Origin of the sequence: Campylobacter concisus (genome assembly GCF_902460675.1) — a bacterium.
In the GTDB taxonomy this organism is placed as follows: domain Bacteria; phylum Campylobacterota; class Campylobacteria; order Campylobacterales; family Campylobacteraceae; genus Campylobacter_A; species Campylobacter_A concisus_AJ.
On record NZ_CABPUQ010000001.1, the window covers coordinates 699,683 to 815,025 of the forward strand.

The window sequence follows — 115,343 nt, forward strand, 5'->3', positions numbered from 1 at the left end:
GAAGACGAACTCTCATTTAAAAAGATGATGGAGCATAATCTAAAAATGCTAAAGCTACTCTTTGGTGAGATAGACAAAGATGGCAAAAAGAGCAAGGACTTTATGGATAGCTTTTTAAAATTTAGCATGCCACCTTTAAATTTAGTAAAAGAGCTAAATGAAAACCCAGCAGGAAAATATCTAGTAGATATGCTTGGTATAAAAAAAGATGTTGATATAAAGGCGTAGGGGGGAGTGAAATGATAACTAGCATAAACGGACTTAGCAATACACCAATACAAGATAATACTATCAAAAAAGAAAATGCAATAGAAAATGTAGCCAAAGAAGGCAAGCAAGACAAAAACGCTACCGAAGAAAAATTTGATTACTCAAAGAATCTTTTTAAACCCTGGAGCGAAACTATAAAAGAATTTATAGATATAGACAAAAGCAAAGAGGGCTGGATAGCAGATACTATAAATCGAATTGATAATATGCTGTCTGATTACACCATTCAAGAAAGACGAGCTTTATCAGCAAAAAGAGAACCAGAAAATATGGAAGAATTTAGAGTTCGCGAACTCCAAGATTACATGGACTGGTTGCTTACAAACTCTATAGACGGCAAACCAACCATGATGGGCAAACTAATAGGTCTTGGCACAAAAGAAGAAGAAGATGAACTTGATGCTTTTATGGAAACTATGTCGTCTCTTTATCCAAATAATAACAAGGAGTCGCTTAGTCTTTTAGATAGAACCGACCTAAGCATAGATGAATTTAAAACATTATTTGCCAAAGCAAGAGAGAAAGCTACAAAAGATGTCGAAGAGCAAAGAAAGCAGATAATCAAAGAAGAACAAGAATACAATGCAAATTTTGCTAAAGAGCAGGCTGAGAAGAAATTTAAACCTATGCAGGTTAAAAAGAAGTATGAGACCTATGATATAAACAAGGATCAGAAATTTCTCTTTGCAAGAGAGCTTTTAAATTTCAAAGAAAAAAGAGGCATAGATGTCTTAGAGCTTATGCAAAAGATAGATAAGAAGCAAATTTTAAATAAGATGGCTTGATAGGTAAAGCAGAACGAGGATCATCCTCTATCTTGTTATGGGATGACTTAGTAGCGACTTGCGCTAAATACAAAGATAAATTTAAACCTTTTTATCGACAACCTTTTTACCATTTTCTTCAAGCTTTTGCATGATACGAAGCACATCGATACCTCGTTCTCTCTCAAGTTCTTGAAGCTTAAGTAAAAACGAAAATTTCTCATCCTTAGTGATATCATAAGTTTCAGTGTTTTTACTTTCAGCCTGGATAGGAGTAAATTTTTTCTCTTTGGTGTCGTCGTCTTCTTCAACGCTCTCTATATCTTGAATACCCTTTTCATTCATCTCTTTTAGTATATTGACAGCATTTTTAGCATCTTCGCCAGATAAAGTTAGATCAAACCGCTCTTTTAGTGCATATTTAGCCCACTCCTCTTTAAACTCATCAACGCTCATATCGCTATCAAGCAGATCAACAGTCCTTGAGTTTTGCATAAATAGCAGTTGGCGATCGCCACGATACTCATTTAAAAATTCATTTACAGTGTATGGAGTATCTCTTAAAATTTTTGGCTTATCATTGTCTGGTTTTGCTTGCTGACCTTGTATGTATTCTACAAATAAACCTTTGCTTTCATTTATGAAATTTTTAAGATCTGATAACTGCTCGCTTGTAAAATCAGGATCATAGCCTCTAAGCTTTCCTATGATAGTGACTTTTGCTTCATCACCTTTTGTAAAGCCAGATAGCGGATATATGTGCCTATCATAAGCCGCAGCTTGAGCTTTTCTATCAAGCCTTGCGTATTTAGGAAAGCTCATACCATATCCCATATCGTTACTAAGTATTTCGTTTATATCATTAAATTTAAACCCCATCTCGCTAGCTATGTGCTCTCTAGATAGATAAGGATATGGCGAGCTAGAAATTTGCATTTTACTATCCTTAGTAAGTTTTAAACTACTCAACTATTTTTAAAAATTTGTTTGAGTGAAAATTTCTTAGTTTGTAAATCGACCTTTCAACAATTTAGTTTATATGTGACTTATCTCTACACAAAACTCTTACTAATAGAGCTTATCCTCTCACTCCAAGAATTTGCTAGAGAATTTATATCCTCACTAGTTGGTTTAAATTTCTCATATTTGTTTGAGGCAATACTTTCTGTGCTAATGTTCTTTGATCTTGCATACATCAAAAGGGTTAGCTCTTTAAGCCTCTCTTTTATGAGTGCTTTTATGCTCTCACTATCCTTGCCCACCTTTTCAAAATCCACAAAATACTCTTTATGCTCTCCAGTGCTTGATATATTATTTAGTGCAGCACTGCTAAGCTTAGTCTTTGCACTATCGCTGGGTAGCGGTCCAGAACTACGTAAAAATCCCATGAAAAGAGCCTCTTTGCTGTAACCTTCATCTGACTTATAAAAAGAGATATCAGGGTTAAAGCTAAACTCATCACCTGCCTCGCTCATCGTAAAATCAACCTCTTTTACTATGAGCCTAACGCCTGCACTTGAAAGCCCTTTGCTAAGAGTTTTGGCACTATTTAGCTCATCTATGCTAGAGTAGATGTTTGAGATAGTGGAGCTTGATAGATCTTTTAGCAAATGTCCTTTGGCATCGTAGCTAGTGCCTTTTGTGCTGTAACCTTTTGGTAGTTTGCCTATATCTGCAAGGGTGTAGCTCTTTTTATCATCACCTAAAGCGCTAGACGTCATTTGATCAAATAGTCTGTAGTAGTGCTTGATAGTGTCGGCCATATCGATGTTATCAAAGATCTTTATCTGCTCGTCTTTGCTCTTGATGTGGTTTAGCACATGGTTGCGCTCGGCAAATCGACTAAGCTCATCAAGCGTGCTTTTATGGATTTTAAAGTCCTGTGGCAAGCCCGCTGCTTTGTTAAAGTCAGCTCCCATAAAGCCTGCTTTATCCACTGTGTAGCCATAAGCTTGAAGATCATTAAAATTTAAAGAGGTGAGGCTATTTTGTGAAGAAGAGATATAAGTAAATTTAGCAGGCTCTTGGCTTGGCTTACTACTCTCTTCTTTAGTCTTTTTGTTAAAGATATCACTAAAATTTGCAGACCTGTCTTGTTTGTGCTGTTGCTTGGTGTATGAATTTATATTGGTGCTTAAGATGCTAATATCATTCATGGCTTGACCTCCTGGCTTCTTTTATGTTTAAAGCAAAAGGTGTTCCAGCGGTTTTATATTAAAAGAGTGTGGGGGGAGATGTGTGCTCCCCCCCCCAGCACAAAAAATGTTATTTATTTTTTATCGTCACCTACTTCTTCGCAAGCTACTTTATAGCGGTATTTGCACGCTAGCTCTAAGTAGCTTTTTTGAGTGGCTGCATCGTTTTTTTCGCCGTAAAAGTCAGCTAGTTTGTAGCAAGCAAGACCAAATCTTTGCTCGCATGATTTTGCAAATAGCTCATTTGCTTTGCCTTGCATTTTTGGGTCATCTTCGTAGTATTCGCCAAGTTCAAAGCAAGCTTTTGGCGTGCCAAGATCGCATGATTTGGTTAGTGATTTTACGATCGTTTCATTATCTTTTTTTGAGTTGATTGATTTTGAGTTTAGTAAAACTGCAAGTCTGTAACAGCCTCTTTTATCGCCTAGATCACAAGCTTTTTGATAGTACATGACACCTTTGTTGATGTCTCTTCTAGCATATGTTTTGCCAAGCTTTAAACACCAAACAGCTTCATTATTTGCGCATTTTTGCTCGATCCTAGCTATCTTTTCAGCTCTACCACAACCTGAGATGAACAAGATCGCAACAGCCGTTAGAATTAAATTTTTAAACACATTTACTCCTTTATCGTTAAAAATTTATTTAACTGCATTATAAAATCATATAACTTAGATTAAAATTTAAAAAGGAGCAGAAAGGTAAATTTGCCCCAAAAGGGACAAATTTATAGATAGAGCATTGTCCCAAGGCGGATCATATTTGAGCCACATTTTATCGCTAGCTCGAAGTCGCTACTCATGCCCATCGAGCAGATGCTTGCGCCTTTTGGCTTTAGGCTCTCGTAAATTTTATAAGTTAGCTCAAAGCTCTTTTGCACCTCTTTTGACTCATCCACATGCGCTCCGATGCTCATCACGCCTTTTAAATTTATATTTTTGCACTCGCTTTGGATACGCTCATAAATTTCAGCCGCATTTGCCACGCTCACACCTTGCTTTGTATCTTCATCGGCCGAGTTTATCTGAAGTAGCGTATCTAGCTTGTAGCTAAGTCTTTTATCAACCTCTACGGCTCTTTCAAAGCTATCGCAGCTTTGCCAAAGCACTGGCTTTAGACTTATCATTTGATTGATTTTATTGTTTTGCAAACGGCCGATCATGTGCCATTTGATGTCAGTAAAATTTTGTAGTTCAAGCTCTTTTTTGGCTAGCTCTTGGACTCTGTTTTCGCCAAAATTTCTTTGCCCTTGTGCGTAAAGCTCCCTTACTTCATTGCATGTCACATTTTTGCTAACGGCTATTAGCGTCACGTCTTTGCTTAAATTTTCTATCTTTTCAAGCAGCTCTTTTAAAACTATCATCATAAACCTCCGCTTAATCTCATAATGTCGTTGAAGGTCGCAAGCACCATGATGCCAAGCAGTAGCGCCCAGCCGCAGTAGGTGAGTACGACAAGCACCCACTCATTTACCTCGCGTCTAAAAATTAGTTCATAAATGTTAAATAAAATATGCCCACCATCAAGCGCTGGGATCGGAAAAAGGTTTAGCACGCCTAAATTTACAGAGATGAGCGCTACGATGGTTAAAAACACGCTAAGGCTGATCTTAGCAGCCTTTGATGTGACATCGGCGATCTGCACGATGCCTCCCACCTCTTTTAGTGGCACAGCTCCAACGACTAGCTTTTCAAAGCTTTTAAAGATGAGTTTTGAAGCCTCGATCGTCTCGCCAAAGGCAAATTTAAGGCTATTAAGGCCTGTGTGATAAATTTTCACCACTTCGCCATTTGGAGAGATGCCGATCAATGGGCGCTCGATCTTTTCATTAAATAAATTTATCGTCTTGCCTATCTTTGGTGTTAAATTTATGCTTAAAATTGAGTCGTTTCTATCTATCAAAATGGTGCTTGGCTCAAGCTTTACGTTTTTGCTGATCTCGTCCCACTCGGTTATTTTTACGCCATTTATCTCTAAAATTTTATCGTTTATTGCTATGCCAGCGCTCGCGGCTGCTGAACCTTCAACTATATATCCAACTATTGGCGCACGTTTTTCAACGCCGATAAATCCAAGCAAAATGTATATGAAAAATGCCAAGATAAAGTTAAAAAATGGCCCTGCAAATAGGATGTATATCCGCTTTATCGGACTTAGCACGTTGTAGCTGTCCGCGTCGTAGTTTTTGGCTTTTGGGTTGGTGTCGTCTTGCCCTTTTAGCTGCACGTATCCGCCAAGCGGGATCGCGCTTAGGCAGTAGTCGGTGCCGCCAACGTTTTTGGTGTAAATTTTCTCGCCAAAGCCGATACTAAAGGTATTTACTTTGACGCCGAGCATTTTTGCTGCTAAAAAGTGGCCAAGCTCGTGAAAAAATATGAGAAAACTAATGGCTAAAACGGTCACTAAAAAATAAAACGAATACGCATAAAGCCCAAGGCAAAGCAGAGCCAGCGTGAAGAGAATGCCTTTCAAAACTTACCTTTTTTTGAAAAAATTGTTGAGATTTTAGCCAAAGTTTATAAATTTACTCTCAAATTTGGCTTGCCATTTAGGCGAAAATTTCCTTTAGCCAAGAGAGTATTTTGGCTCTATTTAGCCCTTTGCTGACGCTAAAATAAGTTTTATCTTTATCGTCTAGGTCAAATTTCACATTAAAACGTGACTTTAATTGATCTATAAATGGCTTTAAATTTAAAATATCAGGGCAGGGCAAAATATCTTTTGGCAGCTCTTGCAAAAAGCTCATGCCCTCATCGTTAAAATTTATTCTAGCCCTTGGCACAGCGTCGTTTCTAAGCTCTATCTCAAATGTGTGGTCATTTATAAAAGGGGCAAAAAGGCGAATTTCTAAGTGAAATTTACCAGCTAGCTCCTCATCGCTTAAGCCTTGATTACTAAACCAGTAGCCAAAATTTACAGCATTTAGCGAGATATCAAAATCATAAGGATCAGCAGGGCTCACGCCTATATTGCGTAAAAGCTCATATATAGGTAGTTTTGCTTGCAAGCCATCATAATAGTCATAAAGCTTGGCAAGTAGCGGATGTGTGCGGCCGGCCTTCTCTTGCAAGCGTAAAATTTCAAAGATGTATCTGTGCGCAAAGGAGCGCTGCGATACCGAGCGAGTAGCTTGCATGCTTAGATAGTCTAAAATTTCAGGGCTTTTTGAAAAGCTCATAGCACTCCAAATGCCACGCAAAGTCTCTACGTCGTTATCAAATGTATCAAATTTATCTGCATGGGTTTTGTCGTATTCTAAAGCGCAGCTTAGTAAAAACTCATTTAGCTCAGGACTGATCACAGCGCCGATCTTTTCTAAATTTTTGGCATTATGATAAAAAGATGTATTGATGATCTTTTGATTTAGTTTTTTGGCTTGTTTTTGCAGTGCTGGCTCTAAATTTGCAGTGCGTTTTAGAATAATCTCTTGCAGGTCACAGCTCAAATTTAACTCTTTTTCATCGCTTTTACATAGGCAAAAATGTACTCAAACCCAGAATAAAGCGTGAGCGCAACAGCGATCCAGAGCAAAAGCTCGCCACCAGGCCAGCTCATCAGTAAAAATCCAACCGCAAACATCTGCGAGACTGTTTTTACCTTGCCAGCCATCGAAGCCGCGACCTCTACGCCGTCACTTGCCATCACGACACGAAAGCCAGTTATAAAAAACTCTCTTACCAAGATAAGATAAACAGCCCAAGCGCTCGCTCTGCCAAGCATCATAAGGCCTAAAAATGCCGCCAGTATCAGCATCTTATCAGCTAGTGGGTCAAGGATAGCGCCAAGCTTGGTCTTTTGATCCCAGCTTCTAGCGATATATCCGTCAAAAAAGTCAGTCACCGAGGCAATCACAAAGATGAGGGCTGCGAAGTAGTTTATCCAGCTTATATGAATTTGTGTAAAAATTTCTGGTGCATTTACGAGCATAAAAAACATAAGCGGAGCTAGCAATATCCTAAAAAATGCCAACGCATTTGGTAAATTTAAGCTCACAAATATGCCTTTATGTCTAGAAATTTCACTCTCATTTAAAAGTCGTGCCACCATCTATCACAAATGTATGCCCAGTCACCCAGCTAGCCTTAGACGAGCATAAAAATAGACACGCTCCTGCTAGATCGGTTGGCTGTCCCATGCGGTTTAGCGGGCTAAGCTTTGCCGTCATATCGCGCACCTCTTCGTAGTTTGTAAAGGCTCTTAGTGCGTCTGTCTCGATAGGGCCACCACTTACGACATTGACACGGATGTTTTTCTCGCCAAGCTCGGTAGCAGCGTATCTTGCCATCGCCTCAACGGCCGCTTTTGCTGTGCCGTGACCTGCGTAGTTTTCGATATAGACTAAATTTCCAGTTGAGCTTAGGCTGATTATGCTACCGCCATCCACTTTTTCCATACGTTTTGCAGCCTCTTGTGCACCCACGACAAAGGCGTTTACGGTTGCTGTGAAGATATTATTTATACCTCTTGGTTTTAGCTTCATAAATTTAGTGTATCCGCCAGCTACTGCGCGGCCTGAGATGATGGCATTTGAGATGAAAAAATCAACCCTGTCAAAGTCCTCATCTATCTTTAAAAATAGCTCCTTATAGGTCTCTGGCTCAAGGATGTTTAGCGCGTAGGCTCTAGCTTTTATCTTGTAAATAGCCTCAAGCTCTTTTGCCTGCTCTTTGGCAAGCTCTTCGTTTGAGTTATAGGTAAATGCTATATTTACGCCAGCTTTTGCAAATTCTTCGACTATGGCTCTGCCGATGCCTCTAGTGCCGCCGCTGATGACTAGCGTTTTACCTTTAAATTCGTTTAGTGTGTCCTTCATTAAAATCCCTTTATTTCGTAATTTTTAATAACTTCTTCGATCTTTTTGAAATTTTCTTTGCTCGGTTTGCAAAGTGGCAAGCGGTACTCCAAAGTGTCGATCAGTCCTGCTAGATACATCGCCGCTTTGATCGGTATCGGGTTGCTTTCGCAAAAGAGCGTTTTGTTGATCGTGTAGAGGTTGTCATTTATCAGTTTTGCTTTTTTATACTCTTCGTTCATCGCAAGGTGCGTAAGCTGTGAAATTTGATCTGGTAAGAGGTTTGCAGTGACTGAGATGACGCCCTTTCCGCCGTATGATAGGATAGGGTAGTTTATCGCATCTTCGCCGCTGATGACTACTAAATCAGGCTCGTGAGCTAGCAGGTCGACACATCTATCGATACTGCCTGTTGCTTCTTTGATGCCAAAAATATTTTTACAATCTTTAAAAAGTCTAAAAACGGTCGCTGGCAAGATATCTACGCCAACTCTGCCTGGGACGTTGTAAAGAAGTACTGGAATTTCTATACTATTTGCGATAGCCTTGTAGTGCTCGTAAAGCCCTTCTTGCGTTGGTTTGTTGTAGTAAGGAGCGACTGATAGGATGCCGTGAGCACCGTGAGCTTGGGCAAATTTAGCGATACCTATGGCCTCATGAGTGGCGTTGCTACCAGCTCCAGCTAGCACCTTGACATTTGTGCCTTTACATGCATCTACTGCGATCTCGATGCAAATTCTATGCTCATCATGCGTTAGAGTCGCGCTCTCACCAGTTGTTCCAACTGGCACAACGACGTCTATGCCGTTTTTTATCTGTCTTTTTATCAGTTTTTCAAAACTGACTTCGTCTATTTTTTGATTTTTAAATGGCGTAACTAGTGCTGTCATCGCACCTTGAAGCGAATTTTTCACGTCTATTCCTTTTTTAAGATTATTGTCGTGCTAGTTTTTTCATTGAAATATCTATTTGCTATCTCTTTTAAAAGCTTAGCATCTATCTTATCTATGTTTTTTTCAAGCTCATAAAGTGGCTTTATATCGCCTCTTGCAAGGTATGAGCCGTATAAATTCGCCACCTTGCTTGCGCTCTCAAATGAGTAGATAAAGTCCGTTTTTATCAAATTTTTAACTCTTAAAACGTCCTCTTTGTCGATTGGCTTTTTCTTTAGATCATCTATGATCTTTAAAATTTCGGTTTCAACTACGCTCGCCTCGACATCTGGGTTGCAAACTGCTAAAAATATAAATAAATTTTCATCAACGCAGCTCATATTGTAAGCATAAAATTGATTTACAAGCATGAGCTCATCGACAAGGCGTTGCTGTAAAATAGAGCTTTTACCAGTGGCTAAATATTCGCTTATCGCATTTAGTCCCACTTGATCAGCATGCCTAAAGTCTGGAATTTTATAAGCGATAGCTAGCATTTGCGTTTGGCTATCTTTGTAGATGATAGCCCTTCTTGCGCCGTCTTGCTCAGGCTCTTTGCAGTGCAGTCTTGGTATGGCTCTTTTGTTTTTTATGCCACCAAAGTTTTTCTTAGCCAGCTTAAATGCCTCGTCTTTGCTGATGTCGCCACTTATCATTAAAATGGCGTTTTTTGGCTGATAATACGTAGCGTGAAATTCTTTTATATCAGCGATCTTCCAGCTTTCGATATCTTTTATGAAGCCTATTGGCGTCCAGTGGTATGGGTGATAGATAAATGCATGGTTATAGAGCCTAAAGTAGAGGTATCCCATAGGGTTGTTGTCTGTTCGCCACCTGCGCTCCTCGTGCACCACCTCGCGCTCTGGCTGAAATTCTTTATCTTTTAGGCTTAAATTTTTCATAAGCTCGGCAAAAAGACCTAGCGTTTTGTCTAAATTTTCATTTGAGGCTTTTATGAAGTAGTGAGTGTAGTCAAAGCCCGTGCTTGCGTTATTTACACCGCCAAAGCCTTTTACTATCTCATCAAACTCGCCTGCACGTAAATTTTTGGTTGATTTGAAATTTAGATGCTCTAGCATGTGAGCGATGCCGCTTTTGCCCATCACTTCGTTTCTGGAGCCAACTTTATAAAAAACATCGACGCTTATCACTTTTGAGCCAGGATTTACTGGCACGTGATAAATTTCAAGTCCGTTGTCTAGTTTAAATTTATTAAATTTTATCAATCTCTTGCCCTCTATTTTTTAACGTTTGCGCCGACTGCTTCGCTGATAGAAGCAAAGCCATCTCTTTTTAAAAGCTCTAAAATTTCTAAATTTATATCTCTTGCGATCATCGGCCCTTTGAAGATAAAGCTTGTAAAAATTTGGACCAAATTTGCCCCCATTTTTATGCGATCATAGGCGTCTGCACCGCTATCTATGCCGCCACATGCGATAAGTGTCGTCTTGCCATAAAGCTCGTCAGCCACGGCTTTAAATATCTCTTTTGACTTTTGAGCGATCACCTTGCCGCTTAGTCCGCCAAAATCCTTTAAATTTGACGAGTGAGAGAGCGAATAATCAACGCTTGTATTTGAAACAAGTACGCCACTAGCGCCGTTTTCTACTGCACAGCTACAAAGCTTGATCGCATCTTCGTGGCTCATATCGGGAGCGATTTTAAAGATGATCGGCTTTTTAGTAAGTGGCAAAATGACGCTAAAAAGCTCTTTTATGAAGCTTTCATCTTGAAGTGCTCTTAAATTTGGCGTGTTTGGCGATGAAACGTTTATGACAAATGTATCGCAAATTTCGCTAAATTCTCTTACTAAAATTTCATAGTCTTTTATCGCATCTTCGTTTGGTGTAACCTTGTTTTTACCGATGTTTGCCCAAACTGGTATGGTAAAAGGATAGATCTTTTTTACTCTATTTTTGATAGCCTCGCAACCTTCATTGTTAAAGCCCATCGCATTTTGAATGCTCTCTTCGTCTATGAGCCTAAAAAGCCTAGGTTTTGCGTTGCCAGGTTGTGGTTTTGGCGTAAATGTGCCAAATTCTAAATGCCCAAATCCAAGAGCCGTTAGCGCCTCAAACATCGTGGCGTTTTTATCAAAGCCGCCAGCTATGCCAACTGGGTTGTGGTAGGTGCTTGAGAATAAATTTTGTTTTAGCGCATTGTCATCGACCACGCATTTGTGCGCTAAAAAGCTTAGCGAGCCAGGGAAGATTTTATTTGCCCCAACCATCGCTACTTCAGCGATCTTGTGGGCAGTTTCAGGATCAAATTTGAAAAATATAGATTTTAAAGTATCGTAGTTTAAGCTCATTTTAACCTCTTTAAAATGCCTAAAAATTTACGCAAATCTTAGCAAAAATCGCCTTAAACTAAGGCTTTGCCCTTAAGTTTTGCATAAATTTCATTTCTTTTGCTAAGCTCCTCGTCGCTTCCACTATCAATGATCTTGCCATCACTTAAAACTGCGATCTTATCGGCACTCTCGACCGTGCTAAGGCGGTGGGCGATGACAAAGATGATCTTTTTGCTTCTTAGATTATTTATCGCCTTTGTGATCTCTTTTTCGCTCTCGTTATCAAGTGCTGAAGTAGCCTCGTCAAAGATGAGGATTTGTGGGTTTTGATAAAGTGCCCTAGCTATGGCGATACGTTGTCTTTGACCGCCTGAAAGGTTAGTACCAAATTCGTTTAAGATAGAGTGGATACCATCATCAAGTTTGCTCACAAATTCATAGGCATTTGCCATTTTTAGAGCGTTTACAACGGCCTCTTCGTCAAATTCTCTGCCGTAAGCCACGTTTTTAGCGATCGTGTCGTTAAAGATATAAACTCGCTGCGTCACAAGTCCGATATTTTGGCGAAGTGAGTGAATTTTGATATCTTTTAAATTTGTGCCGTTTATCAAAATTTCTCCACCATTTACGTCGTAAAATCTCATAAGCAAATTCATAAGTGAGCTTTTTCCGCCGCCACTTGAGCCAACAAGGGCTATAAATTCTGACTTATTTGCCTCTAAATTTATCCCTTTTAAGACCTCTTTGTCGCCGTAGCTTAGGCGGACGTCGTTAAATTTGATCAAATTTATCTCTTCGTTTAGCTTATTTTGGCCATCTTTTATCTGGCTCACCTTATCCATCAAGAAAAACGTCCTCTCGCTTGCTGCGATGGCGTCTTGCATCTTATTATAGATATTTACGATGCGTTTTAGCGGGGTGTAGAGCATGAAAAGTGCTGTTAAAAACGAGAAAAATGCACCCATGTTTATCTGCCCGTCGATGACGTCTTTACCACCTATGATGATTACTGCTGCCACGCCTATTGAGCCGATGGTCTCCATTAGCGGGCTTACTAGCTGCTCGATCTTGACGCTTTTTAAATTTAACTTGAAAAATTTGTTATTTTCATCAACAAAGCGTGAATGCTCGTATTTTTGGGCGTTATTTGCCTTGATGATCTCAATATTTGTAAAAATTTCACTAAGCGCAGAGGTGATGTCTGAAGTTTTTTCTTGCGACTGCTTTGAAATTTTCTTCATCCTTTTAGCAAGGCGCGAGATCGGATAGATCGCCACTGGCATGACCACAAGGGCAAAAAACGCCAGCTTTGGACTTTGATATATGACGACGCAAAGAAGTCCGATGATAGTTATAAATTCCCTCGTAAGTTCAGGGATCATGCTTGAGACTATCGATCTTATACGGTCAATGTCGTTTGTTGTTCTGCTGATTAGCTCGCCAGTTCTAAATTCATTAAAAAAATCCATATCTAAATTTAAAAGGTTTGCAACCATCTTTTCGCGAAATCTTCTAATCGTATCTTGCCCGATATATGCCGTAAAATAGGCCTGCATGAAGGTTCCGATGTTTTTTATCACGTAGATTGCGATGATGGCGCAAGGCAAGATGTAAAGTAGCTTTTCGTTTTTCTCAACGAAAATTTTATTTAGCACAGGCTCCACAAGATAGGCACTTACCGCCGTTCCGCCACTGGCAAGCCCCATGCCGATGATGGCAAAGATGAAGTGTGGGATGTAGTCTTTAAAGTAAGGACCAAAGCGCTTTAGCACATCTTTTAAGCCAAAATTATTCATTATTTCTCTCCCAAACTGCGCCATTTGGCGTATCCATGATAGAGATATTTAGGCGAGAAAGCTCATCTCTTATCTCATCAGCCCTTGCGAAATTTCTCTCTTTTTTAGCTGCCGCGCGCTCATCAATAAGCCTCTTTATCTGCTCTTTTTGCTCGCCAGTTACGCCAAACTGAAAATACTCCACATAGTTTGTGATAGCAATGCCTAAAATTTCACCTATTAACTCTAAATTTGCCACCACTTCGGCCTTATATGCTTTATCTTTTGGGTTGTTATCAAGTCTTTCATTTGCTGTTTTTACAAACTCATCGACGCTTGCAAGTGCTTTTGAAGCGTTTAGATCATCACTTAGCGCTTCAAGTAGCTCACTTTTAAAGTTCTCATTTGCCATGCCTGCTTGCACGCCATCAACTCTTTTTTTGAGGCGGTAAATTTTATCAAGTCTCTTTTTTGAAGCCACAAGATCTTCATCTGAATAGTTAAAATGAGCCCTATAATGGCTCGTAAGCAAGTAATATCTAAGCACTTCGCCATGAACGTTTTTTAGGGCGTCCTTTACGAAAAAGCTGTTGTTTAGGCTCTTGCTCATCTTTTCGTTATTTACCTTTATAAAGCCGTTGTGCATCCAGTATTTGCTTAAATTCTTATGATAAGCACATCTGCACTGGCTTGCCTCATTTTCGTGGTGTGGAAAGAGCAGGTCGATGCCGCCAGCGTGGATGTCGATCTCAAATTCCTCGTTCTCTTTATCGCTTAAAAACTCCCTTATCATCGCTACGCACTCGGTGTGCCAGCCAGGGCGACCCTTGCCAAATGGGCTCTCGTACCATTTCTCGTCAAATTTCCAAAGCACAAAGTCTTTTTCATCTCTTTTCTCGCAAAAACATACTACGCGTGCGATTAGATCGGTGTTGTTATCCTTACCGCTGATGCTAAAATAGCCACTATCCTTGCTCGTATCGAAGTAAATTCCATCGCACGTTTTATACGCCACACCTCTATCCATAAGCACCTTGATGTAGCTAATGATCGCCTCCAAGCACTGCGTAGCCTTTGGCTTAAAGTCTGGATCAAGCACGTTTAAAGCGCCCATGTCGCTCTCGTAGTGCGCTATATATTTGTTTGTGATCTCCTCTAGGCTTTGACCAGTTTGCGCCATTTTGTTTAAAATTTTATCGTCGATGTCGGTGTAGTTTCTTGCAAATTTGACCTTGTAGCCAAGCGCTTTTAAGACCCTTCTTAAAAGATCAAAGCTAACGGCTGACTTTGCATGCCCTAAATGCGCGTCGTCATAGACCGTTGGACCGCACAGATAGATACTAACTTCACCATCTTTAATAGGGCTAAACTCAACCTTTTCTCTTTTAGAAGTATCAAAAATTCGCATTAAATATATCCTTTAAAAATGTTAAACCAAAATAGAGCAAAACCGCAAAAAGTGCGATAGCGGCTATAAATTTAGGCTCGATTATAGCTAAAAATCGCTTAGCTCCAAAGGCTCTAATGTATAAAATAAGCTGTAAAAATCCCCCAAGCGAGCTTGCAAATGCAAGGCCAGCAGCTCCAAATTTCTGCATCAAAATGACAGCTAGGATCAAATTTATCACAAGGCAGATGATAGAAATTTTAGCTGCCTCTTTTTGCTTCATATTTGCATAGAGCCAAAGTGAGAAAATTTTAGCTAGACCAAATGGCGTAAGCCCCACTAAATAGGCACTTAGCACCTTGGCGCATTCAATAGTATTTGCCCTTACGAAATTCCCTCTCTCAAACAAGAGCCAGATGATAAACTCACTTAGCACAATGCCTGTGATCGTAGCTGCTAGCAAGGCGCAAAGTAGCAGGTAAAAGCTCTTTTTCGTCCAAACTAGGGCGTTTGCCTCATCTTTTTGCTTCAAAAGTCTAGTGATCTTTGGAAAGAGTGCCTGAGAGAGTGCGATCGCAAAGATGGCAAGTGGGAGCTGAAAAATTCTATTTGCATAAAAAAGATAGCTTATCGAGCCACTTACCAAAAAGCTAGCTAGCCAAGTGTCCATAAATGCGCTTATCTGCATCGCACTTGAGCCAAGCAAGCCGTGATAAAAATTTATAAAAAAGCCTTTGCTCTGCGCTCTTTTGCCCTTAAAATATCCGCTTAGACCGCCCCAAAAAATTTTATTTAAGGCGTTAAATTTCATAGCGATTAGATGCACCAAAACCTGCAAAATGCCGCCTGCAACGACGCCAAAGCTAAGATAAAGTGCGACCACGCTTTCGCTCTTGCCACGAGCCAAAAGTAGCGAAGCGATCATGGCTAGATTTAGCAGTGCAGTAGAAAATGCAGTCGTTGCAAAGTGCCCTTTGTACTGAAGCAGCGCACCCATGAAAGTGACGATATAAACAAGGGCTAGATAGTAGAAATTTATGCGCACAAGTGGCACTGCGTCTGTGATGTTTTGCTCGCTTAAACCGCTTGCGATGATCTTTATAAAGTAGGGCGTAAATAAATTTACAAGAAGCGTCAAAACGCCTATAAAAAGTAGAAATTTGATGAAAATTTCAGCCTGAAAGATCGCTTTTTTCTTGCTATTTGCAAAATTTGGCAAAAACGCCTGCGTAAAGGCACCCTCACCAAAGATACGGCGAAATAAATTTGGTATCTTAAATGCTATAAAAAAGAGGTCGCTAAATATGCCAGCACCAAGGATAGAAGCCGTTAAAAGATCTCGTATAAGCCCTAAAATCCTTGAAGTCATGATGCCAACTGAGTTTGAAAAAAAGCCTTTTATAAACATCGCCCACCTAGTAAATTTAAAAACGCAATAGTAACAAAAGATGCTTTAAAGCTTACATAACCCAAATTTAATAAAGTTTTAGAGATAATAAGAGCCAAAATTTTATGTGAAATGGATCAAATTTGAGCGAGAACGTGCAAGAAAACGAGAGATTTTTACCGCCAACGCAAATTCAAACTTCAACGCCTTATCTATCGCTTAAAGAGCTAAGCAAACAATATAGCGTGCCGGTAGAATTTATAGATTTTAAACTCTCAAATATCTTAACTTACTATAAAAATAAAGATAACGTCGAGCCAGTTTTTGTCCCTGAAGAAAATTTAAGCTTTTTTGATGACAACACATTTTATCTTGACGAGACGCTAGAGATTGAGCAGGTCTATGACGTGGAGTTTTTTGACGTGAGGCTAAATGCCACGCCAAAGCTACCAAAGATCGATATAGGCGTAAATTCAACCATTACAAAGGTCATCGCAAAGGTTAGAGCGAGCAAAGAGTGCGAATACGAGCAGCACTACGAAGATAAGCTTTATGAATACATCGCAAAGCAGCTTATGAAGGCTCAAATTTTAATAGGCATAAGGATCGGCAAGCTAAAAGAGGAGCTAAAGCAAATAGCCTCGATAATCCACGTAAAAGGCGAGCTTGACAAGGACTACACGCTAAATTTAACTCAAGGCATCAACCCTAAAAAAGCGATCGACGCAAAGATCATCTACTACTACAAAGATAAGCTTGATGATATAAAAGAAGAAGATAAGGTTGATTACGCCGATAGGGGCTTTGTCTTTGGCGTGGCAAAAGATGAAGTGATAATGGAGGAGAAAAAGTCACACGAGGGCGCAAATGGACGCGACGTAAGAGGCAAACTTATAGAAGTGCCAAAGCCAAAAGAGGATACTGAAAAAGAGATAAGCATAAGCGAAAATATCGAGCGCGTAGAAAATGATGAAAGTATAAAATATATTGCTAAAAAAGCAGGCTACGTGGTCGAGAAAAACGGCTCTTTTGACATAGAAGAGCGCATAGAGATAAATGAAGCAAATTTTAAAACCACTGGCTCTATCCAAGCAGGCACCGACACAAATGTCACTTTGGTGGTTCGCGAGACTGACACGATAAAAGATGCTATCGGCACTGGCATCATCGTAGAGGCTGACGAGATCGAAGTAAAGGGAAACGTCGGCGCAAATGCGATGGTCAAGGCAAACGAGGTAAACATAGGCGGTCAAACGCACCAAAAGGCTAAAATTTACGCCAAACACGCCAAAATTTCTATCCACATCGGCAAAGTCGAGGCTGAAAGCGTCGAGATAGATAGGCTTGAAGGTGGCACTGTCATAGCAAAAAGAGTAAAAATTAATAGCGTAGTTGGCGGCTCGATAACAGCTCAAAACATCCAGATAGACACGCTTGGCTCAAACTGCACCATCACAGCCTCACACCTAATAGACGTTAGATATCTAAGAGGCACTGATAATAAATTTATCATTGACGCTAGCAAGATGCCTGAGAGTGCGGAGGCTACGCAAGATCAGCTAAGCAAGATAGAGAGCACCAAGTCAGAGCTAGCTACGCTTCTAAAAAACATAGAGAGCAAGAAAAACGTCATAAACGAGAACAAAGACTCGATATATACGATAAAAGCCAAGATCGAAGAGCTCTCAAAGGCCAAGGTGATACCGCCAGTTACATTTATGAAAAAGCTAAAAGAGTATCAAGGGCTAGTTAATGAATATAACACCTTGCTTAGGATATTTAAAGAGAAAAAGGAGCTTTTATCTGATCTAAAAGACGAGCTTGAGATCATGCAAAATGGCATATTCTCAGCCAAAGTGATAAACAGAGGCAACTGGATCGAGCTAAATGAGATAAGGTTTGTCATCGTCGATCCTCCGCAAAATGTCACCTACATCTCAAAACAAAATGAGACCGCCCACGTCATCACGCTAGATAAATTTGATAACGGCGGCGAGGTCGAATACAAGATCAAAAAGTCAAACAAACTTGAAGACTACGCGGATATAAATTTCATGGAACAAAAGGTTAAATGATGATAAAAGCAATCGAAGGCGTCGTTACAAAAAAAGAGCCTGCATTTGCCATACTTAAGACAAATAGCGGCGTAAGTTATGGGATTTTCATCTCGCTTTTTTGCTCAGCAAAACTTAGCAAAGGCGAAAAGGCCGAGCTTGCCATAACGCAGATCATAAGAGAGGACGCAAATTTACTCTACGGCTTTTTAGACGCAAACGAGCAAAAGATGTTTGAGATGCTCATCAAGCTAAATGGCATCGGAGCTAGCACAGCAATGGCGGTTTGCTCAAGCCTTAGCTCACAGGCATTTACAAACGCCATAATAAGCGGCGACGCTGACACTTTTAAAAGCGTGCCAGGTATCGGACCAAAGACAGCTAGGCGCATAATAGCCGAGCTAAGCGACGCTAAACTTATAAGCGACGAGAGCGTACCAAGCTACCAAAATGAGGCGCTTTTGGCACTTGAGGCGCTTGGCTTTAAGCGTGAGAAGATAGTGAAAATTTTGCCTGATTGTAAGAGTGAAAACACGAGCGATCTTATAAAAGAGGCACTTAAAAAACTAGGATAAGGATAAAAAAGATGAATTTAGGCGTGATATTTGGAGCAAAGAGTTTTGAGCATGAGATAAGCATAGTAAGCGCAATAGTTTTAAAAAACGTCCTAAAACAGGAGCTAAAATTTATATTTTGCGATGCAAATAGGGACTTTTACTTGATCGAGCAAAAAGATATGAGGGCAAATTTCTTTAGCTCTGGCAAATACAAAAACTCAAAGAAGCTATCTTTGGCAAAGGGTGGCTTTTACGTGCACTCGCTTTTTGGCGCAAGCAAAGTTGAATGCGATGTCATTATAAATTTGATCCACGGCATGGACGGCGAAGACGGCAAGATAGCGGCACTTTTTGACTTTTACGGAGTCAAATACATAGGTCCAAGGCTTGAAGCAAGCGCGCTTAGCTACAACAAAGAGCTTACTAAATTTCTAGCGCAAAAGGCTGGTGTAAAGGCGCTTGATTACGAGATGCTAACTCGTCAAAGTGAGCCAAAATTTCACTATCCTATTATATTAAAGCCAGCAAGGCTAGGCAGCAGCATCGGCGTGAGCGTCGTGCATGATGATAGTGAGCTTGCCTACGCAAAAGACGTGGCGTTTGAATTTGACAAAGATGTTTTAGTAGAGCCCTTTATAAAAGGCGTCAAAGAGTATAACCTTGCAGGCTGCAGGATCGATGGAAAGATCAAATTTTCTATCGTCGAAGAGCCAAAAAAGAAAGAATTTCTTGACTACGAGCAAAAATATCTTAGTTTTTCAAATGAAAACAAGGTAAAAGAGGCAGAAATTTCTGAAGAGCTAAAACAAAAGCTTAAATTTAACTTTTCTAAAATTTATGATTGTGGATTTGACGGAGCGATCATTAGATGCGACTTTTTTGTGATAGATGACGAGGTCTATCTAAACGAGATCAACCCAAACCCAGGCAGCCTTGCAAACTATCTATTTGAGGACTTTGAGAGCACGCTAAATGCCCTTGCAAACTCACTCCCAAAAGAGCGTGATATAAAGATTGATTATAAATTTATAAACTCGATCACTTCGGTAAAAGGTAGCGGCAAGCTCTAGGCTATTTAGCGATATATAAAGTAGTTTGTGATATTTTACGTAAAATTTTACATAAAGAGCGACAATGGTAACTTTTACAAAAGATGAAATTTATACAGCAACCGAGGTGGTTAGAAATTTTAGCTCAGTCCTTTCTCGTGTGGGAGCTAGCGAGCTAAAGCGCGCTGTCATCGTTAAAAACAATAAATTTGAAGCAGTCCTTTTAAATATGGAGGAGTATGAGCGCCTTTGCGAGGCTGTAAGCGTGCTTGAGAGCATTTACGCTGCTAAAAAGAGAGAAAACGATGGCGAGTAGGGCAGTAAAATACGGCTCAGACGAGTACGAGATCAGCTACGAAGTAGTAAATCCAAAATGCAAAAAAGTAGTGCTTTTCTTGCACGGCTGGGGCGCAAACAAAGAGATAATGAAAAAGGCTTTTGGGCACTATCTAAATGACTTTTGTCACGTCTATATCGATATGCCAGGCTTTGGTAAAAGCTCCATTTTTAAGCCATTAAAAACAAGTGACTACGCAAAGATCGTTGCAAATTTCTGTGATGAGCTACAAATAAAACCAGACATCATCGCAGGACATAGCTTTGGCGGTAAGGTCGCAACACTTCTAAAACCACCATACCTAGTGCTTTTAAGCTCAGCTGGCATAGTCGTCAAAAAGCCATTTATCGTGCGAGCAAAGATAGCGATATTTAAAATTTTAAAGATATTTGGCTTTGGTAAATTTTATAAACTCTTTGCCACAAAAGATGTGAGCGGCATGAGCAGAGTGATGTATGAAACCCTAAAAAATGTCGTTGATGAGGATTTTACAAAGCATTTTGCTGACTTTAGCGGCAGGGCTTTTATATTTTGGGGTGAAAATGACAAGGCAACGCCTGTAACAAGCGGCGAGAGCATAGATAGACTTATCAAAAATAGCTCATTTTTTCCGCTTAGCGGCGATCACTTTTTCTTTTTGCTCCACGCTAAATTTATAAGCGACGAGATAGAAAAAGGGATAAATTTTGAGCCAGATGAGGCAAAAAATGTCGTGCTAGATGACGATGAGAGCGGGATCGAGGAGATAAGATGAGTATATTTTTAAGTCTAAGCACAGTTTTATTTATCTTTGCGCTTGCTTTTTATGTGATCACTTGCTTTCAGTGGTTTTCATATAAGCCCGAGCGTGTGCTCTTTCACTTCACAAAGCCCGCTTGGCACGTATTTTTCTTTATCGTGCCTTTGGTGCTATTTTACACGACTGGCAAGTGGTTTTTTATCTACTTTTACTTTGCGCTTTTGCCAGCTCTTTATCTGTGGCATAAAAAACTTGATAAAAAGCTAGTCTTTACCGCTAGGATAAAGCACTTTTTTGTGATCCTTGCTTGCGCTATCATCTTAAACTACGCTTTAAATTTCATCATTCACAAGGCGTTTTTAGCTCCTATGCCACTTTTTGTCTTGGTCGTGAGCCTATTTTTTAGTGAAATTTTAGAAAAGATCAAATTTCAAGGCTTTAAAAACAGGGCACTTAAAAAACTTGGCACAAACAAAGAGCTAAAGATTATTTTAATCACCGCAAGCTATGGTAAAACAAGTATCAAAAATTTCTTATTTGAAATTTTAAAAGATAGCTTTGTCTGCTACAAAACGCCACGCAGCGTCAATACGATGGCTGGCATCATCAAAGATATCAATGAAAACTTAAGCGAGCAAACGCAAATTTACATCGCTGAAGCAGGCGCTAGGCTAAAGGGCGACATCCTAGAGATCACTAAATTTCTAAATCCACAAATAGTCATCGTAGGCGAGATCGGCGCGCAACACATCGAGTACTTTAAAACGCTTGATAATATCCGCGCGACAAAGCTCGAGGCGTTGCAAAGCGCTCGCTTGCAAATGGCATTTTTGCATAGCTCGACAAATAAAGAGCCAAGCAAAAATATAGAAATTTACGATGAGAGCCTAAAAGATATAAATGCAAATTTAGATGGAATTTCATTTACGCTTGATGGCAAAAACTACGCTTCGCCACTACTTGGCAAATTTAACGCTACAAATTTAGCCGTTTGCATCAAGGTGGCAAGATACCTAAAAATGAGCGATGAGGCGATAAATAGTGCGCTATCTAAGATGAAAAACGTCGAGCACCGCCTAAGCAAGATCGAGGCTGGTGGCAAGCTGATAATCGATGATAGCTTTAATGGAAATTTCTCAGGCATGAGCGCAAGCTACGAGCTTGTAAGCACCTACGCTGGTAGAAAAGTGCTGCTAACGCCTGGTATCGTCGAGAGCGATGCAGAGCAAAATGCAAATTTGGCCAAGGTGATAAATGAAATTTTTGACCTTGTTATCATCACAAGCTCGCTAAACGCCGAAGTCTTGCTAAAACACATCGTAAAACCAAAGATCATCATCCTAAAGGACAAGAATAAAATGCAAGAAATTTTAGCCCAAAACACGCACGCTGGCGATCTTATACTATTTTCAAACGACGCACCGAGTTTTATATGAAAAAGATAGTTTTTTTAGCTCTAATCTTAAGCTTAGCTTCTGGCTTTGACATCGACGACTACGACAGGGGCAACGAGGCGATAAATGCCGGAGACTACGCAACTGCGTATGAAATTTTTTTTGAAGGTTGTGAGCAAAAAGACGTGCTTTCTTGCGAGGCTTTGGGTGATATGTTTGTAAATGAAGAGATAAACGAGCAGATGGATAATGATCTAAAAAAGCACTCAAATATCGAGCTTGGAGTGAGTTATTTTATGAAAAGCTGCGACCTTGGCTATCAAAATGCCTGCGATGACGTCATAAGCTTAAAGGACGATCTAAACATCACTCTGCCTTCTGGTGTCTATGAAAACGCCAAAGCTAGGTATGACGAGCTTTTTGAAGAGTTTAAAGAGCAAGAGGCAAATAAAACTATCGAAGCCGAAGAGCCAGCTAAAAAGTAAATTTAAGCTTGTGAGATTAAATTTAAACTAATTTTTTCGTGGCATAGAAATTGATCTATTTGCAATAAATTTAATCGATAAATTTACTTGAATGCTAGAAGCAAAGCTATTTTGCGTTGCGAACATCTACCACAAATTTAGCTTTGCTCTAACGATTGGTCAAACAAGCATAAACACGAAAATTTTACTACTTTCTTCATGATAAATTTTACTCGTCTATCGCCTTTGATATCTTTTCTAAATTTTGCTTTCTTACGCTCTTATCAGTGATAAAAAGATCGATGACCCACCAGATGATTATAATAATTTCAAAAATGCTGATAATCTTAGAATATGTTTTAGCCAAATCCATTAAATATAGCATTTCTTCAGGGGTTATCCATTCGTCTACAGAAATTATTACCTTAGAAAATAAGAAAATAAAAACTATATATAAAATAAAAAGAGCAAGTTTTGCTAGACCAAGGGCAGTTTGTCCTATCATAAAGCGATTTACGCCAAGCACTCCAAAGACGAAGCTACCCACCCAAAAGACAATCGTAGGTGATTTTAAGTTAAGCTGTGGGATTTTTGAAACCAGATCATTTATTTTTGTTTCATCAAGAGAGTTGAGCTTGTCTTCTAATGTTTTTAGCTGAGCATGATTTTTTGGCAGCTTATCTTGCAGCATTGCTATAACAGAACTTGCGTTCATTTTCTCTCCTTTTTATAAATTTTACTCGCCAGCCAAGTCTTCAGCCACTTTTGCGGCGAGTTTTAGCTTGTCACTATCAAAGTGTGTGTAAATTCGTGAGGTATTTAAGCTTGCATGTCCAAGGGCTTCTTGCACTAGCACAAGGTCTTTTTGCTTTTTATAAAGCATCGTTGCAAATGTGTGGCGTAGCATGTGAGCGCCATTTTTCTCTTTTCTGATACCTGCTTTAAATAAAATTTGCTCCACGATACGGCTAACATAAGCCTGCGTGAGCCTTGTGCCTTTTTTATTTATAAAAAGATAGCCCTCTTTGTTGATGTAGTTTATGGCGATTGCGTTTAGATGAGCTTCGATTAGGTGGCGCTTTATCATTACGATGCGGTATTTGTTGCCTTTACCACGAATTCTAATGATAAAAAGATCGCCATCTTCGGTGATATCTTTTCTCTTTAAATTTAGCGCCTCGCTCACACGGATGCCAGTAAAAATGATAGTTTTGATGATGAGCTTGTTGCGGTTTGAGTTTTGCTTAAAGTCGCTCTCCTCGATCGCCTCAAGAAATTTCTTGACCTCCTCCTCGCCCATAAACTCAGGTAGCTTTTGACCTTTGTTACCACTAACGCCGCCCCAGTTTTTTAAATTTATATCAAAAACATGAGCCTTGCCGTCCTCTTCGTTTTGTTTATCTAAAAAGGCAAAGAAATTTATCACTGAAATTCTGTAGTTTTTCTTGCTCGCATCACTTAGTCCGCCAGTAGTACTTGCTAATATTTCACTTAGCAGCTCTTCATCGATCTGCTTTAGACTGCTAAGCTCATAAAATTTCATCGTCTCATATATCTTTTTAAGCGGATTAAAGTAGGTATTTATGCCAGTTAGTCCTGCATTTCTAGCGCTTTTTACAAGGCCATCAAGCTGCTCTATGTTTTTTATCTCACGGCTTAGGGCGAAATTTACACTTGCAAGCGCCTTTGGGTCTCTTAGCTCCTTGTTTGAAAGCGAGCTAAGTTTAAATTTGACATAGCGAGTTAGCCAAAATATAAATGAGCTATCAAAGCTATCTTTGCAGTCAAGTGGGAATTTCATACTTAAAGCGTTCTCTCTTTTATCACTCTGGCTGTCTCTATGGCGATCTCAAGCTCTTCATTGGTTGGGATGATGAGCGTTTTTATCTTAGCGCCGTCCCCGTCTATACATCTCTCGCCTTTCGTGTCAGAGAAATTTAGCTCGTGGTTGATGTGGATACCAAGATGCTTTAGATCGTCACAAATTTTTTGCCTTGTATTTGGTGCATTTTCGCCGATACCGCCAGTAAATATGAGCGCATCAACACGCCCTAAAATGGCGTAATATGAGCCGATGTACTTTTTTACTCGGTAGCAAAACATATCAAAGGCAAGCTTGGCTCGCTCGTCGTTTTGCATCTTAGCTACGACCTCTCTCATGTCGCTTGAGCCACAAATTCCAAAAAGTCCGCTCTTTTTGTTTAAGAAGTTATCGATCTCGTTCCACTTTAAAACGCCGATATTTAGCAGATAGATGACCACGGCTGGGTCCATATCGCCGCTTCTTGTGCCCATTATGAGACCTTCAAGCGGACTAAGACCCATCGAGGTGTCGATGCTTTTGCCATTTTGCACAGCACAAGCCGAGGCGCCGTTGCCTAGATGAAGCGAGATAGCGTTAAATTTATCAAACTCTATGCCAAGCATTTTGGCTGCTTGCTTACAGACATATCTGTGCGATGTGCCGTGAAAGCCGTATTTTCTGATGTGATGAGCCTTGCAAACATCGTAGGGTAGGGCGTAGCGGTAGGCGTACTCTGGCATACTTTGATGAAAAACCGTGTCAAAAACGACCACGTGAGGTACGTTTTTACTCTCTTTCATCGCATTTTTGATGCCAGCAAGGTGCCCTGGGTTGTGAAGTGGGGCAAGAGGGCTTATCTCCTCGATCTTTTTGATGACGCTCTCATCAACGATCATCGAGCTAAAAAAGCTCTCGCCACCATGAACTATCCTGTGTCCTATGCCGTCAAGCTCGCTTAGATCGTGCAGTGTATGCGATGTGGTAAAGAGTTCGTTCATCGCCTCAAGTCCGTCGTGGTGGTCTTTTATGAAGCGTTTTATCTCATAAACTTCGCCATTTGCCTTTAGTACCGCCCTTGAGCTAGAGCTGCCGATTTGCTCGACTAGGCCGCTTGCTAGGCTTGTTTTTGTCTGCATTTCAAAAAGCTGAAATTTTATCGAGCTGCTACCTGAGTTTAAAACTAAAATTCTCATATCACTCTCCTGCTTGTATGGCGCTTATTAAGATGGTATTTACCACGTCTTCGACGAGGCAGCCGCGGCTTAGGTCATTTACTGGCTTTTTTAGCCCTTGAAGTATTGGGCCTACAGCTAGGGCGTTTGCACTTCGCTGAACTGCCTTGTAGCAGATGTTTCCGCAGTTTAAATTTGGAAATATAAATACATTTGCCTGCCCAGCGACATCAGAATTTGGCATCTTTTTGCTAGCCACGCTTAGATCAACCGCCGCGTCAAACTGAATTGGCGCTGCGATCTTTAAATTTGCATCAAGCTCGCTCGCCTTTTTGGCAGCCTCTTTTACAAACTCCACATCAGCCCCGCTGCCACTATCAGCCGTAGAGTAGCTTAGCATAGCGATCTTTGGGCTAAGATCAAAGGCACTTGCCGTTTGAGCGCTGCTTAGCGTGATGCTGGCAAGTTCATCGCTGCTTGGATTTGGCGTGACGGCGCAGTCTGCAAAGAGCAAAATCTCTTCTTCAAGTGCCATGAAAAATGCCCCGCTTACCACACTTACATTTGGCTTTGTTTTTATGATCTGAAGGGCTGGGCGGATAGTATCAGCCGTGCTCATCGTAGCGCCACTTACAAGTGCGTCTGCTATGCCTTCATGTATTAGCATCGTGGCAAAGTAAATTTTATCTTTTGCAAGCGTGTTTGCTTTGGCTTCATCAACGCCTTTATGTTTTCTTAGCTCATAAATTTTCTTTGCAAACCCTTCGCTCAGCTCGTTTTGTGCTGGGTTTAGCACCTTTGCTTTGCTTAAATTTAGCCCCAAAGTGGCTTCCTTTTTTGAAATTTCGCTCTCAAGCCCTAGCAAGATGATATTTGCCGCACCTTTTTCTAGCACGATGTGAGCCGCTTTTAAAATTCTCTCATCATCACTTTCAGGCAAAACGACTGTTTTATTTGCCGCTTTAGCTCTTTTTAGAAGCAGGCTTTGAAATTTAAATGGCGTGATGATTTCGGTCTTGTAGCTTAAAATTTCATCAAAATTATCGGTTATTAGAAGCTTTGAGTTTAAATTTAGCGCCCTTAGCTCGTTTGCGTTTTCATCAAAGATTGGAGCGTTTAAATTTCTAGCTAGCTTTAAATTTAGCTCGCTCTTGCCAAAGACGCTAAAGCCCTCACAGCCAACGACTACGACGAAGTCGCTCTTGGTCTTTAACTCTTCAAATTTATCTATAAATTTTAAAAAAAACTCCTTTTCATTTAAATTTATTAGATTCTTTTTGTCATTTTCGTCTGGAGTTATCTTAAAGATCTCAACTTTTTTGAATTTTGTAGCTATAATTTCCTGCAAATATGCTAGATTTTTGTCTGAAAAAATGTAACAACTTTTCATTTGTGACCTTTTTGGGAACTTAAATTGCTTAATCTTAGCACAAAGATACTTATTTTAAGGCATTTTATGAACTATAAAACGATCTGGCTCGTCACATTTGCGGGCATTTTTTATACAGGTTGCACCCCAAGTGCAGATCCTCACATCAATATGAAACCTCCAGTGTATGTCGAGCAACTCCCTTCAAAAGATAGTGGTAGCGGTCAAAGCAACGCAGGTAGCCTCTTTGGCAAGGGCGAAAATCCTCTTTTTTCAGATAGAAAGGCGATGAATGTAAATGACATCGTAACCATCGTCATCTCTGAAAATGCAAGTCAAATTTCAAGTGGCAGCAAAAGCACCAACAAAGATAGCACCATTTCGCTTGGTGGCGGCGTTTTCACAGCTGGAGCTGCACCGCTCTCAACCGTGGCTGATAATCTAAACAAATACGGCGACATCGGCTTTAAAGCAGGTGGCGGCAATAAATTTACAGGTAGTGGCACGAGCAACAGAAGCGAGAAATTTACTGCGACCATCTCAGCTAGGATCATCAAGATCCTAAATAACGGCAACTACTTCATCGAAGGTAGCCGCGAGCTACTAATAAATGGCGAAAAGCAGATCATGCAAGTAAGTGGCGTCATCAGACCTTACGACATCTCGCAAAACAACGAAATCGACTCAAAATACATAGCTGATGCCAAAATTTTGTATAAAACTGAGGGCGAGCTAGACAAATCAACCAAAAAACCTTGGGGCACAAGACTTATGGAGGCTATCTGGCCATTTTAATACAAATTTAAAAGCCTAAATTTAACCCATTTAGGCTTTTATAATTTATACCTTAAATTTCGCTCTTCTTAAAAACACTAAATTATTTTTAAAATTATTAAAAATTTAATTGATATTTACTTTCAGAAAAATAGAATTTTTGCCATATCATTTCTCAAAATAGGATAAATTCTCACTAAAAATTATTTTTTAGCATATTTTAAGATTATTGATTTCAAGGCATTTAAAATTTTATTTTAAAGTTTATTTAAATATAACTACTAATATCATAAAATAATTTTACTCTTTTTAAAACAAAGATACTATACATATAAAACAAATTTCTAACGAAGGAGCTTATATGAATAATGACTTGCGTCAAAAGATAGATAGACGCTTAAGCGAACTTAGTGCATTGCCTAAGATGAAAAATGACACTAGTATTGCGCAGCTTTTAAAAGATAAGGGCTTTACTAGGCGTGATTTTATGAAGTGGGCTGGCGCGATGACAGCCTTTATGGCATTGCCAAGTGCGATGACGCCGATGGTTGCTCGCGCTGCTGAGCTAAGCGATAGGCTCCCAGTGATATGGCTTCATATGGCAGAATGCACTGGCTGTAGCGAGGGCTTGCTAAGAACTGACGCTCCAAGCATAGATAGCCTTATATTTGACTACATAAGCCTTGAATACCACGAAACTATCATGGCGGCTGCTGGCTGGCAAGCTGAAGAAAATTTAGAGCATGCGATAGAAAAATATAAGGGCAGATACATCTTGCTAGTTGAAGGTGGCGTCCCAACAGGAGCAACTGAGCACTTTTTAACAGTCGGACCTCACGGCACAAGCGGCAAAACTCACGCTGTAAATGCCTCTGCTAATGCGGCTGCTATCTTTGCTATTGGCACCTGTTCTAGCTTTGGCGGTATCCAAGCAGCTAAGCCAAATCCAACAAATTCAGTCGGTCTTTCAAAGGTGACTGACAAGCCCGTCATAAACGTGCCAGGCTGTCCTCCAAGCGAGAAAAACATCGTTGGCAACGTGCTTCACTACTTGCTATTTGGCACTTTGCCTGCACTTGATGTTTATAACAGACCAAAATGGGCTTATGGCTTAAGAATTCACGATCTTTGCGAGAGACGTGGCCGCTTTGATGCAGGCGAATTTGTCCAAAGCTTTGGCGACGAGGGCGCAAAAAATGGCTACTGCTTATATAAAGTAGGCTGTAAAGGTCCATATACATTTAATAACTGCTCACGTGAGAGATTTAACCAACACACATCATGGCCAGTTCAGGCAGGTCACGGCTGTATAGGCTGCTCAGAGCCAGACTTCTGGGATACGATGGGGCCGTTTGAAGAGCCGATGGCTGATAGGCTATTTGACACTGTTTTGGGGCTTGGTGCTGATAATGTAAGTGATAAAATAGGCATTGGAATTTTAGCACTTGCTGGTGTTGGCATAGCGGCTCACGCTGCACTAGCTTGTATGAGTAAAGATAAAGAATAAGGCGAAAAAATGAGTGAAAAAAGAATAGTAATAGACCCTATAACACGTATCGAAGGGCACTTAAGAATAGAAGTCGTAGTTGATGAAAACAACGTTGTCAAAGAGGCTTACTCTGGCTCAACTCTTTGGAGAGGCTTAGAGCAGATAGTAAAAAACAGAGACCCAAGAGATGCTGGCTTTTTCATGCAAAGAATTTGCGGTGTTTGCACATACTCGCACTACCGAGCAGGCATAGTCGCAGTTGAGGACGCCCTTGGCATCAAGCCTCCTCTAAATGCTGAGCTAACTAGAACACTTATGAACGCAGCTTTATATCTTCACGATCACATCGTGCACTTTTATCAGCTTCACGGCATGGACTGGGCAGATGTCGTCTCTGCACTAAGCGCAGACGTGCATAAGGCTAGCGAAGAGGCGTTTAAATACACAAGTACGCCATTTGCCACTGGAGCAGATAAGCTAAAAGAGGTAAAAGAGAGGGTTGAAGCCTTTGTCAAAAAGGGCAACCTTGGACCATTTGCCAACGCATACTGGGGACATAGCACATATAAATTTACGCCAGAGCAAAATTTAATCGTCCTCTCTCACTACTTAGAGTGCCTTAGGATCCAAAGAACAGCAGCTCAGATGATGGCTATCTTTGGTGCGAAAAACCCACATCCACAAAGCCTAACAGTTGGTGGCGTGACCTGCGTGATGGATCTTATGGATCCAGCTAGAATGGGCGAATATATGAGTAAATTTGCCGAGATAAAAGAATTTGTAGATAGAGCTTACTATCCAGATATCTTGATGGCAGCTAAGGCTTATGCAAACGAGCCAAGCGTTCTAAACGACGTTGGCGTATCAAATTTATTCTGCTACGATGAGTTTTTGATCGGCAAAAATGACCATCTATTTAAAGGTGGCATCATCTTAAATGGTGATATTAGCAAGGTTTATGATATCGACGAAAATAAAATTACAGAAGAGGCTACAAGATCTTGGTATAAAAACGACAAAGCGCTTCACCCATATGACGGCGAGACAGAGGCAAACTACACTGGCCTTGTTGATGGCGAGAGCATAGACGGCGAGGGCAAGCTAGCTCACAGCAAGCTTTTTGACACAAAGGGCAAATATAGCTGGATCAAAGCGCCAAGATATGACGGCATGCCTATGCAAGTAGGACCGATCGCAAGCATCGTCATAAACTACGCTAAAGGTAACGAGAGAGTTAAAAAGATAGTTGATGAGTTTTTAGCAAAGAGTGGCTTGCCACTAAGTGCAGTCTTTTCAACTCTAGGCAGAACCGCTGCTCGTATGCTTGAGGCAAAAGTGGTCGCAGAGCACACAATGGACGCATTTAATGCCTTGATCGAAAATTTAAAGACAGATCAAGAAACCTGCTCAAAATATGTCATAGATAATAGCAAAGAGTATAAAGGTCACTTCAAAGGCAACGCTCCAAGAGGCGCGCTAAGCCACTGGTGTCGCATAAAAGATGGCGTCATCTCAAACTGGCAAGCAGTCGTGCCAAGCACTTGGAACGCCTCTCCAAAAGATGCCAAAGGTCAAATGGGTAGCTACGAGGCGTGCTTAGTTGGTATGAAGATCGCTGATCTTTCAAAACCACTTGAGATAATACGAAAAATTCACTCTTACGACCCTTGCATCGCGTGTGCCGTGCATGTTATGGACACGAAGGGAAATGATTTGAGTACTTATAAGATAAATCCAAATTTGTAAGGAGAAAAGATGTCACATAAAAATCCTGACAGGATCAGCGAATATGAATTCTCCATCGGCGTTAGGCTGACACACTGGATTAGATTTATAGCTATCACGCTTTTGATTGTGAGCGGCTACTACATCTCTTATGTCTTTATGAGCCCAGAGATCACGAGCGAGCCTACAAATTTCATGCAAGCAAAGTGGCGTTTGGCGCACCAGGTCGCTGGCTTTGTGCTAATAGCGGTATTTATCTTTAAATTCTATCTATTTGTCTTTGATAAACACAGCAAAAAAGAGTGGATGAGCGTGCTTGACTTTTTGAGTCCAAAAGTTTGGATAGCGCAGATAAAGTACTACATTTTTATGGGCCCACACCCGCATTTAAGGGGTGTTTATAACCCATTGCAGTTTGCCTCATACTTTTTCTTTTACGTCATCTTAGCGCTCATTTGCCTAACTGGCCTAGTGCTTTACGCTCACGTTTATCACGAGGGGCTTGGCGGAGCGATCTACGAGCCAGCGAGATACTTTGAAGAGCTTATGGGCGGGCTAGCAAATGTTAGAACGATACATAGAATTTGCATGTGGATCATCATGATATTTGTGCCAATTCACGTTTATATGGCGATATTTAACGCCGTTAAAGGCAAAAATGGAGCGATGGACGCCATCGTTAGTGGCTATAAATTTGTAAAAGAACACTGATGAGAGTGCTGGTTCTTGGCATTGGCAACGTGATGTTTGCTGATGAGGGCATAGGTGTTCATTTTGTAAATTTGATGGCTAAAAACTATAAATTTACAAGTTCTAAAAACGAGCTTACTCTAATGGACGGGGGCACTTTAGCCCTCGCTCTAACTCACATTATAAGCGAATTTGACTATCTTATCGTCGTTGATTGCATTAGCGCAAATGGCGCAAGCGTGGGCGATGTTTATTTTTTCGACTTTCTAAACGTACCAAATTTTATCAGCTGGGACGGCTCGGCTCACGAGATCGAGATGCTTCAAACACTTCATCTAATGGAGCTTGCAGGCGACAGGCCGACAACCAAAATCTTAGGCATCGTGCCTAGCCGCATAGAGTCATCAAATTTTAGCCTCTCAGATGAAGTGATAAAAGCTTCTAATATCCTAGAAAAAACGCTACTTGAACACTTAAAAGAGCTTGATTTTAAGTGCGAAAAGGTGGCAAATTTCACTCTAAATGACACCCTCGATGACTACGCCAAAAAAGGTTTAAAATGATACTTGCTTTTAAATTTGACTGCTTTAAAAATCCAGCCTTTTTGGCACCATTTTTAAGCTCATTAGCAAAAGATCTTAAGTACTCTATAAGCTGCAAAGATGATCAAATTTGCCTAAAGGTAAGTGGCTCAAACGAAGAGCTTAGCGCTCTAGCGGACAGAGCTAGCGCCATCTTGCCTTATAGCCTTTTTATAAAACATAGCGAGGTCGATATAGCAGATGAGCTTGACGTGGCAGGTGAGATTAAAGATGTAAAATTTGGCACGCTTAGCCCATCTCAAGCGGCGGCATTTTTGGCTAATGGCAAGGCTATTTTAAATGAAAGTGACGTGCTTGCTTTGAGTAAATTTGATGGCGAGATAACGCTTGATAATTTTAATGAAAAGCTAAAAACCTGCCTAAATTTATTAAAAAATGATAAGAGCGTTTGCGTAGAGCAAGATGAAAATTTATATGAAATTTCTCTTGGGGTAAATTTTGATGCAAATTTCTTGATACCTACAAATTTAAAACAGCTACCTAAAATTTTTATAGCTGGTGATAGGGCACAGATCGCACTTGCTAGCTTTGAAAAGCCACTTTTGGCACTAAAGACGACAGCTATTTATAGGCAAAATCACGAGGGCGCACCGCTATTTTTTGACGTGATGGCGCCAAATGACCTTTTTCTTTACGCCCTTTGCGAACAGCTAAATAAAGAGGGCTTTAGTTTTTTAAGCGTTTTTGTAAAGGAGCAAAAAAGCGCCCTTTCAAGGCTTGCTTTGCTTGAAAACAGCGCACTTTTAAGCCCATTTTTTTATGCAAAAGATGAGAAATTTGAGCTTAGTTATTTTGGTGAGGTGGCTTTGGGGCTTAAATTTAGCAAATTTAGCGACGATGAAATTTGCCTGCTTTCAAAATCAAGCAAAACGCAGCTTTTATTTTTACCAAAATTTAGTAGCTTTGAAGAAATTTATGAGCTCATAAGAGCTGATGAGAGCGGCGAAAGACTACTTGAAAACTTTAGTAAAGAGCGCGCCCTGCCAAGTGGTAAATTTAGCTCAAATACTAGCTTTTTCTCGCTATTTTGCATAGCTGGACGTTTGCTTGGCTTAAGCAGTGAGTTTAAAAAAGCAGGGGAGAATTTGCTTCTTATGGCAAGCGATTTTAGCGGTCAAAAGGGCGTTAGGATCGATTATAAAATGAAAGATGACTTTGGTTTAGACGGGGTTAAGTTTGTAAAAAGTATTATTTCATTTATCCTTGCTGGCGCTGGAGAGAAGAATATCAGCTTTGGTTGCACCGAGTCTTTGGCACATTTTTTGAGCGATTTTAGCTATGAAAAACGAGATAAATTTAAGATCAAAAATGTTACTTTAAGCGGGGATTTATTTTACAATAAGGTAGTTAGCAACTTGATAAAAAAGCACCTAAACCCAAATATAAAAACAAATTTTGACCCCGGATTTGGCGTTGAGATCAAGCTTTAGATATGAGATCAAAGGCTTAGTTCAAGGCGTAGGTTTTAGACCTTTTGTCTATACTTTGGCGCATAAATTTGCCCTTGTTGGCGAAATTTACAATGATGATGAGGGTGTGAAGCTAAATTTTAGCGGCGATGAGGCTAGTTTTTTGGCTTTTGAAAAAGAGCTTTATGAGAAGCTACCAGCCCTTGCTAGGATCGATGAGCTTAGTAAATTTAAGATAGATCAAATTTATGAAAAGCTTGAGATAATCGCCTCAAAATCAGCCACCAAACAAGCGCCTATCTTGCCTGATTACGCACTTTGTGATGACTGCTTGCGTGAGTTTTATGACCCCACAAACCCACGCTACAAATATCCATTTATAAACTGCACCAACTGCGGACCGAGATTTTCCATCATCAAAGCATTGCCCTACGACAGGGTAAATACGACGATGAACGAGTTTAAGATGTGTAAATTTTGCGAGAGCGAGTACAAAGATCCGCTTAATCGCCGCTACCACGCAGAGCCGATCTCTTGCCCAAACTGCGGACCAAAGCTATATCTAAAAGATAAATTTGGCAAAGTCTTGGCTAGTAAAAACGAAGCGGCAAAAGAGGCGGCTAAGCTCATAAATGAGGGCAAAATTTTAGCCATTAAAGGGCTTGGTGGCTTTCATCTGGTTTGCGACGCGACAAATGAAGCAGCAGTTTGCGAGCTAAGAGCTAGAAAGCACCGCCCAAGCAAGCCCTTTGCTCTGATGAGTAAAAATTTACAAAACGCTAGAGAGATAGCGCAAATTTCAGAGGCTGAGGCTAGGCTTCTTAGCTCAAATTTAAAACCAATCGTCTTGCTTGAAGCAAAAAATGGCTCAAATATCGCAAAAAGTGTCGCTCCAAATTTAAACAAGCTTGGCGTTATGCTCGCATTTAGTGGCATACATCTTTTGCTTTTTGACCACTTAGAACACGACATCATCGCAACTAGCGCAAACATCTCAGGCGAGGTTGTGATAAAGGACGAGAACGAGCTAAGGGAGAAACTAGGTGATGTCATAGATTTTTATCTTGATCACGACCGAGAAATTTACTCGCCAAGTGACGATAGTATCGCATTTTGCGTTGGTGATGAGACAATTTTTACAAGAACAAGTCGTGGGCTAAATCCAAATTTCATCCATACAAATTTTAAGCAAAAAGGGACATTTTTAGCCCTTGGAGCGGAGCTAAAAAGCTCATTTTGTATCTACAAAGACGGACTTTTGATGATCAGCCCATATATCGGCGATCTAAAAAACGTGGCGACTTTTGATAGGTTTAAGGATATTTTCACCCTTTTTGAAACGACTTATGATCTAAAAATAGACAAGGTCATAGCCGATCTTCATCCAAATTTTTTAAATACAAAATGGGCAAAAGAGCAGGGCTTTGAGCTAGTTCATCTGCAGCATCACTACGCACATCTGCTAAGTGTGGTCTTTGAAAATGATTTGCCAGACAAAGAGTATCTTGGCTTTTGTTTTGACGGCACTGGATACGGAGAGGACGGCAAAATTTGGGGTGGCGAGGTTTTTAGGCTAGATAAAAATAGCTACAAAAGAGTTTATCACTTTGATGAATTTAGCCTATTTGGTGGCGAAAATAGCATAAAAAATATCTATCTCATCGCTTATTCTATTATTTTGAAGTATCAGCTTGAAGACGAGGGGCATAAATTTTTAGTAAATTTTGATGAAAAGGTGCTTAGAAATTTCAAGATGATGGAGCAAAAGGGGCTAAATTTAGTAAAAACTAGCTCTGTTGGTAGGATATTTGACGCATTTGGTGCGATAATATGTGGCATTTTTCACTCGAGTTTTGAGGGCGAGAGCGGCATGAGGCTTGAGGCGCTTTATGATAAAAATTTAGATGCGTGTTACAAATTTAGTCTAAATGACGGAGTTATCAGCTTTAAAGATGCCTTTAAAAGTGCTTTAAAAGATGAGCCAAGAGTGGCTGCAACGGCATTTATAAATGGCATGGCTGATATTATTTTTGAAATTTCTAAAAGTGAGAAAAAAGAGATTTTGCTAAGTGGTGGAGTTTTTCAAAATAAGACTTTGCTTGAGCTTATTTACAAAAAATTTACTAAATCAAATTTGAAATTTTATATCAATAAGAAATTCTGCAGTAACGATTCTAACGTAAATTTAGGGCAAATTTATTATTATTTATCCACATTTTCTAATAAGTGATGTATAATTATTTTAAACGGTAATCAAACGAGAAAGGAGCAAAAAATGGATAGTGTTATACGTTTTAGTGTTTCTTTGCCTAGTCAATTACTAGACGAACTAGATAGAAAAGTTAGCGAACAAGGCTACGCTTCTAGGAGTGAATTTACAAGGGATTTGATCCGTGAAAAGATCGTAAGCGACAGCTGGAAGGACGCTAACGAGGAGTTGATTGGGGTTTTGACGCTCATTTATGTGCATCATCACAACGATTTGGTGAATAAAAAAATGGATATCGAGCATGACTCTGATGTGAAGATTATCTGCACAAATCACGTTCATGTCGATCACCACAACTGCTTAGAAACGATCTCGATAAGAGGTGAGGCTAGCAAGATAGAGCGCTTTGCTGATAGGATTGCTGGCTTAAAGGGTGTTAAGTTTTCTAAACTTACAAAGGCTGCTGTGCCTAAATTTTAAGCTAAAAGCCTTTTTGGCTGTTAAATTTAGGATTTTTGTAAATAGCTAGCAGTGCTCTTGGCTGCGGAGCTTGTCTTATTTTGTCTTTTTGTTAGTTTTTTAGCAGTTTTTGTGATCCATTTTTGCAAATTTATAGCAGGGTTTTGCTGCGATTTTCGTACTTGCCTTCTATTTTTTTGTGGCGAAAGTTTGATGACCGTTTTTTTGCTTGGGCTTTGGCTAAAGCTAATTTTGCAAAAGCCCGCCCAAGTTCTATTTTTTATTTTTTAAATTTCTCCCTTTTTTTGCTTTATTTTTGTTCTGGCATTTTTGTCGCTTGTATGCTATCATTAGCCACAAAAAAATGTCATTTAAAGAGAATGAAAGATGAATTTTTACAATAGAAATTTTCTAGCCAAAGAGCTAGATCGCTGGCAAAAAGAGGATGTAGTCGATAAGGCGACCGCTTTAAAGATAGCAAATTTATATGAAATAGATCTAAACGCTCATAGCGAAAAGACTAGCTTTATCTTAAAGTTGGTTGCTTATCTCTTTTTCGCGCTGGCATTTTTTACGCTAGTTGGAGCCTACTGGGAGGAGATACCAAGGATGGGGCGCCTTGTCATCATCTTTGGAGTGCTTGCTCTTTTAAATTTTGGAGGAGTTTATTATCTCAAAAAAGGCAAAGATAAGCTTGGCACGGCTACGCTCTTTTTGGGAAATTTCTGCTACGGCGCAGCCATAGCGCTTATTGCTCAAATTTATAATATTAGCGACGAGCCAAGTGGCGGAGTTTTGCTCTGGAGCGTTGGAGCTATGGCACTCTCTTTTGCTAGCAAAAAGGCCTTGCTAGTGGCTCAAAGCCTCGTTTTTGCTACGATCTGGTTTGTTTTAAAGGGCATGGGCGGCGAGTTTGCTTATGAATTTATCGTCTTTATAGCCCTTGGCGCCTACACGCTTTATAAAAGCGACTCAGTATTTCTTGCGATTGTGCTTCTAGCAGATATATTTTTCTACATCGTTTCGCTTTGCGCTAGGATCAGTGGGTTTAACGAATTTTATGGCTATGATCTTATGTTTAGAGCGCCGATGGCTGCTACTTTATCACTCTCATACGCGCTTTTACTTGTCGCGCTCTTTAGCACATTAGCTAGCTTTAGAGATAGACTAGCGCACCTTGTAAAAGGCTTTGGTAAGTATCTTGGCATCGTCATCTTAATCGTTTGCCTGATAGCTTATGCAAATGGCGACATCTACGAGCTAGAAGAAGATAAATTTTGGTTTGCAAAAGCATTTTTTTATAGTAGCTTTGGCAAGATTTTTGCCGTATTTAGCATTGCTAGCATTGCACTATTTTTCAAAGAGAAAAACAAAAGTGGCTTGTTTCTTGGCTTGATACTCTTTGCGTTGCCATTTGTCTTTAGTCTGGGCGTTGGATATGCAAATATCTTCTTCTCGCTAGCAAACATCATCGTCGCAGCTGTGCTTATCAAAAATGGCGAGCTAACGCTAGGACTATGCATGATATTCTTAGTTGCGGTGGTTAGATACTTTGAGCTAATAGGCGATTATTTGGGGGCTACGGCGCTATTTATCATCTTTGCCTTCGTCGTGCTCGCAGTCGCTGCTAAAAAAGGACGTACAAAATGAAGATAAGATCACTGATACTAGCCATATTTTTTCAAATTTTACTAATAATTGCGATGCTTGCATACGCGCTCATGCCACTTTATCTTGGAAAAGAGGTAAAAGTGAGGGTAAATCTTTACGATCCAAGGGATCTCTTTCGCGGAAACTACGTGAGCTTGAGCTATGATTTTTCAGATTTTTCAAATTTACAGCAGTCTAAATTTGATGAAAAAACTGGCGTTGAGATATATATATATGATAGAAATATCTCAAAAAATGATGAAATTTACGCCATTTTAAAGCAAGATGCTAATGCTACTTACGCTTTTGATAAATTTAGCTTTACTAAGCCAAAAGATGCTCTTTTCTTGGCTGGCAAATTTGATGGATATTCATTTGTAAAATATGGCATCGAAGAGTTTTATATGCCAACTAAAAAGGCAAAGCAAACTGAGCGAGAGATGATGGATCAAGATGTGGATGCTGTTGCTGTTTTGATGGTGATGGATGATGGCAGGGCAAGGCTAAAAGATCTCATCATCACGCCAAATGGCAAAAAAAGAAATAGTGATGAAAATTTTGATAAAAATGGTTACACAGATGATAACGAGAGCCTTGAAGAGCCAGATAAAAACATTCGCTTGCAAGATCAAAGGTAAATTTAAAGGATGATTAAAAAACGGGTTAATTTATCTCATTTGCATAAAATGCCCTTAAATTTTAATTTTATTTTTAAATTTAAGCGTTAAAATCTCTGAAAATTAATAAAAAAGGATAAAAAAATGTGTAAAGACTGCGGTTGTTCAATGGGTAATCACGCCCATACTCACACTCATGCTGATGGCACTACTCACTCACACCCACACACTCATGATGGGCATACAGATCACGCTCATGACGCACACGAGCATAGCCACGAGGCTCACGCGCACCCTGTGCTAAATGAGAGCAAAACCATAGACGTGATAGAGAAAATTCTTTCTGAAAACGACAAAGAGGCAGCTCACAACAGAGCGCATCTTGATGAGAAAAAGATACTTTGTGTAAATTTGATGAGTAGCCCAGGCGCTGGAAAGACTACGCTTTTGGAGGCTACGATAAAGGCTGCTAAATTTAAAATAGGCGTTGTTGAGGGTGATCTTGAAACCAATCAAGATGCCGACCGCATAGTAAAAGCTGGCGCAAAAGCTCATCAGATAAGCACTGGTCAGACCTGCCACTTGGACGCTTTTATGGTGCATGAGGGGCTTCATCACCTGCCACTAAATGAGCTTGATCTAGTCTTTATAGAAAATGTTGGAAATTTAGTCTGTCCTGCAAGCTACGACGTTGGCTCACACTTTAACGCTGTTCTTCTTTCAGTGCCAGAGGGCGATGATAAGGTGAGCAAATATCCAGTGATGTTTAGGGCTGCTGACGTGCTTTTAATCACAAAAGCTTCGCTCGCACCACACTTTGACTTTGATATCGAGCGCGTGAAAAACGACGCTAGAAAGCTAAATCCAAAGGTCGATATCTTTGTAGTAGATAGCAAAACAGGCGAGGGCATCGATAAATGGATAAGTTATTTGGAATTTAAAAAAGAGCTAAGATAATGTGTCTTTCGATCCCTTCAAAAGTAATAGAAATAGATGAAAACAACGTTGCTACCGTCGAGACTCTGGGCGTTACTAGAAAGGTAAGCCTAGATCTCATCTCTGAAGAGGTAAAGGTTGGCGAATACGTGCTAATACACGTTGGATATGCCATGCAAAAGATCGATACACAGTTTGCGCTGGAGAGCTTGGAGGTCTATCAAAAGATCGCCGAGGATATGGACGCGGGGAAAATTTGATGGATCTTATCAATGACTTTCGCGATAAAAATTTAATCCTTGCCCTTTCAAAACTGATACAAAAAGAGAGCGTAAAACCGCTAAATATCATGGAAATTTGCGGTGGTCACACGCATAGCATTATGAAATTTGCACTGCCAAGCTTAGTTGGAGAGCATATAAATTTCATCCACGGCCCAGGCTGTCCAGTCTGCGTGATGCCAAAGAGCCGCATAGATGAGGCCTGTAAGCTTGCTAGCATGGAGAATGTGATCTTTTGCACGCTAGCTGACATGCTAAGAGTGCCTGGCTCAAAGACAAGCTTGCAAAAGCTTCGCGGCGAGGGACACGATATAAGGGCACTTTACACGCCACTTGATGCGCTAAATTTAGCCCAGCAAAATCCCGACAAAAAGGTCATATTTTTTGCCATTGGCTTTGAGACAACGACGCCGATGAGCGCAAATTTAGTTGAAAAAGTGGTGCAAGAGGGCATAAAAAATTTATACTTTCATATAAATCACGTAACCGTCCCAGCGCCAGTTAGAGCTATAATGAGTGATGAGAATGTGAGGATAGACGCATTTTTGGGACCAAGTCACGTAAGCGTCATCACGGGCAGTAAAATTTACAAAGAGTTAGCGAGCGAATTTAAAAGACCCATCGCCATTAGTGGTTTTGAGCCGCTTGACATCATGGCAAGTGTGTTAAATTTAGTCCGTCAACAAAACGCAGGCACTTATGAAGTCTATAACGAGTACGCAAGGGCGGTCAAAGAAGAGGGCAACGTCAAGGCAAAAGAGCTCATAGCTAAGTACTTTGAGCCGTGCGACTTTGTCTGGAGAGGCCTTGGCGAGATAGCACAAAGTGGCATGAAGCTAAAAGATGAGTTTGCCCACCTTGACGCTAGAGTGCAGTTTGACTGCAGCGTAGAGAGCGCTGGCGAGAGCAAGGCTTGCATTTGCGGGCAAATTTTAAGAGGGCTAGCAAAGCCGACTGACTGCAAGGTCTTTGGCAAGGTTTGTAACCCACAAAACCCGCTAGGATCGTGCATGGTCTCAGGCGAGGGCGCTTGTGCGGCATATTTTAAATATGCAAGAGTTGGTTAAGGAATTTAATGAAAAAGATAATGCTAAGCCACGGCGGCGGCGGCGAGGAGATGAACTCGCTTATAAATGAGACGATATTTAAAATTTTTGATAATGAAATTTTAAGGCAGAGCAACGACTCGGCGATATTAAATTTAGGCGGCAAGATCGCATTTAGCTCCGATAGCTTTGTGGTAACTCCCATTTTTTTTAATGGCGGCGACATCGGCAAGATCGCAGCTTGTGGTACGATAAACGACCTTGCGATGGTTGGTGCAAGCGCAAAATATCTAAGCTGCTCGCTCATCATCGAAGAGGGGCTTAGCATAGAGGAGCTTGAAAAGGTGCTTGGCTCACTTGCTAAAACTTGCAAAGATAGCGGCGTGAGTGTAGTTTGTGGCGATACGAAGGTCGTGCCAAAGGGCAAATGCGATAAAATTTTCATAAACACAGCAGGCATCGGCGAGATAGTTTGCGAGGGCGTGGAGCTTAAAAATTTAAAAGCAGGGGCTAAAATTTTAATCTCTGGAGATGTTGGCAGACACGGCGGCGTGGTGCTAGCAGCAAGAGAGGAATTTGAGCTTGGGCTTGATCTAAAAAGTGACTGCAAGAGCCTAAAAGAGGCTGCATTAAAGCTATTTAGTGCTGGTATAAAGCCACAAACCATGCGTGACGCGACTAGGGGCGGACTAAGTGCGGTGCTAAACGAGTGGGCTAAATTTAGCAAATTTGACATCTTAGTTTTTGAAGAAAATATCAAGGTCGCAAACGAAGTCATGGGCGTTTGTGAGCTATTTGGTTTTGAGCCTTATGAGCTTGCAAATGAGGGCACTTTTGTGATGGCTGTTGATGAGAGCCAGGCTGAGGACGCGCTTAAAATTTTAAGAGAATTTGATAAAAACGCGATGATAATAGGCGAGGTTTTGCAGGCAAAAAACGAGCGTGTCATCATCGAAAACGCCTATAAATCAAGAAGATTTCTCGAGCCGCCAAAAGGCGAGCTACTACCAAGGATCTGCTAATGCACGAGCTTAGTATCGTTCAAAATTTAGTTAGCCTTTGCGAGAAAAATGCCGCTAAAGAAAATGCCAAAGAGATAAGCAAGATCGAGATAAAAGTTGGCCGTTTAAGCGGAGTGGAGCCTCATTATTTGGAGAGCGCCTTTGATGTTTATAAGGCTGGCACGATCTGCGAAAACGCCGAGCTTGTGATAAATTTACAAGGCATTGTCGTAGAGTGTTTGGATTGTGGATTTGGCGGGGAGCTTAGTGAAAATGACTTCACCTGCCCAAAGTGCAAAAGCCAAAATTTAAAGGTGACTGACGGCGAAGATATGTATCTTATGCGCCTTGAGATGAAGTAAAATTTTACGTATTATAATGCGTAAAATTTTATGAATTTATTGATTTTTTTATGGATAGTGTTAAATTTTTTTCAATCAAACGCCTAAAGAGCTATAAAAACGAGCAAGAGCATAAAAAGAACTTTTTGCTAGTACAGGCATTAGCTCCAAAACTTGGTATTTTAGAAATTGCCACGAGAAATTTAGCTTTTAAGGCTTTAGTGGATAATAACAAGGTAGATATTTTAAGCTCTTTTGGCGGCTACTTCAAGCTAGATGATCTCTTTGTCTCAAAGCAAACTTTTGGATTTTGGGCAAAAATCATCGATGAAGCCAAAATCCACAATGATATTGTCAATCTTGATAAGCTTGATTTTAAAAAATATTCTAAATTTAACCGCAAGAATAAACTTTTAAACTATCAAAAAGTAAAGATTTTATATGACCTTGCTGTTAAAATTCGAAACCGAGCATTTCATTTTGAAAATCTTTATAAGCTAAATGACGATCAAACGCCGAGAATTTCAACTCGTGTTGGTAAAACTTTAGTAGGCATTGATCCGCAAATGTTAGAAGATTTTATTAATGATGCGTTGTTTTGTTTTGATGAGGATTTGGCAAGATATTTAGAATGAGTGGCGGATAATAAGCTCCGCCGTGAACTTCGCCGAAATTATACTAAACAATAATTATTTTATGCTTAACGCTTTTTACTCAAATATCAAAAACGGAGCTTGCAGGACGTTTCTTATGATCTTTAGTGGTGAGAGCAAGGCGTCTTGCAGTATCTGCGTCGAGTACTCGGGCTTTTCAGTCGTGCCGCGTATGGCGATGACGGTTGAGAGCGAGCGGTCTTTGCCAAGGATGATTTGGTTGATAAGTGGGATCTTGTCGATGATACCGCTTGCGTCTTTTAGTATCTTTAGCTCAAGGTCGATGTTTATCTTTTTGCTCTTTAGATCGATCGTACCGCGTCCGCCGATATCTGCGCTCGTGCCTATCATCTCAATCGCTAAAAACTCGATCAAGTCACCCTTTCTGGTGAGTAAAATTTTGCCGTTTTTGACGGTAAAGCCCTTGTCGTTAAAGTCAGGCGTTTTAAAGCTAAGAAGCGATGGCACCGAGTTTAGAAAGCTTAGCAGTTTTTGATAAAAGATGTAGTCTTTTAGATAGGTGCCAAAAAATCTCACCTCAGCCTTGAAATTTTTCGAGCTCTCTCCAAGCATTTTTAGGCGAAATTTACCACCCTCAAAGCTCTTTATACCAAAAAGATCGTTGATAAACTCGCCACTTATATCAGTTGCGTCTAAATTTATGCTTTTCTCATCGCTAAAATATCCAACTCTGCCTTGTTTTGCCAGTCCATTTAGCGAGGTGCTTTTGCCCTTTTTTTCGGCGCTAAAGCTGGTAAATGGCAAGGTTTTGTTAAGGTCTTGCAAAATGATGTCGCCATTTTTTGCAAAGAGCTCAAGTGGTGTGCTTTGCGTTTGCTTACTGCTCTCATTGTCGTCAAGAACGACTAAATTTAAATCCTGCGTATTTACACCAACGCCTTTTTCTTTTATCTCAAGAGCCAGCTTCTTACTAGCACTATTTACCTTTACTATGCCGTTTTGAACCAAGATATTAATGTCATCTCTATCATATTTTGAGCCATTTTTATCCAAAAACGGCATGTCAAATTTAAGCCCTTTTGCCAAAATTTCAAGACTAGTAAAGTCCTTGCTCTTTATGCTCACATCTTCAAAACCAAGCACGCCATTTTGCTTTAAAAGTGGGGAGTTTTGCATGATAAATTCGCTATTTTTTGTAGCTATCGTGCTCTCATCGCCAAAGCTTAAATTTAGTCCAAATGGCTCAATGCTAAGCGTTGTCTCATTTGGCTTGCTAAAGTCAAGAAGTGCACTAAATGGCTCATTTTTAAAGGCTAAAATTTCATCATTTTTCTCTTTTAGATCAAAGCTCTCTATGACACCTTTTATTTCGCCGCTGCTTTTTTGTAAATTTATATCTGCTTTCGCATTTGCTCTAAAGAAGTCAAGTCCAAAGCCGCTTGCATCGATGTTTAGAGCAGAAGTATTTACAAGCTTTACAAGGGCGCTTTTAGCGTTAAATTTACTCCCAGCGATATCTAAAACCGCGTCACTTATCTTAAAATCGCCATTTGCGATGACGCTCTTTTCATCAAAATTTTCTAAGCTTTTCTCGTCAAGTTTTATTAAAATTTTAAGTCCAGCATCCATTTTGCCGCTTAGCTGCCTAACTGGCACGTTGATCTTATAAGCTCTTAGTATCTCATTTATCGCCTCATCGTAAATAGAATTTGTCTTTATAAATAGCTCTAAATTTGCGCTCTTTTCATCAAAGATGTTGTTTATCGCGACGTTTGAGCCATCAAGCTTTTTGCCCTTATAAACAGGCGCTGTAAGGTCAAATTTAAGCGTTGAGTTATTAAGCGTGATATTTGCCTCAGCGACATTTACGGCTGGCAAGCCTTTATCAAATTTAACAAGTAAATTTTTGGCATTTGCAGTCGCATTTAGATCGTTTAGATAAAAGTCGTTTTTGGCTAGATCAGCCTTGCCGTTTATCTCATTTAGGTGGTAGTCATCAGCCACGATGTAGCCATATATCCAGTTTTTAACCTCGCTGTTTAGGTGTATGCGACTATCAAGCTCAGCGATGAAGTCCTTGATACTGCCAGCATTTACGTCATAGGCTTTGTAGGTTAAAAGCGTATCTTTTAAGGCAAAGCTAAGCTTGCCATTTAGCTCGTGCGAGGTGAAATTTCCATCAAATTTATAGTCATCTTTGTCAAAATTTGCACTGCCTTCGCCGCTAATGCTTACGTTAAAATCTTTAAGGCTCAAATTTTTTACTATAAAGCGATCGACGCCATTTTGCTGCTCTTTTTGAAATTTGATATCGATGTTTAGATAAGGGCTATCAACGAAAAATATATCATCTAAAAATAAAATTTTGATCTTAAAATCATCGCCGATTTGCACGCTCTCAAGCGAAATTTCTTGAAAAAAGGTCTCAAGATAATCAACGCCTTGACTAAGGTTTAAAAGTTGCTTGTCGCTGGCTTTTTGCTCTGCGTTTTGTTTAAATTTAGGTAGTTTGATCTGCTTTGCTCTTACAATTAATTTTTTATCTAACTTTATATATAATTGCTCCAATTTTACGCCGTAAAACTCGAAATCGTTAATTTTTATGCCGTATTTTAAAAGCAAAAGAAGCGAAAGAATTAAAATGATAAAAAATTTTATAAAAAAGCCATATCTGGATATTTTCTTTGATATCGTACTCATCGTCGTCCTAAGTGTATTTGTCTATTTGGCACGCCCCATAAACACGAGCAAAGTCGTCTTTGTGCCAAAGGGAAGTGTGGGCGAGATTATATCTTATTTAGCTAATCGCAACTTTAACTTAAGCGCGATCGACAAATACGCCATGCGCTTCATCGGCTCGCCTCAGTCTGGCTGGATCGAGATAGGCAAAGATAAAATTTCAAGGATTGATTTTTTAAAAAAATTAGCCAAAGCAAAGGCTGCGATGACGGAGATCACGCTCATCCCTGGCGAAACTACGATCGTTTTTTTAAACCAGATAGCAGCCCAGCTTGGGCTTGACGGAGCTAAACTAAATAGCGAGTATAACGCCCTTGCGCCAGTGAGCGATGGCTTTTTAATGCCAAATACTTATAAGATCCCAGTTGGCATCAGCGAAAGACACCTAGCTTATTACCTTGTAAATTCATCTAAAAAGGCGCAAAGCGAGATCAGTAGGAAAATTTTTGGCGAATACAACGAGAAAAAGTGGTTTAAAATTTTAACCATCGCTTCAATCATCCAAAAAGAGGCTGCAAACGACGCTGAGATGCCACTTGTCGCCTCAGTCATCTACAACCGCCTAGATAAGGGCATGAGGCTGCAGATGGACGGCACGCTAAACTATGGCATCTACTCGCACGATGTGATCACGGCTGAGCGCATAAGAAGCGATATGAGCGAGTTTAACACCTATCTAAACGACGGCATACCGCCAAGTCCAGTCTGCTGCGTCTCTATAAGTGCGATAAAAGCGGCGATAAACCCTGCAAAGAGCGATTATCTATACTTTGTGCTTGATAAAAAGGCAAAAAAACACATTTTTTCAAAAACCTTAAGCGAGCACAATCAAAATATCGCAAAATAGGGCTAAAATACAACTAGCTTTAATAAAAAACGTGATAAATTTCAAAAAATCAAAAGGGCTAAAATGAGTGACATTATCTGGACTAAAACCGACGAAGCACCGCTATTTGCAAGCTACTCTCTCTTTCCTATCGTTAAGAGCTTTTTATCCCGCGCTGGCATTAGCATAACTAGAGCTGACATAAGCCTAGCTGGGCGAATTTTATCTCTTTTTAGCAAAGAGCTTGGGCTAAACAAGGCCGATGAGCTAGAGCTTTTGGGCGAGCTAACCGCGCACAAAGAGGCAAATATCATAAAACTGCCAAACATCTCAGCCACGCTCGTTCAGCTAAAAGCGGCCATTGAGGAGCTTAGAAGCAAGGGCATAAATGTGCCATTTTATCCAGATGAGATCATCACAGACTACGACGAAGAGGTCGCTAAAAAATATGCAAAAGTGCTTGGTAGCGCTGTTAATCCAGTGCTAAGACAAGGCAACTCAGACAGAAGAGTTTTGCCTCCTGTTAAAGAATTTGCCAAAAAGCATCCACATAGCAACGGCAACTGGGACAAGGCAAATAAAACTAAAATTTGCTACATGCAAAAGGGCGATTTTTACGAAAATGAGCGCTCAGTCATCGCAGAAAAAGATGAGAAATTTTATATAAATTTCATAAGTTTAGATGGCAAAAAAGAGCTTTTAAAAGAGCTTGCTGTTCAAAGTGGCGAGGTCGTAGACGCGGCATATTTAAGCGTAGATGAGCTAGATAAATTTTATGAAAGCTGCTTTGATGAGGCAAAAAAAGAGAATTTGACCTTGAGCTTGCATCTAAAATGCACGATGATGAAGGTTAGCGACCCAGTCATCTTTGCTCACGCGATAAAGAGCTATTTTAAAGAGGTTTTTGAGCTATTTGGTGAGGAGTTTAAAACTCACGGAGTTGAGGCAAAAAATGGCTTAAAAGATATGTTTTCTAAAATTTCTCAGCTTAAAAACAAAGATGAAATTTTGGCTAAATTTGATGAAATTTTGAGCAAAAAAGCAAAAATTTGGGCATTAAATGAAAGTGCCAGCAACTTTGACGTGCCAAATGACGTCATCATCGACGCCTCCGTGCCTGCGCTCATTAGAAACTCTGGCAAGGTAAAAGATAAGGACGGCGAGCTAAATTTCTCACTTTGCATGATCCCAGATAGAACCTACGCTAGGGTTTATGAAGCCTGCGTGGCGGACTTTAAGGAGCATGGCGCGCTTGATGTGAGTAACATTGGCAGCGTGGCAAATGTGGGACTAATGGCTAAAAAGGCCGAGGAGTACGGCAGTCACGATAAGACTTTCATCGCAAAAGAGGACGGAGAATTTGTTGTTTGCAACGAAGCTGGCGAGAGCGTCTTTAAATTTAGCGTCAAAAGTGGCGACATTTTTCGGATGACGCAGGCAAAAGAAGATGCGATAAATGCGTGGTTTGAGCTTGCTTTAAAAAGAGGCGAAATTTCAAAAGATGAGCTTATATTTTGGCTAGATAGCAGCCGCGCTCATGATAGAAATTTGATAGCTAAATTTGACAAATTTAGAGATAAATTTACTAATGCTGGCGTGAAATTTGAAATTTTAAACTACGAGCAAGCAACTAAAAAATCGCTTGAAGCGATAAGAGCTGGCAAAGACGTTATAGGCGTCACTGGCAACGTTTTAAGAGACTATCTAACAGATCTTTTCCCGATATTTGAGCTAGGCGGCAGCTCAAAAATGCTCTCAGTAGTGCCACTACTTGCTGGTGGAGCGATGTTTGAGACGGGTGCTGGTGGAACGGCTCCAACACTTGTAAAAGAGCTAAAAGAGAGAAATCACCTGCTTTGGGACAGCTTAGGCGAGTTTTTGGCGCTTAGTGCATCGCTTGAACATCTATCGTTCTTTAGGCAAAAAAAAGAGGCAAAAGAGCTAAGTGACGCGCTAAATAGAGCTGTTGCTAGCTATTTGGACGAAAACAAAACTCCAAACGCCACTCTTGATACCAGAGAGTCGCACTTTTATTTGGCACTTTTTTGGGCAAGAGAGATGGCAAAAAGTGGCGGGATTTTGAGCGCAATATTTGCAAATTTAGCAGACGAGCTAGAAAAAAATGAAGGTGAAATTTTAAAGCAGATCAGAGAAAATGATGGTGCAAGCGTGGAATTTGGCGGATACTACCTGCTAGATGAAGCAAGAGCAAATGAGGTCATGAGACCAAGTGAAATTTTAAATCAAATAATAGGATAAGAGATGAAAATAAGTGTAGTTGGAGCTGGAAACGTCGGTGCGAGCATAGCTTATGCGCTTTGCATGAGAGAGCTTTGCGATGAGATCGCGCTTGTAGATATATTTGGCGACGTGGCGCGCGCAAAGGCGATCGACCTAGCGCAATCAAGCTGCGTCTTTAACGCTAAAACTAGCGTTTGTGGTGGCGATGATTTTGTGCTAATTGAAGGCAGTGACATCGTTATAGTTACAGCCGGAAGCCCAAGAAAAGAGGGTCAAACTAGAGAGGACTTGCTACTTAAAAATGCCGTTGTCGTAAAGCAAACAGCGCAAAAGATAGCTGAATTTGCCAAAAACGCAGTGATAATAGTGGTCACAAATCCGCTTGATGTGATGGTCTGGACGGCTCATAAATTTAGCGGTTTTAGTAAAAACAAAGTGATCGGCATGGCTGGCGAGCTAGATAGCGCAAGGTGCAGATATGAGCTAGCGCTTTTAAAAGATAAGGACGCCAGCAAGCTAAGAGCAAAGATCGTTGGCGCTCACAACGACGAGATGATCGTATCAGCTAGCAACATAAGCGAAAATTTAAATGAAAATGAGCTAAAAGTGCTCAAAAAAGAGACAAGCACTGGTGGCGCAAAGATCGTTAAACTGCTTGGCACTTCAGCTTACTACGCGCCAGCGGCTGCGGCTGTGAAGATGTGCGAGATGATAGTTGGTAAGAGCGATGAGATAATAAGCGCTAGCGTGCTAATAGACGATGAGCTAAGTTGTGGCAGGCTAGTAAGGCTCGAACGTGATGGCTTGAAAGAAATTTTAGAGCTAAATTTAGATGAAGACGAGCAAGAGCAACTAAACAAAAGTGAAGCTGAAATTAGAAAAAATATCAAATTTTTAAAAGAAAACTTAGAGTAGGAAGATATATGATCGTAAAAGAAAATGTCCCAGTTTGGGTCGATGAGAGCAGGTGTAAGGCCTGTGATGTCTGCGTGAGCTACTGCCCAGCAGGCGTGCTAGGTATGAGGCTTGAGCCAAAGGCGGTGCTTGGCAAGATGATAGAGGTGGTCTATGCCGACTCATGCATAGGATGCCGTGACTGCGAGCTTCACTGCCCTGATTTTGCCATTTATGTTGCTGATAAAGGCTTTAAATTTGCAAAGCTAACGCCTGAAAGCAAAGAGCGAGCTGCGGCTGTAAAGGCAAATAAATTTGCCAAGCTTGGAGAGAGCGCATGAGAGAGGTAGTATCAACTGGAAATGCCCTAGTAGCAAGGGCTGCGGTCGAGTGTGGCTGTAACTTTTTTGGCGGATATCCTATCACTCCAAGTAGCGAGATCGCCCACGAGCTAAGCGTGCTTTTGCCAAAAAACGGCGGCACATTTATACAAATGGAAGATGAGATAGCTGGAATTTCAGTAGCTCTTGGTGCAAGTGCGAGTGGCGCTAAAGCGATGACGGCAAGTTCAGGGCCTGGCATTTCGCTAAAGGCTGAGCAAATAGGCCTTGGTTTTATCGCTGAGATACCGCTTGTCATCGTAAATGTAATGCGCGGCGGCCCCTCAACTGGTTTGCCTACCCGCGTCGCACAAGGCGATATCTTGCAGGCTAAAAACCCAACTCACGGCGATGTAAATATGATAGTCCTTGCACCAAGTAGCCTAGAGGAGTGCTATACGCAGACGGTTCGCGCATTTAATCTCGCAGCTAGGTTTATGACGCCAGTTATGCTGCTACTTGATGAGACGATAGGTCACATGCAAGCAAGGGTTAGTTTGCCAGAAATCAGCGAGCTAGAAATTTATAAAAGAAGAGAATTTAGTGGTGAGCCAAAAGAGTATAAACCATACGAGGCAGCACCAGACGCGCCAGCCACGCTAAATCCTTTCTTTAAAGGCTATCACTACCACATAACTGGGCTTCATCACGGCGCTACTGGCTTTCCAACAGAAGATGGCAAAATCGTTGAATACTCAATGAATAGGCTATTTAATAAGATAAATTTACACACTGATGAGTGCGAGAAATTTGAAGAATTTATGCTAAATGATGCTGAAATTTGCATCATCGCCTTTGGTAGCGTGGCGCTTTCAGCCAAGCAAGCGATATTAAATTTACGTGAAAAAGGGCTAAAAGTAGGGCTATTTAAGCCACTCACACTTTTTCCAGCTCCAGCTAAAAAGCTAAAAGAGATATCAAATAAATTTAAGAAAATTTTAGTCTGCGAGCTAAATTTAGGTCAATATAGCGGCGAAATTTCAAAGATCATCTTAAGAGATGACTTTGCAAAACTGCTAAAAGCAAACGGCAGACCGATAAGCCCAAGCGAGATCGAGGCGAAGATAGGAGAAATTTATGGCTTTTAATTACGATAAATATTTACGAACAGATAAAATGCCTACTCTTTGGTGTTGGGGCTGTGGCGACGGCGTCATACTAAAGGCTCTCATCCGTGCGATAGACACCATGGGCTGGGACATGAACGACGTTTGCGTGGTCTCAGGCATCGGCTGCTCTGGCCGTTTTAGCGGATATCTAGACTGCAACACCATCCACACAACTCACGGAAGAGCCGTAGCTTATGCGACTGGCGTAAAGATGGCAAACCCAGACAAGCACGTCATCGTAGTAACTGGCGACGGCGACGGACTAGCGATCGGAGGTAATCACACGATACATGGATGTCGCCGAAATATCGGGCTAAATCACATCTTAATCAACAACTTCATCTACGCGCTAACAAACTCGCAAACTAGCCCAACGACGCCAAAGGGTATGTGGACGGTCACAGCGCAATACGGCAACATCGATCCTAGCTTTGACGCCTGTAAGCTCGCAACCGCCGCAGGTGCTAGCTTTGTCGCGCGCGGAAGCGTCATCGAGCCAGAGAAGCTTACAAAGCTCTTTGTAGAGGGCTTTAGCCACGATGGATACAGCTTTTTTGATGTATTTTCAAACTGCCATATAAATTTAGGACGCAAGAACAAAATGGGCGAAGCGGTGAAAAATTTAGAGTGGATAAAGGGCCGCACGACGAGCAAGGTCAAATTTGACATGCTAAGCGATGAGGAAAAAAATGGCATTTTTCCACTTGGTGTACTACATAAAGATGATGAAAAGATCGAATACACCAAGGCTTACGACATGGTAAGAAAGGCTGCTATGAGCGGCGAAGCGATAGATTTTAAGGAGCTAGCATGAAGTCACAGCTAAGATTTGTCGGCGTTGGCGGACAGGGCGTCATACTAGCAGGCGAGATCCTCTCAGCTGCCAAGATAAAGGCGGGCGGATACGGCGTCAAGGCATCTACCTATACATCTCAGGTGCGTGGGGGTCCAACGAAGGTCGATATCATACTTGATGAGAAAGAAATTTTATATCCTTATGCAAACGAGGGCGAGATAGATTTCATGCTTGCCACTGCGCAGATAAGCTACAACGCCTTTAAAAGTGGCGTGAAAGAGGGCGGCGCGATCGTTGTCGAGCCAAATTTGGTAAAAGTAAGTGATGAGGACAAAAAGCGCTGGAAAATTTATGAAATTCCTATCATCTCTATCGCAAAAGACGAGGTCGGAAACGTCATCACTCAAAGCGTCGTAGCCCTTGGCGTGGCTGTGGCGATGAGTGGGTGCATGGATGAAAATTTAGTGCGTGAAGAGATGCTAGCAAGCGTGCCAGCTAAAGTTAAAGAGGCAAATGCTAAAGCTTACGAGCTGGGTCTTAAATACGCAAAAGAGCTTTTAAAATAAATTTTTGGCTAAATTTAATTTAGCCAAAACCTCACAATATGGATCAGATAAAACTAGAAAATTTCTGCAAAGAACATGGCATTAAGATGCCTGTCATTAGGAGCTTGTCGCCTGGTGAGTGCTTAAAGATAAGAGAGAATTTACTTCATAAATTTAGCCTACAAAACATAGATGAGTTTTTTAAGATAGATAAATTTAGCAGGCTTGATGGCTTTAATGCGGACGAAGCAAATTTTGATCTAAATGCTCTTTTTAGCGAGCTTGATATCGCCACGCCAAATGAAATTTGCATAAATTTTAATAAATTTGAGAGCATTGATATTTTGCATTTTGATGACCTTTCTAAATTTTTTAGCGATATCTGGTATCCGTCACTTGATGACATTGAGATATTTGATATAAATTTAAGCTTTATTTTCTCAGTCAGACACTACGGGGCTATCTATCATTTTACTTTCTAGCTATCAAAAATTTACAAATTTATATGATTTTTGATAATCATACGATTTTTATCTCATTTAAATTTATTAGTTTTAATTATTTATTTAGTTTTAAGAAATATCCTCAAAGATACGTAAAATTGGCTATTTTATAACATTTTATCTATTTTCATTAATATATATTGCGAGATAATATTATTTTTATCTTTATCAAAATAATAAATTTATAAGTAGTAGCCACAAATACGATAAAATGGTCTTTTGCCAAATGATTTTAGCTATCAAATCTCACTATACAACCTAAAATAAATTCTTATGTTTCTTTTAAGTAAATTTTATGTAAAGTTACATCATTAATTTTTTAATTAATCTACTTATTTTAAAAAATATTAAGAAATAAACTTGCGGTGCGTCTTAACGCTAATAAACTTATTAAAAATAGGAAGTTATCAATGAGTGAAAAATTTACCAGAAGAGAATTTCTACAAAGCGCCTGTATCAGCGTAGGTGCGCTAGCCACAACAGCTGGTGCGACCAATGTTTTTGCTGGCGAGTTTCCAAAGGGCAATGAAAAAGGCTTGCCATCTGTTGATGTGCTAATAATCGGCTCTGGCGGTGCTGGACTTCGTGCAGCAACAGCCGTTCGCAAGCAATATCCAAACTCAACCGTCGTTGTCGCTACAAAGATGATGCCATCACGTAACGCGACCTGTATGGCAGAGGGCGGTATAAACGGCGTTACTGACTTTAGTAACGGCGACAGCTTCAAGCTTCACGCCTATGACACCGTAAAAGGTGCAGCTTATCTTGCTGATCAAGATGCAGTTGTGAAATTTTGCGAGGCAGCAGGCGCAGTCATCCACGAGCTAGACTACAACGGCATGCTCTTTTCTCGTAAAGACAATGGCGACGTGGCGTTTCGTTTCATGGGTGGCGCTAGCAAAAAACGCTGTAACTACGCAGCTGATAAAACCGGTCACGTTTTGATGCACGCCTGTCTTGACGACGCTATCACAGCTGGCGTTAAATTTCTAATGGATCACGAGCTACTTGAGATCGGTCTTGAGGACGGCAAGGTTGAAGGCGTTGTTCTTCGCAACATCCAAGATGGTCAAATTTACCCAGTTCTTTGCAAATCTCTAGTCATCGCAACTGGTGGATACACTAGAATTTTCTATAACCGCACATCAGTTCCATTTATAGCAACAGGAGATGGCATCGCTGCTGCGCTTAAAGTAGGTCTTGGTTTTGAAGACCCTGAGATGCTTCAGTTTCACCCAACTGGCGTTCAAAATGGCGGCACGCTAATCACAGAAGCAGCTCGTGGCGAGGGTGGTTACTTGCTAAACAACAAGGGCGAGCGCTTTATGAAAAACTATCACGAAAAGATGGAGCTAGCTCCTCGTGACGTCGTCGCTCGTGCGATCGAGACAGAAATTCGCGAGGGTAGAGGCTTTGGCGAGGGTATGAGCGCTTATGTGCTTTGCGATGTTCGTCACCTTGGCAAAGATACTATTATGAAAAAGCTTCCTAAAATTCGCCACACTGCTATGCTTTTCCAAGATATCGACCTTATCGAGCAACCAGTGCCTATCCGCCCAACAGCTCACTACTCAATGGGTGGCATAGAGGTAGCTAAATTTGATGATATGAGCACAAAAATCCCTGGAATTTATGTAGGTGGCGAGGCTTCATGTGTATCTATCCACGGTGCAAACCGCCTTGGTGGTAACAGCCTAACTGACGCAGTTGTAACTGGCGATCTAGCTGGCAAAGGTGCTGGTGCTTACGCTCAAAATGCAAAATTTGCAAGCGGTAAAAAAACTTCTGAGCTAGCAAAAATGTGGCAAGATAAATTTAAAGCCATAGCAACAGGTGAGGGCGGCGTAAATGATATGTACGCACTTCGTGAAGAGCTTGGTAAAAACAACTGGGATCTAATGGGTATCTTTAGAACTGGCGCAAAACTAGATCAGCTCTCTAAAAATCTAGAAGCCATCCAAGCAAAATATGACACCATCAAGGTGCCAAATCAAAATCCAGTCATGAACACAGCATTTACTGACTACGTCGAGCTTGGCAACCTTATACTTCTATCTCGTGCAGCATGTCTTGCAGCGCAAAATCGTCTTGAGAGCCGTGGCGCTCACACAAGAGAGGACTATCCAAAAAGAGATGATGTAAATTTCTTAAAACACAGCATAGTCACACTAAAAGACGGCAAGTTGGAGCTTGGCTACAAAGATGTTGTGACAGGCATATTTTCACTTGACGGCAAGAAGCCAGAGTAAGGAGCTAGGATGAAAATTATTATCGACCGTTTTGACGGAACTAAAAAATATGAATCAACTTATGAGCTAACAAACGAAGAGATTGCAGGCAAAACTCTTTTAACAGTGCTTTTTGATATCAAACAAAAAAAGGATGCGACATTAAATTTCACAGCATCTTGTCGCTCAGCGATATGCGGTGCGTGCGCTGTTAGAGTAAATGGTCACTCATATCTAGCTTGCGACACAAAGATGAATGAGCTTTTGGCTGAGTATGGCAACCCAGATACTATTAGAATTTCACCACTTGGAAATTTCAAGGTTATCTCAGATCTTATGGTGGATTGGGAGCCAAGTATCGAAAATTTACGCAAGATCAAACCAAGCATCACTGCTAAGCCAGAATTTAGCGCCGAAAAAGGCTGTAAGCAAAGCCAAAAAGAGTATGACAAAGTAGCGCTTGAATGGGACTGCATACTTTGTGGTGCGTGTGCTAGCGAGTGCAATAAACTTGAAGCAGATGCGAGTGATTATATGCAGCCATTTGTATTTGTTCATGCTTATAGAGCCGCTTTTGACTCACGTAGCAAAGATCCTATGCCACACCTAAAGCCAGCTATCGACAACGGACTTTGGATGTGTGTAAAGTGCCAAGAGTGTGCTGACCGCTGTCCAAAAGGCATAAGCGCATGCGGTGACATAACTGATCTTCGTATCATGGCTATACAAAAAGGCTTTAATGAGGGCATGGGACCAGATCACGCTGAGGCGTTTTTAACTGATCTAGTTGATGGTTCAGGCAGACTAAATGAGATCAAGCTTGCACTTCGTTCAGAAGGCGTTATCAAAAATATGGGCAAAATGGATATCGCGGCAAATTTAATGCTTGCTGGCAAGATGAATCCGCTTCATATTTTTGGTGAAGAGGATATTGAAGGACATGATGATCTAGTAAAAATGATAAACGCGGCTCGCAAAGCTGCTAGTAAGGAGTAATTATGCAAAACGAATTCGCTTTTTTTCCAGGATGCGTACTCTCTCAAGCAGCTAAAGAGGCTAAGATGTCGCTTGAAGCTATCGCTCCAGTACTTGGCTGGAAGCTTCACGAGATAAAGGGCTGGAGCTGCTGTGGTGCTCAACAAGCACAAGACGTCGATCCTATGGCTGCACTTGTGGCAAACGCTAGAAATATTGCACTTGCAGAACAGATGAATATGCCGATGCTTACGACATGTTCAACCTGTATGCTAACTCTAACAAGAGCAAAAAGCACGCTTGATAAGGGCGCAAAAGATCGTATCAATACCTTTTTAGCTGAAGGCAATATGAAATATAACGGCTCAACCGAGATCACAAGCCTTCTTTGGGAGCTTTATCAAAATGTCGATACGCTAAAAGCAAAGGTTGTTAAGCCACTTAGTGGCCTAAAAGTAGCGCTATTTTACGGCTGCCACAGCCTAAGACCTGAAAAAGATCTACACAATAAAGAAAGCTCAGTAAATCCTAAAAGCTTTGAAACTGTCGTAAGCGCACTTGGTGCTACTATCGTACCGTTTGAGAAAAGACTTGACTGCTGCGGCTTCCACGCTAGCTATCCAGCTGGAAAATCAGTAAGAAAAATGTCAAGCCATATCGTAAATAACGCTGATCAAAATGGTGCAGATGTAGTTGTAACTCCGTGCCCACTTTGCCAAATGCAACTTGACATCTATCAAGAGAGATATCAAGATGAGAACCACTCAGATGTTAGAAAACCTATCATCCACCTCTCTCAGCTTGTAGGTCTCGCACTTGGTCTATCTGTTGAAGAACTAGGTCTTGATCTAAACATCATCGACGCTAGCAAGATAGCGTAAATTTTATCCCACGTCTTTTGGCGTGGGAGATTTCAAACATAAATTTTTAAAAATAAATAAAATTTGATAACAAAATAGTTTTAAAATTTACTTTGTGACATAGAAATTTACCTGCAACTAAAATTTATTTAAATTTTGCTCTTTTTTATCATCGCAAAAATAGCGTACCATCAGATAATAGCAATAAATTTTCGATATAAAAAAGAGTGGCAAAATGACAATTTTTTATATAAAATCACTTTATTTATTTTGTAATACTTTTGGCTATAATCGCGTGAAAATTTAAATGGATGTTTTAGTTTTAAATTTAAAGGATGAAAGATGCAAAGCGTTGGTGTCGTCGCAAAGATAAGTGGAAAAGTTTTTGTAAAACGAAACGGAAAGTTGATCTTGCTAAAGCAGGGCGACGAGATATTTTTAGGCGATGAGATCATCACGCAAAGCAGCAACGACACTATCGTTATAAATTTCGACCACGCTGCGCCTATCACGCTACTTGAACCACAAACTATCATCATCACAAAAGAGCTATCAAATGCAAAATTTGACACCCAAGGCAATGAAGCGCAGGTAGAAGAGGACAAGAGAAGGATTTTTGGCGAGAGCGAAGAGTCTAGTAGCAAAAGCAGCGACGAAAGCGCTCAAGGCTCTAGCCACCACTCTCATGGCTCAAGTCATGGTAGCGACGCAGCAAGCATAAATGGATCAAATTTTGACACGCAAGGGCACATCTCAAACGTAGTTTGGTTTGACGGTGGTACATTAGAGCTACCAGCTATCATCTCAAGCGAGCCAGCAATGCCAGTTAGTTCTATTAGCGGAGCAGCGCCAGTGGTGGCTGAACAAAAAGAGAGTGCTCCAGCTATACCAGCGCCTAGCATCGCACTTTTAAAAGACCTTGACGGCGACGGCTATATCAATATCGCAGAAGCAGGCGGCGATCCTAATCACACAAGCATGGCTGTTGCTTTTAACAACGACTTCAAGCCAGGTGACAAAGTAACGCTAGAAGTTATAAATAACGGCGTAAAGACCATGTTTTCCTACAAAGTAGATCCTGCAGGCACAAGCGTGATAAATGAAAACAATCCAAGCGAAATTTTACCTATCACGCCAAATGTAACAAATCCAGATCAAAAAGAATTTATCATCCCAAGCGTTGCTATCACGCCAAATGCCCCGTTTAATGTAAGCTCTAGCATCACACTAGCAAATGGCGCTAGCTCAGCTCCAGCAAAGGCAGCCGCAAGCGTTGATACCGTTACACCAGCTCTTAGCTTTACAAAGGTCGTTTTAGGCAAAGACCTAAACGGCGACGGCGTGATAGACGCTAGCGAAAATGGCTTTAATCCAGCCAGCAGTACGCCAAGCGACGATGCGAAGATCGTTTTATCACCAAATATGAAAATAGGCGATAAGATAAAGCTCACTACCACCGATCCTGACGGCACTTTGCATGAAAAGACGCTTGTTAAAACATCTAGCGGCACGCTTGTGGATAAAGATAGTGGCGAGAGCTATCCACTCACAAGTGAGAGCGGCGGAAATGTCGGCTTTAACGTGGCAAGCGCTGTTAAAATTTCATCATCAATGCAAACAAATGTAAACATCCAAATGATAAGCAAGTCGGGCAACCCAGGTGCGACAGATACGGTAACTATCGCAAATAATAACGATCCGATCGCCGTTTTTACCCTTGATGAGAACAAAGACGGCATTATAAATGCAGCCGAACTAGCTAAAAGTGGGGGCACGGCGTCGCTTATCGATATCTACGTACCAAACAATGCCGCAGTTGGCGACAAGATCCGCATAAAGGTCGATGATCCAGCTAGCACACCAACAAGTGTCACAAAGACCTATACTATCGCACCTGACGGACTTACTGCCACGCTTGATGGAGGTAGCGAGACTATCTCTATCCAAAATGGCAAGATCACAGTCGCTGACCCTACAAGCTCAACTGATCCAAGTAGGAAAAAGCTAAGCACGACGATCATTGATGGCACTACTGGAGCTTTAAAAGCTTCAAGTGTGAGTGAAATTTCAAGCGATACGGTCGCACCTGTTAGGTCTCCGCACGTGCAGTTTGCAAAAGATGAGAACAAAGATGGGGTGCTAACCAGTAAAGAGAGTGGCTTTAGCCCTGATGGTGCGAAAACCTCTATAAAGATGAAAATTCCAAACGACGCAAGAGATGGCGATAAATTTGAGATAGATATCGCAGGAAGCGACGGCAAAACAGATAAGATAACCATTAAAATTTCTCAAAACGCATCCGGCGCATATAGTGCCACAAGAGATGATGGCGTAGCTATTAGTGTAAATAATGGCACCATAGAGACCACGACAAAACTTTATGGCGTTACGACAAATTTCACGACCACATTTACCGACAAAGCTGGCAACAAAGCAGACCCAGTCACAGACGAGATCACTGTAGATAACAGCATAAAGGTGCAGTTTGCAAGGGATAATGACGGAGACGGGCTAATAGATAGCATCACCACGCCTTCTGGCTCACCATCAACCCAAAGCGACCTTGATATCTACGTGCCTAGCAATGCAAAACCAGGAAGCAATGTAAGCGTCACTATCTCAACTCCGACCATACCAGCTGTAACTACAACGGTCAAATACACAATAAGCGACGATGGACTAACCGCCTTGCCAAATGACGGCTCAGCACCACTTCCTATCGTGGATGGTAAATTTAGCATACCAAATGTCCCTATCTCGGTCGATCACTCTACGCCTGTTAGAGCTACTATCACGACACCAAACGAGATCACTACAACAGATGGCGTTCGCGGTAGGCTCTTTGACTTTGGAATTTTAGAGTATATAGATGATGTCAAACTTGCTACGCAGATAGATGGCGGAGCTATAAATATCGCTAAATACCTTAGAGTGGAGGACTATGAGAAGGTTATCCAGAAAAATAACTTCGATGATGAGACCAAAACCATAAAAGAGTACAACATCTCACTTACTAATGACGAACAACCAAATATTGTATTTGGCGTGGACCGCGATCCTGGCACCAAGCTTCGTTTAGCACTTGAAGATGATCATGGTAATGCCAAAATTTTACCAAGCGGACAAACATATATAGATCTAACAGTCGGTGCAGATAAGCGTGTAAATATGGACTTTGAGGCCCTTGGTATAAAGCTAGATGAGAGATACTCAAACATAAGAGCGACCGTTTTAAAGAGTGATGGCACAAAGGATGATGACCTAATGGTTCATATAGACCTAGACGCCACCCCTGATGCGATCGGCACTCCAACGGCAACTTCTCACGTCACTAGCGTAGATATCTCAGGTAGTGTTGGCACCGATGCGAGCGGTAATAACACGTTAAATAAAAACACCATAAACAAAGTAGATCTTTATGATCTGCTAAATTCCGTCCATAGAAGCTCAGCCCTTGATGATACGCACAGCTACTCTGAAAATTTTGCCCTGCCAGCAAACAGCACCGGAGCAAATTTCATGATAAAAAATGCCGACACCGCAGGAAATGTCTCTGTTAGCACGGTAACTTTTATCGGCAATAGCGGCCTTGATGCTGATATGTGGTTTTATAACTACGTAGATCCATCGTGGAGGGCTAGAGTTGGTGGCGATTCTGGTGTTTACTCGCAGCGAGGGGGCAAATCCATCTATAAAGACTATATCAAAATTTACTCTCCAAGTGCCTCTACTACATATGACGTTGTGCAGTTTGCCTCTGGGACGCACTATAAGACCCTGTCTGATCAGGGCAATATGCATGCAGAAGATCTAGCAAGAGTGGGTAGATATGGCAGTGATGCCTTGTATGACGCATCTAATCCATACGCACCAAAGAAATTTATAAACGGCGTGGATACGACTGCTGGCACGGGAGAAAATATAAGCTTTGCAAATGGCACATTAAAAGGCAAGCCTGGCAACTACACGCTTGGAGAGTCAAACCCTGTTGGCTCTGACCTTGTCATGAAAATGGATGGTTGGATATATGTAAATGCTCCTGGGACATACTCGGTAAGAGCAGCCGACCTACACAACTATGTAGAGCTAACTATAAATGGCAATACACAAAAATTTGGAAGTGCAACAACATTTATAAATCCGTCCACAGAGGTATCATATGGCAAAAATGGTCAGTGGTGGAGCAGGGATTTTACATTTAATAAGGCTGGCTTTTATAAATTTGATATGGAGTATATGGATGGAACTGGCGAGATGAATTTATCTTTGTATATAATGCAAAAAAATAGTGCACCAGCTAGTGGACCATATCCATCAGATACTTTGGTGGGGTCAGAACATAGTGGTACTCGCCTCTTTAGCAACAACTATGTTGAAGCGCTCATTCAAAATGATTTTATTAAAAAGATAGGCACTACAAATTCTTACGAGATAAATACAAGCAAATATAGCGAGGCAAATTTTGGAGACCCAATCTATCTAAAACAAGAAGGCGATGTAAAAGGCGGTAACCTAGATGACGCTTTTGTTTATAGCAAGGGCAGGGCGATAGACGGCAAAGGTGGAGTAGATACGCTTATAGTGGTTGATGATGTGGATTTTTCAAATTTAGACAATGTTAAAAAGATAAATAACTTTGAAAAAGTGCAACTTGGCAGCGCAGATCAGGCTGTTTCTATAAAATTTAGCCCAAATGGCATATTTGATATCGTAGATAGTAGAAATACAAGAGATGCGAACAATAGCGCAGCCAGCGAGAGCGTAAATACCGTGCTAAAGGTTATAGGCGACAGCAAAGATCTAGTACAGCTTACACATGATTTTGTAAAAGCCACAAAAGCAGATATCACCACGCTAAATAATAAACATAGCGTCGTTGGCGATACGTATAACAAAGTAGATGTCACAAGCGATGGTGACGCAGTAAATCAAGTCTACAAAGCAACCTTTAATCGCCAAGAAGTTATTAATGGCAACACAATAAATTCAAAGCACACCATTTTTGTCGAGATCCAAGACGGCGTGCAAGTCGATCTGTTATAAAACTCATCTTGGTTCTTTCAAGAGGAGTAAGAATAGTCTATAAATTTAATCTTACGTAGTTTTATATATAAAATAATATGTAAAATTTTATGCAATAAAGCTAAATTTGCTCGTTTTTACTCTCTACTATCTTTTTTATAAGCTCCATATCACCGTTCATTGCTAAACTCATGAAGCAAATGCCGTTTGCGCCAGCTTTTATGGCCTCTTTGTAGTTTTTGTTGTCTAGTCCGCCAAGTGCGTAAATTTCTTTATCTAAGCTTTTTAGCTCACTTATAAAATTTAGCCCTTTTGGCTCTAAACCAGCCTTGCAAGAGGTAACAAATATATGAGAAGCAACGAGCACGTCAGCGATAGAGGCTGAAATTTTAGCCTGCTCTAGGTCGTGAGCTGGGGCGTAAATTTTGGCTGTTTTTCTAAATTCTTCTAAAAAAACGCCGTGATTTTTAAAAAATTCAAGCTGCGCCGAAGTGAGCCAAAAGTCGCTCTTTAGCTTGCAAGCTACGTCAAAAAATTGATTAATGATAAATTTCTTGCGGTAGTTTTCACAAATTTGAGCCACAACCCTAGCAAGATCATAAAATTGAGCCTCGCTTAGCCCCTTTGCGCGAAGCAAAATTTCATCCACGCCAGCCTTGCAAAGTAGCTCTATCCTCTTTAAAAAGTCATCGCCCTCATAGCTTTCAAAATCAGCCACACAGAGAATTTTAAACATAGACATACTCGCTCATCAAGGGCTCTAGGCCGTTTGCTTTTATCATTGCTTTTATCTCATCCACGCTTCTGCCGTCACTTATCTCAAACTGCTCGTCGCCCTTTTTCTCTTCGCCGTGAGCGCCGATGCTTACTTTTACGCCAGCGCTTATCTTATTTGCAGCGATCTTTACGGCGTTGTCGCGAAATTTCGCCTTTTCTCTGGTTGAGATCGTTATGCTAGCTGTTGGCATGAAAATTCTATAAGCGCAGATCACTTGCAAAAGCTCGCGCTCGCCCACGTCACGTGGATTGATGCGGTCGTTGTTGATGATAGGGCGAAGTCTTGGACATGAAAATGCGATCTCAGCGTGCGGATACTTTTTTTGAACTAAACTTGCGTGAAGTGCGGTCGCAAAGGCGTCAAGTCTAAAGTCATCTATGCCAAGAAGTGCGGCAAAGCCAACCCCTCTCATGCCTCCAAGAAGCGCTCGCTCTTGCGCATTTATGCGGTATGGGAAAATTCTTTTATTGCCGCCAAGGTGTATTTTTTCGTATTTTGTGGGGTTATAGGTCTCTTGAAAGACGGTCACATAGTCTGCGCCACTTTTGTGAAGCAGGGCGTAGCCATCTGAATTTAATGGGTAAATTTCAACCCCAACGACTTTAAAAAATTTCTTTGCCAAAGCGCAGGCGTTTGCGATGTAAGCGACACTTGAGTTAGTCTCGCTCTCGCCAGTTAGGATCAAAATTTCTTCTAAGCCACTCTTTGAAATTTCTCTTAGCTCTCTTGTGATCTCCTCGTCGCTTAGCTTTGCCCTTTTTATATTATTTTTAGCGTTAAAACCGCAATAAACGCAGAGGTTATCGCAGTAGTTTGCTATGTAAAGCGGGGTAAAAAGCGTGATGTTTGAGCCAAAATTTGCCCTTGTTTTTGCTTGAGCGAGTTTGGCTATTGGCTCTAAAAATGGCGCTGCAGCGGGTGAGAGTAGGGCTTTTAGATTTTCAAGCGAGCAGTGCTTTGCATTAAGAGCTGCCTTTACGTCTGCTTCGCTGTAGTTTTCAGGCTTGTAGCTAGCTCGCTCTTTTAAAATCTCATCCATAATGTCGCTACCAACATCTTGCATGTGTGGCAGTAGCTGCATGTGGTCGGTTCTTGTAAATTTCATCAGTCTAAAAATCCAGTGAGCGGTGATGAGGCATTTGCGCTTTTGCTCTTTGCGCCAAGGCCTGCTAGATAGGCGTTGCGACCAGCGATGATCGCCTCTTTGAAGGCTCTTGCCATGAGCGGGATATTTTTAGATGAGGCGATGGCTGTGTTTGCCATGATAGCAGCTGCTCCCATCTCCATCGCTTCGCACGCTTGTGATGGCCTGCCAATGCCAGCATCAACGATGATCTGTGTATCAAGCTCGTTTATCAAAATTTCAATGATATCTTTAAAAACTAGCCCCTGATTTGAGCCAATGGGCGCAGCTAGAGGCATGATACAGCTTGCTCCTGCACTTAGCATCGCTCTTGCGGCGTTTAGGTCTGGAAACATATATGGCATTGGCATAAAGCCGTCATTTGCCAAGGCTTCGCACGCTTTTATGGTTTCAGCGTTGTCTGGAAAGAGAAATTTAGAGTCAGTGATGATCTCTATCTTAACAAGCTCGCCACACCCAAGCTCACGTGCGAGCTGGGCGATGCGAACGGCCTCTTTGGCGTTTCTAGCGCCACTTGTGTTTGGCAAGAGCGTCACGCCTTTTGGGATAAAGTCAAGTATATTTCGCTCTTTGCTCTCGTTTATGCGCCTAAGAGCAAGGGTTAAAATTTGCGCGCCAGCCTCGTTTATGGCTGAGTCGATGAGCTCATGCGAGTACTTGCCAGAGCCAAGGATAAAGCGGCTCTGAAATTCCTTGCCGCCAAGGATCAAACTATCACTTTGCACTTACGCCTCCAAGCCCATAAGTAGTCTAATGGCCAAATTTGCCTCGTGATTTGCGCAGACTGCGACGCGTGGCGCCATGAGCCCTTGACCGATCTTCGCCTCGTTTTTGAGGTCGCCGCAAAGATAGACATTTTTGGCAAATTTTATGGTTTTTATGAGATTTGAGCTAAAGTATCCTGCCATGCCAGAGGCGCCGATGATCTTTTTATCTTTTAGACTTGCGCCCGCTTCGTTTAGTATCATTGCCTTGCCAGCTACGTTGTCAAAGGCTTCGCATAAAATTTCACACTCGCCAAAGACGCTAGCCACGTTTTTTTCGTCCAAAAATATATCGTGTGTTTCGACCTCGACAAAGGGATTGACGTCATTTATCAGCTCTTTAAGTGCCTGCGTCTTTTTTAAGCCGATGTGGCGGACGAAATACTGCTGGCGGTTTAGGTTGCTTGGCTCCACGACGTCAAAGTCGGCAAGCACTAGCTTTTTTACGCCAACTCTTGCAAGGCTTAGTGCGATATTTGAGCCAAGTCCGCCAAGTCCAGCCACGCCGATCACGGCTTTACTTAGGGCTAAATTTAGCTCAGGACTGTTTCGTGAGGCGATCATCGCGCGTAAAACTTCACGCTCAGGCATCACGCCGCGCCTTATAAATACGACGTTTGAGCCATCTTTTAGCTCGCTATCTTCTTTTATAGCAAAGCCATCAACGATAAAAATATCTGGCTTTGTCGCGTTAAATTTCTCTAAAAATTTATAAATTTCACTCTCTTTATCGCCAAGCGCAAGCTCTTTTAGCTCGCTAAGGCTTTTTACTGGCACCTTAAATTTTGCGCCGTTTAATACAATCTTTATCATTTTCTCCTCATCCACCGCCAACTAAAGTGACGATCTCATAAGCTTTGCCCTCGCTCATGAAGCGCTCACGCCAAAGCTTTTTTGGCAAAATTTCTCCGTCTCGCTCAAGGGCTATAAATTTAAGCTCATAGCCATTTTGAGCTAAAAAATCATAAACATTTATATCGTTTTCAAGCTCGAAAATTTTGCCATTTACACTAAATTTGATCATTAAATTTTGTAGCTTTTTACAAAATTTGCGATCCTCTCGATCGCTTTTTTTATGCTCTCGATGTCTGTCGCAAAAGAAATTCTAAAGTATCCATCCATACCAAAGCCCACACCTGGCACGGTCGCTACGTTCGCCTCTTCAAGCATCTTTTTGCAAAATCTAAGTGAGTCGCTATCTACATCTTTGCATTTTACAAATAGATAAAACGCACCATCAGGCTTAACTACGCTTAGCCCAGCGATAGCGTTTATCATCTCTACTGCCACGTCGCGTCTTCTTTCATACTCTTTTCTCATGTTTTCGATATCTTCGTCAGTTTCGCCAAGAAGTGATGGGATAGCGCCTATTTGCACGATCGAGCTGATGTTGCTTGTGCTTTGGCTTTGAAGCTTTTTGATACCAGCAATTAGCCAGTCCATCGAGCTTGCGATATAGCCAAATCTCCAGCCAGGCATCGCTCCACATTTGCTTAGGCCGTTTATCGTGACCGTTCTTTTAAAAAGATCCTCGCTTACTGAGGCTACTGCGTGAAATTCTTTGCCGTAGATCACTTTTTCATAAATTTCATCACTTGTGATGATGATATCAGTGCCCTTTAAAACCTCGCCAAATGCCGCGATCTCCTCTTTTGTATATACGGCTCCAGTTGGATTTGTCGGGTGATTTAGCGAAAAGACTTTCGTTTTTGGCGTGATCGCTTTTTTTAGTTGTTCGGCTGTGATCTTGAAATTTGTGCTCTCGTCTGCCTCGATAAAGACAGGCACACCACCACAAAATTTAACGATCTCAGGGTAGCTTACCCAGTATGGAGATGGGATGATGACTTCGTCGCCTGGGTTGATAAGTGCTTGAAATACATTAAAAAGTGAGTGTTTTGCGCCGATGTTTGTGACGATTTGATTTGCTTTGTAGTCAAGTCCGTTATCTCTTTTTAGCTTTGCTCTAATGGCATCTATGACCTCAGGCAGGCCCGGCACTGGCGTGTATTTGCCGCTTTTGCTATCGTTATCAAGTGCGTTTTTTACAGTTTCTCTTATCTTTTTTGGAGTCATAAAGTCAGGCTCACCAGCTGAAAGCGAGATCACGTCGATGCCAGCAGCCTTCATCTCTTTTGCCTTTGTGCTGATCGCAATTGTGATTGATTCGCTCAATGTTTGCATTCTGTTTGCTAGTTGCATTTTCGTCCTTTTTAGTTGATTGTCTTTAAGTAGCTATTGTCATTTAAAAATAGATAAAGTTCGCCCAAAATTTGCTTTTTTTGTGTTTCGTTTATCAGAGTTGATTTCTCTAAGCGCTCATTTAGAGTGTCTTGGATCTCGTAGATATCGTAGTCCATGTCCTCCATGATATCAAGGATCGACTGGCTCTCTAGTAAATTTGTGACCTTGTAGCCATCACTTGTTATCTCTACCGTAGCTTCTGTTGGATGAGTGAAGAGGTTGTGCTTCATGCCGATCACCTCTTGATATGCGCCAACTAGGAAAAATCCCAAGAAATAATCCTCCTTCTCCACATCCACATCGTGCAAAAGTAGTGGGTTTTTCTCGTCATCATAGCTGATCTCGCCGTCGCTATCGCAGGTGATGTCCCAGATCGAAGCTGGCAGGGTAGGGCGCTCATCGAGCCTGTCAAGTGGCATGATAGGGAAATTTTGCTTTAGCCCCCAAAAGTCTGGCAAGCTTTGGAAAATAGAGAAATTTAGCAAGTATCTCTCTTGAACCTCTTTTTGAATTTTAGTTAGATCGCTTGAGTTGCTCTTGTTGCCAAGCATCACGACAGCTTTTTTGCTAATGAGCCTTAAAAGCACCTCTGCGTTTGATCTATCTTGCAGATCGACATAGCCAAGATCAAAAAGCGTGAGGATGCTCTCAGTGTGATGGATGGCGTCGTGCAGGTATTCTAGAGCATTTGAAGGCTTGATTGATTTATAAAGATCAACTAGCTCGGTTATTAAATTTGGATTATTTTTCTTTAAATTTAGCTTCTCTTCGGTGTATTCTTGAGAAAATAGCTCAAGCACAGGAGCGACCAAAAGTGCGTGAGAAGCGGCGATGTAGCGACCTGACTCTATGAAAATATCTGGCTCGATCTCCTTTTTTTGCTCGCTTATAGTTTTAAGCATATAAACAACGTCGTTTGCGTATTCGTTTAGCGTATAGTTTCTGCTGCTCTCTTCTTTAAACTGCGAGTACTCGATCGCAAGGCCACCACCTAAATTTATAGCTTTTAAATTTGTTGCACCCATTTTTCTAAGCTCAGCGTAGATGTTGCCAGCCTCGATGAGTGCTTTTTTGAGCGGATGGATCTCGCTTATTTGAGAGCCGATGTGAAAGTGTATCATCGTGAAGTTTTCAAGCAAATTTGCCTTTTTTAGCATCTTTACAGCTTCTATTAGCTCGGTTGATGTTAGGCCAAATTTAGAGTGTATGCCACCACTTTTTGCCCAGAGTCCTGAGCCTGTCGAGTGTAGTCTCACTCTAAGTCCGATCTTTGGTTTTGGTTTAAAACGCTCTTTTGCGATGGCGATTATCGCTTCAAGCTCGTTTAAGCCCTCAATCGTTAGCGTGATGTTATGCCCCATTTCTGCGGCGATGAAGCCTATATTTATCATCTCTTTATCTTTAAAACCATTTACCGTTATAGGCGCTTTGTCGTTGTTATAAGCCATAGTTAGAAGTAGTTCAGCCTTGCTACCAGCCTCAAGGCCGTAGTTGTAGGGCTTGCCAAGACGAACTAGATTTTTTACAAAGCCTGGATATTGATTTACTTTAAGCGGAAAAACGGCGTTAAAGCTGCCTTTGTAGGCAAACTCTTTCTTTGCCTTTGCAAAGCTTGCGTGGATCTGCTCGATCTGCTTTTGGATAAGGTGCGGAAAACGAAGTAGTAGCGGCCCTCTATATCCGTCGTCCCTGATATCACGCACGATGTCGATGATCGCTGGCTTGCTAGCTTCGTTTATGCAGACTTTGCCATCTTCTATCACAAAATTTGAATTGCCCCAAATGTTAAGTCCAAAATCATTCATCCCAGCTCCTTTTCAAGCTCATCTAAATTTATCGTTTTTTCATCTTTAGTTTCTAAATTTTTATACCAAATTTTATTCTCTTTCATCTCATTTTCGCCCACGCAAAGGAAAATTTTTGCATTTTTATTGTCGGCATTTTGCAGATGTTTTTGAAGTTTTTTAGCTTCATAAGAAATTTCAACCTGATATTTTTTGCGAAGTTTTGAGCCAAGCGCATAGACAAAGTCTAAATTTGGCGCATCAAGCGCGCAAAGATAAACTCCGTCTCGCTCATCCTGGGCCTCACCTAAAATTTCCATTATCCTCTCAACACCCATCGCAAAGCCAACGCCGTAACTTGCTCTACCGCCAAGATACTCAACAAGCCTATCATATCTGCCACCCCCTGCTACTGCACTTTGTGAGCCGATCTCGTTGCTTATAAACTCAAACGCCGTCTTGCAGTAGTAGTCTAAGCCGCGAACGAGTTTGGTATCTATCTCAAATTTAACGCCATTTGCTGTTAAAATTTCTTGCAGTTTTGCAAAATCAGCCTGCGCTTCATCGCTTAAGCTATCAGTGATAACTGGAGCGTTTTTGTAAATTTCTTGGCAGCTCTCGACCTTGCAGTCAAGCACGCGGATAGGGTTTAAAAGCTTGCGTCTTTTGCAGTCTTCGCAAATTTTATCGTCATTTTCATCTAAAAATTTGACAAGCTTTTCTTTGTAAGACTTCATCGAGCTCTCGTCGCCAAGTGAGTTGATTTTTAGGGTTGTTTTTATATTTAGTCTGTTAAAAATTTCGCTCACCATCAAGATAATGCTCGCATCCTCATAGACGCTACCCTCGCCAAAGCACTCACAGCCAAACTGGTGAAACTCCCTTAAGCGGCCTTTTTGTGGGCGCTCGTAACGAAACATCGAGCCATGATAAAAGCAGCGTTTTATAGCGTTTGCCCTGTCAAGCTTCGCCTCGATAAATGCTCTAACCACGCCAGCTGTGCCCTCAGGACGCAAACAAACGTCGTTGCCGCCTTTGTCTTCAAACTGATACATCTCTTTGCCTACGATGTCACTACTCTCGCCGACACTTCTTTTAAAAAGTGCCGTCTCCTCGAGGTGCGGAGTCAAAATTTGCTCATATCCGTAGTTTTTTGCGACTTCCTCGCAGGTTTTTATTATCTGTGCGTAAAGTTTTGCGCGAGCTGGAAGCATATCTTTCATGCCACGAAGTGCCGTTATCATCGTATTATCCTTTTTATTTTTTTGTGATTTTACTTAAAATTTATAAAATTTTCTATCTCTTTTGAAATTAGCTCTATGCTTTTAGACGCGTCTATAAAAAGCGTTTCAAAGCCATTTTTGATAAGAATTTGCTTCATCAGGCTTTGCACTTTTAAAAGATACTCTAGCCCTCTAGCCTCGATCTTATCGCTGGTGCCTCTATTTTTTAGACGCGAGTTTATTAGCTCAGGGCTTGCTTCAAAAAAGACTATCTTATCTGCAAATTTATCATTTAGCGCAAATTTATTAAGCTCTAAAAGCACGTTTTCGTCCAGGCTTTCATCATTTGCCAAAGCGTAGGCGATGCCTGAGATAAAGCCTCTGTCGCTTAAAATGAACCTACCTAAATTTGGTTGGATCAGCTTTTCAAAATGCTCAGCCCTATCAGCTAAAAAGAGTAAAATTTCAGCCCTTTTGCCTATTTTGATGCTTGAGCTTAGTAAAATTTCTCGTAAATTTACACCAAGCTGCGTGCCACCTGGCTCTTTTGTGACGATGACATCACTAAATTTAGAAGCTAAAATTTCTATCTGCGTGCTCTTGCCAACGCCGTCAATGCCTTCAAACAAAACATACATTTTACGCCTTTAAATTTTTTAGAATTTTTGCTGGCACTAGGTTGCTCACGTCGCCGTCGTGGCGCAAGACTGAGCGGACGATCGAGCTTGAGATGAAGGCGTTATTTAAGCTTGGCATAAGATAAACCGTCTCAAATTCGTCCCAAAGTGCAGCGTTTGCGTAGCCGATTTGTAGCTCATACTCGAAGTCACTAACCGCGCGAAGCCCCCTGATGACGGTGTTTATGCCGTGCGACTTAGCAAAATCAACAAGTAAGTTATCAAAGCCAAGCACGCTTACATTGCTAAGCTCACAAACTGCCTCTTTTGCCATCTCTATGCGTTTTTCATGTGCGAACATCGGCTGTTTGCTGTCACTTTTTGCAACTGCGACGATTACCTTATCAAAAATTTTGGTAGCTCTTATGATAACGTCTAAATGGCCGTTTGTGATGGGGTCAAATGTCCCTGGATAGATGCAAGATTTTTTCAAATTTGCCACCTTTTGTAAAGATTATTTTCGATTTTTAAGGCATCAAGCCACTTGCCGATGATGAAATGCTCCATATCATGAAGGCTCTTTATGCCTGCGTAATAGCCTAAAACTGGCGGAGCGATGGTAGCTCCAAGAGATGAGAGAAGCTGCATCTGAGAAAGCGCAATGGTAGAAAATGGCATCTCTCTAACGCCCAAAACTAGGGTTTGCCTCTCTTTTAACGCGACACTTGCGGCCCTTGCGATGAGCGTGTCACTTATGCCGTTTGCGACCTTTGCCAAAGTATTAGTAGAGCAGGGCGCTATGATCATAGCATCCGTGCCAAACGAGCCAGAGGCTGGACCAGCACTAAGATCTTGATCATCATAAATTTTTACACCAAGATCATTTAAATTTAGCCTCAAATTTTCTTCAGCCTCTAAAACTTTCATAGCATTTTTACTAACTATAACATGCGCCTCACAGCTATCTTTTGCGGCATTTACTAGCTTTAGAAAAAGCCCAGCACCGCTTGCTCCAGTGGCCGCAAAAACTACCTTTTTCATCTTATAACTGCCTCATCTTTGCCTGAAACTGTGGCCTGTAAAATTTTATTTTCTCTTGTTCTTATCTTTATCATATCGCCTAAATTTCCATCCTCAAGCGCCTTTACTTCGGCTATTATCTTGACACCACCCTCACTTAAAACTGCATTTAGCATTTGACCTTTTTTGACTAAACTTATGGCATTAAACTGACGTTTGGTTAAAATTTCACCGCTTCTTATCTGCACTTTTGTGACAAGAGTTGAGGCGCTAAGTCCAAAGAGTGCGTCACGCGGCCATTTACTAAACTCGATCATCGTTGGTTGGTAGTCAAGCAGGCTTAAAATGTGGTTTGTATTCATAGAATTTATAGCGATAAAAACTGGCATTTTTGCGTTAAAGCTAAATTTAAAGTAAAGGCTTTTTAAGCTTAGATCAACATCCTCAAATGAGGCTCTAAAAACGCCTTTTTGGCTATTTTGATCGTTTAAAAAGATATTTTTAAAGACCAAGTCTTTAAAATTTGCAGGGAGTTTGTTTTGCGGGCTGATGCTAAGATCGCTTACGCTGATGCCTGGATACTCGTTGCTGATCTCTCTTAAAAATTGCATCTGAATTTCATCCATGATAGAGCAGTTTTTCACAAAAGCCACGCTACCGCCGCTTTTGTCATTATATGTTTTAAAATTTGCTGTTAGAATTTCATAGAGTTTTTTGCTATCTATCTTGGCTGCTCTTTTGCCCTCTAAGTTTAAAATTTCATTATCTTCGCCCTCAAAGCCAAAAGTACTGAGTGAAATTTGATCATTTACGACACAATACATCGGATAGATGCTGACTTCATTTGCAAAAAGTTTTGTGGAAAATAAAAAAATGAGTATAAAAAAGATGGAGCGGGAAACGAGATTCGAACTCGCGACCCCAACCTTGGCAAGGTTGTGCTCTACCCCTGAGCTATTCCCGCAATCAAAATGAAGTCCGCATTTTATCAGATTGTTTTTCATTTGTCAAGGATTATGGAAGTTTTATGAGTGAAATTTCGCTATTTTGTAAAATTTCACCTTGATCAGGGCTAGTTATCAACACAAAATCGCTCTTTAATATATGATTTATCATGCCTGAGCCATATTTTCCGCCATCAGTTGCTATAAATTTACCATCAGTTACATTGCCAAAAACTGCATTTGCTCTGCCTGATTTTACCTTTAAATTTTCGCTATTTATAGCTTTTTTCGTCACAAAACATTCGCTTTTTAGAAGTGGCAAAACAAGCATCATCGTGCAAAGATAAGCAGCCATAGGGTTGCCAGGCAAAATAAAAACAAGCCTGCCATCTTTTTCGTAAGCCTTACAAGGTCTGCCAGGTCTTATGTCAAGGTGTGAGTAAATTTCGTTATATCCAAGCTCGCTTAGGGCTATCTTCATAAAGTCTGCCTCACCAGCGCTCGCTCCACCAGAGCAGATAACGATGTCGTAGTTTGCAGCGTTTAAAAATGCCTGTTTTACAGCATTTAGCTCATCTTTTATGATACCAAGATATGAGCTTTTTTGACCGATTGAGCTAAGAAGTGCAGCGATGCCAAGTGCGTTTGCGTTGTAAATTTCATCCTCGCTCGCTCTTTGCCAAGGCTCGATGATCTCGTTTCCGCTTGAGTAAATTCCAATACTAGGCTGCTTTTTCACATCTATAAAGCTTATACCCTGAGCTGCAAGCATCATCACGCTTCTTGTGTTTAAAATTTCGCCACCTTTTAGTAAAATTTCACCAACCTTTGTCTCTTCGCCTTTAAAGCGGTAAGCCTCGCCTTTTTTAAGCTTAGCTGGTGCTTTCACAAACTCGCCCTCAACGACGCAGTCTTCAAATCTCATGACCGTATCAGAGCCCTTTGGCATCTTAGCACCTGTCATTATCTTCACGCACTCGTTTTTGCCGATAGCTAGCTGCTCTTTATCGCCTGCAAAGGCACTTGCGATGATCTTATAAGGCTCATCTTTTTCATCAAATTTAACAGCAAAGCCATCAAGAGCTGAGTTATCAAAGCAGGGCAGGTCTTTGACCGCTATCACGTCATTTGCTAAGGTTTTGCCAAGAGCCTCGCTAAGAGGTAAAATTTCACTCTCATTTTTTGGTTTAAATTTAGCTTTTAAAGCCTCAAGTGCGTCATTTACTAGCATTTTTACTCCTCAAGCCTAACAATTTTTGCCCCAAGGCTTTTAAATTTCTCCTCAAGCCTCTCGTAGCCTCTATCAAGGTGGTAAATTCTATGCACCAAGCTCTCGCCATTTGCGATAAGAGCGGCTAGTATCAGCGCTGAGCTCGCTCTAAGATCTGTCGCCATAACATCAGCTGCGTTTAAATTTGCAGGGGCATAAACGCTTGCGATGTGACCGTTTAGGCGGATGTCAGCACCCATTCTAGCTAGCTCGCTAACGTGCATAAAGCGGTTTTCAAAAAGCCTCTCATCTATCGTGCTAACGCCATTTGCTGCAAGACAAAGCGCCATAAACTGAGCCTGCATATCGGTCGGAAAGCCAGGATACTCAGTCGTTCTTATCTCGACTGGTTTTATCTCATTTGTCGGCAAAATCGTGATCTTATCGCCATCCACTTCAATACCAAAGCCCATCTCTTCAAATTTATTCAAAATGGCCGTCATATGCGCAGCATTTGCCCTTGTGACTGAAATTTTGCTATTTGTGATAGCTCCAGCGCAAAGGTATGTGCCAGCCTCGATCCTATCAGGGATGACCTCGATATCACAAATTTCAAGTAGCTTTTGACCGCTACCAGTGATCTTTAGCTCGCTCGTGCCGATGCCTTCGATCTTGACACCGCTTTTTGCCAAAATTTCACAAATTTGCACCACTTCAGGCTCAAGTGCGACGTTAAAAAGCTCTGTCGTGCCGTGCGCCAGGGCTGCTGCCATGATGATGTTTTCGCTGCCAGTTACGGTGATCTTATCAAAAACTATCTTTGCGCCTTTTAGGCCATTTGGCGCGGTTGCGACGACGTAACCTTGCTTTATCTCGATATTTGCGCCCATTTTTTCAAGTGCGCTTAGGTGTAGATCTATTGGCCTTTGTCCGATCGCACAGCCTCCAGGAAGGCTCACCTCGCAATGTCCAAAGCGCGCTAGAAGCGGACCAAGTGTCAATATAGAAGCGCGCATCTTTCTAACGATGTCGTAGTTTGCCGTGGTCGAATTTACGCTGCTTGTATCGATACTTAGTGAGTTTTCATCTTTAAATTCACACTTTGCGCCAAGATTAACTAGCAACTGGCAAAGCGTCTTTATGTCAGCGACATTTGGGATATTTGTTAAATTTATCTTATTTTTAGCAAGTAGTGTTAGGGCGATGATAGGTAGGGCGGCATTTTTAGCTCCGCTGATCTTTACTTCGCCGCTTAATTTGGCGTTGCCCTCTATCTTTAAATAGTGCATCATTATTTTTTGCCTTAAGAAAATATATTTTTTGCCGATTATATTGTTTTTAAACTTAGAGTAAAGAAAACAGGGCGCTATTTTCGCTTTATTTACATTTAAGAGTTAAAATTACGAAAATTAATTATTTTGGATAAAAATATGTTAAGTTTAATAAATAAAAGAATATTTTTTGCACTCTGCATTGCACTTTTTACAGGTTGTTCTTTCACCTCAAATGAGCCTAAAATCCCACAAAATGACTACAATCAAACCGCCTCTACAAACGAAGACTTTAGCAGACAAACTTCAAGTGAGCTTTTAGACGAAGATGACGGCAGAGCAGATAAAGAATTTGGTTCATTTTTTAAAAAATACTTAAACACTAGAGCAGGGGGCGACTGCTCAGGCTTTGTCTCTATCGTAAATGCAAAATATAAAAATATGTATTTTGATGAAAAAACCATCAATAACTACTACAGCAAGGGTGGCAGAAAGTCAAAAGCCATCTACAACTTCTATGAAAGCCAAAATTTAATTACTCATAAAAATCCAAAAAAAGGCGATCTTATCTTCTTTTCAAACACCCTTGGCAAAGGCATACAAAAAAATAAAGACAAGAAAAATGTCACTCACGTCGGCATCGTAACAGCTATACTCCCAGACGAGACGGTGAAATTTATCCACAACTCTGGCGGCAGGATCATCCACAGCTATATGAATTTAAAACAAAAAAACACGCATCTAAAGGGCAACAAAGAGATAAACAGCTACGTCGTAAGATGCTCAAACGCTAGCTGCCTTGCGGCAAATAGATTTGCTGGATATGGCAAAGCTAAGTAGCCCAGCTACATTTGCACTTATCCTTTTAAATTTAGCTGCATTTTTTGGTGCCACCTTTCTGCACTCGCGTGAGTTATGGCTCGCGCTTGGCTTAAACATCTATTTTTTAGAAAAACTCTATCTATTTCAGCCCCTCACATCTATCTTTATGCACGCAGGCGCAGGTCACTTGCTTATGAATATGCTATTTTTATATCAAGTTGGCTCAATGAGCGAGTTATATCTTGGCACGAAGAAATTTATCATTTTTTATATCGTTGGCGGCATTTTGACGCAAATTTTAAGCTTTATTTATATATATTTTGCATTTGAAAATAAGAAATTTATAAATTTAGTCGGTGCAAGCGGCGCTTTGTGTATGCTCTTTGGCATGCTGGCGACCTCGTTACTTTACTCAGACAAAAAGGCGTGGTTTGGCTACTTTGCCACCCTGATCGCCATGAGCTTTTTGCCACTACTTATGGGTATAAATGTCGCATGGTACGCGCACTTTATAGGCTGGACTGTCGGCTGTTTGTATGCTAAATTTTACTTAAAGAGAGCAGATGAGATTTTTTGATGAGATCTGGTACATTTTAAACGAAGGCGACGTGGGGCTTAAATTTTTAAAATTTGAGCTATTTTACGAGAAATTTAGATCAAATTTGGATATTTGTTTTGATGAAATTTCTGCGCCAAATGAGCTAACTACCCCATGCTATGCTAAATTTTGTGACGTCGTTAGTATGAAAGAGCTAAACAAAAAGGTAAAGCCAAAAGATAAAAACCTAAATTTCATCCACTCAGTCGCTCACATCGAGTTTAGCGCCATTGACATCGCGCTTGATGCTTGTTATAGATTTAGAGGGCTACCAAGGGAGTTTTACGAGGACTGGCTGGAGGTGGCTGAGGATGAGATCAGGCACTTTTGTATGATAGAAAATTTACTCACAAAGCAGGGTGGCAGATATGGCGAACTAAGCGTGCATGACGGCCTTTTTATCGCACTTCAAAAGACTTCAGACAAGCTCACTAGTCGCATGGCGCTACTGCCAAGATATATGGAGGCAAACGGCCTTGATGCAAACGCTCACATCATCAAAAGGCTAGAAGGTGAGGGCGGGCAAGAAGAGCTTATTGAGTGCCTAAAAGTTATCTTAAAAGAGGAAGTTTCTCACGTTTATAAGGGCGATAAATGGTTTAAATTTGCCTGTAAAAAAGAGGGCGTAGATGAGAAAAGCTACTTTGATATCATATTAAATTTATATCCAAATTCATTTAAAAGCATTAGAGAGATCAACGAGAAAGACCGCTTAAAGGCAGGTTTTAGTGAGGAAGAGCTTAGTTGGATAAAGAATTTCTCAAAGGAGAGATCATGAGCAAAATTTACTTCATAAGGCACGCAAAAGCAGTCGATGAGAACAAAGACGGCGCAAAAGATGCCTCAAGAGAGCTTAGCCCAAAAGGAAAAGAAGACGCTAAATTTATGGCTAGTAGGCTAAAAATGTATGATGTGATGCCAGGAGCTATCTTTTCAAGCAGCGCTAAAAGATGCGAGCAAACAGCAAAAATCATCGCTAAAACTTTAAAATTTAAAGAAAAATCCATAGAGATAAAAGACGAGCTTTATGACATAAGCTTTGAGGATCTTTTAGAGTTTGTAAGAAATTTGGATAAAAATTTAGATGAAATTTTCATCATCACGCACAATCCAAGCATAACTGAAATTTGCGAGTATCTAAGCGACTCATCGATCGATAATATCCCAACTTCTGGAATTTTTTGCATAGAGTTTGAGTGTAAATTTAAAGAGCTAAAAGAGGGCAGTGCAAAAGCTTTGTTTTTTGACCACCCAAAGAAACATCAGAGATAGTTGCTTTTTTAAAAAAATTATTTATTGTGAAAAATAAACCCAGAAATTATTTTTCACTCAAATTTTGAAATTTATCACTCCAGTTTTGAAAATTTAACCATTTCAAGTTCAAACCATCAAGCATAAAAGCAAATTTAAAATCAACCATAATTGCAATGCCAAAATATGACAAAAGGTAAAATGTAAAGTATTTTATATATTTTGTATTGAAAACTGCAATTTTCAAATTGATATTTTAAAATCCTTATTCTTCTCTTTTGAAAGTTTTAAATGGCTATATTTGGCTATATTTTGCATTTTATCTTTTGTGTGATATAAATTTATCCATTAAATTTGGTGTAAAAATATTTGTAAGAAAATGAGTTAAATTTTACACTTTTCAAAAAATGTGAAATTTACATTTATCTTATACATAACTTAAAATTTGATCTACCCTATTTTTAAAATGGCGAGCGAGAGTTACCTTGAGTGAAAGTAGCACAACCCTTGAAAAGCCGTGATAAATGTAAATAAAGCACTTGCTCAAGCTGGCATTTTGGAGGCAAATTTAATCCAAAGCGAGTGTTTTTCTAAAAGTTAGTAGAACAATCTTACACATGCTAAATTTAAGAGCAGTATAAAAAAATAAGAACAATCCATGATTTTTGTTTTTGTGCGCCAAATATTGAAATTGCGCGTTAAATTTTGGAGTAAGGGGTTAATTTTACTATTAAAAGCAACTATAAAAACCCAAATTTGTATTTGTATGTTGATGTATGATATTGGGCGATAAATTTATTAAATTTGTTATTAAAATACGCCTGAAAACTATTTTTTTAAAGCCTAATTAAATTTTATCGTCAAAAAGTGTGCGGATGTCTAGTGTGAAGTTTTTGGGCATAAAGATCGGTGAGTCTAAAATTTCAAGCACGCCGTCATCAAATGAGAGAAATTCCACTACTCTTTTGCGCTTGTTATCAGTTTTTATGCTCATATCGGCTAGGCGCACTACCTTTATGATCTGCATTTTATCTGTCGTCCATTCACAAAAAGCTAGAAATTTAGAGTCCTTTGAAAACAAAAAGCAAGCAGTCGCTCTCTCGCTAAGTAAAATTTGATCGGTGCTGTCATCTTTAACTAAATTTTGATCCATTGATGATATTTTTGCGTGGCTTGAAAGCTCATTTTTTAAATTTATATAATGCTCGCTGCTTACAAAAAGTCGTAGCTCACCAAGTGTTGGAGCGCCCATAGCGACCTCGCAACCTTCAAATTTAGCACTAAATTTGCCATCATTGCTGCACGCGTTTGCCTCGTAGTCCCAAGCCAAGCTCATAATTTTACCTATTAAATTTGCCAGCCATCGCTTTGTAGATATTTAGCTCATCTTGCAAAAGCGTGTATTTTGCTTTTAGTAACCCTATTTTGGCCTCCAGCTCGCTGTTTTTCGCCTCTAAAAACTGCTTTAGTTCTACCTTGCCGTAAGAGTATTTTAGCTCGTAAATTTTTGAAATTTCCTCATAGTTTTTTATCTGCTCTTGATAGTTTGTAAGTAGTGCTTCGTCATTTAAGTAGCCTTTGTAAAATGCGTCTATCTCGTTTAATGCGCTATTTAGCGTGCTTATGTAGTTTAGCTTTGCAAGCTCAAAATTTGCCTCACTAACTTTTAAATTTGACTTTAGTTTGTGGTAGTTTAAAAATGGCAAATTCAAAGCGATGTTGCCATTTAGAAATTTAAGACTGAAAGCTTCCTCTTTTTTGTCGGTGCTGCTTTTGAGGCTGGCTCCTAGCGTAATGCTTGGATAAAACTCTTTTTGGCTCGCTTTGTAGTTTAAGATGCCCTCTTCTATGCGGTAAATGGCCGCTCTTAGATCAGGTCGGTTTGCTATGGCGCTTGTTGGCACTTCAAGATCAACGCCCACTCTTTTAACGGGACTTAGCGTGAGAGCTTCAAATTTAAGCTCAAATTCTGGCCTCTCATTTAGCAAAATCCTAAGCGTTTTTTTAGCATTCACAAGCTCTTTTTTGGCACTTTCTATCTTATTTTGGGCGCTTAATTGCTGGGAATTTATCTGCTTTAGGCTTAGCGCCTCCTCTTTGCCAAGTTCAAATTTAAGCCCAACTATCTTATTTAGCTCGTTATAAATTTCTAAAATTTGCTCATAAGTTTTTATGCTCTCGTTTAGATATAAAATTTGAAAATAAGCGTCTGCCAAGGAGTTTATCACGCTTAGCTTGGCGGCTTCCAGATCAAATTTGCTAGCATCTGCTTCAAACATTGCTGCGTCTTTGCTATTTGCTAGCTTTTGCCAAAGATCAAGCTCGTAGCTAAGCCCTATGCTTGAGCCAAAACTTCTACTAGAAGCGCCGCCCTCTTTTATGTTTTTGCTACTTCCAGCCTCAATGCCAGCGTTAAAGCTTGGGATCAAATTTGCTTCCAAAACGCCAGCTTGAGCGAACGCTTTATTTACATTTATCGCAGCTTTTGCTAAGTCGGCGTTGTTTTTTAGAGCCATATCCACAAGCTCATCAAGGTAGCTTTGATGATACTGCTTCCACCAAGAAGTGTTTAAATTTAGCTCGCTACTGGCGTTATCTTCAAGTAAAATTTGCTTGTAGTTTTCATCTATATTTTTAACAGCACAGCCGCTTAAAACGAGCACCAAAGCTAGGCTTATAAATTTCATATTACTCCCTTGAAAGCGCATCTATTGGATTTAGTTTTGAGGCGTTTTTGGCAGGCATGTAGCCAAAAATGATACCAATAGCCATCGATGTGACAAGTGCAAGCACGATCGAGCCGTTTGAAAAGATCATGCTAAAGCCGTTTAAGAAGTTGTTAAAGATGTAGCCGATAGCGTAGGATAGGACGATGCCGATGGCTCCGCCTATTAGGCAAAGTAGCACCGCCTCTATCAAAAACTGCTGCAAGATGTTGCTCTGTCTAGCTCCGATCGCCATTTTTATGCCTATCTCTTTGGTGCGCTCGGTGACTGAGACTAGCATGATGTTCATGACGCCTATGCCCCCAACTACGAGCGAAACGACGGCTATGCTTGAGATGAGCAGGCGCATGGTCGAGATGGTCTCTTCGATCGTTTGCTTGATGCTGTCTGAGTTTCTTGTAAAAAAGTCCTTTTTGCCGTGCTTGATCTCTAAAAGCTCGGTTAGTGTTTTTTCGGCGATTTGCGCATTGACGCCCTCATTTACTTTGGCGGTGATCGAGCTTATAAATTTATCCCCTGTGACCTTGTTTAGCACGGTCGTGTACGGGGCGTAAATTTTAAGCGTGCTTGAATCTCCCATCTTAAAATCATCCTTTTGCAAAACGCCGATAATGCGAAGTGGCTTTTTGTTAAAAAGTATGATCTTGCCGATAGGATCATCATTTTTAAAGATGCTATTTTTGGTGTTTTGATCGATTAGTGCGACTGAAGCTGAGTTTACAACCTCGTCATCATCGTAAATTCTGCCCTCTTCTAGCTTTAGCCCATTTACGTCAAAGCTCCCTACTCCACCGCCTTTTAGGCTCGCACTTAGCGAGATATTTTCATAAGTTAGCACGCCTGAAGTGCTTGTATTTGGCGTGACAGAGTCTAAAAAGGACTGCTTGGCAAGCATGTTTGCATCGCTTATGGAGAGCGTTTTTACCTTGCCTGAGAGCATATCGCCAAAGCCTTTGCCAGGCATGATGTCGATCGTGTTTGTGCCGATCTTTCTGATACCAGCTAAAATTTGCTCCTGTGAGCCTTTGCCAAGGGCAACGACGCTAATGACCGCTGTAATGCCAATGATAATGCCAAGCATCGTCAAAAGCGATCTTAGTTTGTGCGCTAGCATCGCATTTACCGACATTTTAAAGCTCTCTATGAGCTGGTCTTTATAGTAGGTAAATTTACTCTTTTCTGGCTGAGTTTGCTTGCTGGTTTCATAAATTTCGCTATTTTTGACATTGTCACTTACGATGTTGCCATCTTTTATCTCGATCACACGGCTTGCATACTCTGCGATCTTTGGGTCGTGCGTGACGATGATGATGGTGTGGCCTTTTTTGTAAAGATCAACTAAAATTTCCATCACCCTTAGCCCACTTTTGCTATCAAGCGCGCCAGTTGGCTCGTCTGCTAAAATGATCTCGCCGCCATTCATCAGCGCCCTTGCTATGGAGACCCTTTGCTGTTGTCCGCCTGAAAGTTTATTTGGTAAATTTTTCGCCTTTTCGCTAAGTCCAAGCGAGCCAAGAAGCTCATTAGCTCTTTTCTCTCGCTCGCTCTTGTTTGCACCTGCATAGATGCTTGGTAGCGCTACGTTTTCAAGGGCGTTCATCGTGCTAAGAAGGTTATATCTTTGAAAGATAAAGCCAAATTTATCCCTTCTAAGCTTGGCAAGCGAGTCGCTATCAAATTTTGATATATCTTTGCCATCTAGCAGGTACTGCCCACCACTTGGGCTATCAAGGCAGCCAAGGATGTTCATCAGGGTAGATTTACCAGAGCCAGACTGACCGATGATGGCTATAAATTCGCCCTTTTTTATCTCTAAATTTATGCCATGCAAGATCTCTATCTCATTGTCACCTAGCTTAAAGCTTTTAGTGATGTTTTTTAGGCTTATCACTTAAAACTTCTTATGTTCTTTTGCGATCATCTTAGCGATCTCGCTTGATGAGCCTTGAGATGTGATGATCTCGTCACCCTCGTTTATGCCGCTGATGATCTGCGTATCGAGGTTGTCTTTTATGCCAGTTTTGACCGCTGTTTTTACTGGCTTGCCATCTTTTAGCACATAGACAAAAGTGCCATTTTCATCTTTTTTGATGCCGATGCTTGGCACGATGATGGCGCCCTCGACGTTTGCTATTAAAAGCTCGTTTTGTGTGGTCATGCCTATTCTTAAAATTCCATCTTTATTATCAACGATGCTTTGCGCGTAATAATAGACCGCCGAGCTGCTGCTAGAGCTACTTGAGTATGAAGACTTACTGCTGCTACTTGAGCCGTAGCTACCGTCACTTAGCGTAGTAAGCCCCGGGTCGATCGAGCTAACAGTCGTTTGGAATTTCTTCGTTGGCTCAGAGAGGATCGAGTACTCAACAGGCGTGCCGACTTTGATCTTTGTGATGTCGCCTTCTGCTATTTGCATCTTCATCTTTACATGGCTAAGATCAGCGATATTTACGATAGTTGGCGTAGTTTGGTTGGCATTTACAGTTTGACCCTCCTCAACTTGCACGCTTACAACAGTGCCGTCTCTTGGAGCGGTGATCTTTGTGTAGCCTAAATTTATCTTAGCGGTGCTTAGCTCGATATTTGTCTGCTTGATCTGCGCTTCAAGCTCTTTTATCTTTGTGCTATTTGCACTATATGTGTTTTTTGCGCTTTCAAATTCTTGCTTTGAGGTGGCGTTTTTGGCAAATAGTGCATTTTCTCTATCAAACTGCGTTTTAGCGATATTTAGAGCCACTTTTGCACTTTCAAGCTGGGCTTTGTAGATGGCAAGCTGAGCTTCTTTATTATCAATGCTATTTTGCTGGGTCGAGCTATCGATACTTGCGATCATATCGCCCTTTTTTACCTGATCTCCAAGCTTAACATAGAGCTTTTTTATCTGACCGCTCACCTGTGCGCCCACGTCGATTAGCTCGGTAGCAAAAATTTCACCAGTTGCATCGACTTTCTTGCTAAATGAGCCCTTCTTCGCCTTTTTGGTGATAAACTCCACCTCTTCTTCTTTTGCCTTAAAAAATTTATCATAGACGAAGTATCCGCCGACGCCTAAAATAAGCAGGATTATTAAAATTTTAGTTTTTTTCATCGCTTCTCTTTGTAAAAAATTGGTAAATTCTACTTCACAAGAGTAAATACTCTTTAAGCTTCCTCTTTTGCCATGCCAGCCTCTATCAAAAACCTGCTTGGTTGGTAGGTCACCTTCTTTATCTTGTCGTATTTTGCGTAGCTAAGATATAGCTCGTCTTTTGCTCTTGTTACTGCTACGTAAAAGAGCCGTCTCTCTTCTTCTAGGCTGCCGCCCATGCTCATTAGCTTTAAATTTGGAAAGCGGTTTTGCGCGAGATCGACGATAAAAACTTGGTCAAACTCAAGCCCCTTGCTCGCATGCACGCTAAGCAAGCTAACGCCCTGCCCTTCGCTCATCTCGTTGCTTCCAAGGGCTAAGAAGTTGTAAAATTTACTGATATCTTGATATTTTTTAGCTAGCTCGCTTAGCACCACGCTCTTTGCCATTATGCGCTCTTTGACCTCTTCTTTTAGAGCAAGATCGACGTTGCCATTTTTTAGAGTTGCCCTTTTTGTGCTGAGATTTTCAACTATGAGCGAGTAAATTTTGCTAGTTTTTATCTCATTTATCATCGTGGCTGGCTTTGAGATATTTCTCATGCCTCTTAAAAAGTTGTAAATTTCATATAAAAACTGCGCCCCACTCTCGCTTAGCTTTTGTAGTTTTAGCACAGGGTGTCCTAGAAATTTATCGCTAAAGCCAAGCTTAGAAAACCTCGAAACCTCGGCAAATTCATCAAGGTCGTCAAAAAGACCTAGCTGGTAGTTTCGCCTTTTATTTGATGAGATATTTACGCTCTCATCTGGCTCAACTATCCCTTTTATCAAATTTCCATGCCCAAGCTTAAGCAGTGCATCAAAAATTTCTTTGCTAACTGCGCTGCCAACGCCTTTTGCGTATTCGCAGATATGGATAAATGCCATTATATCTTTTGGATTGACATAAATTCCCATAATGTCGATGAGTGCTTTGATCTCGCGACTCTCAAAAAAGCTCACCCCGCCCTTTCGCTTTGAGCCGATACCTCGCTCTTTTAGCGCGACCTCGATACCGTCTGCTGATGAGTTATTTCTAAAAATTATGGCGATATTTTCTCTATTAAATGGCGAAAACGAGATGATATCGGCGATATTTTGATACTGATCAAAAAGCTCGTTATAGACAAGTAGCCTTGGAGGCTTAAAATTTCCCTCGCGGCTAACTGTGAGGTGCTTTTCATAAAGCCTTGGGTTGTTGTTTATCACCTTATTTGCGAGAGCTAGTATGCTTGAGCTTGAGCGGTAATTTACATTTAAAGCGTAGATATTTGCGTTTGGAAAGCGATCTTTAAATGAGCCAATGATCTCAATATTTGCGCCGTTAAATGCGTAGATGCTCTGGTCAAAATCGCCCACACAAAATAGGCTCTTTGTCGCAAATGCGTCTATAAGGCTGCCTTGAAGCGTGTTTGTATCTTGATACTCGTCGATCAAAATTTCATCATAAGCTAAATTTGCCCCCTTTTTTAGCTCGTCGCGCATTTTTATGAGAAGGTCGTTAAAATCAGCGTAAGAAAATTTAGCCTTTTCGGCCTCAAACTCTTCTAGCACGTCTTCATAAATTTCGGCATAAACTCCCTGCTCTTCACTTTTTTCACTTATCCATTTGCCAAATGTTATGTCTTGCTCGCTGTTTTGAAATAGCGAGTAAAGGTCATATAGATATGCCCCGCCGTAAGGCTTGACGTCGCTTAAATGGTAAAATTTACGCCTCTCAACAAGACTTTTTAAAAGCGTCTTTAGCTCGCTTGGCTGCTTTAGCGTGACGCCTTTATCAAGGCTTTTTAAAAGCGAAAATGAGACCGAGTGGAAGGTGCCTGCGGTGATTTTGGAGGTGATTTGTTTATCAAAATACCTATTTAAACGCTCTATCATCTCGCTGGCTGCTTTGTTGGTGAAAGTTAGAAGCAAAATTTTCTCTGGCGCAACGCCCAAATTTAGTAGATGAGCGATGCGAGCGACAATCGTGCTAGTCTTGCCAGTGCCAGCTGAAGCGATGATGAGATTGTGTCCAAATGGCGCAGTTGCGGCGGTGTATTGTTCTTTGTTTAACCTAGATAAGGGCATTGTTTCCTCTTTTTAAAAAGGCCTAATTATAGCTACTTAAACTTTAACAGCTATAATCACGCCGATGAAAAAGTTTAAATTTCTAAAATTTCTTGCCCTATTTTTGGCTTTAATGGTCGGTGTTTTTTTGATACTGGATCAAATTTATCCACTAAATTTAGACGCGCTCAAAAAAGACGAAGCCAAAATTTTGCTTGATAAAAATGGCGAGATCATAAATATGAAGCTTAGTAGCGATGGAATTTGGAGATTTCACGAGCAAAGCTTTCCAAATTCGTTAAAACAATGCGTCGTGCTCTTTGAAGATAGATATTTTTACTACCATTTTGGCGTAAATTTCGCCTCCATTTTTAGAGCATTTTTCCACAACCTAAAAAGCGACAACCGCATAGGAGCTAGCACTATCACGATGCAAGTAGCCAGGATGCTAGAGCCTGGAGATCGAAGCTATAAAAATAAGATAAAAGAAATTTTTAGAGCATTTCAGCTTGAACTTCACTTTAGCAAGGATGAAATTTTAAATTTATACCTGAATTTAGCCCCATATGGCGGCAATATCGAGGGAGCAAAGGCGGCGAGCTTCTTTTACTTTGGCAAAGAGCTAAACGAGCTTAGCTACGCTCAGGCCGCACTTTTAAGCACGATCCCTAAAAATCCAAATAAAAATAGGCTTGACCGCGTCTCAAACATAAACGCCCTAAAAAACAGGGTCATAAAGATGCTTTATAAGGCAAATTTGATCGACCTTAGTGCCTTTAAAAGAGCGCAGGCAGAGCCATTTAAAAATGTAAGGATAAGAGCCATCGTAAATGCAGGCGACTACGCAAATGTCGCTTTTAAAAACCAAATCACAAAGGCAAGTTTGGATCTAAATTTGCAAAAAGATATGCTTAAAATTTTAAAAGATGCGATGTTTTCGCTAAAGGCTAAAAACGCAAATAACGCCGCAGCTGTGGTCATCGACAATAAAAAAATGAGCGTTGTTGCCTTTATCGGCTCGCATGATGAGCGTGCGCGTGATGGCAAAAACTCAGCCCTAAATATGAAGCGAAACACCGGCAGCACGCTAAAGCCTTTTATCTACTCTCTTGCGCTTGATAGCGGGCTTATCACGCCAAACTCACAGCTAATCGATACGCAAATTTATGTAAATGAATATGTGCCAAAGAACTTTAGTAATGACTTTTTAGGGCTTGTAAGCGCAAAGGACGCTCTAAATTTTAGCCTTAATATCCCAGTCATAAATTTAGACTTAAAGCTAAAAGACAACTCGCTTTATGAGCTGCTTGAAAAGGTAAATTTAGTTGATGAAAACAAGGAATTTTACGGCTCTTCGATAGTTTTAGGTAGTGCTGAGATGAGCCTGCTTGATCTTGCGCATCTTTATACGATATACGCAAATGAGGGCATTTATAGACCGCTTGAGTTTGCTGGGAAAAACTACAAAAATGAAGATAAAAACATAACTCTCATCTCGCCTCAAAGCGCCTATCTAACTGCTAAAATGATGAGTGAAGCTTCAAGGTCATATCTAAAAAACGCTTGGCAATACGCGCAAAATACACCAAAAATAGCCTTTAAAACTGGTACTAGCGCAAACTCACGCGATCTTTACGCCATAGGTGTCAATAAAAACTACACGATAGCCGTCTGGGTGGGCAACTTTAACGCCGAAAAAACTGACAAGCTAACTGGGCTAAATGACGTTTCAAAGATCGTTTTTGATATGTTTAAGATCACGGCGCAAAGGCAAAATTTAGAGTTTATGAGCGAGCCAGAGGGCATCGAAAAAGTGCCAACCTGCCTTGATGCTTTTAGTTATGAGACGTGCAAAAAAACGGCACTTGATCATAGGATAGTTGGAGTTAAACTGCAAGATAAGTGCGAGAGTTTAAGGGGTGAGGAGCTTGAGTTTTTGATAAAAAATGGCTTTTTAGACAAAGACGAGGTCAAAAATAGCCCTTGCGCTGAAGTCTTTAAGGACAAAAACCCAGTCTTTGCCTATCCGTATGACGGTGAAGAGATCGTGACAGATGAAAATGTAACACAAATTATGCTAAAATGCTACGCGTTTTTAGGTGATGAAATTTACCTAAAAGTGGATGATTTGAACTTTTCTAAGATAGAAAATGCAAGTGAAAAAAGGCTAGATCTAACTCTTGGCGAGCACACTTTAAAATGCCTTGATGAAAATTCAAATCAAAGTGAAATAACAATAAAAATAAGGAGATAAAATGCAGCAAAAAGCGCTACTTCTAGCACTTTTAGGAGCAGTAAATTTATATGCTTTAAGTCTAAATGGCAATGTCGAGGTGAAATCGCCTTTTAGTGTGGAATTTGGACTGGACAACTATTTAGATAAAGAACAAGTTGGCATAGTAACTGACGAAAAGTTAATAACTTGTAAGCCTGAGCTAAATGGTAAGGTGAGGTTAAATAAAGATAGCATAACTCTTTTTACAAAGAATTTGCATGCTGGAAAAAAGTACGAATGTGAGTATGAAGAAGACGGCAGTAAAGCAAACTTCGAAACAGAAAAATTTGAGGTAAAGAATGTAGAAAAGATAAGTGACAGCAAATATATCTTTCAATTTAATGACGAAGTTGATGAAAAAACTATAAAAAATATTAGCGTAAAAGGTGCAAAATTTAGTTCCATTAAACTTGCAAATAATAGCTTTGAGCTTAATCTTGATAAAAATTTAAGTGAAGCGACTTTTGATCTTGGCGAAGGATTTACGAGCAAATTTAAAGCAAAGCTTTCTGGTGAGCACGTAATAAAAATTGCAGATCAAAATAGTAGTAGTGATCAGTCAGATATATTTTTTGCGGCGCATAGTTTTACGGTACCTAAAATTTATCCAATCAGTCTAAACAATGGAGTTTTGGGCTTTAGAATTTGCCTAAAAGATATGCTAGATGATGACATAAGTCAAAAGAAATTTATAAGCATAAAGGGGATAAAAAACTTTGATGTTAGTCCTCTAACATATAAAAATGACTATGATGAAGATGGCAAAGATCCCGAGCTAAAAGACTATGATTATTATATTGATATTACAAGCAATGACTTTAAACCACAAAGCAAATATGAAATAACGATAAAACCGGGTTTTGGTGATGAATGGCTTGTAGTAAGAGAAGCAAAAAGTTATGAGGTTACTAGCTTAAATTTTGATCCATTTGTGGAATTTATAAATAATGAGCCATACATATCAAGCGTGGGAGAGATTGGCATTAAAAGTGCAAATGTAGCTGATCTAAATGTAAGTGTTGAAAAGTTAAACGATCAAAATTTTAGATATTTTTTAAATTTTAATGACAATAGTAAAGAACTTAGTGATTTTAGCTCAAAAGTAGCAAGCAAAAGCTATAAGTTAGAGGGTGCGTTAAATGAAATTTCACTAAACAAGATCAAGCTTGACTTTGCAGGGGCTGGAGACGGCGTTTATAAGATAAACTTAAACTACGGCAAAGATAAGAGCGTCTCAAAGGCAGTCTATCTAAGTGACATAGCTATAAATGCAAAGTTAAGTAAGGATGAAATTTTTATTTTTGCAAACCGTCTTGGCGAAAACACAATGCTACCAAACGCAAATGTAAAAATTTATGGTACAAAAAATGAAGAGATCGCAGTTGGCGCGACAAATGACGTTGGCGTCTTTAAATTTAACAAAAAAGATATCTACAAAGAGGCTGCTTCAGTAGTCGTCTCGCTAGGTAAAGAGCAAAATTTCTTAATCTTAAGAAGCAATGATGCTATAAACGAAGCTGCTGTTTTTAGTAAAAAACCAAATGAAATTATCGATGCTTTTACACACTTTGCTTCAAATATTATAAGACCAAATGAGAGCATAAAAGGTGCTATTTATTTAAGAGATATGGATTTTAATCCGCTTAAAAATATGCCCGTTAAACTAAAATTTATAGATCCTCAAGGTAAAAAAAGTGGCGAATTTTCATATAAAACAAATGATGCTGGTATGATAAATTTCGAAAAAGAGATGTTGAGTGATCTTAGCGGCAGGTTTAATATGCAGATCATCTATGCCAATAAAGTGATATCAAATGTTCCATTTTTTATTGAGAGTTTTATACCAAATAGGATAAAAAATGAGATCACATTAAAAAGTGACAAATTTTTTAAAAATGAGCTTGTTGAGGTTGATTTAAGGAGTAACTATCTCTTTGGTGGAGTAGCTGCTAGCGATCTAGCTGGTAGTATGCAGGTTAATTTCTTCGATGACGAATACAAAAATAGCGAGTATAAAGAGTTTAAATTTAAAAACGATACTTTAAAGGCAGTTGCATATCCAACATCTAAAACTGATCTAACTCTTTCAGAAGCAGGCAGCTCAAGCCAAATAATAGATCTTAGCTTTAAAACAAAGAATGTACCTTCAATAATAAAAGGTATCATAAATTTCAATGTAAATGACGATGGTAAAAATGTAAGCGACGCAAAAAGCTTTACGCTTTATCCTTATAAAGATATGGTTGGCATTGCTACTAGTACGACTTTTACCGATCCAAATGTAGATGTAAAGATAAGAACAGTCGTTGTTGATATGTCAAGCCAAAAGGCAGTGAAGTCAAATCTAAAATTTGATATAAAACGTCGTATATGGCAATATCAAAGAGATGCTGATGGCTATATAAGATGGGTTCCTACTCTTGATAGTGTGGATAGCTTTTTTAAAGATAGTGGCGAGTTTAACTATAAATTTGCACAAAGTGGTTCATATGTCATCACTGCTACAAATTTAGTAAGTGGAGCAAGCACGAGCTTAGACATTGATGTGAGCGGCTATGACTACTCAACTCTAGCCCCTACAAAAGAGCTTAGCAAGTCTCAGATAAAGCTAAATAAAAGCGTCTATAAAAAAGGTGACGAGCTAAGTGCAGACATAAGCTCAGCTATAAAAGAAGGCATCGCACTTGTCACACTTGAAGATGCAGGCGTCAAAGCCTACAAGGTCGTCAAGATCAAAAACAACTCAGCAAACGTTAAATTTAAGCTTGACTTTGACTTTAGCGGACTTTATGTTAGCGCAAATATCTACCGCATAACTGACGCTGGGATAACTCCTTTTAGAACTTATAACAAGATCTATGCAAATGCTGACAAATCCTCAAGAGTACTTGAACTTAGTCTTAATGCACCAAAAATAGTAAAAAGCGATGAAAATGTTAAAATTTCGCTAAAAACAAAGCCAAAAGCATATGTAAATTTATTTATCACAGACGTTGGCGTACTTAATATCACCTCACAAAAGCCGGCCGATCCGCTTAAGTTTTTTGACAAAATTTTACCTGATGGAGTATTTGACTACGATATTTACAATAGGCTTGCAAACTATAGAGTTGAGGGTAAAACACTAAGTTTTGGTGGTGATGCTGCATCAATGGCGATGGAGTCAAAAATGTCAAAGCACGCAAGTCCAGTTGATAGTAAAAATGTAAAAACTTATGCAAATTTAGTGAGCCTTCAAGCAGATGATAAAGGCGAAATTTCATATGAATTTAAAACTCCAAATGGTTTTAATAGCTCTATTAGAGTAGATGTAGTTGCGAGTGATGAAACTGCTATGAATGCTGTAAATACTGAAATCTTAGTTAAAGATGATGTAATCATTAAGCCAAGCGCCATAGTTTATCTTTTAAAAGGCGATGAGTTGAATGCAAAATTAAGACTTATAAATACAACAAACTTGGATAAAAATTTAACTATAGATATAGAAAATACCAAAAATATAAGCATTAAAACAGAGAAAAAAGCCAATCTCAAGCCACTTGAGAATAAATCTTTTAATTTTAAAATTTCGGCACATGAGTTAGGGGCTGGTGAATATAATATCACCATAAGAGACAAAAACAACACAAAAACTATCCAAAACCTACTTAGTGTAGTTAGTCCATACACTATAAGCACCTATGCAAAAAGTGGTGTTTTTAACAAAGAGAGTAATTTTTCTTTACCGAAAGGTTTTAGTGATGTAACTATAGACGCTTCAAACTCTGGAACAAGTGTGCTTTTGGCAGCTTCAAAAAATTTGGTTAATTATCCTTATGGTTGTACTGAACAAAAAAGCTCAAAATTACTAGCACTTTTAAATTTAAAGCCAAAAGATGAAGACGAGAGGAGAACTAGAGAGAGATTTATTACTTTAGGAATAAATGAGCTACTAAAAAGACAAAAGCCAGATGGTAGCTTTGGGTACTGGAGCAACACAGGATCTACAAATAATTTTGCAACGATATTTGCAACAGATGTTCTACTTGATCTTGATGAAGATGGATATAAATTAAATGATGATATAAAAAAGAGCGCAATTAATTCAATGGAAGAATATGCAGATGATTCTATGTTGGCACTGTATTCGTTATATATTAGCTCGCGAGCAAACATGGCAAATAAGTCATTAATGAATAAAATTTATGACGATAAAGATTACAATAGAACTGCGCTTAACAAATATCTAATGGCAGCAACGCTTAAGCTAAATGGTTTAAATGAAGAGGCGAAAAACGCTTTAAAAGATGTTGATACTATTAAAGATATATACTATGCTCCATTTAATTTTAGTACAGAGATAAGAGATAAGGCTTTCATTCTTTTCTTGCATGCAAAATACTTCGAGATGAACGACTATTCAAATAATCTTGCAAATTTTTTGATAGATAGATTAGATACGCTAAGCTCTACGCAAGAGCGTGCATTTACACTAAGAGCTCTAAATGCCTACTTTGGCAAAGATAGTGGCAAGAAAAATAACAAATTTAAGCTTAACTATAACGGTGAGAGTAGAGAATTTGATGGTAATTTGAGCACATCTTTTCACATAAAGGATAGAAATTTTACACTTACTCCATTAGACTCCAATAGGCTTTATGCAACTATTTTAAGCTACGCTTACGTACCACTTGATATAAAACATAAAGTAGAACCAAAAGAGCTTGATGTTTATAGAACATTTGTTGATGAGTATGGCAATGAAATAGACTTAAATAACCTAAATGTAAATGATGTTTTTTATTCAAAAATAGCAATAAAAACAACCGAAATAATAAGAGTTGGCGTGATAAACGAGATCGTAAGTAGTTGCTTTGAGCCAATAAATGAAAATTTAAGTGTATTTTACAAAGATTTAGGAAATACTTTAAAAATTGATTATCAAAGTATAAAAGATGACCGTGTAATAAGCTTTTTTTCAACTAATAATATAAAAGAAGGGGTGCTTTACACACCTTATAGAGTAAGACTTGGCGGTAAATGCTCTCTTGGTGCAGTCACAACTGAAAATATGTACAACGAAAGACAAAACGACTACGACCTAGCCGTGAGAAGCTTTAACGTTAAATAGCTATTTAAACCACGGGGCGTTTAACCGCCCCAAGCCCATATTTCCCCACTTTTGCAAAGATTTTTTTAAACAAATTTTAGATAACATTAAGCATTTTTTAAACGAAACTGAGGAGATAAAAGTGGCAGATTTTTACAATGCAAAAGAGATAGAAGACAAATTTTATAAAATTTGGGAAGAACGCGGATATTTCGAGATAGACGCAAACAAAGATATCCAAAAAGATGGACGTAAATTTTGCATTATGATGCCACCTCCAAACGTGACTGGCTCGCTTCACATCGGACACGCCCTAACCTTCACACTTCAAGATATCATGACTCGCTACAAGAGGATGGACGGCTACAAGACACTTTGGCAGCCAGGACTTGACCACGCTGGTATCGCTACTCAAAACGTCGTTGAAAAGCAGCTTTTGGCTCAAGGGATCAAAAAAGAAGAGCTTGGCCGTGAGAAATTTGTAGAAAAAGTGTGGGAGTGGAAAGAAAAAAGTGGCGGTATGATAGTTCATCAGATGCGAAAACTTGGCATCACTCCGGCTTGGTCACGCCAGAGATTTACTATGGATGAGGGCTTAAGAAAAGCTGTGAAAAAAGCCTTTGTAAATTTATATGACAAAGGGTTGATTGTCCAGAAAAACTACATGATAAACTGGTGTACGCATGATGGCGCACTCTCTGACATCGAGGTCGAACACAAAGAAAATAAAGGCAAGCTTTATCATTTGAGATATTATTTTACAGATGGACAAAATTTAGAAAACTATCAAGCAGAAGTATCACATGATGAATTTGCTGGTTGCGATGCGAGTTCGAATGAAGCGCACTCTTCGTGCGTTGCAGTGAAGAACGAGCAGCAGTCTCCAGCAAAGGCGCATGCGAGACAAGGCGCTTATATAGTGGTTGCTACAACTCGTCCTGAAACCTACTTTGGTGATACGGCGGTAATGGTAAATCCAAACGACGAGCGCTATAAAAATTTAATCGGCAAAAAAGTGGTGTTACCTATCATAAATAGAGAGATCGAGATCATCGCAGACGAGCACGTTGATATGGAGTTTGGAACAGGTCTTGTAAAGGTCACGCCTGCACACGATCAAAACGACTACGAGGTAGGTAAAAAACACAACCTTGAGTTTATCACCGTGTTTGATGAAAAGGGCATTTTAAACGACAAGTGCGATAAATTTGCAGGACTTGAGAGACTTGAGGCTAGAGATATCGTCGTGGCCGAGCTTGAAAAACTAGGCAATGTTGAAAAGATAGAAGACTACGAAAACCAAGTAGGTTACTGCTACCGCTGCAAAAACGTCGTCGAGCCATACATCTCAAAGCAGTGGTTTGTCAAAAAAGAGATTGCAGACGAGGCGATACAAAAAGTCTCAGAGGGCCTTGCTAAATTTTACCCGCCACACTGGATAAACAGCTTTAACGCGTGGATGAGAGAGCTAAGAGATTGGTGTATCTCACGCCAGCTTTGGTGGGGACATCAAATTCCAGTATTTTACTGCGACGAGTGTGGTCACATGTGGGCTGACGAGGACGAGCCATGCGAGTGCAAAAAGTGTAAAAGTAAAAACATCCACCAAGACCCAGACGTGCTAGATACGTGGTTTAGCTCTGGTCTTTGGCCATTTAGCACGCTTGGCTGGGGCAATGAAAATGAGCTAAAAAATGAAAAGTGGTTTGAAGGCGATTTGGCTGAATTTTATCCAAACAACCTTCTCATCACTGGCTTTGATATATTATTTTTCTGGGTTGCTAGGATGATGTTTCAGGGTGAAAATGCCCTTGGTGAGCTGCCATTTGACGACATCTACCTACACGCTCTTGTAAAGGATGAGTTTGGCAGAAAGATGAGTAAAAGCCTTGGCAACGTCATCGACCCACTTGATAGCATAAATGAGTATAGTGCCGATATATTGCGCTTTACGCTGACACTTCTAGCCGTTCAAGGACGTGATATCAAGCTAAGTGACGCCAAGATGAAACAGGTAAGAAATTTCACCAACAAGCTTTATAACGCGAGCAAATATCTCATGCTAAATGAGAGCAAATTTCCAAATTTAGAAGATATCAAACTTCAAACAAAGCTTGGAATTTATATGAACAGCCGCTTTAACGAGTGCGTGAGAGAGGTGCGCGAAAACATCGACGCCTACCGCTTTAATGACGCTGCAAACACACTTTATAAATTCCTTTGGGACGAGTTTTGCGACTGGGGTATTGAGCTAAGCAAGGCTGACAAAGCGAGCGTAAAAGAGCTTGGAAGTATATTTAAAGAGGCGATGAAACTGCTAAATCCTTTCATGCCGTTTCTCTCAGAGTATCTATTTCAAGAGCTTAGCGGCACACAGCTTGAAAATGCAAAGTCAATAATGGTGATGAGCTATCCAGAGGTAAAAGAGCGAAATTTAGAGGTTGAGAAGAAATTTGAGCTAGTTATCGAGGCGATCGTGGCTATTCGCCGTGCAAAAGCTACTATCGATCTTGGCAACTCAAAGATAGCAAAAGCCTTTGTTAAATTTAATGAAAAAATAGACCTTGACGAGGTAAAAGAGTATATCAAGCTACTTGCAAAATGCGAAGAGATCAGCTTTGTAGATGAAAAAATAGAAAACTCAATAAGAGACGTGAGCGAAAATTTAGAGGCATTTGTCCCGCTTGAAGGACTTGATATGAGTGGTATCATCACAAGGCTAAGGTCTCAAAAGACAAAGCTTGAAAAAGAGATAGCCAAACTCTCAGGCATGCTAAATAACCAAAATTTCGTTGCAAACGCACCAAAAGAAGTTATAGAGACGAACAAAGAGGCGCTAGAGAGCGCTGAGGCTAAATTTAAAAAAGTATGCGAGGAGCTAAAGGCTCTTGGCGAGTAGGTTTTGCGGCAAAAGTTGAAGGGTGGCGTTTTTATCTTTGGCAGCTTGTAGTTGCCACGCTACCCTGGGTGCTAATGTATTGTCTTATTAAAATGAAATTTATCGCCCTGCACTATCTTTCATGTAAATTTAAAATTTAAAGGATAAAAAATGAATGAAAAAATAAAAATAGCAGTTTTAGGATATGGAAATTTAGGTCGTGGCGTCGAGCTTGCGGTGCGAAATAGCAAGGATATGGAGCTTGTGGCAGTTTTTAGCCGCAGAGATCCAATCGAAGTAAAAACGTGTGGTGCGCCAGTTTTTGGCGTGGATGAAATTTTATCTCACAAGGGCAAATTTGACGTTTTAGTCCTTTGCGGTGGCAGCGCAACTGACCTTCCAACGCAGACGCCAGAATTTGCACAAAATTTTAACGTAGTTGATAGCTTTGACACGCACGCAAAAATACCTGAGCACTTTGCCGAAGTGGACGCTGCTGCTAAAAAAGGTGGCAATGTAGGCGTCATCGCTGTTGGCTGGGACCCGGGACTATTTTCTCTAAACAGACTATACGGCGAGAGCGTGCTTGAAAATGGCAGCAGCTATACATTTTGGGGCAAAGGCGTGAGCCAAGGCCACTCAGACGCCATACGCAGGATAAAAGGCGTCGTGGATGCACGCCAATATACAGTGCCAATAGATAGCGCTTTAGAGCGAGTACGCGCTGGGGAAAATCCAAATTTAACCACAAGGGAAAAACACCTGCGTGATTGCTACGTAGTGGCGCAGGACGGCGCTGATAAGGCACGCATCGAGCATGAGATAAAAACGATGCCAAATTATTTTGCCGACTACGACACGAGCGTGCATTTTATAGATCTGGATACGCTAAAAAGAGAGCATGGCGGTATCCCACATGGGGGATTTGTACTGCGAAGCGGAGTGAGTGGAGAGTGTGGCGAGAACAAACATTTGATAGAATTTTCGCTAAAACTTGACTCAAATCCAGAATTTACAGCAAGTGTGCTTGTAGCCTACGCCAGAGCAGCATATCGCTTGGCACAAAGGGGTGAGAGTGGCGCATTTAGTGTATTTGACATAGCCCCAGCACTTCTTTCGCCAAAGAGCGCTGAGGAGCTAAGGCGAGAAATTTTATAAATTTAGGCAGTTAAAAATAAGGAAAATTTAGTGATAAAAATAGAAAATTTAACCAAATTTTATGGCGATACACAGATCCTTTTTGATGTAAATTTAGAGGTTAAAAAGGGTGAAATTTTTGCTATCGTGGGGCATAGTGGCGCTGGTAAATCAACGCTTTTAAGGTGCATAAACGGGTTAGAGAGCTATCAAGGCGGCAGCTTAAAAGTCTTTGATCAAGAGATAAAAAATTTAGACGAGACGCAGCAGAGACATTTAAGGCGAGATGTTGGGATGATATTTCAGCATTTTGCATTAATGGCTAGAAAAAATGTCTTTGAAAACGTCGCTACTCCGCTTAAATTTTGGGGTTGTAAAAGCGATGAAACTGAAAAAAGAGTGAGAGAGCTTTTAAATTTAGTCGGCCTTGAAAGCAAGGCAAAAAGCTATCCAAGCGAGCTAAGCGGCGGCCAAAAACAGCGTGTAGCCATCGCCAGAGCACTTGCTTTAAATCCTAAAATTTTACTAAGCGACGAGGCGACTTCAGCTCTTGATCCAAACACGACAAATCAAATTTTAGAGCTGCTTGAAAAGATAAATAAAGAGCTAGATATCAGTGTCGTCATCGTCACGCACGAGATGGAGGTGGTAAAATCTATCGCAAAACGCGCGATTTTGCTAGAAGGCGGCAAGATAATAGGCTCTGGAAGCATCGAAGAGCTATTTTTAAAGCCAGATGAGAAGATGAAAGAATTTTTGGGTGAAGTTGAAATTTTGCCAAGCACTGGCACAAATATCAGGCTATTTTTCCCAAAAGAAGTGGCTCAAAACAGCGTGATCACACACATGGCAAGAAGCCTAAATATCGACTTTAACATCGTCTGGGGCAAGCTTGAAAAGCTAAACGACAACGTCCTTGGCTCACTTGTCATAAACATAGATGAAAAAGATAAAGAAAACGTGCTTAACTATATCAAGCAAAGTGGCGTTTTGTGGGAGGTTGCTTGATGTTTGGTATTGACTTTTCTAAATTTCCAGATGTTTTTTCTAGGATACTGTTGCCAGCTATCGGCGAAACGCTATATATGAGCATCGTCTCTACCCTGCTAGCCTTTGCCATAGGCCTTATACCCGCGGTTTTGCTCATCCTTTCAGACAAAAACGGCCTAAAGCCAAACAAACAGCTTTACTTTGTCCTTGATATCGTTATAAACGTGCTTAGAAGCTTTCCGTTTATCATTTTGATCATCGTGCTTTTTCCAGTCACAAAAATGATCGTAGGCACGAGTATTGGCACCACGGCTGCGATCGTTCCACTAACTATCGGAGCGGCTCCCTTTGTAGCAAGGCTCATTGAAAATGCTCTAAAAGAGGTCGATAAAGGCATCATCGAAGCAGCACAAAGCTTTGGTAGCTCGAAATTTCAGATCATTTTCCGTGTGATGTTTGTCGAGGCGCTTCCTGGCATCATCTCGGCATTTACGCTAACGCTTATAGTAAATATCGGCTTTTCAGCGATGGCTGGTGCAGTTGGCGGTGGCGGACTAGGATCAGTCGCTATAAACTATGGATATCAGAGATTTCGCCCAGATATCATGCTCTACACCGTGGTTATTCTTATCATTATGGTTCAAATTTTCCAAGTTTTAGGCAACTATCTCTATAAAATTTCAAAAAAATGATTTTAAAAACATAGCAAATGCTAATGCCACACATAAGATAAAAGCGATAAAAATTGCCATAAATTTTGGCTTAAAAAACCTATCAAGAAGTATTATTTCCGGCAGGCTAACCCCTGCCGCCGTTATTACAAACGCTCCAAATGCGGCCGCACTAGCACCCGAGGCAAGAAGTGCTAAGCCAATTGGCACTAGTGATTCTACTCTAACATAGAGTAAAATTCCAAATAATGCCGAAATAAGTATCGAGGCGATGTCGCTAGAACCAAGGTAGTTTGAGATAAGCTTTTGTGGAACAAATCCGTGTATAGCGGCACCGATAAACATCGCAAGTAGTATGTAATAAAATAGTTTTTTATACTCTTTTACCGAGTTTAAAAGCGCCATTTTGTAAATATTTTTACTATTTTTTATATCCTTGCAAGAGCAAGCTTGTGTCTGATTAATGGGTGTAAAAACAAAGCCTTTAGTTGGATTGTATGGGCTAAATTTTGGTTTTAAAAAATCATCTTTTAAAAATAGATTTTGATCTGCTTTTGATAACAAAAGACCAAAAGCAAGCGATGAGATAAAAATGACCGTAAAATAAATAATGCTAAATTTAAACCCAAAACTCATAAAAAGAAGCGTTAAAATTACAGGATTAACAAGCGGAGAGCTTAACAAAAATACGCTACTAACGCCAAGTGATACGCCGCTTTTTAAAAACCCATTTAAAAGCGATATAGTAGAGCACGAACAAAACGGCGTAATAGCGCCAACCAAAAACGCCTTGATAAAGCTTGAAATTTTTGTGCTTATAAGGTGTTTTTTGAGTTTTTGACTAAATTTTTCAGATACGATAAATACCAAAAAAGAGACACAAAAAAATAGTAGTGAAATCTCTGTAAAATAAAGTATGAAAAATTTGATAAACTCAAATATATTGTGTTGATTAAAAAGATCGAGCATTTTTTTACCTTTAAATTTTTTATATGATTATATACTAATATAGGAATATAGTCAAGTATAAATTTAGCTCTTTTAAGTTAAAATCATAAAAAAGGTATAAAAATGCAATATGTTGATATTCTTGCGCTAAAAAGCGAATTTATGAGAGTTTTGGCTCATCCTATTAGGATCGGGATAGTTGAGGTTTTAGGTGATAAAAAGATGAGCGTAGGTGAAATTTGCGAGCTTTTAAATAAAGAACAAGCAACGGTTTCAAAGCATCTTGGGGTATTAAAAAATGGAGGAATTTTAAAAAGCGAGAAGTCCGGACTTAATGTTTTTTACTCGGTTGATATTTGCTGTTTGCCAAATTTTTTGGAATGTTTAAAAAATATTTTAGAGGAAAAAGCAGCCAAAAACTCAAAAAATGCAAGAGGTGTCATAAAAAGTCTAAGATAAATTTCTAAAATTTATTTTTTTTTAAAGTTTATTTATTTAGAATGCGCGAAATTAATTTAACCGAAAGGATCTAAAATGAAATCAGATATGTGCCAGATGTGCCGCCTACTTAAAAATGCGTCGTCGAAAGACTAATCTCTAAGCACAGAATTTCTTTTTAAGTGCTTAGAAATAGCTTAAGTACTTAAAAAGAAATTTAACCTTCTAGCTTAAATTTATCCTTTTTGGTGCTTGGCAAATTTCAAAAAAGGATAACAAATGAAAAAACTACTTCTTACCTCTTTAGTTGCCCTAGGCCTTAGCGTTAGCGCAAATGCTGCTGACAAGTCAAAAACAATAATAGTTGGTGCTACACCTATCCCACATGCTGAAATTTTAGAGGTTGTAAAGCCTATTTTGGCAAAAGATGGCTATACACTTGAGATCAAAGAATTTAACGACTATACCACGCCAAACCTTGCGACAGAGGACGGCGACCTTGACGCAAACTTCTTTCAGCACATCCCATATCTTGAAGAATTTAACAAAAACAAAGGCACTCACCTTGTAAAAACAGTTGGCGTACATCTCGAGCCAATGGGCGTTTATTCCAAAAAGATCAAAGACATAAAAGAGCTAAAAGATGGCGCAGTGGTCTCTATCCCAAATGACCCAACAAACGAGAGCCGCGCACTTGACATCGTAGCTGGCGCTGGACTTATCAAGCTAAATGACAACCCACTAAAAACCCCACTTGATATAGTTGATAATCCTAAAAAACTTAAATTTGAAGAGATCGAGGCTGCTCAAGTGCCAAGAACGCTTGATGACGTTACTATCGCAGTTATCAACACAAACTACGCGCTAAATGCAAATTTAAATCCAACAAAAGACGCGCTTGTGATCGAGGGTAAAGATAGCCCATACGTAAATTACGTAGTTGTTAGAGCTGGCAACGAGAACAGCCCTAAAACTAAAGCCCTTGATAAAGCTATCAACTCACCAGAAGTTAAGAAATTTATCGAGACAAAGTATAACGGCGCTATCATCCCAGCGTTTTAATTAAATTTATAAAAAGCGACGTAAAAGCTTTTACCTTTTTAGCGTCGCTTCAAATCAAATCAAAAAAGGAAAAACAATGAAATTTATCAAACTTTTAACCGCATCTTTAGTTGCTCTAAGCCTTCACGCAGCCGACAAAGACCACACTATCACTGTTGGCGTCTCACCTGTGCCACACGCTGAAATTTTAGAATTTGTAAAACCAAAGCTAAAAGATAAGGGCTATGACCTTGTTATCTCTGAAATTTCAGACTATTCGATACCAAATGTCGCCACAGAAGATGGCAGCTTGGATGCAAATTTCTTTCAGCATTTGCCATATCTTGAGGAGCAAAACAAGGCTAGAGGCCTGCATCTTGTAAGCGTTGCGAGCGTGCATGTCGAGCCACTTGGCTTTTACTCTAAAAAGATAAAAGATATCAAAGAGCTAAAAGATGGCGCAAAAGTGGCGATCGCTTACGATCCGTCAAATGGCAACAGAGCGCTTAGAATTTTAGAAAAAGCTGGTCTTATAGAGATCGATAAAAACGTAAAAGTTGCAACTGTAAATGACATAACTAAAAATCCTAAAAATTTACAATTTGTCGAGCTAGAAGGTGCTCAGATCCCAAGGACGCTTGATGATGTCGATATCGCTGCTATTAGCACAAATTTCGTCCTTGATCTTGGCATGAGCGTGGCAAAAGACGCACTTTTACTTGAAGACGCCAACAGCCCTTATGCAAACATCATCGTCACAAGAGCTGGCAACGAGAACAATCCTAAGATCAAAGCTTTAGTTGATGCGGTTCTTAGCCCTGATACTAAAAATTTCATCATCACTCGCTACAAAGGCGAGGTTATACCTGCATTTTAAAAATGGGGCGAGCTTTCGCCCTATCTATCTTTTTTGAGTTAAATTTTTATTTGCTTTGTCATACAAAAATATCATTAAAGTCAATAAAAATGGATATATAAGAATATCAAATTTAAAGCCTCTATAAACAAACATTTCAATGAAATCAGAGAAAAATTTGGCGCAAATTGGTATATGAAATAAAATAAAATTTATGCTTCTAATAACAAAAGCAAAAAATAATATTGGCGTTATCAATAAAAAAATATAAAAATATTCTTTTGCATATATGTATATAAATATCAAAAAGCAGCCTGAAAGAATTATCATAAGATGTGGTGTTAAGTCTATTTTTAAGGTATTGATATCTTTTAGAATGCTGTTTTTATCTATGAAAATATAAAGAATAAACAATGGTAATGATATCTCAATAATCAAATAGGTCAAGTTATATACAAAATAATCAAATTTGTTTGTGATACTAATGTTAAGACAACAAAATAAACAAAGCAAAGCGATTAGAAATTTAAGCTTACTAAAATTTATTAAGTTTTCTAAAGCTGCGCTACACCTAATGGCAACAAATCCAAGTTCTTTGCTTTGTATCTCTGTAAATAGCCAAAATAAAATGGTTTTCACAACTAAACAATCCTCTCTATTTTTTACTTATCTTTGGCTATTATACACTTCAAAGAGAGCTACATCTTTGTATTTTGCTTGTTTGAGCGCTATTTTTGTCAAAGTCGTCTTTCTAATTTATCTAATAGTATCACTTTGTAGTTTGGCGAATGAGCCTCTCTCCATACACCACCCGGCCCATAAACATTAAGAATTTCTTTTAATAGTGCAAAAATTTCCTCAATGGCCAAAATGCGCTATAAATAATTGGCTTTACGTCTAATAAAAGCCATACTTTATCATAAGATACATGGTCTATTGTTTTATTATATAGCTCATTTTCTAGTATGACTTCAAACATTTCACCTTTATAGTAAAGTATCCATAGGCTTTTTGAAAGATATCCATGATCTACCTTTGGATCATGAAAAAAGCCACTCTCCATAAGCCAGCAGTCGCACTCCTTGTCTATAACCCAATACCATTGATCAGGCAAAACGTTATCAGATGGATTATATTTAAGAAAAATGTTAGTAAGGCCATACTTTTCATCATCCTCTTTTGTGATAATCGCATTTTCAAATGCCATAATAAATTTAATGTCTTTAACTATAGTCAAGATTTATTTATGTAGTTTTAAAACTAAAATGCTGTTTATTGTCTTCTAATTTTTTGTTTTTCTTCTTTATTGTCTGTCGCGTTTAATTTTGTTTTGTTTTCTTTAGACATTATATCAACTAAGGCTTTTGATTTGTCTTCTATTTCTATATGTGTGGGTTTAAAAGATGTATTGTTTGCATTGTGATCAAAGTAAACTTCGTTTGCAATAGAGTTAACATCCGGCTTATCATAGCTATTTGGGTGAATTATAAAATTGATGGGATATACTTTCATTATAATTATTTTGCAATATATAATCCAGTACGTCTTCGCTAACACTAACGCTTGAATTTTCTTCTTTTATGGTGGCTAAAAATTCTTCTACAATATCAAAGCATAAAAAATTATTGTTTTTGGTTATCTTGTTAATATAATATTCTTTAGAATTGTCTTTTAGGTAATTTAGCTTGTTTGTATCTGTATCGTTGGCTTTTAGCTTGGATATAAATTCTGATTTATCTATCCCATTAATTTTAGTTATATTTTCATTTTTTATAATCTCAGCAAGTTCGGTTTGATAGAATGTTCTATTTGTAAGAGCATTGTCTCCTAACGGTTATTTTTCCATCTGAAGAAATATCAATTTTTTTTAAAATATCAAGAATATCATTAAGCGAATTAACATCTTTTAGTCTAGCATTTGCTTGCTCTAAACTTAATCCAATCATCCCATTTTTTCCTTTTTGTCGGCTAAATCCTCTATCTCCATAGTATAGTTTAGCTCTTTTCCAAACAAATCACGATCTCTATAAACCTCTAAAATTTCTTTTAGCAGAAGCAAAATATCTTGCCTACTAAGATTTTGCGCATGACTTGGTTTTATATCTAAAAGTTTCCAAATCCTATGAAATTTTTTCTGAGTTTTATCTATAATAATTTCATAATCCATAGTTATTTCTAACGTTTTATTACCGAAATATAATATCCAAAAGGTCTCTGTACTAAGGGCATGATCATACTCATTACTAGGGAAATTTAAAAGACACCACATCCAACAATCTCTACTTTTGTCGATGGTCCATTTTTGCTTATTTATAAACTCTTTATATGGTGGATTGTATTTGTAATAAATTTCACTTAGTCCATATTTTTCATCATCCTCTTTTGTGATAATCGCATTTTCAAATGCCATTTTTTCTCCTCAACTTTTAATGTCATAAAATTATATCTGCTAGATATTTATATTTGCTTAACATAAAGCTTTTTTAGTACTATCCTTACATCTAATTTTTATATTCTTAGCTTTTGTTGTAGATAATTTTTCTCTTTATCAATAAGCTTAATTTTTGTTATTATTAAAAAATTAATAATTTTACCTCAAATACTTAAGCGGTACTTTGCTACAATGGCTCGCTTTATTAAATTTTCGGAGTAAAAATGCTACATGACATTATTGATTTTATCGTATCAAGCGTGAGCAGCTGGGGGTATGCTGGCATATTTGTGATGATGTTTTTAGAGAGCTCCTTTTTCCCATTTCCAAGCGAAGTGGCGATGATACCAGCTGGATATCTAGCTCACAAAGGTGAGATGAGCCTAGCGCTTGCTTTTATTTCAGGCACGCTTGGCAGCTTGCTTGGAGCCATTTTTAACTACTATCTTTGCTACTTTTTTGGACGTGAGATCGTCTTAAAATACGGCAAATTTGTCGGCATCACTCATGAAAAAATGGATAAATTTGAAGCATTTTTTAATAAACATGGCGAAATTTCTACCTTTAACTCACGCCTAATCCCTGGAATCCGTCAATATATCAGCCTACCAGCCGGGCTTGCTAAGATGAATATTTTTAGATTTTGCCTATTTACCACACTTGGCGCTGGGATTTGGTGCGCGGTTTTGCTTGGAGTTGGCTACTTTCTAGGCACAAATCCTGACAAACAGACACTTCTAACGATCACGATCGCTCTTTTGGCAGTGGTTGCGATAATAAGTGCTATCTATATAGTAAAGCAAAGAAAAAGATAATACATATAAAAATACATAAAATTTAGTGTATTTTGCAAATTTGGCTCAAATTAATAGCTAAATTTAGCCTAGCTAATCGCTCTCATTTTTTCTAATCTAGCTAAATTTCTTGAAATTTTCTCTAGCTCACTTTGCTCGCAAACCTCCTCACCAGAGTAGAAAAATTTCACATTTGGAGTTAAATTTGAATTTGAAATTTTAAGTCCAAGCTCACTTATTAAGCGCTTTATCGTCCCTTCGTTGCCGTCTATTATGCTTACATTTGGGGGTAAAATCTCTCTTAAGCTATCTTTAAAATAGTTAAAATGCGTGCAGCCAAGCACCAAAAAGTCAAATTTACTTAGATCAAATTCAGCTAGCTCTTCTTTTAGATACGACTTAACGTTTTCGCTCTCAAACTCAGCCTTTTCAGCGAAATTTACAAGGCGAGGCAGAGCAAGCAGCTCGGTTTTATCTTTTGCGTTTAAATTTGTGATTAGCTCTTTTAGTTTTGCGCCATTTACGGTGACTGGAGTGGCGATGACAAGCGTTTTTAGGGCATCATCATGGCTTAGATCGTGAGCCTTTTTTACAGCTGGCTCCATACCGATGATCGGCACGCTTAAATTTGCTCTAAGCTCTTTTATCGCCACGCTTGTTGCAGTATTACACGCTACCACGACAGCTTTTGCGCCATTTTTAACAAGAAATTTAACCGCATCAAAGCTAAATTTTAATATCTCATCTCTGCTCTTTTGTCCGTATGGGACATTTTTCACGTCTGCGTAATATAAAAATTCATGCTCGCTAAGCTTGCTTAAAGCTTCGTTTAAGACGCTAAGTCCGCCAAGCCCCGAGTCAAATATACCTATCTTCATGCCCATCCTTAAAGCCTGCAATTATAGCAAATAATATCTTTGTAAGCCGTTTTTTATTATACTTTGGCTCATTTTAAAGTTGGAGCTAAATTTGGCAGTTGATAAGGTTATTTTCTATCTTTGCGCGACTTTGATCGCCATAAGCATCATTTTCTCACTATCTTTGCCAGTTTTTACAGTTTTATTTTTTAACTACGACGAATTTCACTTTTTCATCCGCCAGTTTGCAGTCGGCTGTATAGGAATTTTTCTCATGTGGTGGCTCTCTAGGCTAAATCCCGACAAAGCGCTCGTTTGGATAGGCTTTGGGCTGCTTATCTCTTGCGGTATAGCTATGGGGCTCATGCACGCCTTGCCAGCTTCGATGGTGACTGACTCTGGAGGCGCTAGACGCTGGATCAGGCTACCTAGCTTTTCACTTGCGCCAGTTGAGTTTTTCAAAGTCGGTTTTGTCTATTTTTTGGCGTGGAGCTTTACTAGAAAATTTAGCGACGGCAAGAGGACTTTGATGGCTGAGCTAAAGATACTTTTGCCTTATATCATTCTTTTTGGTATCGCTATCTTTCTTATCGCCGTTATGCAAAACGACCTTGGTCAGGTTGTAGTTTTGGCACTTACCTTTGTGACGATGGCGCTTTTTGCAGGGGCTAGCGTTAGGCTCTTTGGTATCGGTATCTTGGGCGCTGCCTTTGTCATGACGGTGGCGATAGTTAGCTCAGAGCACAGAATTTTGCGTATAAAGTCATGGTGGGGCACGATACAAAATATGGTTCTCTCTTTCTTGCCAGATAGCGTGGCAAACGTGCTTAGAGTGGCAGACGCACCAGAGCCTTATCAAATTTCTCACTCACTAAATGCAATTAAACACGGCGAGTTTTTTGGCGAAGGGCTTGGAGCTGGGATATTTAAGCTTGGCTTTTTAAGCGAGGTGCATACAGACTTCGTGCTAGCTGGCATAGCTGAAGAGGTCGGCGTTTTTGGCATTTTGTGCATCACAGCGATCTTTATCACGCTACTTTATAGGATATTTAGAATTTCAGCTAGGAGCGAAAACAAGGTCTATCACCTATTCTCACTTGGTATCGGGCTTATCTTGTCATTTTCATTTTTGATGAATAGCTACGGCATCACATCGATCACGCCGATAAAAGGTATCGCTGTGCCATTTCTTAGCTATGGCGGTAGCTCCGTGCTTGCTATATGCATCGGCATCGGCATGGTCTTGATGGTTAGTAAAAAGGCAAAACTATGATAGTTATTTGTGGTGGCGGCACTGGTGGGCATTTGGCGATCGCTAGAAGCTTTTGCGAGGAGCTAAATAGACGAGGCATAAAGCCTATTTTCATCGGTTCAACTAGTGGTCAGGACAAATTTTGGTTTGAAAATGATGATAAATTTGCACAAAAATTCTTCTTACCAAGCAGTGGCGTCGTAAATAAAAGAGGCCTTGCAAAGCTAAAATCACTAACAAACATCATAAGCCTAGCTCTAAAGTGCAGGCAAATTTTTAAAGAAAATGGCGTTAAAGCAGTTATCAGCGTGGGAGGCTACTCAGCAGCGCCAGCAGCCATAGCGGCCATCATCTCAAAAACACCACTTTTCATCCACGAGCAAAATGCCGTAACTGGCAAGCTAAATAAAATTTTAAAGCCATACGCAAAGGGCTTTTTTAGTTCTTATGATGAGCTCTCGCCCTGTCCTTACCCAGTGGCAAATAAATTTTTTGAAAGCCAAAGAGTTAGAAGCGAGCTAAAAACTATACTATTTTTAGGTGGCTCACAAGGCGCAAAAGCGATAAACGAGCTAGCTATAAATTTAGCCCCATATCTTAAAGAAAAAAGGATAAAGATCATTCATCAATGCGGCAAAAACGCCCTTGATGAGCTGAAAAAGAGATATAATGAGCTTGGCTTTAGCGAAGCAAATTTAGAAATTTTTGACTTTAGCAAAGAGATAGAAAAGAAAATGAGTGAGGCTGATCTTGCCATATCAAGAGCTGGAGCTAGCTCACTTTGGGAGCTTTGCGCAAACGCCCTGCCCTCTATCTTTGTGCCATTTCCTTATGCCGCTGGCAATCACCAGTTTTATAACGCTAAATTTCTAAAAGATAAAGGCATAGCTGAAATTTGCCTGCAAAATGGCGAAAATTTAGACAAAGATGAAGTCATAAAAATGATCGAGAGCTTTGATCTAAGCAAAAGCAGCAAAGCTCTAAAAGATATCCTTTTACCAAATGGGGCAAAAGATATAATGGATAAAATTTTAAGCTAGATCCTCGCCTATGGCGTAGGCTTTTAGCTCTCGTAGCTCGTAAATGAGATAGTGATAGATAAGCTCGTTTGTCTTTAGGCTTTTGCCTGAAAGCACTGGTCTTATCATCTCGATGATCCTATCTGTGATGCCAGCGATCTCAACCAAAAGTAGCTCGTCGCCCCTTTGTTTGGCCACTCTTATGCAGTTATAAAAAAATGTGTAGATAGTCTTAAAATTTTCCAAAACGACGTTTGAGACGATTTGAGAGTCGAGATGTAAAATTTTATTCATCCTATTTTGTAGCTCCATTAGCTCTGCAAGTAGCCCTCTTATCATCGCTGTGTCGCCACTTCTTGAGAATATGCTCTTTTTCTTTTTTTTATTTTGTATCTGATATTCAGCGACTAAAATTTGCATGATGTTTGAGATGCTTGTTAGGCTCTCTTGCAAATTTTGATTAGTCTTTAGGCTCACGCCAGCCTTTTCTATCTTGTAGTATAGGCTTTTGTTTGTCTGCTCGAGGTATGAGCTAATGTTTTCGTAGTAATCTTCAGTATTAAAGACATTTTTAAAAAAACTGCCCTCGTCTGTTGTGCTGTAAAGTCTTTTTTTGATCTCTTCGACATTTTTATTAAAAGTAAGCGCATCGATCTTTGTCTCAGGCTCGACAACGCCGTTGTTTTCGATAACTTCCAAGTTTTTCTTAAGCGTATTTATCAGCTTATCAATCTCATTAAAATCCATTTTGCCTCTTTGAAATTTTTGGCTATTTTACTATAAAAAACTGAAGTTTTCGCTTGCAATCCTTAAAGAGATAAATTTATGCTTCTTTTAATAAAATATCTCAAAAAAGGAGCAAAAATGAATGGTGAAGTTTTTAACGCTTGCATTATCGTAGCATCCATAAAGCAAGCCTTAAAGTCAAATTTAGAGCTAAACTACAAAAGCGAAAAATTTATAAAAAGCCTAGTTTTTGACTATGTCTTAGGTGATGAGCCAGAAAAAAGAGAGCAAGCTAGCATAAATGAGTGGTTTAAGCACGCCTTAAAGCTTGGACTAAGCGACGTGAGATACACCACAAATTTGACGGTCTCTTCAGATGAGCGCTCGCTGCAAGGCTTTTCAAACGTAAGCCACAAGTCGATTCTTTGCATTTATAAAGATAAGATGAGCTACTTTGTGCCCCGCTGGAGCTTTAAAGAAGATAAAAAGGGCTGGGATGTCTGGGAGATAGTCTATAAAGAATTTAGCCTAGATGGCATGCCAGAAATTCAAAAATTTAGCGATAACACTTTGGAGTTTAAAGATATCCTAACAAGGATCTCTAAATTTGCAGATGAGATAGAGTGTGAGAATTTTGGCGACTGCTTTAGAAAGGGGCTAAAAGCGCTAAATGAGCCAGAAAAGATAGAGCAAAATATCCTAAACGCGCCACTTATGCCAAAGCTAAATTTAGCCCTTTTTACTGCGGCAAGTGCGGCTGATGTCTTTGGTGGCATGGGCTCTTGGAACGACGACGCAGCAGGCTTGGCACAGCATAAAAAACGCGCTAAAGAGTATGATGAGCTTAGCAGTGAGCTTTTTACGCAGATGCGAAAAGCCACACTTTTTGCCATAAATGAGTGGTAGCTAGCCGTTTATCTGATAGATCTTTTTTCGCTGGCTTGAGCTGCCGATGTTTAGGATTTTGCGGTATTTGGTGATGGTTCGGCGAACGATTTGGATGTTAAATTTAGCTTGGATTAGCTCTTGGATTTTTAGATCAGAAAGTGGCTTTTTATGATCTTCATTTTTGATAAGCTCTAGCAAAAATTCCTTTATCGCGGCGTTTGAAGTCTCCTCGTCAAAGCCAGTTGCGAAGAAATTTTTAAGCGCGACCGTGCCTCTTGGGGAGCTTAGATATTTGTTTGCGATCGCTCTTGAGATGGTTGAAGGGTTGCGTCCAAGCTCGTCAGCTAGGTCTTTTAGCTTCATAGGCTTTATGTCACCGCCCAAAAAGTAGTCATACTGATACTCAACTATCATGAGCCCTATCTTATAAAGCGTTGATTTTCTCATCTCAAGGGCGTCTATGAGCTCGCTTGCCTCTTTTATGCGCGAGCTTACAAAGGCCTCTTTCTCGTCTAGTCCCTCGGTGTCGATAGAAATTTCAGGATAATAGTCGTCATTTATCTGCACGCTTATGCCGCTACTTGTGCTTAGCACGAAGATGTCAGGCACTGCCTCTTTTTCATCTTCAAGATACTCAATGGCTGGGGGATTTTTAAATTTCTTTATGATCTTTAGCGCATCGTCGTAAAATTTAAGCTTTCTAAGCTTCTCTATATTTTCAAAATTTAAGATGATCTTTTTCGCGCACTCTATGGTCTCATCACTCGCCTCTGCCTCGCCAAGCTGAAACAAAAAGCTCTCTTTGATATCCTTTGCACCCACGCCACAGGGCTCAAGGTAGGCAAATCTCGCTCTAACTCGCTCCACTTCATTCTCATTAAAACCAGCAAAAATTTCATCATCATAAGAAAAATAGCCCTCATCATCCAAACACTCGATGATCTTATATGCGATATCTTGGGACTTTTGCGTGGGGAAAAGTGGTGGATTTATCTGGCTAACGAGCTTTTCATAGAGGCTTTCTTTATAAATGCTTAAAGCCTCGATACTCTCGCTAACCGAGTTTTTGCTAACCTGCTCGAAAAAATTTCGTTTTTTTTCGCTTTTTTCTAAATTTTTATGTTCGATCGTAGCAAATGGATTATCTTTTATAAAAGGCTCAAGCGTCTCTTTTAGCTCATCAAGCCCGCTTTGAAGGATAGGAAGCCAGCTTCTTAGCGTTTGGTTTAGTTTGATCTTTGGCGCTAAAGTTTGCTTTTGCCTTAGCATCATCTACTCAAGTAGCTTAAATTCTTCGCCAAGATAGTGCGTTCTAACAAGCTTGTTGTTTGCCACTTCGCTCGCACTGCCGCTTGCTAGCAGTGAGCCATCTTTGATGACGTAGGCTCTGTCGCAAATGGCTAGTGTCTCACGGACGTTGTGGTCAGTTATTAAAACGCCGATACCTAGCTTTTTAAGGTCTCTAACGATGCTTTGTATGTCGCTAACTGCGATAGGATCGACGCCTGCAAATGGCTCATCAAGCAGCAAAAATTTTGGCTTTATGATGAGGCTTCTAGCTATCTCACAGCGTCTGCGCTCGCCACCACTTAGGCTAATGCCCTTTCTTAGGCGGATAGGCTCGATGTTTAGCATATTTAGCATCTCATTTACTCTTTTGGAGATCTCTTCTTTGCTTTGATTTAAAATTTCAGCCCCAAGGAGCAAATTTTCTTCAACGCTTAGCTCTTTAAATATGCTTGATTCTTGCGGCAAATAGCCAATACCAAGGTGCGCCCTTTTGTGAAGCGGGACGTTTGTAATCTTTTCGTCGTTTAAAAATACATCTCCGCTAGTTGGCGAGATGAGCCCGCAGATCATATAAAAAGTGGTCGTCTTTCCAGCGCCATTTGGCCCAAGAAGCCCCACGACCTCGCCGCTATTTACCTCTAAAGATATACCTTTTATGATCTCATTTTTTTTAATCGTCTTTTTTAGATCTTTTACTTCTAGTTTATGCACTTATAACCTCGTATTTTCTGCCATTTTTGCTAGGAGAAATTTTTACTAACGTATAGCTCTCGCCATTTTTCTTTAGAGCTTTTTCTAAATTTTCATCGCCCCACTCTACTAGATGAAGCCCCTCTTCAAACAAATTTTCAAAAAGGCCATTTTTTGCCATCCCGTCAAATCCGATCTGGTAAATGTCGTAGTGGTAGATATCTTTGCCATAAATTTGCATCAAAGAAAACGTAGGCGACGTCACGCTATCTTCTATGCCATGAGCCTTGATGATCGCCTTTACAAGCGTCGTTTTGCCACTTGCTAGATCGCCACTTAGTAGCACCACGCCACTTTTTGGCAGCACCCGCACAAGCCGATCAAGCTCATTTTCTAAAAGCTCAAAAACCATCAAAGCTCTTTTACATATTCGCTCTGGGCGCTTTTTGGTATGCTTTTTGTAGTTGGGATCGCTAGCACCTCATATCTCGCCTCACGAGCTAGAAATTTGATAGTGATAACATCGCCGATCTTAACATCTTTTGCCGCTTTTGCCTGCACGCCATTGATGCTCACAACACCACTTTTACACATATCTTCGCTAACGGCACGCCTTTTGGTGATATTTACTACGTTTAAAAATTTATCTACTCTCATGCGGCGGATTTTAACAAAAATAGCCTTAAATTTTTAATCCTTTAGATATTTTAAAAGCTCTTTTAAATTTAGAGGTATGACGCCGCCATGGGTTTCATTTTTAAAAAGCTCAAAGTGATAATTTACGCCACTTTGCTTTAAAATTTGGGCTAGATCGCTCGCCTTTAAAATGCCAGCTTTGTCTGTTTTGCCCTTTCTTTTTTCAAGCTCGCCAACGCTAAGAAAGACAAATTTAGCCTTTAGTTTTTCTTTAAATTTACCCTCGCTCACATTTTGCTTTAAAATTTCAGACTCGCCCCACCAAAGAGATGGCGAAGCGATAAAGAAATTTGAAAATACGCCCTCATTTTTAAGCAAGGCATAAAGTGTAAAAAACCCGCCAAAAGAGTGTCCATAAAGGCTCTTTTGGCTATTTTGCACGTTAAATTTCTCATCGATTAGCGGCACTAAATTTTTAGTTAAAAAGTGGTAAAACGCATCTGCACCACCACCCTTGCTAAACTCCTCGCCATCTGCCTTTGGCGTGAGATCTCTTGTGCGTTTTTCTACCTCGTAGCTTTTGTCTGTATCATATCCTACGCCTATTATTAGCGGAGCAGCCTTACCATCAAATTCATTTAAAAGCATGTTAAACTGGGCGTTTGCGTCAAGCAAGTAAAGCACGTTTTTAAACTCATTTTGCCCCTTTAGCTTGGCTGTAAAAATTTTATAAATTTCATCATTTGCGCTCATTTTAAAGGTTGAAATTTCAAATTTACTAGCAGCTTTTTGGCTAAGTGGCTCAGGCGTTTGTTGCGGAGCTGCTTGTAAAATTTGCGTCACGCCAAGCGTAAAAAGCAAAAATTTAAAGGCTCTTACCATTTTGCAGCGACCTTAAACCAAAATCTCCTGCCCTCTTGTGGATAAAAGTAATATTTGCCGTCGTCTGCTAGCGCCTCATCGTATTTTACATTGTCAAAGATATTGTAGGCATTTAGGCTAAGCGTTAGGTGCTTGTTTGCGTCCCAGCTGACGCCTGTATCGAAAGTGAGTAGGTCTTTTGTGTTCTCTCTTACACTATTGCCAGCACCAAAATTTACGCTTGTTAGCTTGCTCTCATAGTTTGCGCCAAAAAATGTCTTGACGCTTTTTATAGGCTTATATGTAAGCGTAGCGTGAAGTGTGTGCTCTGGCGTTGCTGTTAGGCTTTTACCATCAAGTCTGTTAAGCCCAGTTTGGCTAAATTTCATAGGGCCATTTGGCGTATTTATCGTTGGGTTGCCAGTTTTTATCTTTGACTTATTGTAGGTGTAGTTTGAGCTTAAATTTAGATTTGAAAGGATGTCATAGTCGCCACTTAGCTCCACACCCCAAACGGTCGCACCCTCAATGTTAAAGTAAGTTCCCCAACCAGGGCAAGTAACGTCTGGTGCATTTGTGCAAGTGCCAAAGGCTGGAATTCCATTTACTCTTTTACTGCCATCAGTGTCTAGGATCTTATCTTTAAATTCATTTCTAAAAAGCGTCACAGAGCCTCTAAAATCAGCCTGATTGTCATAATATGCCCCAACTTCATAAGTCGTGCTCTTTTCTGGTTTTAGGTCCTTGTTGCCAAAATCAACTATACTCCAAGCCTTTTGAATAGTGCCTACTTCTGGAGAAATTTGATTGACATCTGGGGTTTTGTAGCCAGTCGCTACGCCGCCTTTTAGGCTTAGTGTATCTGTGGCGTTATAGACTATGTAGGCTCTTGGCGAGAGGTGGTTGCCAAAAAATTCATTGTGTGTGAGCCTTGAGCCAAGCGTTAAAAAGAGCTTCTCATCTAAAATTTGCCACTCATCTTCGATAAATCCCGCATGCTCGCTCATCGAGTAGGTCTTTGGATCTTTTAAACCGTTTCTTGAGGCGTTTGAGACGATGAAGGTCGTGCCGACATTTTGTTTGCTAAAGTCATAGCCAAAAGTTAGAGTGTGTGCGCCAAAAAACGTTGTAAATTTAGAGTTAAAGTTGTGATTTTTAGCTTTAGCAGGTATAAATTTGTCAAAAAGGCTCGTTCTTTGCGTCTGGTCGTAAATGTAGCTGATATCGGCATTTAGGTTATCAAATTCGCCAAGATAGCCCACACCATAGCTCTTTTTCTCGTAGTCATAATTATCTAATGGTCTTCTTCTTGGGTCTGGATCGGCTGTTTTGCCGACGGTGCGCGAGTAGTCGTGTTTTTCACTTGAGCCAAGGATGAAAAATTTATTGTGCTCATCTGGAGTGATCCAAAGCTTTGCGCTTAAATTTCTCTTATCACTCTTTTGATAACCGCCTTTGTAGTTGTCTTCATCTCTTAGCTTTTTGTATCCCCAAAGCTGAAGTGCGAAAAGGTCCTTATAAAGAGGCAAATTTAGATAAAAGTCGCCCTGCCTGCCATCACCTATGCCTTTATGCGCATTTATCGTGGTTGAGATACCGACGTTGCCGCTAAATTTTGAAAAATCCTTTTTGGTAATGATATTTATAACTCCTCCAACCGCGTCGCTACCATAAAGCGAGCTCATAGGGCCACGGATGACCTCTATACGCTCGATCGCCTCAGCTGGTGGGATGAAATTTGAGTTCATATCCCCTGCTCCACCCTTTGGATTTGCGCTGCTTGAATTTACTCTTTTGCCATCAATCAAAACTAGCGTTTGAGACTTCTCCATGCCGCGTATCGAGATGCCACTAGCTGCCCCGTCCTCGCCACCGACGACATTTACACCTGGCACTTTCTGGGCGATTGAGTGAAGTGAGGTAAAGCTATCTTTTGTAAGCTCATCGCCCTTTATTACGCTTATGCTTGCAGGGGCTTCTTTGATTTGCTGCGAAAAGCCACTCGCACTTACTACGACGCCATCTAGCTTAGTTTCGTTGTTCTCTTTCTCTACTGCATAGAGAGAATTTGCCACACAAGCGCTAAGGCAAATGGCGATAAATTTTGATCTATTCACGGATATCCTTTTGTTAAATTTAATCTTTGATAATGAAAGCGAAACGCAAATTTAACAAAGCAAGCATAAAAACAATATTAATTATCATAATTTTAAACAACAATGTAGAAAAAATTTATGAAAATAAAATTTAAATCAATCTAAGAGGAGCTAGACCCAAAGCGAGTCTAGCAAATTTGAAGTTATTTTGAAGCGACCATTTCGTTGTATGAGT

106 protein-coding genes, 1 tRNA gene and 2 pseudogenes (1 of these 109 cut by a window edge) are annotated in these 115,343 nt (G+C 40.1%); 55 read left to right on the top strand and 54 right to left on the bottom strand.

Going from position 1 to position 115,343, the window contains the following annotated elements:
* Both F3G88_RS03420 and F3G88_RS03425 read left to right on the top strand, forming a co-directional pair.
* Window positions 1-228: pseudogene (locus F3G88_RS03420) on the top strand (Cj0814 family flagellar-dependent secreted protein); the annotation flags it as partial.
* A gap of 11 nt (window positions 229-239) precedes the next feature.
* Window positions 240-1,055 carry a Cj0814-related protein gene (locus F3G88_RS03425; RefSeq protein ID WP_149715354.1) on the top strand — a complete coding sequence of 272 codons (816 nt, stop codon included), beginning with the start codon at window positions 240-242 and terminating at the stop codon, window positions 1,053-1,055.
* Window positions 1,056-1,136: 81 nt separating this feature from the next.
* Here the strand turns inward: F3G88_RS03425 and F3G88_RS03430 are convergent, their stop codons facing one another.
* The 14 genes from F3G88_RS03430 to murJ all read right to left on the bottom strand — a co-directional run bounded on the left by F3G88_RS03430 (window position 1,137) and on the right by murJ (window position 15,816).
* Complete coding sequence (locus tag F3G88_RS03430) at window positions 1,137-1,970, bottom strand: Cj0814-related protein (RefSeq protein ID WP_149715355.1); 834 nt, start codon at window positions 1,968-1,970, stop codon at window positions 1,137-1,139.
* A gap of 116 nt (window positions 1,971-2,086) precedes the next feature.
* The gene (locus F3G88_RS03435) at window positions 2,087-3,190 is read right to left on the bottom strand and encodes a Cj0814 family flagellar-dependent secreted protein (RefSeq protein ID WP_223228723.1); all 1,104 of its coding nucleotides are present in this window, start codon (window positions 3,188-3,190) and stop codon (window positions 2,087-2,089) included.
* 113 nt (window positions 3,191-3,303) lie between these two features.
* Complete coding sequence (locus tag F3G88_RS03440) at window positions 3,304-3,846, bottom strand: tetratricopeptide repeat protein (protein WP_103573951.1); 543 nt, start codon at window positions 3,844-3,846, stop codon at window positions 3,304-3,306.
* Window positions 3,847-3,956: 110 nt separating this feature from the next.
* The gene (locus F3G88_RS03445) at window positions 3,957-4,595 is read right to left on the bottom strand and encodes a YggS family pyridoxal phosphate-dependent enzyme (RefSeq protein WP_180999957.1); all 639 of its coding nucleotides are present in this window, start codon (window positions 4,593-4,595) and stop codon (window positions 3,957-3,959) included.
* A complete protein-coding gene (rseP, locus tag F3G88_RS03450) occupies window positions 4,592-5,701 on the bottom strand; it encodes an RIP metalloprotease RseP (RefSeq protein WP_103573950.1) in 1,110 nt (369 codons plus the stop codon). Before rseP ends, F3G88_RS03445 begins: the two co-directional genes overlap by 4 nt.
* Window positions 5,702-5,777: 76 nt before the next feature.
* On the bottom strand, window positions 5,778-6,674 hold the full coding sequence (locus F3G88_RS03455; RefSeq protein ID WP_149715356.1) for a hypothetical protein: 897 nt from the start codon (window positions 6,672-6,674) through the stop codon (window positions 5,778-5,780).
* A gap of 2 nt (window positions 6,675-6,676) precedes the next feature.
* A complete protein-coding gene (gene pgsA, locus F3G88_RS03460; protein ID WP_103573952.1) occupies window positions 6,677-7,222 on the bottom strand; it encodes a CDP-diacylglycerol--glycerol-3-phosphate 3-phosphatidyltransferase in 546 nt (181 codons plus the stop codon).
* A 31-nt stretch (window positions 7,223-7,253) separates the two neighbouring features.
* Window positions 7,254-8,042, bottom strand: a complete 789-nt coding sequence (locus F3G88_RS03465; RefSeq protein ID WP_103573948.1) for an enoyl-ACP reductase — start codon at window positions 8,040-8,042, stop codon at window positions 7,254-7,256.
* Window positions 8,042-8,911: a 4-hydroxy-tetrahydrodipicolinate synthase gene (gene dapA, locus F3G88_RS03470; RefSeq protein ID WP_219809190.1), complete on the bottom strand. Its 870-nt coding sequence runs from the start codon at window positions 8,909-8,911 to the stop codon at window positions 8,042-8,044. The genes F3G88_RS03465 and dapA overlap by 1 nt, the downstream gene beginning before the upstream one ends.
* Window positions 8,912-8,937: 26 nt before the next feature.
* The gene (locus F3G88_RS03475) at window positions 8,938-10,179 is read right to left on the bottom strand and encodes a M16 family metallopeptidase (protein WP_103573946.1); all 1,242 of its coding nucleotides are present in this window, start codon (window positions 10,177-10,179) and stop codon (window positions 8,938-8,940) included.
* An 11-nt stretch (window positions 10,180-10,190) separates the two neighbouring features.
* The gene (locus tag F3G88_RS03480; protein ID WP_103573945.1) at window positions 10,191-11,264 is read right to left on the bottom strand and encodes a quinone-dependent dihydroorotate dehydrogenase; all 1,074 of its coding nucleotides are present in this window, start codon (window positions 11,262-11,264) and stop codon (window positions 10,191-10,193) included.
* A 53-nt stretch (window positions 11,265-11,317) separates the two neighbouring features.
* Entirely contained in the window at window positions 11,318-13,042 is a 1,725-nt protein-coding gene (locus F3G88_RS03485; RefSeq protein WP_149715357.1) for an ABC transporter ATP-binding protein, read from the bottom strand.
* Window positions 13,035-14,429: a cysteine--tRNA ligase gene (gene cysS, locus F3G88_RS03490; protein ID WP_149715358.1), complete on the bottom strand. Its 1,395-nt coding sequence runs from the start codon at window positions 14,427-14,429 to the stop codon at window positions 13,035-13,037. The genes F3G88_RS03485 and cysS overlap by 8 nt, the downstream gene beginning before the upstream one ends.
* Window positions 14,416-15,816 carry a murein biosynthesis integral membrane protein MurJ gene (murJ, locus tag F3G88_RS03495; protein WP_149715359.1) on the bottom strand — a complete coding sequence of 467 codons (1,401 nt, stop codon included), beginning with the start codon at window positions 15,814-15,816 and terminating at the stop codon, window positions 14,416-14,418. The genes cysS and murJ overlap by 14 nt, the downstream gene beginning before the upstream one ends.
* Before the next feature lie 122 nt (window positions 15,817-15,938).
* Between murJ and F3G88_RS03500 the strand changes: the two genes are divergently transcribed.
* The 7 genes from F3G88_RS03500 to F3G88_RS03530 all read left to right on the top strand — a co-directional run bounded on the left by F3G88_RS03500 (window position 15,939) and on the right by F3G88_RS03530 (window position 22,410).
* Window positions 15,939-17,870: a flagellar assembly protein A gene (locus tag F3G88_RS03500; RefSeq protein ID WP_149715360.1), complete on the top strand. Its 1,932-nt coding sequence runs from the start codon at window positions 15,939-15,941 to the stop codon at window positions 17,868-17,870.
* A complete protein-coding gene (gene ruvA / locus F3G88_RS03505) occupies window positions 17,870-18,424 on the top strand; it encodes a Holliday junction branch migration protein RuvA (RefSeq protein ID WP_021087610.1) in 555 nt (184 codons plus the stop codon). The genes F3G88_RS03500 and ruvA overlap by 1 nt, the downstream gene beginning before the upstream one ends.
* 11 nt (window positions 18,425-18,435) lie before the next feature.
* The gene (locus F3G88_RS03510) at window positions 18,436-19,476 is read left to right on the top strand and encodes a D-alanine--D-alanine ligase (protein WP_149715361.1); all 1,041 of its coding nucleotides are present in this window, start codon (window positions 18,436-18,438) and stop codon (window positions 19,474-19,476) included.
* A 64-nt stretch (window positions 19,477-19,540) separates the two neighbouring features.
* Window positions 19,541-19,771 carry a type II toxin-antitoxin system Phd/YefM family antitoxin gene (locus F3G88_RS03515; protein WP_002942153.1) on the top strand — a complete coding sequence of 77 codons (231 nt, stop codon included), beginning with the start codon at window positions 19,541-19,543 and terminating at the stop codon, window positions 19,769-19,771.
* Entirely contained in the window at window positions 19,761-20,546 is a 786-nt protein-coding gene (gene estV / locus F3G88_RS03520) for an EstV family lipase (RefSeq protein WP_149715362.1), read from the top strand. Before F3G88_RS03515 ends, estV begins: the two co-directional genes overlap by 11 nt.
* Window positions 20,543-21,967: a Mur ligase family protein gene (locus F3G88_RS03525; protein WP_149715363.1), complete on the top strand. Its 1,425-nt coding sequence runs from the start codon at window positions 20,543-20,545 to the stop codon at window positions 21,965-21,967. The genes estV and F3G88_RS03525 overlap by 4 nt, the downstream gene beginning before the upstream one ends.
* Window positions 21,964-22,410, top strand: coding sequence for an SEL1-like repeat protein (locus F3G88_RS03530; RefSeq protein ID WP_149715364.1), 447 nt, complete (start codon window positions 21,964-21,966; stop codon window positions 22,408-22,410). Before F3G88_RS03525 ends, F3G88_RS03530 begins: the two co-directional genes overlap by 4 nt.
* 208 nt (window positions 22,411-22,618) lie before the next feature.
* Here the strand turns inward: F3G88_RS03530 and F3G88_RS10220 are convergent, their stop codons facing one another.
* From F3G88_RS10220 to pta, 4 genes are read right to left on the bottom strand one after another with little or no spacing between them, the layout of a single operon-like run.
* The gene (locus tag F3G88_RS10220; RefSeq protein ID WP_188117458.1) at window positions 22,619-23,104 is read right to left on the bottom strand and encodes a TM2 domain-containing protein; all 486 of its coding nucleotides are present in this window, start codon (window positions 23,102-23,104) and stop codon (window positions 22,619-22,621) included.
* A gap of 21 nt (window positions 23,105-23,125) precedes the next feature.
* On the bottom strand, window positions 23,126-24,190 hold the full coding sequence (locus tag F3G88_RS03540) for a tyrosine-type recombinase/integrase (protein WP_149715365.1): 1,065 nt from the start codon (window positions 24,188-24,190) through the stop codon (window positions 23,126-23,128).
* A 2-nt stretch (window positions 24,191-24,192) separates the two neighbouring features.
* Window positions 24,193-25,386 (bottom strand): acetate kinase, encoded by a 1,194-nt coding sequence (locus F3G88_RS03545; protein ID WP_149715366.1) that lies wholly within the window; start codon window positions 25,384-25,386, stop codon window positions 24,193-24,195.
* 1 nt (window position 25,387) lies between these two features.
* Window positions 25,388-26,755 (bottom strand): phosphate acetyltransferase, encoded by a 1,368-nt coding sequence (gene pta / locus F3G88_RS03550; RefSeq protein WP_149715367.1) that lies wholly within the window; start codon window positions 26,753-26,755, stop codon window positions 25,388-25,390.
* Window positions 26,756-26,821: 66 nt separating this feature from the next.
* On the opposite strand from pta, the gene flgH reads away from it, so the two are divergent.
* The 17 genes from flgH to F3G88_RS03630 all read left to right on the top strand — a co-directional run bounded on the left by flgH (window position 26,822) and on the right by F3G88_RS03630 (window position 42,598).
* A complete protein-coding gene (gene flgH / locus F3G88_RS03555; RefSeq protein ID WP_149715368.1) occupies window positions 26,822-27,529 on the top strand; it encodes a flagellar basal body L-ring protein FlgH in 708 nt (235 codons plus the stop codon).
* A 340-nt stretch (window positions 27,530-27,869) separates the two neighbouring features.
* On the top strand, window positions 27,870-29,015 hold the full coding sequence (locus F3G88_RS03560; RefSeq protein WP_149715369.1) for a hydrogenase small subunit: 1,146 nt from the start codon (window positions 27,870-27,872) through the stop codon (window positions 29,013-29,015).
* A 9-nt stretch (window positions 29,016-29,024) separates the two neighbouring features.
* Entirely contained in the window at window positions 29,025-30,743 is a 1,719-nt protein-coding gene (locus tag F3G88_RS03565; protein ID WP_149715370.1) for a nickel-dependent hydrogenase large subunit, read from the top strand.
* 9 nt (window positions 30,744-30,752) lie between these two features.
* On the top strand, window positions 30,753-31,433 hold the full coding sequence (gene cybH, locus F3G88_RS03570; RefSeq protein ID WP_103597678.1) for a Ni/Fe-hydrogenase, b-type cytochrome subunit: 681 nt from the start codon (window positions 30,753-30,755) through the stop codon (window positions 31,431-31,433).
* Entirely contained in the window at window positions 31,433-31,975 is a 543-nt protein-coding gene (locus F3G88_RS03575) for a HyaD/HybD family hydrogenase maturation endopeptidase (protein ID WP_021093168.1), read from the top strand. Before cybH ends, F3G88_RS03575 begins: the two co-directional genes overlap by 1 nt.
* Window positions 31,972-33,444: a hypothetical protein gene (locus F3G88_RS03580; protein WP_149715371.1), complete on the top strand. Its 1,473-nt coding sequence runs from the start codon at window positions 31,972-31,974 to the stop codon at window positions 33,442-33,444. The genes F3G88_RS03575 and F3G88_RS03580 overlap by 4 nt, the downstream gene beginning before the upstream one ends.
* On the top strand, window positions 33,428-35,653 hold the full coding sequence (gene hypF, locus F3G88_RS03585; protein ID WP_149715372.1) for a carbamoyltransferase HypF: 2,226 nt from the start codon (window positions 33,428-33,430) through the stop codon (window positions 35,651-35,653). The genes F3G88_RS03580 and hypF overlap by 17 nt, the downstream gene beginning before the upstream one ends.
* Window positions 35,654-35,698: 45 nt before the next feature.
* Window positions 35,699-36,112 (top strand): nickel-responsive transcriptional regulator NikR, encoded by a 414-nt coding sequence (nikR, locus tag F3G88_RS03590; protein WP_009293882.1) that lies wholly within the window; start codon window positions 35,699-35,701, stop codon window positions 36,110-36,112.
* Window positions 36,113-36,234: 122 nt separating this feature from the next.
* A complete protein-coding gene (locus F3G88_RS10225; RefSeq protein WP_188117459.1) occupies window positions 36,235-36,495 on the top strand; it encodes a hypothetical protein in 261 nt (86 codons plus the stop codon).
* The gene (locus F3G88_RS03595) at window positions 36,479-37,741 is read left to right on the top strand and encodes a DUF2157 domain-containing protein (protein WP_149715373.1); all 1,263 of its coding nucleotides are present in this window, start codon (window positions 36,479-36,481) and stop codon (window positions 37,739-37,741) included. Before F3G88_RS10225 ends, F3G88_RS03595 begins: the two co-directional genes overlap by 17 nt.
* On the top strand, window positions 37,738-38,379 hold the full coding sequence (locus tag F3G88_RS03600) for a GDYXXLXY domain-containing protein (RefSeq protein ID WP_149715374.1): 642 nt from the start codon (window positions 37,738-37,740) through the stop codon (window positions 38,377-38,379). The genes F3G88_RS03595 and F3G88_RS03600 overlap by 4 nt, the downstream gene beginning before the upstream one ends.
* Before the next feature lie 123 nt (window positions 38,380-38,502).
* Window positions 38,503-39,315 (top strand): hydrogenase nickel incorporation protein HypB, encoded by an 813-nt coding sequence (hypB, locus tag F3G88_RS03605; protein ID WP_149715375.1) that lies wholly within the window; start codon window positions 38,503-38,505, stop codon window positions 39,313-39,315.
* Window positions 39,315-39,554: a HypC/HybG/HupF family hydrogenase formation chaperone gene (locus F3G88_RS03610; protein WP_009293878.1), complete on the top strand. Its 240-nt coding sequence runs from the start codon at window positions 39,315-39,317 to the stop codon at window positions 39,552-39,554. Before hypB ends, F3G88_RS03610 begins: the two co-directional genes overlap by 1 nt.
* Entirely contained in the window at window positions 39,554-40,642 is a 1,089-nt protein-coding gene (hypD, locus tag F3G88_RS03615) for a hydrogenase formation protein HypD (protein WP_149715376.1), read from the top strand. The genes F3G88_RS03610 and hypD overlap by 1 nt, the downstream gene beginning before the upstream one ends.
* 8 nt (window positions 40,643-40,650) lie before the next feature.
* Window positions 40,651-41,643 (top strand): hydrogenase expression/formation protein HypE, encoded by a 993-nt coding sequence (hypE, locus tag F3G88_RS03620; protein ID WP_149715377.1) that lies wholly within the window; start codon window positions 40,651-40,653, stop codon window positions 41,641-41,643.
* Window positions 41,643-41,984 (top strand): hydrogenase maturation nickel metallochaperone HypA, encoded by a 342-nt coding sequence (gene hypA, locus F3G88_RS03625; protein ID WP_021085088.1) that lies wholly within the window; start codon window positions 41,643-41,645, stop codon window positions 41,982-41,984. The genes hypE and hypA overlap by 1 nt, the downstream gene beginning before the upstream one ends.
* A gap of 50 nt (window positions 41,985-42,034) precedes the next feature.
* Window positions 42,035-42,598, top strand: a complete 564-nt coding sequence (locus tag F3G88_RS03630; RefSeq protein ID WP_149715378.1) for an ATPase — start codon at window positions 42,035-42,037, stop codon at window positions 42,596-42,598.
* 75 nt (window positions 42,599-42,673) lie between these two features.
* Here F3G88_RS03630 and F3G88_RS03635 read toward each other — a convergent pair whose 3' ends face one another.
* Complete coding sequence (locus F3G88_RS03635) at window positions 42,674-45,145, bottom strand: YhdP family protein (protein WP_149715379.1); 2,472 nt, start codon at window positions 45,143-45,145, stop codon at window positions 42,674-42,676.
* A gap of 73 nt (window positions 45,146-45,218) precedes the next feature.
* On the opposite strand from F3G88_RS03635, the gene mltG reads away from it, so the two are divergent.
* The 12 genes from mltG (at window position 45,219) to F3G88_RS03695 (ending at window position 61,716) form a co-directional block, all read left to right on the top strand.
* The gene (gene mltG, locus F3G88_RS03640; RefSeq protein ID WP_103558483.1) at window positions 45,219-46,163 is read left to right on the top strand and encodes an endolytic transglycosylase MltG; all 945 of its coding nucleotides are present in this window, start codon (window positions 45,219-45,221) and stop codon (window positions 46,161-46,163) included.
* 63 nt (window positions 46,164-46,226) lie between these two features.
* Window positions 46,227-48,401, top strand: a complete 2,175-nt coding sequence (locus tag F3G88_RS03645; protein ID WP_149715380.1) for an NADP-dependent isocitrate dehydrogenase — start codon at window positions 46,227-46,229, stop codon at window positions 48,399-48,401.
* A 3-nt stretch (window positions 48,402-48,404) separates the two neighbouring features.
* The gene (locus tag F3G88_RS03650; protein WP_149715381.1) at window positions 48,405-49,298 is read left to right on the top strand and encodes a lactate/malate family dehydrogenase; all 894 of its coding nucleotides are present in this window, start codon (window positions 48,405-48,407) and stop codon (window positions 49,296-49,298) included.
* An 8-nt stretch (window positions 49,299-49,306) separates the two neighbouring features.
* A complete protein-coding gene (locus F3G88_RS03655) occupies window positions 49,307-49,618 on the top strand; it encodes a 4Fe-4S dicluster domain-containing protein (protein WP_009293870.1) in 312 nt (103 codons plus the stop codon).
* Window positions 49,615-50,745: a 2-oxoglutarate synthase subunit alpha gene (locus F3G88_RS03660; RefSeq protein ID WP_149715382.1), complete on the top strand. Its 1,131-nt coding sequence runs from the start codon at window positions 49,615-49,617 to the stop codon at window positions 50,743-50,745. Before F3G88_RS03655 ends, F3G88_RS03660 begins: the two co-directional genes overlap by 4 nt.
* Window positions 50,735-51,580: a 2-oxoglutarate ferredoxin oxidoreductase subunit beta gene (locus F3G88_RS03665; protein WP_149715383.1), complete on the top strand. Its 846-nt coding sequence runs from the start codon at window positions 50,735-50,737 to the stop codon at window positions 51,578-51,580. The genes F3G88_RS03660 and F3G88_RS03665 overlap by 11 nt, the downstream gene beginning before the upstream one ends.
* Window positions 51,577-52,128 (top strand): 2-oxoglutarate:acceptor oxidoreductase subunit OorC, encoded by a 552-nt coding sequence (locus F3G88_RS03670; protein ID WP_021085834.1) that lies wholly within the window; start codon window positions 51,577-51,579, stop codon window positions 52,126-52,128. The genes F3G88_RS03665 and F3G88_RS03670 overlap by 4 nt, the downstream gene beginning before the upstream one ends.
* Window positions 52,129-52,166: 38 nt before the next feature.
* Window positions 52,167-52,589, top strand: a complete 423-nt coding sequence (locus tag F3G88_RS03675; protein ID WP_149715384.1) for a heat-shock protein — start codon at window positions 52,167-52,169, stop codon at window positions 52,587-52,589.
* Between the two features lie 431 nt (window positions 52,590-53,020).
* A complete protein-coding gene (gene sdhA, locus F3G88_RS03680) occupies window positions 53,021-54,859 on the top strand; it encodes an 8-methylmenaquinol:fumarate reductase flavoprotein subunit (RefSeq protein WP_149715385.1) in 1,839 nt (612 codons plus the stop codon).
* Window positions 54,860-54,868: 9 nt separating this feature from the next.
* Window positions 54,869-55,834 (top strand): 8-methylmenaquinol:fumarate reductase iron-sulfur subunit, encoded by a 966-nt coding sequence (gene sdhB / locus F3G88_RS03685; RefSeq protein ID WP_149715386.1) that lies wholly within the window; start codon window positions 54,869-54,871, stop codon window positions 55,832-55,834.
* Window positions 55,835-55,836: 2 nt separating this feature from the next.
* On the top strand, window positions 55,837-56,694 hold the full coding sequence (sdhE, locus tag F3G88_RS03690) for an 8-methylmenaquinol:fumarate reductase membrane anchor subunit (RefSeq protein WP_149715387.1): 858 nt from the start codon (window positions 55,837-55,839) through the stop codon (window positions 56,692-56,694).
* 321 nt (window positions 56,695-57,015) lie between these two features.
* Window positions 57,016-61,716, top strand: coding sequence for a hypothetical protein (locus F3G88_RS03695; protein ID WP_149715388.1), 4,701 nt, complete (start codon window positions 57,016-57,018; stop codon window positions 61,714-61,716).
* Between the two features lie 100 nt (window positions 61,717-61,816).
* Here the strand turns inward: F3G88_RS03695 and F3G88_RS03700 are convergent, their stop codons facing one another.
* The 15 genes from F3G88_RS03700 to murA form a co-directional block, all read right to left on the bottom strand.
* Window positions 61,817-62,413: a thiamine phosphate synthase gene (locus F3G88_RS03700; protein ID WP_223228724.1), complete on the bottom strand. Its 597-nt coding sequence runs from the start codon at window positions 62,411-62,413 to the stop codon at window positions 61,817-61,819.
* A gap of 10 nt (window positions 62,414-62,423) precedes the next feature.
* Window positions 62,424-63,578: a 2-iminoacetate synthase ThiH gene (gene thiH, locus F3G88_RS03705; RefSeq protein ID WP_149715390.1), complete on the bottom strand. Its 1,155-nt coding sequence runs from the start codon at window positions 63,576-63,578 to the stop codon at window positions 62,424-62,426.
* Window positions 63,578-64,342 (bottom strand): thiazole synthase, encoded by a 765-nt coding sequence (locus tag F3G88_RS03710; RefSeq protein ID WP_149715391.1) that lies wholly within the window; start codon window positions 64,340-64,342, stop codon window positions 63,578-63,580. Before F3G88_RS03710 ends, thiH begins: the two co-directional genes overlap by 1 nt.
* On the bottom strand, window positions 64,343-65,194 hold the full coding sequence (thiF, locus tag F3G88_RS03715; protein ID WP_149715392.1) for a sulfur carrier protein ThiS adenylyltransferase ThiF: 852 nt from the start codon (window positions 65,192-65,194) through the stop codon (window positions 64,343-64,345).
* A 7-nt stretch (window positions 65,195-65,201) separates the two neighbouring features.
* A complete protein-coding gene (thiS, locus tag F3G88_RS03720; protein WP_103596032.1) occupies window positions 65,202-65,405 on the bottom strand; it encodes a sulfur carrier protein ThiS in 204 nt (67 codons plus the stop codon).
* Window positions 65,405-66,583 carry a pyridoxal phosphate-dependent aminotransferase gene (locus tag F3G88_RS03725; protein ID WP_149715393.1) on the bottom strand — a complete coding sequence of 393 codons (1,179 nt, stop codon included), beginning with the start codon at window positions 66,581-66,583 and terminating at the stop codon, window positions 65,405-65,407. The genes thiS and F3G88_RS03725 overlap by 1 nt, the downstream gene beginning before the upstream one ends.
* Window positions 66,584-66,594: 11 nt before the next feature.
* Window positions 66,595-68,430, bottom strand: coding sequence for a biosynthetic arginine decarboxylase (gene speA, locus F3G88_RS03730; RefSeq protein WP_149715394.1), 1,836 nt, complete (start codon window positions 68,428-68,430; stop codon window positions 66,595-66,597).
* Window positions 68,427-69,653, bottom strand: a complete 1,227-nt coding sequence (gene hisS / locus F3G88_RS03735; protein ID WP_149715395.1) for a histidine--tRNA ligase — start codon at window positions 69,651-69,653, stop codon at window positions 68,427-68,429. The genes speA and hisS overlap by 4 nt, the downstream gene beginning before the upstream one ends.
* A 29-nt stretch (window positions 69,654-69,682) precedes the next feature.
* Window positions 69,683-70,270: a dTMP kinase gene (gene tmk / locus F3G88_RS03740; RefSeq protein ID WP_149715396.1), complete on the bottom strand. Its 588-nt coding sequence runs from the start codon at window positions 70,268-70,270 to the stop codon at window positions 69,683-69,685.
* Window position 70,271: 1 nt separating this feature from the next.
* A complete protein-coding gene (gene coaD, locus F3G88_RS03745; protein ID WP_103574002.1) occupies window positions 70,272-70,742 on the bottom strand; it encodes a pantetheine-phosphate adenylyltransferase in 471 nt (156 codons plus the stop codon).
* Window positions 70,739-71,290 (bottom strand): UbiX family flavin prenyltransferase, encoded by a 552-nt coding sequence (locus F3G88_RS03750; RefSeq protein ID WP_149715397.1) that lies wholly within the window; start codon window positions 71,288-71,290, stop codon window positions 70,739-70,741. The genes coaD and F3G88_RS03750 overlap by 4 nt, the downstream gene beginning before the upstream one ends.
* Window positions 71,287-72,093 (bottom strand): flagellar basal body P-ring formation chaperone FlgA, encoded by an 807-nt coding sequence (gene flgA / locus F3G88_RS03755; protein WP_021089076.1) that lies wholly within the window; start codon window positions 72,091-72,093, stop codon window positions 71,287-71,289. The genes F3G88_RS03750 and flgA overlap by 4 nt, the downstream gene beginning before the upstream one ends.
* Before the next feature lie 65 nt (window positions 72,094-72,158).
* Window positions 72,159-72,233, bottom strand: a tRNA-Gly gene (locus F3G88_RS03760).
* Between the two features lie 50 nt (window positions 72,234-72,283).
* Complete coding sequence (locus F3G88_RS03765; RefSeq protein WP_103574000.1) at window positions 72,284-73,444, bottom strand: molybdopterin molybdotransferase MoeA; 1,161 nt, start codon at window positions 73,442-73,444, stop codon at window positions 72,284-72,286.
* Between the two features lie 2 nt (window positions 73,445-73,446).
* A complete protein-coding gene (gene murA / locus F3G88_RS03770; RefSeq protein ID WP_103567538.1) occupies window positions 73,447-74,715 on the bottom strand; it encodes a UDP-N-acetylglucosamine 1-carboxyvinyltransferase in 1,269 nt (422 codons plus the stop codon).
* A 138-nt stretch (window positions 74,716-74,853) separates the two neighbouring features.
* Here murA and F3G88_RS03775 point away from each other — a divergent pair, with 138 nt between their 5' ends.
* Genes F3G88_RS03775 through F3G88_RS03790 form a run of 4 tightly spaced genes read left to right on the top strand, consistent with a single transcriptional unit; the run spans window position 74,854 to window position 77,386 of the window.
* Window positions 74,854-75,534, top strand: a complete 681-nt coding sequence (locus tag F3G88_RS03775) for an NlpC/P60 family protein (protein ID WP_103573999.1) — start codon at window positions 74,854-74,856, stop codon at window positions 75,532-75,534.
* Window positions 75,518-76,093 (top strand): rhomboid family intramembrane serine protease, encoded by a 576-nt coding sequence (locus tag F3G88_RS03780; protein ID WP_149715398.1) that lies wholly within the window; start codon window positions 75,518-75,520, stop codon window positions 76,091-76,093. The genes F3G88_RS03775 and F3G88_RS03780 overlap by 17 nt, the downstream gene beginning before the upstream one ends.
* Window positions 76,080-76,892, top strand: a complete 813-nt coding sequence (locus tag F3G88_RS03785) for a ferritin-like domain-containing protein (protein ID WP_103573998.1) — start codon at window positions 76,080-76,082, stop codon at window positions 76,890-76,892. The genes F3G88_RS03780 and F3G88_RS03785 overlap by 14 nt, the downstream gene beginning before the upstream one ends.
* Window positions 76,889-77,386: a SixA phosphatase family protein gene (locus F3G88_RS03790; protein ID WP_087583240.1), complete on the top strand. Its 498-nt coding sequence runs from the start codon at window positions 76,889-76,891 to the stop codon at window positions 77,384-77,386. Before F3G88_RS03785 ends, F3G88_RS03790 begins: the two co-directional genes overlap by 4 nt.
* 826 nt (window positions 77,387-78,212) lie before the next feature.
* Here the strand turns inward: F3G88_RS03790 and F3G88_RS03795 are convergent.
* From F3G88_RS03795 to F3G88_RS03815, 5 genes are read right to left on the bottom strand one after another with little or no spacing between them, the layout of a single operon-like run.
* Window positions 78,213-78,701: a flagellar protein gene (locus tag F3G88_RS03795; RefSeq protein WP_149715399.1), complete on the bottom strand. Its 489-nt coding sequence runs from the start codon at window positions 78,699-78,701 to the stop codon at window positions 78,213-78,215.
* Between the two features lie 4 nt (window positions 78,702-78,705).
* Window positions 78,706-80,052 (bottom strand): TolC family protein, encoded by a 1,347-nt coding sequence (locus tag F3G88_RS03800; protein ID WP_149715400.1) that lies wholly within the window; start codon window positions 80,050-80,052, stop codon window positions 78,706-78,708.
* A gap of 1 nt (window position 80,053) precedes the next feature.
* Window positions 80,054-81,982: a MacB family efflux pump subunit gene (locus tag F3G88_RS03805; protein ID WP_149715401.1), complete on the bottom strand. Its 1,929-nt coding sequence runs from the start codon at window positions 81,980-81,982 to the stop codon at window positions 80,054-80,056.
* Window positions 81,983-83,179 carry an efflux RND transporter periplasmic adaptor subunit gene (locus F3G88_RS03810; protein WP_149715402.1) on the bottom strand — a complete coding sequence of 399 codons (1,197 nt, stop codon included), beginning with the start codon at window positions 83,177-83,179 and terminating at the stop codon, window positions 81,983-81,985.
* A 53-nt stretch (window positions 83,180-83,232) separates the two neighbouring features.
* On the bottom strand, window positions 83,233-85,266 hold the full coding sequence (locus F3G88_RS03815; RefSeq protein ID WP_149715403.1) for an ATP-dependent helicase: 2,034 nt from the start codon (window positions 85,264-85,266) through the stop codon (window positions 83,233-83,235).
* Between the two features lie 64 nt (window positions 85,267-85,330).
* Here F3G88_RS03815 and pbpC point away from each other — a divergent pair, with 64 nt between their 5' ends.
* The 6 genes from pbpC (at window position 85,331) to F3G88_RS03845 (ending at window position 98,306) form a co-directional block, all read left to right on the top strand.
* Window positions 85,331-87,499, top strand: a complete 2,169-nt coding sequence (gene pbpC / locus F3G88_RS03820; protein ID WP_149715404.1) for a penicillin-binding protein 1C — start codon at window positions 85,331-85,333, stop codon at window positions 87,497-87,499.
* Window position 87,500: 1 nt separating this feature from the next.
* Entirely contained in the window at window positions 87,501-92,630 is a 5,130-nt protein-coding gene (locus tag F3G88_RS03825; protein WP_149715405.1) for an alpha-2-macroglobulin family protein, read from the top strand.
* A gap of 121 nt (window positions 92,631-92,751) precedes the next feature.
* Window positions 92,752-95,508 (top strand): valine--tRNA ligase, encoded by a 2,757-nt coding sequence (locus F3G88_RS03830; protein ID WP_149715406.1) that lies wholly within the window; start codon window positions 92,752-92,754, stop codon window positions 95,506-95,508.
* 150 nt (window positions 95,509-95,658) lie between these two features.
* Window positions 95,659-96,645, top strand: a complete 987-nt coding sequence (locus F3G88_RS03835) for a diaminopimelate dehydrogenase (RefSeq protein WP_149715407.1) — start codon at window positions 95,659-95,661, stop codon at window positions 96,643-96,645.
* Between the two features lie 30 nt (window positions 96,646-96,675).
* A complete protein-coding gene (locus F3G88_RS03840) occupies window positions 96,676-97,632 on the top strand; it encodes a methionine ABC transporter ATP-binding protein (protein ID WP_149715408.1) in 957 nt (318 codons plus the stop codon).
* Window positions 97,632-98,306, top strand: a complete 675-nt coding sequence (locus F3G88_RS03845) for a methionine ABC transporter permease (RefSeq protein WP_002940443.1) — start codon at window positions 97,632-97,634, stop codon at window positions 98,304-98,306. The genes F3G88_RS03840 and F3G88_RS03845 overlap by 1 nt, the downstream gene beginning before the upstream one ends.
* Here F3G88_RS03845 and F3G88_RS03850 read toward each other — a convergent pair.
* Complete coding sequence (locus F3G88_RS03850; protein WP_149715409.1) at window positions 98,295-99,254, bottom strand: permease; 960 nt, start codon at window positions 99,252-99,254, stop codon at window positions 98,295-98,297. The genes F3G88_RS03845 and F3G88_RS03850 overlap by 12 nt on opposite strands.
* A 102-nt stretch (window positions 99,255-99,356) precedes the next feature.
* Between F3G88_RS03850 and F3G88_RS03855 the strand changes: the two genes are divergently transcribed.
* The 3 genes from F3G88_RS03855 (at window position 99,357) to F3G88_RS03865 (ending at window position 101,589) form a co-directional block, all read left to right on the top strand.
* Entirely contained in the window at window positions 99,357-99,692 is a 336-nt protein-coding gene (locus F3G88_RS03855; RefSeq protein WP_103558062.1) for an ArsR/SmtB family transcription factor, read from the top strand.
* A gap of 258 nt (window positions 99,693-99,950) precedes the next feature.
* Window positions 99,951-100,733 (top strand): MetQ/NlpA family ABC transporter substrate-binding protein, encoded by a 783-nt coding sequence (locus F3G88_RS03860; RefSeq protein ID WP_149715410.1) that lies wholly within the window; start codon window positions 99,951-99,953, stop codon window positions 100,731-100,733.
* 76 nt (window positions 100,734-100,809) lie between these two features.
* Entirely contained in the window at window positions 100,810-101,589 is a 780-nt protein-coding gene (locus tag F3G88_RS03865) for a MetQ/NlpA family ABC transporter substrate-binding protein (protein ID WP_103567524.1), read from the top strand.
* A gap of 24 nt (window positions 101,590-101,613) precedes the next feature.
* On the opposite strand, the gene F3G88_RS03870 is transcribed toward F3G88_RS03865, so the two are convergent.
* From F3G88_RS03870 to F3G88_RS03885, 5 genes are all read right to left on the bottom strand, one after another.
* Entirely contained in the window at window positions 101,614-102,207 is a 594-nt protein-coding gene (locus tag F3G88_RS03870) for a hypothetical protein (RefSeq protein WP_149715411.1), read from the bottom strand.
* A 199-nt stretch (window positions 102,208-102,406) separates the two neighbouring features.
* Window positions 102,407-102,805, bottom strand: coding sequence for a hypothetical protein (locus F3G88_RS03875; protein WP_223228725.1), 399 nt, complete (start codon window positions 102,803-102,805; stop codon window positions 102,407-102,409).
* Between the two features lie 35 nt (window positions 102,806-102,840).
* Window positions 102,841-103,080 carry a hypothetical protein gene (locus F3G88_RS03880; RefSeq protein ID WP_149715413.1) on the bottom strand — a complete coding sequence of 80 codons (240 nt, stop codon included), beginning with the start codon at window positions 103,078-103,080 and terminating at the stop codon, window positions 102,841-102,843.
* Window positions 103,081-103,373: 293 nt separating this feature from the next.
* Window positions 103,374-103,514, bottom strand: a complete 141-nt coding sequence (locus F3G88_RS10230; RefSeq protein WP_188117460.1) for a hypothetical protein — start codon at window positions 103,512-103,514, stop codon at window positions 103,374-103,376.
* Entirely contained in the window at window positions 103,511-103,978 is a 468-nt protein-coding gene (locus tag F3G88_RS03885; RefSeq protein WP_149715414.1) for a hypothetical protein, read from the bottom strand. Before F3G88_RS03885 ends, F3G88_RS10230 begins: the two co-directional genes overlap by 4 nt.
* A 245-nt stretch (window positions 103,979-104,223) precedes the next feature.
* Between F3G88_RS03885 and F3G88_RS03890 the strand changes: the two genes are divergently transcribed.
* Entirely contained in the window at window positions 104,224-104,814 is a 591-nt protein-coding gene (locus F3G88_RS03890) for a DedA family protein (RefSeq protein ID WP_149715415.1), read from the top strand.
* 68 nt (window positions 104,815-104,882) lie between these two features.
* Here the strand turns inward: F3G88_RS03890 and murI are convergent, their stop codons facing one another.
* Entirely contained in the window at window positions 104,883-105,671 is a 789-nt protein-coding gene (gene murI, locus F3G88_RS03895) for a glutamate racemase (RefSeq protein WP_149715416.1), read from the bottom strand.
* A gap of 91 nt (window positions 105,672-105,762) precedes the next feature.
* Between murI and F3G88_RS03900 the strand changes: the two genes are divergently transcribed.
* On the top strand, window positions 105,763-106,923 hold the full coding sequence (locus F3G88_RS03900) for an FtsW/RodA/SpoVE family cell cycle protein (RefSeq protein ID WP_149715417.1): 1,161 nt from the start codon (window positions 105,763-105,765) through the stop codon (window positions 106,921-106,923).
* On the top strand, window positions 106,920-107,942 hold the full coding sequence (gene murG, locus F3G88_RS03905; RefSeq protein WP_149715418.1) for an undecaprenyldiphospho-muramoylpentapeptide beta-N-acetylglucosaminyltransferase: 1,023 nt from the start codon (window positions 106,920-106,922) through the stop codon (window positions 107,940-107,942). Before F3G88_RS03900 ends, murG begins: the two co-directional genes overlap by 4 nt.
* Here the strand turns inward: murG and F3G88_RS03910 are convergent.
* Window positions 107,934-108,668 carry an imidazole glycerol phosphate synthase gene (locus tag F3G88_RS03910; protein WP_087581675.1) on the bottom strand — a complete coding sequence of 245 codons (735 nt, stop codon included), beginning with the start codon at window positions 108,666-108,668 and terminating at the stop codon, window positions 107,934-107,936. The two genes, murG and F3G88_RS03910, sit on opposite strands and share 9 nt — an antisense overlap.
* Before the next feature lie 117 nt (window positions 108,669-108,785).
* Here F3G88_RS03910 and F3G88_RS03915 point away from each other — a divergent pair, with 117 nt between their 5' ends.
* Window positions 108,786-109,553 carry a hypothetical protein gene (locus F3G88_RS03915; protein WP_149715419.1) on the top strand — a complete coding sequence of 256 codons (768 nt, stop codon included), beginning with the start codon at window positions 108,786-108,788 and terminating at the stop codon, window positions 109,551-109,553.
* On the opposite strand, the gene F3G88_RS03920 is transcribed toward F3G88_RS03915, so the two are convergent.
* The 7 genes and pseudogenes from F3G88_RS03920 to F3G88_RS10710 form a co-directional block, all read right to left on the bottom strand.
* Complete coding sequence (locus F3G88_RS03920; RefSeq protein WP_223228759.1) at window positions 109,554-110,804, bottom strand: RNA polymerase factor sigma-54; 1,251 nt, start codon at window positions 110,802-110,804, stop codon at window positions 109,554-109,556.
* A 3-nt stretch (window positions 110,805-110,807) separates the two neighbouring features.
* Window positions 110,808-111,536, bottom strand: a complete 729-nt coding sequence (lptB, locus tag F3G88_RS03925) for an LPS export ABC transporter ATP-binding protein (RefSeq protein ID WP_149715421.1) — start codon at window positions 111,534-111,536, stop codon at window positions 110,808-110,810.
* Window positions 111,529-111,927, bottom strand: a complete 399-nt coding sequence (gene tsaE / locus F3G88_RS03930; protein WP_087581678.1) for a tRNA (adenosine(37)-N6)-threonylcarbamoyltransferase complex ATPase subunit type 1 TsaE — start codon at window positions 111,925-111,927, stop codon at window positions 111,529-111,531. Before tsaE ends, lptB begins: the two co-directional genes overlap by 8 nt.
* A complete protein-coding gene (locus F3G88_RS03935) occupies window positions 111,927-112,172 on the bottom strand; it encodes an RNA-binding S4 domain-containing protein (RefSeq protein ID WP_002940508.1) in 246 nt (81 codons plus the stop codon). The genes tsaE and F3G88_RS03935 overlap by 1 nt, the downstream gene beginning before the upstream one ends.
* Before the next feature lie 33 nt (window positions 112,173-112,205).
* Window positions 112,206-113,033: an alpha/beta hydrolase gene (locus F3G88_RS03940; RefSeq protein WP_149715422.1), complete on the bottom strand. Its 828-nt coding sequence runs from the start codon at window positions 113,031-113,033 to the stop codon at window positions 112,206-112,208.
* On the bottom strand, window positions 113,027-115,129 hold the full coding sequence (locus tag F3G88_RS03945) for a TonB-dependent receptor domain-containing protein (RefSeq protein WP_223228726.1): 2,103 nt from the start codon (window positions 115,127-115,129) through the stop codon (window positions 113,027-113,029). The genes F3G88_RS03940 and F3G88_RS03945 overlap by 7 nt, the downstream gene beginning before the upstream one ends.
* A 182-nt stretch (window positions 115,130-115,311) precedes the next feature.
* Window positions 115,312-115,343 (bottom strand): annotated as a pseudogene (locus F3G88_RS10710) (methyl-accepting chemotaxis protein); its annotated part runs 646 nt beyond the window's last position; the annotation flags it as partial.

Bases quoted from the DNA above. Each gene is read 5' to 3' on its own strand.
- F3G88_RS03775 (WP_103573999.1), top strand. From the start codon at position 74,854: ATGTTAAGTTTAATAAATAAAAGAATATTTTTTGCACTCTGCATTGCA.
- hypA (WP_021085088.1), top strand. From the start codon at position 41,643: ATGCACGAGCTTAGTATCGTTCAAAATTTAGTTAGCCTTTGCGAGAAA.
- F3G88_RS03865 (WP_103567524.1), top strand. From the start codon at position 100,810: ATGAAATTTATCAAACTTTTAACCGCATCTTTAGTTGCTCTAAGCCTT.
- mltG (WP_103558483.1), top strand. From the start codon at position 45,219: ATGATAAAAAATTTTATAAAAAAGCCATATCTGGATATTTTCTTTGAT.
- F3G88_RS03845 (WP_002940443.1), top strand. From the start codon at position 97,632: ATGTTTGGTATTGACTTTTCTAAATTTCCAGATGTTTTTTCTAGGATA.
- F3G88_RS03940 (WP_149715422.1), bottom strand. From the start codon at position 113,033: ATGGTAAGAGCCTTTAAATTTTTGCTTTTTACGCTTGGCGTGACGCAA.
- F3G88_RS03910 (WP_087581675.1), bottom strand. From the start codon at position 108,668: ATGGATTTTAATGAGATTGATAAGCTGATAAATACGCTTAAGAAAAAC.
- F3G88_RS03860 (WP_149715410.1), top strand. From the start codon at position 99,951: ATGAAAAAACTACTTCTTACCTCTTTAGTTGCCCTAGGCCTTAGCGTT.
- ruvA (WP_021087610.1), top strand. From the start codon at position 17,870: ATGATAAAAGCAATCGAAGGCGTCGTTACAAAAAAAGAGCCTGCATTT.
- F3G88_RS03725 (WP_149715393.1), bottom strand. From the start codon at position 66,583: ATGCAACTAGCAAACAGAATGCAAACATTGAGCGAATCAATCACAATT.
- F3G88_RS03485 (WP_149715357.1), bottom strand. From the start codon at position 13,042: ATGAATAATTTTGGCTTAAAAGATGTGCTAAAGCGCTTTGGTCCTTAC.
- F3G88_RS03920 (WP_223228759.1), bottom strand. From the start codon at position 110,804: ATGCTAAGGCAAAAGCAAACTTTAGCGCCAAAGATCAAACTAAACCAA.
- F3G88_RS03575 (WP_021093168.1), top strand. From the start codon at position 31,433: ATGAGAGTGCTGGTTCTTGGCATTGGCAACGTGATGTTTGCTGATGAG.
- F3G88_RS03815 (WP_149715403.1), bottom strand. From the start codon at position 85,266: ATGCCCTTATCTAGGTTAAACAAAGAACAATACACCGCCGCAACTGCG.
- estV (WP_149715362.1), top strand. From the start codon at position 19,761: ATGGCGAGTAGGGCAGTAAAATACGGCTCAGACGAGTACGAGATCAGC.
- tsaE (WP_087581678.1), bottom strand. From the start codon at position 111,927: ATGGTTTTTGAGCTTTTAGAAAATGAGCTTGATCGGCTTGTGCGGGTG.
- F3G88_RS03880 (WP_149715413.1), bottom strand. From the start codon at position 103,080: ATGAAAGTATATCCCATCAATTTTATAATTCACCCAAATAGCTATGAT.
- flgH (WP_149715368.1), top strand. From the start codon at position 26,822: ATGAACTATAAAACGATCTGGCTCGTCACATTTGCGGGCATTTTTTAT.
- flgA (WP_021089076.1), bottom strand. From the start codon at position 72,093: ATGTATTGTGTCGTAAATGATCAAATTTCACTCAGTACTTTTGGCTTT.
- thiF (WP_149715392.1), bottom strand. From the start codon at position 65,194: ATGATAAAGATTGTATTAAACGGCGCAAAATTTAAGGTGCCAGTAAAA.
- F3G88_RS03935 (WP_002940508.1), bottom strand. From the start codon at position 112,172: ATGAGAGTAGATAAATTTTTAAACGTAGTAAATATCACCAAAAGGCGT.
- tmk (WP_149715396.1), bottom strand. From the start codon at position 70,270: ATGTATGTTTTGTTTGAAGGCATTGACGGCGTTGGCAAGAGCACGCAG.
- hypE (WP_149715377.1), top strand. From the start codon at position 40,651: ATGAAAAAGATAATGCTAAGCCACGGCGGCGGCGGCGAGGAGATGAAC.
- F3G88_RS03885 (WP_149715414.1), bottom strand. From the start codon at position 103,978: ATGGCATTTGAAAATGCGATTATCACAAAAGAGGATGATGAAAAATAT.
- thiH (WP_149715390.1), bottom strand. From the start codon at position 63,578: ATGAAATTTACAAGAACCGACCACATGCAGCTACTGCCACACATGCAA.
- pta (WP_149715367.1), bottom strand. From the start codon at position 26,755: ATGAAAAGTTGTTACATTTTTTCAGACAAAAATCTAGCATATTTGCAG.
- F3G88_RS03670 (WP_021085834.1), top strand. From the start codon at position 51,577: ATGAAGTCACAGCTAAGATTTGTCGGCGTTGGCGGACAGGGCGTCATA.
- F3G88_RS03780 (WP_149715398.1), top strand. From the start codon at position 75,518: ATGGCAAAGCTAAGTAGCCCAGCTACATTTGCACTTATCCTTTTAAAT.
- cybH (WP_103597678.1), top strand. From the start codon at position 30,753: ATGTCACATAAAAATCCTGACAGGATCAGCGAATATGAATTCTCCATC.
- F3G88_RS03565 (WP_149715370.1), top strand. From the start codon at position 29,025: ATGAGTGAAAAAAGAATAGTAATAGACCCTATAACACGTATCGAAGGG.
- F3G88_RS03435 (WP_223228723.1), bottom strand. From the start codon at position 3,190: ATGAATGATATTAGCATCTTAAGCACCAATATAAATTCATACACCAAG.
- F3G88_RS03425 (WP_149715354.1), top strand. From the start codon at position 240: ATGATAACTAGCATAAACGGACTTAGCAATACACCAATACAAGATAAT.
- F3G88_RS03790 (WP_087583240.1), top strand. From the start codon at position 76,889: ATGAGCAAAATTTACTTCATAAGGCACGCAAAAGCAGTCGATGAGAAC.
- F3G88_RS03855 (WP_103558062.1), top strand. From the start codon at position 99,357: ATGCAATATGTTGATATTCTTGCGCTAAAAAGCGAATTTATGAGAGTT.
- F3G88_RS03515 (WP_002942153.1), top strand. From the start codon at position 19,541: ATGGTAACTTTTACAAAAGATGAAATTTATACAGCAACCGAGGTGGTT.
- F3G88_RS10220 (WP_188117458.1), bottom strand. From the start codon at position 23,104: ATGAACGCAAGTTCTGTTATAGCAATGCTGCAAGATAAGCTGCCAAAA.
- F3G88_RS03665 (WP_149715383.1), top strand. From the start codon at position 50,735: ATGGCTTTTAATTACGATAAATATTTACGAACAGATAAAATGCCTACT.
- cysS (WP_149715358.1), bottom strand. From the start codon at position 14,429: ATGCGAATTTTTGATACTTCTAAAAGAGAAAAGGTTGAGTTTAGCCCT.
- thiS (WP_103596032.1), bottom strand. From the start codon at position 65,405: ATGATCAAATTTAGTGTAAATGGCAAAATTTTCGAGCTTGAAAACGAT.
- F3G88_RS03600 (WP_149715374.1), top strand. From the start codon at position 37,738: ATGAAGATAAGATCACTGATACTAGCCATATTTTTTCAAATTTTACTA.
- speA (WP_149715394.1), bottom strand. From the start codon at position 68,430: ATGAATGATTTTGGACTTAACATTTGGGGCAATTCAAATTTTGTGATA.
- nikR (WP_009293882.1), top strand. From the start codon at position 35,699: ATGGATAGTGTTATACGTTTTAGTGTTTCTTTGCCTAGTCAATTACTA.
- F3G88_RS03595 (WP_149715373.1), top strand. From the start codon at position 36,479: ATGAATTTTTACAATAGAAATTTTCTAGCCAAAGAGCTAGATCGCTGG.
- F3G88_RS03675 (WP_149715384.1), top strand. From the start codon at position 52,167: ATGGATCAGATAAAACTAGAAAATTTCTGCAAAGAACATGGCATTAAG.
- hisS (WP_149715395.1), bottom strand. From the start codon at position 69,653: ATGATAACGGCACTTCGTGGCATGAAAGATATGCTTCCAGCTCGCGCA.
- F3G88_RS03530 (WP_149715364.1), top strand. From the start codon at position 21,964: ATGAAAAAGATAGTTTTTTTAGCTCTAATCTTAAGCTTAGCTTCTGGC.
- pbpC (WP_149715404.1), top strand. From the start codon at position 85,331: ATGAAAAAGTTTAAATTTCTAAAATTTCTTGCCCTATTTTTGGCTTTA.
- F3G88_RS03655 (WP_009293870.1), top strand. From the start codon at position 49,307: ATGATCGTAAAAGAAAATGTCCCAGTTTGGGTCGATGAGAGCAGGTGT.
- F3G88_RS03660 (WP_149715382.1), top strand. From the start codon at position 49,615: ATGAGAGAGGTAGTATCAACTGGAAATGCCCTAGTAGCAAGGGCTGCG.
- F3G88_RS03525 (WP_149715363.1), top strand. From the start codon at position 20,543: ATGAGTATATTTTTAAGTCTAAGCACAGTTTTATTTATCTTTGCGCTT.
- sdhB (WP_149715386.1), top strand. From the start codon at position 54,869: ATGAAAATTATTATCGACCGTTTTGACGGAACTAAAAAATATGAATCA.
- F3G88_RS03650 (WP_149715381.1), top strand. From the start codon at position 48,405: ATGAAAATAAGTGTAGTTGGAGCTGGAAACGTCGGTGCGAGCATAGCT.
- F3G88_RS03835 (WP_149715407.1), top strand. From the start codon at position 95,659: ATGAATGAAAAAATAAAAATAGCAGTTTTAGGATATGGAAATTTAGGT.
- F3G88_RS03480 (WP_103573945.1), bottom strand. From the start codon at position 11,264: ATGAGCTTAAACTACGATACTTTAAAATCTATATTTTTCAAATTTGAT.
- dapA (WP_219809190.1), bottom strand. From the start codon at position 8,911: ATGACAGCACTAGTTACGCCATTTAAAAATCAAAAAATAGACGAAGTC.
- murI (WP_149715416.1), bottom strand. From the start codon at position 105,671: ATGAAGATAGGTATATTTGACTCGGGGCTTGGCGGACTTAGCGTCTTA.
- sdhA (WP_149715385.1), top strand. From the start codon at position 53,021: ATGAGTGAAAAATTTACCAGAAGAGAATTTCTACAAAGCGCCTGTATC.
- hypD (WP_149715376.1), top strand. From the start codon at position 39,554: ATGGATCTTATCAATGACTTTCGCGATAAAAATTTAATCCTTGCCCTT.
- F3G88_RS03445 (WP_180999957.1), bottom strand. From the start codon at position 4,595: ATGATGATAGTTTTAAAAGAGCTGCTTGAAAAGATAGAAAATTTAAGC.
- F3G88_RS03850 (WP_149715409.1), bottom strand. From the start codon at position 99,254: ATGCTCGATCTTTTTAATCAACACAATATATTTGAGTTTATCAAATTT.
- F3G88_RS03580 (WP_149715371.1), top strand. From the start codon at position 31,972: ATGATACTTGCTTTTAAATTTGACTGCTTTAAAAATCCAGCCTTTTTG.
- F3G88_RS10230 (WP_188117460.1), bottom strand. From the start codon at position 103,514: ATGATTGGATTAAGTTTAGAGCAAGCAAATGCTAGACTAAAAGATGTT.
- F3G88_RS03545 (WP_149715366.1), bottom strand. From the start codon at position 25,386: ATGAGAATTTTAGTTTTAAACTCAGGTAGCAGCTCGATAAAATTTCAG.
- F3G88_RS03750 (WP_149715397.1), bottom strand. From the start codon at position 71,290: ATGAAAAAGGTAGTTTTTGCGGCCACTGGAGCAAGCGGTGCTGGGCTT.
- sdhE (WP_149715387.1), top strand. From the start codon at position 55,837: ATGCAAAACGAATTCGCTTTTTTTCCAGGATGCGTACTCTCTCAAGCA.
- F3G88_RS03785 (WP_103573998.1), top strand. From the start codon at position 76,080: ATGAGATTTTTTGATGAGATCTGGTACATTTTAAACGAAGGCGACGTG.
- F3G88_RS03465 (WP_103573948.1), bottom strand. From the start codon at position 8,042: ATGAAGGACACACTAAACGAATTTAAAGGTAAAACGCTAGTCATCAGC.
- F3G88_RS03560 (WP_149715369.1), top strand. From the start codon at position 27,870: ATGAATAATGACTTGCGTCAAAAGATAGATAGACGCTTAAGCGAACTT.
- F3G88_RS03915 (WP_149715419.1), top strand. From the start codon at position 108,786: ATGAATGGTGAAGTTTTTAACGCTTGCATTATCGTAGCATCCATAAAG.
- murA (WP_103567538.1), bottom strand. From the start codon at position 74,715: ATGATGCACTATTTAAAGATAGAGGGCAACGCCAAATTAAGCGGCGAA.
- F3G88_RS03825 (WP_149715405.1), top strand. From the start codon at position 87,501: ATGCAGCAAAAAGCGCTACTTCTAGCACTTTTAGGAGCAGTAAATTTA.
- F3G88_RS03890 (WP_149715415.1), top strand. From the start codon at position 104,224: ATGCTACATGACATTATTGATTTTATCGTATCAAGCGTGAGCAGCTGG.
- murG (WP_149715418.1), top strand. From the start codon at position 106,920: ATGATAGTTATTTGTGGTGGCGGCACTGGTGGGCATTTGGCGATCGCT.
- F3G88_RS03610 (WP_009293878.1), top strand. From the start codon at position 39,315: ATGTGTCTTTCGATCCCTTCAAAAGTAATAGAAATAGATGAAAACAAC.
- F3G88_RS03765 (WP_103574000.1), bottom strand. From the start codon at position 73,444: ATGCTAGTAAATGACGCACTTGAGGCTTTAAAAGCTAAATTTAAACCA.
- F3G88_RS03800 (WP_149715400.1), bottom strand. From the start codon at position 80,052: ATGAAATTTATAAGCCTAGCTTTGGTGCTCGTTTTAAGCGGCTGTGCT.
- F3G88_RS03695 (WP_149715388.1), top strand. From the start codon at position 57,016: ATGCAAAGCGTTGGTGTCGTCGCAAAGATAAGTGGAAAAGTTTTTGTA.
- F3G88_RS03810 (WP_149715402.1), bottom strand. From the start codon at position 83,179: ATGAAAAAAACTAAAATTTTAATAATCCTGCTTATTTTAGGCGTCGGC.
- F3G88_RS03630 (WP_149715378.1), top strand. From the start codon at position 42,035: ATGGATAGTGTTAAATTTTTTTCAATCAAACGCCTAAAGAGCTATAAA.
- murJ (WP_149715359.1), bottom strand. From the start codon at position 15,816: ATGTTTATAAAAGGCTTTTTTTCAAACTCAGTTGGCATCATGACTTCA.
- hypB (WP_149715375.1), top strand. From the start codon at position 38,503: ATGTGTAAAGACTGCGGTTGTTCAATGGGTAATCACGCCCATACTCAC.
- F3G88_RS03645 (WP_149715380.1), top strand. From the start codon at position 46,227: ATGAGTGACATTATCTGGACTAAAACCGACGAAGCACCGCTATTTGCA.
- F3G88_RS03430 (WP_149715355.1), bottom strand. From the start codon at position 1,970: ATGCAAATTTCTAGCTCGCCATATCCTTATCTATCTAGAGAGCACATA.
- F3G88_RS03795 (WP_149715399.1), bottom strand. From the start codon at position 78,701: ATGAGCTTGGCTTGGGACTACGAGGCAAACGCGTGCAGCAATGATGGC.
- F3G88_RS03510 (WP_149715361.1), top strand. From the start codon at position 18,436: ATGAATTTAGGCGTGATATTTGGAGCAAAGAGTTTTGAGCATGAGATA.
- F3G88_RS03540 (WP_149715365.1), bottom strand. From the start codon at position 24,190: ATGAAATTCCCACTTGACTGCAAAGATAGCTTTGATAGCTCATTTATA.